At 70.6% G+C, this 97,362-nt stretch carries 85 protein-coding genes, 2 tRNA genes, 1 other RNA gene and 3 pseudogenes (1 of these 91 cut by a window edge); 26 read left to right on the top strand and 65 right to left on the bottom strand.

The window, feature by feature from the left end; all coding sequences use genetic code 11:
• The first annotated feature begins 311 nt into the window (after window positions 1-311).
• Complete coding sequence (locus AC1RS9_RS09705; RefSeq protein WP_281711506.1) at window positions 312-890, top strand: hypothetical protein; 579 nt, start codon at window positions 312-314, stop codon at window positions 888-890.
• 87 nt (window positions 891-977) lie between these two features.
• Here AC1RS9_RS09705 and AC1RS9_RS09700 read toward each other — a convergent pair whose 3' ends face one another.
• Complete coding sequence (locus tag AC1RS9_RS09700; protein WP_074045544.1) at window positions 978-1,160, bottom strand: hypothetical protein; 183 nt, start codon at window positions 1,158-1,160, stop codon at window positions 978-980.
• A 733-nt stretch (window positions 1,161-1,893) separates the two neighbouring features.
• Here AC1RS9_RS09700 and AC1RS9_RS09695 point away from each other — a divergent pair.
• Complete coding sequence (locus AC1RS9_RS09695) at window positions 1,894-2,352, top strand: DUF3515 family protein (RefSeq protein WP_006947505.1); 459 nt, start codon at window positions 1,894-1,896, stop codon at window positions 2,350-2,352.
• A gap of 117 nt (window positions 2,353-2,469) precedes the next feature.
• On the opposite strand, the gene AC1RS9_RS09690 is transcribed toward AC1RS9_RS09695, so the two are convergent.
• A complete protein-coding gene (locus AC1RS9_RS09690) occupies window positions 2,470-3,591 on the bottom strand; it encodes a D-alanine--D-alanine ligase family protein (RefSeq protein ID WP_074045542.1) in 1,122 nt (373 codons plus the stop codon).
• Window positions 3,592-3,670: 79 nt separating this feature from the next.
• On the opposite strand from AC1RS9_RS09690, the gene AC1RS9_RS09685 reads away from it, so the two are divergent.
• Window positions 3,671-4,783 carry a trans-sulfuration enzyme family protein gene (locus tag AC1RS9_RS09685; RefSeq protein ID WP_492921272.1) on the top strand — a complete coding sequence of 371 codons (1,113 nt, stop codon included), beginning with the start codon at window positions 3,671-3,673 and terminating at the stop codon, window positions 4,781-4,783.
• Between the two features lie 72 nt (window positions 4,784-4,855).
• On the opposite strand, the gene AC1RS9_RS09680 is transcribed toward AC1RS9_RS09685, so the two are convergent.
• Both AC1RS9_RS09680 and AC1RS9_RS09675 read right to left on the bottom strand, forming a co-directional pair.
• Window positions 4,856-5,857, bottom strand: a complete 1,002-nt coding sequence (locus AC1RS9_RS09680; RefSeq protein WP_131941285.1) for an NAD(P)H-dependent glycerol-3-phosphate dehydrogenase — start codon at window positions 5,855-5,857, stop codon at window positions 4,856-4,858.
• Between the two features lie 91 nt (window positions 5,858-5,948).
• Complete coding sequence (locus tag AC1RS9_RS09675) at window positions 5,949-6,719, bottom strand: lysophospholipid acyltransferase family protein (protein WP_074045539.1); 771 nt, start codon at window positions 6,717-6,719, stop codon at window positions 5,949-5,951.
• A gap of 171 nt (window positions 6,720-6,890) precedes the next feature.
• Between AC1RS9_RS09675 and AC1RS9_RS09670 the strand changes: the two genes are divergently transcribed.
• Window positions 6,891-7,115 (top strand): hypothetical protein, encoded by a 225-nt coding sequence (locus AC1RS9_RS09670; protein ID WP_006947507.1) that lies wholly within the window; start codon window positions 6,891-6,893, stop codon window positions 7,113-7,115.
• Window positions 7,116-7,136: 21 nt separating this feature from the next.
• On the opposite strand, the gene AC1RS9_RS09665 is transcribed toward AC1RS9_RS09670, so the two are convergent.
• The 3 genes from AC1RS9_RS09665 to leuC form a co-directional block, all read right to left on the bottom strand.
• On the bottom strand, window positions 7,137-7,463 hold the full coding sequence (locus tag AC1RS9_RS09665) for an HU family DNA-binding protein (protein WP_062257664.1): 327 nt from the start codon (window positions 7,461-7,463) through the stop codon (window positions 7,137-7,139).
• A gap of 288 nt (window positions 7,464-7,751) precedes the next feature.
• Window positions 7,752-8,345, bottom strand: a complete 594-nt coding sequence (leuD, locus tag AC1RS9_RS09660) for a 3-isopropylmalate dehydratase small subunit (RefSeq protein ID WP_038568866.1) — start codon at window positions 8,343-8,345, stop codon at window positions 7,752-7,754.
• Window positions 8,346-8,370: 25 nt separating this feature from the next.
• On the bottom strand, window positions 8,371-9,762 hold the full coding sequence (gene leuC / locus AC1RS9_RS09655) for a 3-isopropylmalate dehydratase large subunit (RefSeq protein WP_006947513.1): 1,392 nt from the start codon (window positions 9,760-9,762) through the stop codon (window positions 8,371-8,373).
• A 119-nt stretch (window positions 9,763-9,881) separates the two neighbouring features.
• On the opposite strand from leuC, the gene AC1RS9_RS09650 reads away from it, so the two are divergent.
• Window positions 9,882-10,634 carry an IclR family transcriptional regulator gene (locus tag AC1RS9_RS09650; RefSeq protein ID WP_040015175.1) on the top strand — a complete coding sequence of 251 codons (753 nt, stop codon included), beginning with the start codon at window positions 9,882-9,884 and terminating at the stop codon, window positions 10,632-10,634.
• Between the two features lie 197 nt (window positions 10,635-10,831).
• Here AC1RS9_RS09650 and AC1RS9_RS09645 read toward each other — a convergent pair.
• The 5 genes from AC1RS9_RS09645 to clpS all read right to left on the bottom strand — a co-directional run bounded on the left by AC1RS9_RS09645 (window position 10,832) and on the right by clpS (window position 13,830).
• Window positions 10,832-10,904, bottom strand: a tRNA-Glu gene (locus tag AC1RS9_RS09645).
• A 126-nt stretch (window positions 10,905-11,030) separates the two neighbouring features.
• Window positions 11,031-11,102 (bottom strand) — tRNA-Gln (locus AC1RS9_RS09640).
• Between the two features lie 168 nt (window positions 11,103-11,270).
• A complete protein-coding gene (gltX, locus tag AC1RS9_RS09635; RefSeq protein ID WP_062257662.1) occupies window positions 11,271-12,833 on the bottom strand; it encodes a glutamate--tRNA ligase in 1,563 nt (520 codons plus the stop codon).
• A 35-nt stretch (window positions 12,834-12,868) separates the two neighbouring features.
• On the bottom strand, window positions 12,869-13,510 hold the full coding sequence (locus AC1RS9_RS09630; RefSeq protein WP_074041187.1) for a DUF2017 domain-containing protein: 642 nt from the start codon (window positions 13,508-13,510) through the stop codon (window positions 12,869-12,871).
• Window positions 13,510-13,830, bottom strand: coding sequence for an ATP-dependent Clp protease adapter ClpS (clpS, locus tag AC1RS9_RS09625; protein ID WP_006947542.1), 321 nt, complete (start codon window positions 13,828-13,830; stop codon window positions 13,510-13,512). Before clpS ends, AC1RS9_RS09630 begins: the two co-directional genes overlap by 1 nt.
• 15 nt (window positions 13,831-13,845) lie before the next feature.
• Here clpS and AC1RS9_RS09620 point away from each other — a divergent pair, with 15 nt between their 5' ends.
• Both AC1RS9_RS09620 and AC1RS9_RS09615 read left to right on the top strand, forming a co-directional pair.
• Window positions 13,846-15,177, top strand: a complete 1,332-nt coding sequence (locus AC1RS9_RS09620; RefSeq protein ID WP_074041186.1) for a nicotinate phosphoribosyltransferase — start codon at window positions 13,846-13,848, stop codon at window positions 15,175-15,177.
• The gene (locus AC1RS9_RS09615; protein ID WP_062257656.1) at window positions 15,174-15,779 is read left to right on the top strand and encodes an isochorismatase family protein; all 606 of its coding nucleotides are present in this window, start codon (window positions 15,174-15,176) and stop codon (window positions 15,777-15,779) included. Before AC1RS9_RS09620 ends, AC1RS9_RS09615 begins: the two co-directional genes overlap by 4 nt.
• Window positions 15,780-15,873: 94 nt before the next feature.
• On the opposite strand, the gene AC1RS9_RS09610 is transcribed toward AC1RS9_RS09615, so the two are convergent.
• Both AC1RS9_RS09610 and AC1RS9_RS09605 read right to left on the bottom strand, forming a co-directional pair.
• Complete coding sequence (locus tag AC1RS9_RS09610) at window positions 15,874-16,716, bottom strand: RDD family protein (RefSeq protein ID WP_062257653.1); 843 nt, start codon at window positions 16,714-16,716, stop codon at window positions 15,874-15,876.
• 142 nt (window positions 16,717-16,858) lie between these two features.
• Entirely contained in the window at window positions 16,859-18,631 is a 1,773-nt protein-coding gene (locus tag AC1RS9_RS09605; RefSeq protein ID WP_074041185.1) for a DEAD/DEAH box helicase, read from the bottom strand.
• 209 nt (window positions 18,632-18,840) lie between these two features.
• Between AC1RS9_RS09605 and AC1RS9_RS09600 the strand changes: the two genes are divergently transcribed.
• A complete protein-coding gene (locus AC1RS9_RS09600; RefSeq protein ID WP_062257649.1) occupies window positions 18,841-19,080 on the top strand; it encodes a hypothetical protein in 240 nt (79 codons plus the stop codon).
• Between the two features lie 184 nt (window positions 19,081-19,264).
• Here the strand turns inward: AC1RS9_RS09600 and AC1RS9_RS09595 are convergent, their stop codons facing one another.
• Entirely contained in the window at window positions 19,265-19,585 is a 321-nt protein-coding gene (locus AC1RS9_RS09595) for an MFS transporter (protein WP_062257647.1), read from the bottom strand.
• Window positions 19,586-19,936: 351 nt separating this feature from the next.
• Here AC1RS9_RS09595 and AC1RS9_RS09590 point away from each other — a divergent pair, with 351 nt between their 5' ends.
• Entirely contained in the window at window positions 19,937-20,302 is a 366-nt protein-coding gene (locus AC1RS9_RS09590; protein ID WP_038568880.1) for a hypothetical protein, read from the top strand.
• Window positions 20,303-20,314: 12 nt separating this feature from the next.
• Here the strand turns inward: AC1RS9_RS09590 and AC1RS9_RS09585 are convergent, their stop codons facing one another.
• From AC1RS9_RS09585 to AC1RS9_RS09570, 4 genes are all read right to left on the bottom strand, one after another.
• A complete protein-coding gene (locus AC1RS9_RS09585) occupies window positions 20,315-20,650 on the bottom strand; it encodes a DUF3039 domain-containing protein (protein WP_050786634.1) in 336 nt (111 codons plus the stop codon).
• Between the two features lie 68 nt (window positions 20,651-20,718).
• Entirely contained in the window at window positions 20,719-21,282 is a 564-nt protein-coding gene (locus tag AC1RS9_RS09580; protein ID WP_074041184.1) for a YqgE/AlgH family protein, read from the bottom strand.
• Window positions 21,283-21,383: 101 nt separating this feature from the next.
• Window positions 21,384-24,275 (bottom strand): DEAD/DEAH box helicase, encoded by a 2,892-nt coding sequence (locus AC1RS9_RS09575; RefSeq protein ID WP_131941287.1) that lies wholly within the window; start codon window positions 24,273-24,275, stop codon window positions 21,384-21,386.
• Between the two features lie 264 nt (window positions 24,276-24,539).
• A complete protein-coding gene (locus AC1RS9_RS09570) occupies window positions 24,540-24,893 on the bottom strand; it encodes a VanZ family protein (RefSeq protein WP_074041183.1) in 354 nt (117 codons plus the stop codon).
• 110 nt (window positions 24,894-25,003) lie between these two features.
• Here AC1RS9_RS09570 and AC1RS9_RS09565 point away from each other — a divergent pair, with 110 nt between their 5' ends.
• Window positions 25,004-25,654, top strand: coding sequence for a hypothetical protein (locus AC1RS9_RS09565; protein ID WP_074041182.1), 651 nt, complete (start codon window positions 25,004-25,006; stop codon window positions 25,652-25,654).
• 60 nt (window positions 25,655-25,714) lie between these two features.
• On the opposite strand, the gene AC1RS9_RS09560 is transcribed toward AC1RS9_RS09565, so the two are convergent.
• The 4 genes and pseudogenes from AC1RS9_RS09560 to ssrA all read right to left on the bottom strand — a co-directional run bounded on the left by AC1RS9_RS09560 (window position 25,715) and on the right by ssrA (window position 27,429).
• Window positions 25,715-25,843 (bottom strand): DUF6011 domain-containing protein, encoded by a 129-nt coding sequence (locus AC1RS9_RS09560; RefSeq protein ID WP_222122248.1) that lies wholly within the window; start codon window positions 25,841-25,843, stop codon window positions 25,715-25,717.
• 143 nt (window positions 25,844-25,986) lie between these two features.
• Window positions 25,987-26,037, bottom strand: a pseudogene (locus tag AC1RS9_RS09555) (hypothetical protein); the annotation flags it as partial.
• A 334-nt stretch (window positions 26,038-26,371) separates the two neighbouring features.
• A pseudogene (locus AC1RS9_RS09550) lies at window positions 26,372-26,665 on the bottom strand (HipA N-terminal domain-containing protein); the annotation flags it as partial.
• 397 nt (window positions 26,666-27,062) lie between these two features.
• Window positions 27,063-27,429, bottom strand: a transfer-messenger RNA (tmRNA) gene (gene ssrA / locus AC1RS9_RS09545).
• 405 nt (window positions 27,430-27,834) lie between these two features.
• On the opposite strand from ssrA, the gene AC1RS9_RS09540 reads away from it, so the two are divergent.
• The gene (locus tag AC1RS9_RS09540; RefSeq protein ID WP_131941289.1) at window positions 27,835-29,415 is read left to right on the top strand and encodes an MFS transporter; all 1,581 of its coding nucleotides are present in this window, start codon (window positions 27,835-27,837) and stop codon (window positions 29,413-29,415) included.
• Window positions 29,416-29,643: 228 nt separating this feature from the next.
• Window positions 29,644-33,024, top strand: a complete 3,381-nt coding sequence (locus tag AC1RS9_RS09535) for a pyruvate carboxylase (RefSeq protein WP_492921261.1) — start codon at window positions 29,644-29,646, stop codon at window positions 33,022-33,024.
• 129 nt (window positions 33,025-33,153) lie between these two features.
• On the opposite strand, the gene AC1RS9_RS09530 is transcribed toward AC1RS9_RS09535, so the two are convergent.
• From AC1RS9_RS09530 to AC1RS9_RS09470, 13 genes are all read right to left on the bottom strand, one after another.
• On the bottom strand, window positions 33,154-35,031 hold the full coding sequence (locus AC1RS9_RS09530; RefSeq protein WP_208065477.1) for a DUF2207 domain-containing protein: 1,878 nt from the start codon (window positions 35,029-35,031) through the stop codon (window positions 33,154-33,156).
• Window positions 35,032-35,099: 68 nt separating this feature from the next.
• The gene (gene smpB / locus AC1RS9_RS09525; protein WP_006943848.1) at window positions 35,100-35,576 is read right to left on the bottom strand and encodes an SsrA-binding protein SmpB; all 477 of its coding nucleotides are present in this window, start codon (window positions 35,574-35,576) and stop codon (window positions 35,100-35,102) included.
• Between the two features lie 94 nt (window positions 35,577-35,670).
• Window positions 35,671-36,903, bottom strand: a complete 1,233-nt coding sequence (locus AC1RS9_RS09520) for a M23 family metallopeptidase (protein ID WP_074040689.1) — start codon at window positions 36,901-36,903, stop codon at window positions 35,671-35,673.
• Between the two features lie 2 nt (window positions 36,904-36,905).
• Window positions 36,906-37,817 (bottom strand): permease-like cell division protein FtsX, encoded by a 912-nt coding sequence (gene ftsX, locus AC1RS9_RS09515; RefSeq protein ID WP_062258517.1) that lies wholly within the window; start codon window positions 37,815-37,817, stop codon window positions 36,906-36,908.
• Entirely contained in the window at window positions 37,814-38,665 is an 852-nt protein-coding gene (gene ftsE / locus AC1RS9_RS09510; RefSeq protein WP_074040688.1) for a cell division ATP-binding protein FtsE, read from the bottom strand. Before ftsE ends, ftsX begins: the two co-directional genes overlap by 4 nt.
• 56 nt (window positions 38,666-38,721) lie before the next feature.
• Window positions 38,722-39,834, bottom strand: coding sequence for a peptide chain release factor 2 (gene prfB / locus AC1RS9_RS09505; protein ID WP_006943864.1), 1,113 nt, complete (start codon window positions 39,832-39,834; stop codon window positions 38,722-38,724).
• A gap of 53 nt (window positions 39,835-39,887) precedes the next feature.
• The gene (locus tag AC1RS9_RS09500) at window positions 39,888-40,331 is read right to left on the bottom strand and encodes a hypothetical protein (protein WP_131941295.1); all 444 of its coding nucleotides are present in this window, start codon (window positions 40,329-40,331) and stop codon (window positions 39,888-39,890) included.
• Between the two features lie 95 nt (window positions 40,332-40,426).
• Window positions 40,427-40,969 carry a pilus assembly protein gene (locus tag AC1RS9_RS09495; RefSeq protein WP_131941297.1) on the bottom strand — a complete coding sequence of 181 codons (543 nt, stop codon included), beginning with the start codon at window positions 40,967-40,969 and terminating at the stop codon, window positions 40,427-40,429.
• A complete protein-coding gene (locus AC1RS9_RS09490) occupies window positions 40,966-41,358 on the bottom strand; it encodes a TadE/TadG family type IV pilus assembly protein (protein ID WP_006943860.1) in 393 nt (130 codons plus the stop codon). The genes AC1RS9_RS09495 and AC1RS9_RS09490 overlap by 4 nt, the downstream gene beginning before the upstream one ends.
• 17 nt (window positions 41,359-41,375) lie before the next feature.
• Entirely contained in the window at window positions 41,376-41,597 is a 222-nt protein-coding gene (locus AC1RS9_RS09485; RefSeq protein ID WP_006943854.1) for a hypothetical protein, read from the bottom strand.
• Window positions 41,598-41,657: 60 nt separating this feature from the next.
• The gene (locus AC1RS9_RS09480) at window positions 41,658-42,545 is read right to left on the bottom strand and encodes a type II secretion system F family protein (RefSeq protein ID WP_006943844.1); all 888 of its coding nucleotides are present in this window, start codon (window positions 42,543-42,545) and stop codon (window positions 41,658-41,660) included.
• Complete coding sequence (locus AC1RS9_RS09475; protein ID WP_006943852.1) at window positions 42,542-43,414, bottom strand: type II secretion system F family protein; 873 nt, start codon at window positions 43,412-43,414, stop codon at window positions 42,542-42,544. The genes AC1RS9_RS09480 and AC1RS9_RS09475 overlap by 4 nt, the downstream gene beginning before the upstream one ends.
• The gene (locus AC1RS9_RS09470) at window positions 43,411-44,640 is read right to left on the bottom strand and encodes a TadA family conjugal transfer-associated ATPase (protein ID WP_006943851.1); all 1,230 of its coding nucleotides are present in this window, start codon (window positions 44,638-44,640) and stop codon (window positions 43,411-43,413) included. Before AC1RS9_RS09470 ends, AC1RS9_RS09475 begins: the two co-directional genes overlap by 4 nt.
• 183 nt (window positions 44,641-44,823) lie before the next feature.
• On the opposite strand from AC1RS9_RS09470, the gene AC1RS9_RS09465 reads away from it, so the two are divergent.
• Window positions 44,824-48,351, top strand: coding sequence for an FtsK/SpoIIIE domain-containing protein (locus tag AC1RS9_RS09465; RefSeq protein WP_074040686.1), 3,528 nt, complete (start codon window positions 44,824-44,826; stop codon window positions 48,349-48,351).
• A gap of 12 nt (window positions 48,352-48,363) precedes the next feature.
• Window positions 48,364-49,224 (top strand): hypothetical protein, encoded by an 861-nt coding sequence (locus tag AC1RS9_RS09460; RefSeq protein WP_074040685.1) that lies wholly within the window; start codon window positions 48,364-48,366, stop codon window positions 49,222-49,224.
• Here AC1RS9_RS09460 and AC1RS9_RS09455 read toward each other — a convergent pair.
• The gene (locus AC1RS9_RS09455; RefSeq protein ID WP_006943863.1) at window positions 49,188-49,619 is read right to left on the bottom strand and encodes a hypothetical protein; all 432 of its coding nucleotides are present in this window, start codon (window positions 49,617-49,619) and stop codon (window positions 49,188-49,190) included. The two genes, AC1RS9_RS09460 and AC1RS9_RS09455, sit on opposite strands and share 37 nt — an antisense overlap.
• 225 nt (window positions 49,620-49,844) lie before the next feature.
• Between AC1RS9_RS09455 and AC1RS9_RS09450 the strand changes: the two genes are divergently transcribed.
• Entirely contained in the window at window positions 49,845-50,093 is a 249-nt protein-coding gene (locus AC1RS9_RS09450) for a WhiB family transcriptional regulator (protein WP_006943843.1), read from the top strand.
• Window positions 50,094-50,357: 264 nt separating this feature from the next.
• Here AC1RS9_RS09450 and AC1RS9_RS09445 read toward each other — a convergent pair whose 3' ends face one another.
• Both AC1RS9_RS09445 and AC1RS9_RS09440 read right to left on the bottom strand, forming a co-directional pair.
• Window positions 50,358-52,037, bottom strand: a complete 1,680-nt coding sequence (locus AC1RS9_RS09445; RefSeq protein WP_492921254.1) for a sensor histidine kinase — start codon at window positions 52,035-52,037, stop codon at window positions 50,358-50,360.
• A gap of 5 nt (window positions 52,038-52,042) precedes the next feature.
• Window positions 52,043-56,953 (bottom strand): NAD-glutamate dehydrogenase, encoded by a 4,911-nt coding sequence (locus tag AC1RS9_RS09440; protein ID WP_144694590.1) that lies wholly within the window; start codon window positions 56,951-56,953, stop codon window positions 52,043-52,045.
• A 190-nt stretch (window positions 56,954-57,143) separates the two neighbouring features.
• On the opposite strand from AC1RS9_RS09440, the gene AC1RS9_RS09435 reads away from it, so the two are divergent.
• On the top strand, window positions 57,144-57,725 hold the full coding sequence (locus AC1RS9_RS09435; protein WP_144694592.1) for a hypothetical protein: 582 nt from the start codon (window positions 57,144-57,146) through the stop codon (window positions 57,723-57,725).
• A 27-nt stretch (window positions 57,726-57,752) separates the two neighbouring features.
• Here AC1RS9_RS09435 and AC1RS9_RS09430 read toward each other — a convergent pair whose 3' ends face one another.
• Genes AC1RS9_RS09430 through AC1RS9_RS09420 form a run of 3 tightly spaced genes read right to left on the bottom strand, consistent with a single transcriptional unit; the run spans window position 57,753 to window position 60,161 of the window.
• On the bottom strand, window positions 57,753-58,160 hold the full coding sequence (locus tag AC1RS9_RS09430; protein WP_006945782.1) for a DUF6912 family protein: 408 nt from the start codon (window positions 58,158-58,160) through the stop codon (window positions 57,753-57,755).
• Window positions 58,161-58,197: 37 nt separating this feature from the next.
• Window positions 58,198-59,484, bottom strand: a complete 1,287-nt coding sequence (locus AC1RS9_RS09425) for a CpaE/TadZ family protein (protein ID WP_062258536.1) — start codon at window positions 59,482-59,484, stop codon at window positions 58,198-58,200.
• The gene (locus AC1RS9_RS09420) at window positions 59,481-60,161 is read right to left on the bottom strand and encodes an SAF domain-containing protein (RefSeq protein WP_006945788.1); all 681 of its coding nucleotides are present in this window, start codon (window positions 60,159-60,161) and stop codon (window positions 59,481-59,483) included. The genes AC1RS9_RS09425 and AC1RS9_RS09420 overlap by 4 nt, the downstream gene beginning before the upstream one ends.
• A gap of 118 nt (window positions 60,162-60,279) precedes the next feature.
• On the opposite strand from AC1RS9_RS09420, the gene AC1RS9_RS09415 reads away from it, so the two are divergent.
• Entirely contained in the window at window positions 60,280-60,495 is a 216-nt protein-coding gene (locus AC1RS9_RS09415; RefSeq protein WP_006945776.1) for a helix-turn-helix domain-containing protein, read from the top strand.
• Between the two features lie 81 nt (window positions 60,496-60,576).
• On the opposite strand, the gene AC1RS9_RS09410 is transcribed toward AC1RS9_RS09415, so the two are convergent.
• Window positions 60,577-61,140 carry a hypothetical protein gene (locus tag AC1RS9_RS09410; protein WP_144694594.1) on the bottom strand — a complete coding sequence of 188 codons (564 nt, stop codon included), beginning with the start codon at window positions 61,138-61,140 and terminating at the stop codon, window positions 60,577-60,579.
• Between the two features lie 200 nt (window positions 61,141-61,340).
• Here AC1RS9_RS09410 and AC1RS9_RS09405 point away from each other — a divergent pair, with 200 nt between their 5' ends.
• Window positions 61,341-62,453 (top strand): LysM peptidoglycan-binding domain-containing protein, encoded by a 1,113-nt coding sequence (locus AC1RS9_RS09405; protein WP_144694596.1) that lies wholly within the window; start codon window positions 61,341-61,343, stop codon window positions 62,451-62,453.
• Complete coding sequence (locus AC1RS9_RS09400) at window positions 62,450-63,001, top strand: Rv3235 family protein (RefSeq protein WP_074040679.1); 552 nt, start codon at window positions 62,450-62,452, stop codon at window positions 62,999-63,001. The genes AC1RS9_RS09405 and AC1RS9_RS09400 overlap by 4 nt, the downstream gene beginning before the upstream one ends.
• Window positions 63,002-63,014: 13 nt before the next feature.
• Here the strand turns inward: AC1RS9_RS09400 and secA are convergent, their stop codons facing one another.
• The 10 genes from secA to AC1RS9_RS09350 form a co-directional block, all read right to left on the bottom strand.
• Entirely contained in the window at window positions 63,015-65,738 is a 2,724-nt protein-coding gene (gene secA / locus AC1RS9_RS09395) for a preprotein translocase subunit SecA (RefSeq protein WP_144694598.1), read from the bottom strand.
• 97 nt (window positions 65,739-65,835) lie between these two features.
• Entirely contained in the window at window positions 65,836-66,450 is a 615-nt protein-coding gene (locus tag AC1RS9_RS09390) for a helix-turn-helix transcriptional regulator (protein ID WP_006945783.1), read from the bottom strand.
• Window positions 66,451-66,577: 127 nt separating this feature from the next.
• Window positions 66,578-67,219: a ribosome hibernation-promoting factor, HPF/YfiA family gene (gene hpf, locus AC1RS9_RS09385; protein ID WP_006945780.1), complete on the bottom strand. Its 642-nt coding sequence runs from the start codon at window positions 67,217-67,219 to the stop codon at window positions 66,578-66,580.
• A gap of 222 nt (window positions 67,220-67,441) precedes the next feature.
• Window positions 67,442-68,227, bottom strand: coding sequence for a ComF family protein (locus AC1RS9_RS09380; RefSeq protein ID WP_170957153.1), 786 nt, complete (start codon window positions 68,225-68,227; stop codon window positions 67,442-67,444).
• A 219-nt stretch (window positions 68,228-68,446) separates the two neighbouring features.
• On the bottom strand, window positions 68,447-70,273 hold the full coding sequence (locus AC1RS9_RS09375) for an LpqB family beta-propeller domain-containing protein (RefSeq protein ID WP_136788095.1): 1,827 nt from the start codon (window positions 70,271-70,273) through the stop codon (window positions 68,447-68,449).
• A complete protein-coding gene (gene mtrB / locus AC1RS9_RS09370; protein ID WP_006944423.1) occupies window positions 70,270-72,051 on the bottom strand; it encodes an MtrAB system histidine kinase MtrB in 1,782 nt (593 codons plus the stop codon). The genes AC1RS9_RS09375 and mtrB overlap by 4 nt, the downstream gene beginning before the upstream one ends.
• Complete coding sequence (gene mtrA, locus AC1RS9_RS09365) at window positions 72,029-72,715, bottom strand: MtrAB system response regulator MtrA (protein WP_006944431.1); 687 nt, start codon at window positions 72,713-72,715, stop codon at window positions 72,029-72,031. Before mtrA ends, mtrB begins: the two co-directional genes overlap by 23 nt.
• A 554-nt stretch (window positions 72,716-73,269) precedes the next feature.
• A complete protein-coding gene (ahcY, locus tag AC1RS9_RS09360) occupies window positions 73,270-74,730 on the bottom strand; it encodes an adenosylhomocysteinase (RefSeq protein WP_006944420.1) in 1,461 nt (486 codons plus the stop codon).
• A gap of 158 nt (window positions 74,731-74,888) precedes the next feature.
• On the bottom strand, window positions 74,889-75,857 hold the full coding sequence (locus AC1RS9_RS09355; protein ID WP_006944429.1) for a DUF808 domain-containing protein: 969 nt from the start codon (window positions 75,855-75,857) through the stop codon (window positions 74,889-74,891).
• Between the two features lie 137 nt (window positions 75,858-75,994).
• A complete protein-coding gene (locus tag AC1RS9_RS09350; RefSeq protein ID WP_050786464.1) occupies window positions 75,995-77,074 on the bottom strand; it encodes a cation diffusion facilitator family transporter in 1,080 nt (359 codons plus the stop codon).
• 82 nt (window positions 77,075-77,156) lie between these two features.
• Between AC1RS9_RS09350 and AC1RS9_RS09345 the strand changes: the two genes are divergently transcribed.
• Window positions 77,157-78,317: a hypothetical protein gene (locus tag AC1RS9_RS09345; protein WP_492921247.1), complete on the top strand. Its 1,161-nt coding sequence runs from the start codon at window positions 77,157-77,159 to the stop codon at window positions 78,315-78,317.
• Window positions 78,318-78,428: 111 nt separating this feature from the next.
• Here AC1RS9_RS09345 and mtr read toward each other — a convergent pair whose 3' ends face one another.
• A complete protein-coding gene (gene mtr, locus AC1RS9_RS09340) occupies window positions 78,429-79,802 on the bottom strand; it encodes a mycothione reductase (RefSeq protein WP_006944436.1) in 1,374 nt (457 codons plus the stop codon).
• Between the two features lie 111 nt (window positions 79,803-79,913).
• Complete coding sequence (locus AC1RS9_RS09335) at window positions 79,914-80,555, bottom strand: response regulator (protein ID WP_040014450.1); 642 nt, start codon at window positions 80,553-80,555, stop codon at window positions 79,914-79,916.
• 57 nt (window positions 80,556-80,612) lie between these two features.
• Here AC1RS9_RS09335 and AC1RS9_RS09330 point away from each other — a divergent pair, with 57 nt between their 5' ends.
• Genes AC1RS9_RS09330 through AC1RS9_RS09320 form a run of 3 tightly spaced genes read left to right on the top strand, consistent with a single transcriptional unit; the run spans window position 80,613 to window position 82,874 of the window.
• Entirely contained in the window at window positions 80,613-80,924 is a 312-nt protein-coding gene (locus AC1RS9_RS09330) for a hypothetical protein (RefSeq protein WP_131941318.1), read from the top strand.
• A gap of 20 nt (window positions 80,925-80,944) precedes the next feature.
• Window positions 80,945-81,349: a hypothetical protein gene (locus AC1RS9_RS09325; RefSeq protein WP_038568943.1), complete on the top strand. Its 405-nt coding sequence runs from the start codon at window positions 80,945-80,947 to the stop codon at window positions 81,347-81,349.
• Entirely contained in the window at window positions 81,297-82,874 is a 1,578-nt protein-coding gene (locus AC1RS9_RS09320) for a GAF domain-containing sensor histidine kinase (protein WP_038568945.1), read from the top strand. Before AC1RS9_RS09325 ends, AC1RS9_RS09320 begins: the two co-directional genes overlap by 53 nt.
• Before the next feature lie 104 nt (window positions 82,875-82,978).
• On the opposite strand, the gene deoC is transcribed toward AC1RS9_RS09320, so the two are convergent.
• From deoC to AC1RS9_RS09295, 5 genes and pseudogenes are all read right to left on the bottom strand, one after another.
• Entirely contained in the window at window positions 82,979-83,701 is a 723-nt protein-coding gene (gene deoC, locus AC1RS9_RS09315) for a deoxyribose-phosphate aldolase (protein WP_006944421.1), read from the bottom strand.
• A gap of 116 nt (window positions 83,702-83,817) precedes the next feature.
• On the bottom strand, window positions 83,818-85,071 hold the full coding sequence (locus AC1RS9_RS09310; protein WP_006944416.1) for an SIS domain-containing protein: 1,254 nt from the start codon (window positions 85,069-85,071) through the stop codon (window positions 83,818-83,820).
• Window positions 85,072-85,187: 116 nt separating this feature from the next.
• Window positions 85,188-85,415, bottom strand: coding sequence for a Trm112 family protein (locus AC1RS9_RS09305; protein ID WP_006944432.1), 228 nt, complete (start codon window positions 85,413-85,415; stop codon window positions 85,188-85,190).
• Complete coding sequence (locus AC1RS9_RS09300; protein ID WP_050786465.1) at window positions 85,412-86,863, bottom strand: phosphomannomutase/phosphoglucomutase; 1,452 nt, start codon at window positions 86,861-86,863, stop codon at window positions 85,412-85,414. Before AC1RS9_RS09300 ends, AC1RS9_RS09305 begins: the two co-directional genes overlap by 4 nt.
• A 121-nt stretch (window positions 86,864-86,984) precedes the next feature.
• Window positions 86,985-87,365: pseudogene (locus AC1RS9_RS09295) on the bottom strand (DUF3499 domain-containing protein); the annotation flags it as partial.
• A 46-nt stretch (window positions 87,366-87,411) separates the two neighbouring features.
• Between AC1RS9_RS09295 and AC1RS9_RS09290 the strand changes: the two are divergent.
• Both AC1RS9_RS09290 and AC1RS9_RS09285 read left to right on the top strand, forming a co-directional pair.
• Complete coding sequence (locus AC1RS9_RS09290) at window positions 87,412-87,843, top strand: metallopeptidase family protein (protein ID WP_006944419.1); 432 nt, start codon at window positions 87,412-87,414, stop codon at window positions 87,841-87,843.
• The gene (locus AC1RS9_RS09285) at window positions 87,840-88,697 is read left to right on the top strand and encodes an SDR family oxidoreductase (RefSeq protein WP_006944417.1); all 858 of its coding nucleotides are present in this window, start codon (window positions 87,840-87,842) and stop codon (window positions 88,695-88,697) included. The genes AC1RS9_RS09290 and AC1RS9_RS09285 overlap by 4 nt, the downstream gene beginning before the upstream one ends.
• 95 nt (window positions 88,698-88,792) lie before the next feature.
• On the opposite strand, the gene AC1RS9_RS09280 is transcribed toward AC1RS9_RS09285, so the two are convergent.
• Genes AC1RS9_RS09280 through AC1RS9_RS09270 form a run of 3 tightly spaced genes read right to left on the bottom strand, consistent with a single transcriptional unit; the run spans window position 88,793 to window position 93,737 of the window.
• Window positions 88,793-90,217, bottom strand: a complete 1,425-nt coding sequence (locus tag AC1RS9_RS09280; RefSeq protein ID WP_131941320.1) for a DUF5719 family protein — start codon at window positions 90,215-90,217, stop codon at window positions 88,793-88,795.
• Window positions 90,214-93,471 carry a glycosyltransferase gene (locus AC1RS9_RS09275; RefSeq protein WP_160126219.1) on the bottom strand — a complete coding sequence of 1,086 codons (3,258 nt, stop codon included), beginning with the start codon at window positions 93,469-93,471 and terminating at the stop codon, window positions 90,214-90,216. Before AC1RS9_RS09275 ends, AC1RS9_RS09280 begins: the two co-directional genes overlap by 4 nt.
• Before the next feature lie 5 nt (window positions 93,472-93,476).
• Window positions 93,477-93,737, bottom strand: coding sequence for a WhiB family transcriptional regulator (locus AC1RS9_RS09270; protein ID WP_167539850.1), 261 nt, complete (start codon window positions 93,735-93,737; stop codon window positions 93,477-93,479).
• Between the two features lie 391 nt (window positions 93,738-94,128).
• On the opposite strand from AC1RS9_RS09270, the gene AC1RS9_RS09265 reads away from it, so the two are divergent.
• Window positions 94,129-95,088 (top strand): 2-phospho-L-lactate transferase CofD family protein, encoded by a 960-nt coding sequence (locus AC1RS9_RS09265; protein WP_239303638.1) that lies wholly within the window; start codon window positions 94,129-94,131, stop codon window positions 95,086-95,088.
• Between the two features lie 25 nt (window positions 95,089-95,113).
• Here AC1RS9_RS09265 and AC1RS9_RS09260 read toward each other — a convergent pair whose 3' ends face one another.
• Window positions 95,114-96,283 carry a DNA-3-methyladenine glycosylase family protein gene (locus tag AC1RS9_RS09260; protein ID WP_354945658.1) on the bottom strand — a complete coding sequence of 390 codons (1,170 nt, stop codon included), beginning with the start codon at window positions 96,281-96,283 and terminating at the stop codon, window positions 95,114-95,116.
• Window positions 96,270-97,362 carry the 3' portion of a hypothetical protein gene (locus AC1RS9_RS09255; protein WP_354945656.1) on the bottom strand. Its footprint extends 11 nt past the window's final position, so the window shows 1,093 of its 1,104 coding nt (coding positions 12-1,104); the start codon falls outside the window, past its right edge — the gene reads right to left on this strand; the stop codon is at window positions 96,270-96,272. The genes AC1RS9_RS09260 and AC1RS9_RS09255 overlap by 14 nt, the downstream gene beginning before the upstream one ends.

The raw sequence follows: 97,362 nt of genomic DNA, 5'->3' as shown, positions 1-97,362 counted from the left end.
TGACCAACTACATCGCCAGATCCCTGCTCGAGTCCGGCGGATTCAGACCTCAACTACACCCTCATCTGTGAAGAGCCAGTCATCATTCGGCGATGGGTCGTCTTGCCTGGGATAGCACAGGCCCCCTATGCTGCCTAACGTAAAGACCTACTCAATCCTTTACTAAACGGGGGAATTTCATGACTGAGCGCAGCAGGTCCTTAGACCGACGGACCATTGCAAAGGGGGCCGCTTGGGCGGTACCCGCCGTTACTATCTCAGCAGCTGCACCCAGCTTGGCGGCGTCTGTCCCGGTCCATAAGGACCCAGGCGTGAACGGGTGGGTCTTGAACACGCCAACGGACAGCGGCTTCTGCAGGTGGACGCTCGAAGTCGACTCAACGTTGACCGGCGCCGGCCCCGACGGCGCACCCTACGGCCTTTACCTCTACGACATCACCCCGGAGTCGACCGTGGCCGACGTGGCCCTGATCTACTGGATCATCGGAGAGCAGAGCGCCACCTGGGCGACCCTGCGTGGTCACTCCACCTGCTGGTCCGGCCCCACCCGCGGTAAGGCGCAGAGGAAGTCGGACGGCTTGCTCTACACGCCTTACACGTGGAAATACAACTGCCCGATCCTCGCCGACGAGGTCAAATCCGACGGTCGCCTGTATTTGGGTGGCTTCCATGTCCGTGGGTCCTTCACGCAGAGCCGGGACTACTGCAACGACGTCACCTACTGGACCCAACGCTCAGTCATAGTCGATCCTGACGGCGCCGGCTCACAAGCCGCGCAAACATTGACCTTCGAGCGACGCAACGGTACCCGAGGCCCGGCGACCAGCGCCCAGATCGGCGCGCGCTCGCGCTCGGCAACAGTCTCCGGCGAGAGTGCTCAGTTGACCTGAGTCGCAACCCCGAATGACAAGACAGCCCCCCTTGGCCACCTCGTAAGAGGCGAGCGAAGGGGGCTGTTGGTGCAGCACCGGATGGAATCAGGCGGTGTCGTCGTCGGGCTCACCCGGGTCGGCCGGCGGGAGCGGGGCGGGCAGCGCAGACCCGTCGATCTTGAGCCGCATGAGCCATGACGCGAGGACGGTCAGGGCGGTCTTGCCGACGGACACGCCGAGCACGAGCCACGACTCGCCGGCGGTGAGGGTGGCATCAGGCAACCACATGGCCAGGGCGGTGCCGACGGCGATTAGGACGTCAATGGCGAGGCCTTGCAGGAGGGTGCGGGCGGCGCGGTTCTTCGCGTCAGCCTTGAGTGCGCGGGTGGGTCATGATGCTCCGATCGATCGGGTCAGTCGCAGCCCGGCCCACGCGAGGACCAGACAGCCGGACAAGATGAGGCCCAGGCAGCGGGCGAGGACGCTGGGCTGGGTGCGGTAGATGTGGTCAGCGACGGCGTGGCCGATGGTGGTCACGGCAGCTTGAACTTCCCCGCGAGCACGCCACGGTTGAGGTAGCGCTGGAGTGCACGGATCGAGTTGGGGCCGAAGTCGCCGTCAGCAGGGGACTTGACGATCCGCTGGAGGGCGCGGCTGGTGGGGACTGCTGCACGGAGAGGTGACAGTCGGTAGTCACGCAGCCTGATCGGCTCGTGTGGTCATGGTGGGCGCGGCTCCGCCCTGGGCTTCCGCAACCTGACCAACTACATCGCCAGATCCCTGCTCGAGTCCGGCGGCTTCAGACCCCAGCTGCACCCTCATTTGTGAAGAGCTCTGAAACCCCGTCAGGCAGGATCGCAGCTCTCGAGGACGTTCCCGGGAGCTGACACTCTGTTAGGCGGCATCGCAGCTCCCAAGCATCTCGGGTCCCCCGATCAGCCCCGGGCGCCGGTGCGGGTTGCATGGTTGCGGGCCGGGCAGGCGCGGGGTGGGCAGACGAGGGTTGGATAGCCTATGGGTCATGTCAGCACGCGTCGCTCTCACTCTCGCTGGTGCCGCAACGCTGGCGCTCACCGCATGCGGTGACTCGCCCGTCGCTGCGAAGCCTGCTGCGCAGGCGTCATCGTCCGAGTGCGCGGCTGTCGCGAAATCGTGGCCGAAGACGGTCTCGGGGCTCGATTCCTACCCCGACTCGGCCGACTCGCCGACCGTCCACGCCTGGGGCAAGAACGCTGACGACGTCCTCATCGCGCGCTGCGGCGTCACCTCACCCGGCCCGACGAGCGACGCCTGCTTCTCCGCGAACGACGTCGACTGGGTGCAGATCCCGGTCTCGGGCGGCACGCGGTACGTCACCTACGGTCGTGAGCCGGCGATCGAGGTGCTCGTCCCGTCGTCGGCGAACCTCGACGGCACGCTGCTCGCCGCGTTCGCCCCCGCGGCGAAGAAGATCGCTCAGGGTCCACACCGCTGTTCCTGACAGGCGGCGCCGATTCGGTTCGGCTCCGGTTCACCCCCGACCCGGCCATCGTCGCCGCGTCACCACCCACAAGCCCCCCGGACTCCCCCAGGGGACCCCGCGGACGCGGGGCTGCCGTCAGCGCAGACCGGTCTTGCGCTCGCGCGCCAACTCGATCAGGTCGGTGATGAGGTCGGTGTAGTCGAGGCCGCTCTCGCGCCACACGGCCGGGAACATCGACACGGGCGTGAAGCCGGGCAGGGTGTTGATCTCGTTGAGGAAGAGCGTGCCGTCGGCGGTGTAGAACCAGTCGACGCGCGCGAGGCCCTCGCAGCCGGCGGCGTCGAACGCCTTGATCGACAGCTCCTTGATGCGCGCGGTGTCCTCGGCGCTGACATCGGCGGGGCACGCGAGGCGCAGCCCGTCGTCGTTGAGATACTTGGCCTCGAAGTCGTAGAAGGCGTGCTCGCCGATCTCCTCGATCTCACCGAGTTCGGACGCGCGCGGCAGGTCGCTGCCGTGGCCTTCGAGCACACCGCATTCGACCTCGCGGCCCACGATGCCGGCCTCGATGACAACCTTCGGGTCGCTCTCGCGCGCCAGTTCGATGGCGGCCTCGAGCTGGTCGCGCGAATCGACCTTCGAGATGCCGACCGACGAACCCGCGCGTGCCGGTTTGACGAAGACGGGGTAGCGCAGCGGTGTGAGGCTCGCCATCGCGGCGTCCTTGTCGCGGCGCCACTGCTTGTCGGTGATGACGACGTAGGGGCCGACGGGCAGCCCGGCGGCCTCGAACACGATCTTCATCATGTGCTTGTCCATCATGACGGCCGACGCCGTGACGCCCGAGCCGACGTAGCGCAGGTCGGCGAGTTCGAGCAGGCCCTGCAGGGTGCCGTCCTCACCGAACGGCCCGTGCAGCAGCGGCAGGACGACGTCGACGGACGTCAGTGCCTGCGGGGTCTGCCCCGCATCGAGCACGAGGATGTCGTGCTGGTCGGGCGACGGCGCGATGACGACCTCGCGGCCGGCGTCGTTCGTCACCTCCGGCAGCTTCTTGCCCTGGATCGCGAGCGCCGACGGGTCGTCGGGCATGAGCACCCACTGGCCGGCCTTGCTGATGCCGATCGGCACGACGTCGTAGCGCTCACGGTCGATCGCGGCGAGAACGCCGGCGGCGGTGGCGCACGAGATGGCGTGCTCGGAGGAGCGCCCACCGAAGACGACGGCGACGCGGGTGCGGGGCTGCGAAGTGCTCATCGCGGCCAACAATAGCGCCCGCGCGGTCAGTCGCCGGACGCCACGGCGCGCGGTGGCGCCGCCGTGCCAGGGTGTTCGCATGGTTGCGCACGCCGATCGTCCCGCCCGCCCGCTCGCTGCTGCGACGCGCCTCGTCGGCGGTGGACGCCCTGCCCGCGCGCCGGGCGCGAGCGTCAGCCCGGAGCTCACGCTCACCTCGACCTACGTGGCCGGCGCCGACCTCAACTACGCGCGGGTCGGCAACCCGACGTGGAGCGCGTTCGAGACGACCCTTGCCTCCCTCGAAGGTGACGCCTCGACGACCGCGCTCGCCTTCGCCAGCGGCATGGGCGCCATCTCCGCCGCGCTGTCCCTCCTGCCGCACGGCGGCCGTGTCATCGCGCCGCCACACTTCTACAACGGCACCTCGGCCCTCCTCGACACCTGGCACGAGGCCGGCCGCGCGCACCTCACGCGCGTCGACCTCGCCGACGACGGCGCCCTCGACACCGCCCTAGCTGCCGGCTGCGATCTCGTCTGGGTCGAGTCGCCGAGCAACCCGATGCTCGAGACGTGCGACGTCGCCGCCGTGACGCGCCGCGCCCACGCGGCGGGCGCGCTCGTCATCGAGGACAACACGTTCAACACGCCGCTCGGGCGCCGCCCCCTCGACGACGGCGTCGACGTCGTCGTGCATTCGGTGACGAAGTACCTCGCGGGCCACAGCGACGTCCTGCTCGGCGCGGCGGTGACGAACGACGCCGACCTCGCCGCGCGGCTGCTCACAGCACGCACGCTGGGCGGCGCCATCCCCGGCCCGCAGGAGACGTGGCTCGCGCTGCGAGGCATGCGGACGCTGCACCTGCGCTGGGAGCGCGCCTGCGCGAACGCGGCGACGCTCGCTGCGAGATTGCGCGAGCACGACGACGTCGCACGCGTGCGCCACCCGGGAACGGGCGCGATGATCGCGCTCGAACTGCGCGGTGGCGCAGACGCCGCACGCGCCGTCGAACAGCTCGTCGAGGTGTGGTTGCCCGCCACGAGCCTCGGTGGCGTCGAGTCGATGCTGGAGCGCCGCCGTCGACATGCGCTCGAACCGGCCAGCGTTCCGGAGAACCTGCTGCGCCTGTCGGCCGGGGTCGAGGACGTCGAGGATCTGTGGGCGGACCTCGACGACGCCCTGCGCCGGGCGCACGCCGCGTCAGCCGACTGACCCGGTCACGCGACTGCCCCGCCCAGGCTGCCCCGGCCGACGCCCGAAACAACGGGCGCGCCCGGCCGGTCGTCAGACGCGTTCGCTCTTGCGCGAACGCGACATGAGGGCGCGCACCATCTCCTGCGGGCCCCACCCTTCGTAGAGGATGGCGTGCACGCCGTCGCAGATCGGCATGTCGACGTCGACGCTGCGTGCGAGTTCGACGATGGAGCGGCACGACTTGACGCCCTCGGCCGTCTGGCTGGCCTGTGCGGTCACCTCTTCGAGCGTCTGCCCCTCGCCGAGGGCCAGCCCGAAGGCATGGTTGCGCGACAGGCGCGAACTGCACGTCGCGGCCATGTCGCCCACACCGGCGAGACCGAGGAACGTCTGCGGGTCGGCGCCGAGCGCCGCGCCGAGGCGGGCCGTCTCTGCGAGACCGCGCGTCAGGAGCGTCGCCGTCGTGTTCTCGCCGAGGCCCAGGCCATGGGCCATGCCGACGGCGAGCGCGATGACGTTCTTCACCGCGCCCGCGATCTCCGTGCCGACGACGTCCGCGTTCGTGTAGGGGCGGAAGTACGGGGCGGCGCAGGCCTCTGCCACCTTGGCGCGCAGCCCGTGATGCGGCGCTGCGACGACGGCGGCGGCCGGCTGCTTCTGCGCGATCTCCTTCGCGAGGTTCGGCCCGGAGACGACGGCGACCTGCGCGAGCGGCACGCCGGCGACCTCCGCGATGACGTCGCTCATCCGCAGGTGCGTGCCGAGTTCGATGCCCTTCATGAGCGACACGAGCGGCGCGCCCTGCGGCAGCACGTCGCGCCACTGCTCGAGGTTGCCGCGCAGCGACTGCGACGGGACGGCGAGGACGACGAGGTCGGCGCCCTCGAGCGCCTGCGCGGCGTCCGCCGTCGCGCTGATGCGCTCGTCGAGCTGCAGCTCGGGCAGGTAGGCGACGTTGCGGCGCTCGGTGTTGATCGCGTCAGCAGCCTCCGCACGGCGCGCCCACAGCGTGACGTCGGTGCCTGCGTCGGCCATGACGGCGGCGAACGCCGTGCCCCAGCTTCCGGCCCCCATGATTGCGGCGCGTGTCATCGTCTCGTCCTTTCGTGGAGTTCGGTGCGGTCGGACAGATCGGCGCTGTGAGGCAGGTCGGCGCGGAGGCCACTGGGCCAGGTCGGCGCGTTCATCGCGAGCCTCGCGCGTCGGTCGGGCGCGAGACGGTGCGCGGGTTGTCGAGCGGCGGCGCGCCGGGTCGCTCGCCGCGGATCTCGCACAGCAGCTCGAGGATGGCGGCCATGAGGCGCCTGGTGGCCTCCGTCAGCACCTCGGTGTCGAGGTCGCGCCCGCGCAGATCGTCGAGGTCGACCGGCTCGCCCGCGACGACGGTGACGTCATGACGGCGCGTCAGCAGGTGCGGCACGACGTGGCGGGCGCGACTGGTCGGCGGGATGATTCGTTCGGGCCCCCACATCGCGACGGGGACGAGCGGGACGCCCGTCGTCAGCGCGATGCGCGCGGCGCCGGACTTGCCCGTCATCGGCCAGAACGCGCGATCCCGCGTCAGTGTGCCCTCCGGCAGCAGGCAGACGAGGCGGCCGGCCGCGACGGCGTCGACGGCTTCGACGAAGCTGTCCTTGGCCCGTGCGGTGCCGCGGTGGACGGGGATCTGCCCGGCGCGGCGCAGCAGCGGCCCGAGGACGGGGACGGCGAAGACCTCGGCCTTGCCGAGGAAGTGCGGCAGGCGACCCGCGCCGTAGAGGAGGAAGCGGCCGATGACGAACGGGTCGGAGTAGCTGAGGTGGTTCGCGGCGATGACGGCGCCGCCGGTGGCGGGAACGTGCTCGGCGCCTCGCCACGCCTCACGCAGCCACGGCGCCACCGCCGGGGCGACGGCTTTCGTGATGACGGAGACGACGGCGTTGCGCTCTCCCGCATCGAGCGAGATCTTCGCCATGGGCACCTCCTGTTCGTCTCGCACTCTAGTGGCACGACACGTCCAGGGCATTCGTCGCAGCGTTGCGATCCATGAGGCCGGGGCATCTGACAGCATGGGAGGGATCGCTGTGAGAGGGTACGAGACCCGCGCACCTCGCCGTCACCGGTCCGAGCCGCCGAAGGAGCCGCCATGACCCATCACACGCAGGCCAGCGTCCACCGCTTCGACGAGGCGACGTTCACGGGTGAGCTCATCACCGACGCCGGCCGGGTGCTGCCGTTCGACGCCGACGCCTTCGCGCGCAGCGGCCTGCGCACGCTGCGCGTGGGGCAGCGTCTCAATGTCGATCACGGGCCAGACGGAATCCGCCGGTTGTGGATCGAGGGCATCGGGACGGGCCAGCAGATCCGCTGACGCCGCCCGACGCGGTGCGTCTCAGCGCTCGACGCGCGCGCGACCACCGGCGTTGCCGGAGCGGGGCAGCTTCGACGGGTCGGCCGTGACGGCCTTGAAGTTCGTACCAGGGGTGAACTTGGGCACGGAGGTCGCACCGATGCGCACCGCTTCGCCCGTGCGCGGGTTGCGGCCCGTGCGGGCGGCGCGGTCGACGCGCTCGAACGTGCCGAATCCGGTGATCCCTACCTTGTTGCCGGCAGCGACCTCTCGGATGATCACGTCGACGACGGCCTCCACGGCCTCCAGTGCGGCCTCCTTGCTGCCGAGGCGCACCTCGAGGCGATCGACCAGGTCTGCCTTGTTCATCTTTCGTCCTACCCCTTCTCGTCCGTCCGTCACGGCTCGATCCCGTCCTGCGTCTCGACGTGGGCCAACGGTACCGAGTGGTTGCATCCCCGTCCATTGGGTGAAATCTTCGTCGTCCGCCGTGCGGCGCCCACGCACCGAACACGCGTAGGCCGATCGTCATAGATCATCATGGCGGTCGCCCGACCATGTTGCGGCCGTAAGCGATTCGCAGACACCTCCCCGGGCGTCGAACCTCATACACGCGCGCCACGAGCGCGAGGCCTCCCGCGCGGCGCGCGATATCATCTATCGGACGAGCGTCGACGGCTTCCAACTCGGACGAGCGTCTTCGAACGCTTCGATGTCGTCCTCGTGACGCAGCGTCAGCGAGATGTCGTCGAGGCCCTCCATGAGGCGCCAGCGGATGTAGTCGTCGACAGCGAACGGCACGACGAGCTCCCCCGCGTGGATCGTGCGCGAGCCCAGGTCGACCGTGATCTGCGCGCCCGGTTCGTTGTCGAGGTACTTCCACAGCAGTTCGACGTCGCCCTGCTCGACCTGCGCGGTGAGCAGGCCGGCCTTGCCCGAGTTGCCGCGGAAGATGTCGGCGAAGCGCGAACTGATGACGACGCGGAAGCCGTAGTCCATGAGCGCCCAGACGGCATGCTCGCGCGAGGAGCCCGTCCCGAAGTCGGGGCCTGCGACCAGGACCGAACCGTCACGGTAGGCCTCGGTGTTGAGCACGAACGACGGGTCCTTGCGCCATGCGGAGAACAGCCCGTCCTCGAAGCCCGTGCGGGTGACGCGCTTGAGGTAGACGGCTGGAATGATCTGGTCGGTGTCGACGTTGCTGCGGCGCAGCGGCACCCCGACGCCGGTGTGGGTGGTGAACTTGTCCATCGATGTCTCCTGACGGCTCAGCGGGTCACAGATCGGCGGGCGAGGCAAGCGTGCCGGTGACGGCGGTCGCGGCGGCGACCTGTGGGCTGACGAGGTGCGTGCGTCCGCCCTTGCCCTGGCGCCCTTCGAAGTTGCGGTTCGAGGTCGACGCGCTGCGCTCCCCCGGCTCGAGCTGATCGGGGTTCATGCCGAGGCACATCGAGCAGCCGGGCAGGCGCCACTCGGCGCCGGCGTCGGTGAAGACGGCGTCGAGCCCCTCCGCCTCGGCGTCGAGACGCACCTTCGCCGAACCGGGCACGACGAGCATGCGCACGCTGTCGGCGACCTTGCGCCCGCGCAGCACGTCCGCCGCGGCGCGCAGATCCTCGAGACGCCCATTGGTGCAGGAACCGAGGAAGACGGTGTCGATCGCGATCTCCTTGAGCGGCTGACCGACGCTCAGCCCCATGTACTCGATGGCGCTCGCGGCGGCATCCTTCTCCGAGTCGTCGCCCATCTGCTCGGGGTCGGGCACGGCCGCCGTCAGCGGCAGGCCCTGGCCCGGGTTGGTGCCCCAGGTGACGAACGGCGCGAGCTTCGTCGCGTCGATGACGACCTCGGCGTCGAACACCGCGTCGTCGTCGGTGCGCAGCTGCTTCCACGCCTCGACCGCGTCATCCCACTCGGCGCCCTGCGGCGCATGGGGGCGGCCTTCCAGGTAGTCGAACGTCGTCTGGTCGGGCGCCACCATGCCGGCACGGGCGCCCGCCTCGATCGACATGTTGCAGATCGTCATGCGCGCTTCCATCGACAGCGCTTCGATCGCCTTGCCGCGGTACTCGAGGACGTAGCCCTGGCCGCCGCCGGTGCCGATCTCGGCGATGACGGCGAGGATGATGTCCTTCGCGCTGACGCCGTCCGGCAGGTCGCCCTCCAGGGTGATCGCCATCGTCTTGAACGGCTTGAGCGGCAGCGTCTGCGTCGCGAGGACGTGCTCGACCTCGCTCGTGCCGATGCCGAACGCGAGCGCGCCGAACGCACCGTGCGTCGAGGTGTGGCTGTCGCCGCAGACGATCGTCGCGCCGGGCTGGGTGAGGCCCAGCTGCGGGCCGATGATGTGGACGATGCCCTGCTCGGCGTCGCCCATCGGGAACAGGCGGATGCCGAACTCCTCGCAGTTGCGGCGCAGCGTCTCGACCTGGGTGCGGCTGACGAGGTCGGTGATCGGGCCCGGCGTCGTCGGGACGTTGTGGTCCTCGGTGGCGAGCGTGAGGTCGGTGCGACGCACGGTGCGCCCCGCGAGCCGCAGCCCGTCGAACGCCTGCGGGCTCGTGACCTCGTGGAGCAGGTGAAGGTCGATGTAGAGCAGGTCGGGCTCGCCCTCCGCGCTTCGCACGACGTGCTGCTGCCACACCTTCTCGGCCAACGTGGAACCCACGTCATCCTCCTTCGATCGACGGGTCGTCCGACCCACGAGACACCGTTCTGCGACAAGCGTTACCCTTTTACCGGCGGACCGGACTTGCGTCTCGGTTCATGAGACTGCAATATCAGTACATGGACAATTCAAGTGGCGTCGGAGTCCTCGACAAGGCTGCAGTCGTGCTCTCCGCCCTCGAGGCAGGGCCCTCCACCCTCGCCCAGCTCGTCGCAGCCACCGGCCTCGCTCGCCCGACCGCCCACCGCCTCGCGGTCGCGCTGGAGCATCACCGCCTCGTGGCCCGTGACATGCAGGGACGCTTCGTCCTCGGCCCCCGACTCGTCGAACTCGCCGCCGCCGCCGGTGAGGACCGCCTGCTCGCCGCCGCCGGGCCCGTCCTCGGCGCGCTGCGCGACCACACGAACGAGAGCGCCCAGCTCTTCCGCCGCCAGGGCGACCAGCGCATCTGCGTGGCGGCCGCCGATCGCCCGATGGGTCTGCGCGATTCCATCCCCGTCGGCGCGACGCTGTCGATGCAGGCCGGCTCAGCGGCCCAGGTGCTGCTCGCCTGGGAGGAGCCCGACCGTCTGCACCGTGGCCTGCAGGGCTCCAAGTTCACCGCGACGATGCTCTCCGGCGTGCGCCGCCGCGGATGGGCTCAGTCGGTGAGCGAGCGCGAGCAGGGCGTCGCGTCCGTCTCCGCGCCGGTGCGCTCGCCCAGCGGCCGCGTCATCGCCGCCGTGTCGATCTCCGGCCCCGTCGAGCGCGTCTCCCGTCAGCCCGGGCGGCTGCACGCCGCAACGGTCGTCGCCGGCGCCAACAAGCTGACGGAGGTGCTCGCGCGCGCCGCCGCGCAGCAGAAGAGCGTCGCACCACCCACGACGCGCTGATCCACCTCTGGCGACGATGCCCTTGGGCAGGTGCACGTGACCTGCGGCCGTCCGGTGGCGATTCCTGGATCCCGCATTCGAGCGCACGAATGATCAGGACCCGAAAAAGGTCGGTCTGAGCCGAGACGGCGACAGAAAGAGAAGGCAAACAAGAAATCCCCACCGCATTTCTACGGTGAGGATTTCTTGTCTCGATGTAGCCCCGACGGGATTCGAACCCGCGCTACCGCCTTGAGAGGGCGGCGTGCTAGGCCACTACACAACGGGGCCATGGCCTGCTTCGTCAACCTTTCGGCCCTTCAGCAGCGAGGAAAACTTTAACTCATGTCATCGTTTTCCCGAAATCACTCTGTGCGCGCGTGACGCGGGCGTCACCTTCTGCACAAGCGATCTGCGCTGGGGTACCAGGACTCGAACCTAGAACAAATGAACCAGAATCATCCGTGTTGCCAATTACACCATACCCCAATGGGGGTTGCAGTGATCGAACAGCGCGCCTCGCGAGGCCTTCCGTTCGTTCCCCGAACCGAGTGAAAACTTTACCGGAGGTTTCCCGGGACGACAAATCGACCGGCGCCCTGCCGCGCCGGCCCTGACGCATCCGTCAGGGCCGACAGGCAGGCGCGCCCCGGTCGATCACAGGCTCGCGCGCAGGTTCTTCAAGCGTTCCATCGTCGAGTGCTTGCCGAGGATCTCCATCGACTCGAACAGCGGCGGTGAGATCCGCTGACCGGACACGGCGGTGCGCAACGGGCCGAAGGCGAACTTCGGCTTGATGCCCAGGCCGTCGACGACGGCCTCGCGCAACGCGGCCTCGATGCGCTCGTGCACCCACTCGATGCCCGTGCCGTCAGGCTTGCCGAGCGAACCCGAGATGGGCTCGAGGGCCGCGATGGCGGCGTCTAGCACCTGCGGGGCGGTCTCCTTGAGCTGCGCGCGGGCGTCGTCCGCGATGGGCAGCTCGGCGTCGTCGGTGAAGAACGGTGCGACGAGCGGCGTCGCCTCCGACAGCAGGTTGATGCGAGTCTGGATCAGCTCGGCGACGAGGTTGAGGCGACCCAGCTGCGGCAGCGACGGCTGCTCCGGCAGCACGCCGTCCGCGACGAGGAACGGCAGGATACGCGCGGCGAAGTCGCGAGGCTCGAGCTCGCGGATGTAGTGACCGTTGAGCCAGTTCAGCTTGTCGAGGTTGAAGATCGGGCCGACGGTGTTGACCTTGCTCCATTCGAAGTTCTCGCTGAACTCCTCGAAGGTGAACACCTCGCGCTCGGTGCCGTCCGCCTCGATGATCGGCGGGTAGCCGAGCAGCGCGAGGAAGTTGAGCAGCGCCTCCGGCAGGTAACCCTGCTCCTTGAACCACGTGAGGCGCGCCCACGGGCTCTTGCGCTTGGAGATCTTCGCCTTCTTCTCATCGCGCAGCAGCGGCATGTGCGCGAACTTCGGCGGTTCGAGGCCGAGGCCCTGGTAGAGCAGGATGTGCTTCGGCGTCGAGCTGATCCACTCCTCACCGCGCACGACGTGCGTGATGCCCATCTCGTGGTCGTCGACGACGACGGCGAGGTGGTACGTCGGGAAACCGTCGGCCTTCATGATGACCTGATCGTCCGGGCGGGGCGCCTTGACCTCGCCTCGGATGAGGTCGTCGAACACGAGCGGCGCGTCGTCGGGGATGAACATGCGCACGACGGGGTTCTCGCTGAAGCCGGGCTCGGCGGCGCGCTCCTCACGCGACTTGCCGTAGCACATGCGGTCGTAGCCGGTCGGCAGCTTCTGCTTCTGCTGGAGCTCGCGCATCTCGGCGAGCCGCTCGCTCGTGCAGTAGCAGTAGTAGGCCTTGCCCTCGTCGATGAGCTTGTCGACGTACGGCTTGTACGTGTCGAGCCGCTCACTCTGACGGTACGGCGCGTACGGGCCGCCGACGTCGGGGCCCTCGTCCCAGTTCAGGTCGAGCCAGTGCAGCGTGTCGAAGATCTGCTGCTCGGAATCGGCCTGGAAGCGCGCCCGGTCGGTGTCCTCGATGCGCAGGACGAACTTTCCGCCCTGCTGACGCGCGAACGCAAGGTCGAACATCGCCATGTAGGCGGTGCCGACGTGCGGGTCACCCGTCGGCGACGGCGCGACGCGCAGACGGACGGCGCCGGGGCTCGTCTCGCCGGGCGTCGAGGGGGTGGGGGCTGAGGTGGCAGTCGAGTCGCTCATGATGTCTCCATCGTAGACGGCCGTTGCGCTGCGCCTCAGGCCTCGCGCATCACCGCGAGCGTCACCGATTCGGCGAGCCAGGTGAGGAAGTCGTAGTAGGCGGCCATGAGCTGTTCCTCGTCGCTCGGCACCTGCCCACGCTCGACCTGTTCGACGAGTGCGTCGGCATCCGCATCGGTGCGCACGCCGAGGCGCTCGGCGAGCACGAGCCGCACGTCCGTCAGCGCCATCATCGTCGCGCGCGCCTCGGCCTCGTCGAGGACGACGTCGCGGGGTTCGCCGGCGCTCATCGTCTGCGCGAGGTCGACGTTCGCACCCGCGCGCTCGAACGCCGTCATCGCCGTAGCGAGGTTACGCAGCTTGCGATCGCGCAAGGAGGCCTCGGTGAGGCGGCGGAACTCGGCGGCCGCGCCGTCATCGTCCTTGACACCGTCGGGCAGCAGCCGACGAAGCGCCGGGTCGCGTGGAGCCTCCCGGGCGCTCATAGAGCGTCCGAGCGCCGCGAACAGCTCGTCCTCGTCGGTGCCGCGCGGCGCGTCGGGTGCGTCGTCACTACCGTCGGAGAGCAGGACGCTCGTCTGGTGCATGAGATCGACGACGACGGCGCGTTCGACGTCGTCGAGACGTCCGACGATGCGCCGCTCGTCGGACGGGTCACGCCGGAATGCCTCGGCCATCAGCCCTCCTGCTCGTAGGTCGCCCACAGGCTGTAGCCGTGCATGGCGATCGTGTCGGCCTCGGCCTTCTCACGGCTGCCCTTGCTGACGACGGCGCGGCCCTCGGTGTGCACCTGCATCATGAGCCGCTCAGCCTCCTCGCGGGAGTAGCCGAAGTAGTCCTGGAACACGAAGCTGACGTAGCTCATGAGGTTGACGGGGTCGTTCCACACGAGCGTCACCCACGCCCGCTCCCCCACGTCCTGGGGGTCAGGGTCGGCGAGCTGCTTGGCCAGTTGCTCGAAATCGATGTCTGGAGGCGCGATCGACACGTCAACCACCTTAGAGTTCGATACGTGACTTCCACCATCTCGGCCTCGACGGCCCTGCTCACCGACCACTACGAGCTCACGATGCTTCAGGCGGCGCTGCGCTCCGGTGCGGCCCACCGCAAGAGCGTCTTCGAGGTCTTCGCCCGCCGCCTGCCCGACGGCCGCCGCTTCGGCGTCGTCGCGGGCACGGGTCGTTTTCTCGAGGCGTTGAAAGAGTTCCGGTTCACCGAGGCCGAGATCGACGACCTGCGTCGACGCGCCGTCGTCGATGAGCCGACGCTCGAGTGGCTCGCCAACTACCGCTTCTCCGGTGACATCCACGGCTACGCCGAGGGTGAGTGCTACTTCCCGGGCTCGCCGCTCGTCGTCGTCGAGTCGACGTTCGCCGAGGGCGTCATCCTCGAGACGTTGATCCTGTCGATCCTCAACCACGACTCAGCCGTCGCCGCCGCTGCGTCGCGCATGGTGCTCGCCGCCGACGGCCGTCCGTGCATCGAGATGGGCTCGCGTCGCACGCACGAGGAGGCAGCGGTCGCAGCCGCGCGCGCCGCGTACATCACGGGGTTCGCGGCCTCCTCCAACCTCGAGGCGGGACGTCGCTACGACGTGCCGACGACGGGCACGTCGGCGCACGCGTTCACGCTGCTGCACGACGACGAGCGCGCCGCGTTCACCGCGCAGGTCGACTCGCTCGGCAAGGACACGACGCTGCTCGTCGACACCTACGACGTGAAGAACGCCGTCAAGATCGCCGTCGAGGTCGCGGGCCCCGAACTCGGTGGGGTGCGTCTGGATTCCGGCGACCTGCTCGTGCAGGCCCGCGAGGTGCGCGAGCAGCTCGACTCACTCGGTGCCACAAGCACGAAGATCGTCGTGACGAGCGACCTCGACGAGTACGCCATCGCCGCCCTCGCAGCCGGGCCGGTCGACGCGTACGGCGTCGGCACCTCCCTCGTCACCGGCTCCGGCGCGCCGACGGCCGGCATGGTCTACAAGCTCGTCCAGCACGCGAGCGACGACGAGCAGATGATCGACGTCGCGAAGAAGAGCAAGGACAAGATCTCCGTCGGCGGACGCAAGTGGGCGCTGCGTCGCCGAAACGCACAGGGAGTGGCCGAGGCCGAGATCATCGGCATCGGCGAGCAGCCGGTCGACGACGGCGACGACCGTGCGCTGCTCGTCCCGCTCGTCAGGAACGGCGAGGTCGTCGCGCCGACGGACGCCGCGAGCGCCCGCGCGGTGTACGAGCGTGCCCGCGCGGAATTGCCCGCGAAGGCGCGTCAGATGTCGCGCGGTGAGCCCGTCATCCCGACCCGGTACGAGGGTCCCGGTTTGGGCGGGGTGACGCAGCGATGAGCGCACCGAACGTTGATGCCGGCACGCGCCGGGCACTCGTCGTCGTCGACGTGCAGAACGACTTCTGCGAGGGCGGTTCGCTCGCCGTGGCCGGGGGCGCCCAGGTCGCCGCGGCGATCGCCGACTACGTCGCGCTCGCCGATTACGACGTCGTCGTCGCGACGCAGGACTGGCACGTCGACCCCGGCGAGCACTGGAGCGAGACCCCCGACTACCGCGACTCGTGGCCCGTGCACTGCCGCGCCGAGTCCGACGGCGCGGCGTTCCACGACGGATTCGCGCCCGCCGTCGATCGGCTCGACGCGATCTTCCCCAAGGGCAGGTACGCCGCGGCCTACTCAGGATTCGAGGGGTCTTTCGCCGGTGGCGATGAGTCGCTCGCCTCCTGGTTGCGTGACGCGGGCGTCGGCAGCGTCGACGTCGTCGGCATCGCGACCGACCACTGCGTCCGCGCGACCGCGCTCGACGCCGTCAGCGAAGGCTTCGGCACGCGCGTGCTGCTCGGCATGACGGCCGGCGTCGCAGCCGACAGCACCGACGCGGCGCTCACGACCATGCGCGACGCGGGCGTCGAGCTCGTCGGTCAACCCGTCGTCGGCTGAGAACGCGGCCCGCGTGCCGGGCACGAAGATGGACGAGAATCGCCGATGTGGACGGGATTCGCGAAGGTGGACGAAAAACGCAGGTGGGGCGGGGTCAGCGGGTGCGGCGCACGACGCTGCGCGCCGCGAGGTCGTCGAGGCCCTGACGGAGGCGGTTGCTCAGCGCCCACAGCAGGATCGCGATCTGCAGCAGGCCCGCGATGCCGGCGAGCACGGCGACGAGCGACATCAGATCCGGCACGTACTTGATGAGAGCGCGCACGGCGCTGCGTGCCATCGGCAACTTCTGCGGCGAGCGGGGGTCGCCCTCCTCGATGGGCGCCACGCGGATGCCGAGCGCCGACTTGCCGAGCGTCGCACCGCGCAGTGACGTCATCAGGGTGTCGTAGACGAATCCCGCCACGAACAGCGCGAGCGCCAACACGAGCGGCGGCGACGTCAGGTCGTCGGGGAAGGCCGGCATCTGCCCACCGTTGCTCGCGGCGGTGCTCGCCTCGTCGATGAAGTCGCGGAACTCGTCGATCCACGAGTGCAGGAACGGCAGCATCGCGAGGGTGACGGGCACCCCGAAGATGATGCGGTCGAGGAAGTAGGCGAAGAAGCGGCGCCACACCCCCGACGGCTCCCCCGCGCTCGTTCCGAACGCCGTCGGGCGCTGATCATGAGCCCGCGGCTGCGGGGCACCGAAGCGATGCTGCTGCTCCCCGCTGCCCTCGGGGCCCCAGTGAGCCGGATAGGTGCGCGGCTCGCCGTCACGGCGCGGCGGTGCGTCGAGGTGCTGGACCGGGCGAGCCTCCCCGACGTGGTCGAGGCCCGGGCGCAGCTTCGGCATGGTGCGCTCGGTCCACAGGATGCCGTCCCAGTACCTCAGCTGGGTGGCGTCGCGGGGGTCGTCGTACCAGCCCGACGAAACGGGCGCGTGCGGCTGCTCAGTCATGCGTCTACCCTATCCGCCCCGGCATGACGCGCCGGGCGCGATGAGCCGTGCGGATGAGCCAGGCAGGCAGTGCCTCGTACCGCACTGCATCCCACATGACACCCGCATGCTGAGGGCCTCGCGGGCTGAGGGCCTCGCAGGCTCAGCGCCGACCGACGAACCAGCGACGGATCAACTCGATGCGTTCGCCGACCTGTTCGGAGGAGGCCTTGTCGAGCGTCGGCCCCCCGCACTGCTGACGCAGGTCGTTGTGGATGACGGCATGCGGCTGGCCGCTCTTGCGCGCGTACTGCGCGACGAGGCCGTTGAGCTCCTTGCGCTGCTTGGCGAGGGCACGGTGCGCGGCGACGGGTTCGTCGTCGTCGGTGCGTCGCGTGCGCCCGGCCTTGGCCTGCTTGGCCTGACGTTCACGCAGCAGGCTCGCCATCTGATCGGGCTCGAGCAGACCGGGCAAGCCGAGGTATTCCTGCTCGTCCTGGCTGCCGACGTCACCGCCCATGCCCCACTGCTGCGCGTCGAATAGGACGTGGTCGAACTCGGCCTGCGACTCGAGCGCCTCGAAGGTGCCGTCGTCGGCGAGCATCCCGGAGGCCTTCTCCTCACGGTTGGCCTCGGCGAGCAGCCCCTCCTCCTCCGACCACATGTTGTCCTCGGGGTTCTCCCCCGCGCGCTGCGGACGGTCGAGGGCGTGGTCGCGCTGCTCCTCGAGACGCGAGGCGTGCTCGAGGATGATCGGCACGGTCGGCAGGAACACCGACGCCGTCTCGCCGCGCTTGCGGGCGCGCACGAAGCGTCCGACGGCCTGGGCGAAGAACAGCGGCGTCGACGTCGACGTCGCGTAGACGCCGACGCAAAGACGCGGCACGTCGACACCCTCGGAGACCATGCGGACGGCGACCATCCACCGCTCGCTGCTCTTGGCGAAGTCCTCGATCCGGGAGCTCGCGCCCGCGTCGTCGGAGAGCACGACGGTCGGTTTGGTGCCAGTGATCGCCTCGAGCGTGCGCGCGTAGGCGCGCGCGGCCGTCTGGTTCGAGGCGATGACGAGGCCGCCCGCGTCGGGCACGTGACGTCGCACCTCCGACAGGCGCTTGTCGGCGGCCTGAAGCACGGACGGGATCCACGCGCCGTTCGGGTCGAGCGCGGTGCGCCAGGCGCCTGCAATGGCGTCCTTCGTCATCGGTGTGCCGAGACGCGCCGCGATCTCGTCGCCGGCCCGGGTGCGCCATCGCATGTTGCCGCCGTAGGCCATGAACAGCACGGGCCGGACGACGCCGTCGGCGAGCGCCTCGGCGTAGCCGTACGCGTAGTCGCTCGCCGAGCGACGGATGCCGGCGTCGTCGACCTCGTAGCGCACGAAGGGGATGGGGCTCGTGTCGCTGCGGAACGGGGTACCGGTGAGGCAGACGCGTCGCGCGGCGCCGTCGAATGCAGTGCGCAGCGCCTCGCCCCAGCTCTTGTTGTCGCCGCCGTGGTGCACCTCGTCGAGGATGACGAGCGTCGGCGTGCGCTCGGTGCGGATGCGGTGCACCTCGGGGTTGCTCGCGACGCCCTGGTAGGTGAGGGCGACCCCGTCGTAGTCGGACGCCTCATCGACCTGACGGTTCGTGAACCTCGGGTCGATCTGGATGCCGACGCGCGCGGCCGCGTCGGCCCACTGCGTCTTGAGGTGCTCGGTCGGCGCGACGATCGTCACCTTCTTGACGATGCCGCGCCCCAGCAGCTCCGTCGCGAGGCGCAGCGCGAACGTCGTCTTGCCGGCGCCGGGGGTTGCGACGGCGAGAAAATCGCGCGGATCGGTGCTCAGGTACCGCTCCAGCGCACCGGCCTGCCAGGCGCGCAGCTTGCCCGCGGTACCCCACGCGGCGCGCTCCGGGAAGGCGGGTGAGAGGTGCTCTGCAGCCGAGGTACTCATAGGCCGAGCAGTCTACCGGCGCCGAACGAACTCCCCGACCTGGCCGCCGCCACCGACCGTTCAGGCCGGCCGGAACGCGCGCGACAGCCCCCACGAGGCCGGGGACGAGCACCATCGGGACGGCGAATCCGTAGCGCAGGGACGTGTCGCCGAGCGCGCCCGTCCCCGTCAGCACGGCTCCGAGCAGGGCGCCGACGTAGTTGAACTGGTTGAAGCGCGCGTTGATCGCGTCGCTGCCGGCTTGGACGGACGCCGCGTCCGCCTCCGGGTGTGCGTCGCGGGCGAGGCGCGCGGCCACCGAGTACGACAACGGCGCGACGAGCGCCGCGGGGCCGAGCCGCGCCGTCAGCCAGTCGCCGCAGCTGCGGCTGAGCAGCGAGCACACGAGGTACGGCAGGGTGGCGACGGCGACGAGCGAGGCCGGTGAGGCGAAGGTGTGGTGCAGGTAGGTGGGCGCCCACGTCGTCACGGCGATGTCGACCATGTAGAACACGACGAGCGCGAGGGCGAGGGTGAGGATGCGGCGCCAGGGCAGGCTGCGCGCGGCGGGGGCGTCGGCCCCGGATGCGATGGGCGCCGGTTCCGGCCGCGCGTGCGGGACGTACGGCGCGAGCGTCGCGGCGGCGGGCAGGATCATGAGCACCGCGGCGGCGACGCGAAGCCCCAGCGATGCGTCGCGAGCGCGATGAGCGTGCCGAGGACGCCGCCGCGCGTCCACGCCCCGTGGAACGTCGACATGAGCGGGCGCCCGTAATGGTGCTCGATGGCGACGGCCTGCATGTTGCACCCGGCGTCGACCAGGCCGAGGCCCAGGCCATACGCAGCCATCACCGACTCCAGTGCGCCGACGCCGTGCGCGAGGCCGATGTGCGGCAGCGCGACGACGATGGCGGCGAAGCCGACGCGCAGGCTGCGCGTCGTGCCGCCGCGCGCGGCGAGGAACTCCCGCGCCACCGAACCGAGCCCCCGCGCACAGCACGAGCGTGATGGGGGCAGGCCGCCACCGCGGGAGCACTCTCGTCGCCGCTTCGTCGCTTCACCCAGCAGGCTCCCAGCTGACGAGACGGGCTGGGTCCCGACGGCGCGTCGAAGGGTGTCGGCGCCGCGCCGGGCGACGGCGGAGGGTGGGGTGAGCATCACACCCTGGAGTTGAGTAGCGCTCAACCCACCATGCGGGGCGTCCGCGCGCCTAGGGTGGAGTCAGTCATGGACATCGAGCACTCGATGGCCCCAGCGGCGCGTCGCCGATCGGTCCATCGAGGCCGCTCACCCCTGGCCGGGGCTCGCAGGGAAAGGACGAGAGTCATGGTTCGCACGAGAGCCCAACTCACCGATGCTCAACGCGAGAAGCTCAGCGCCGTCACTGCGGCGCGCGAAGCGCGTCTCGCCGCCGAAGCGGAGTACCGGCGGGCGGTCGCCGCCGCCGATCAGGCGAAGGTGACGAAGAGCGCCATCGCCGAGGCGGCCGGCGTCAGCGTCGAGGCCGTCCGCACGGTGCTCATCCGCATGGCCGAATCGCACGCGCCCGCAGTCGAGGTTCGTGAGCACCTGACGGGGGTGGACGGCGGTTCCGCGACGGCGTCCACCGCCGCGGGACCGGTCGTCACCGGCGCCGTCGGTGCGGCCCCGGTCACGGGCGACGTCAGGCAGCCTGTCGCGAAGGCGAGCTGACGCCCGTCGGCGTCACTCCCCGCCGTCCTGCGGCGGACGCAGGCCCTGGTAGATCTCCTTGCACGTCGGGCACACCGGAAACTTCTCCGGGTCGCGGCCCGGTACCCACACCTTGCCGCACAGCGCGGTGACGGGCTCGCCCGACAGCGCCGACTCCATGATCTTCTCCTTGCGCACGTAGTGCGCGAAGCGCTCGTGATCGCCGGGCTCGGAGAGCTGGTGGTCGACCTGCTCTCGCTCCAGCACCGCCGTCGACGTGCCCGGCCCTCCGAGGCCGCCCGGGCCGTCGGGCGCGCCGAGGGGCGATGACGGGTCGTCGATCGAAGAGTTCCACACAACCGGGTTCATGGGCGCCAGTGTAGGCGCGCCGCCCGCGGCGGGCCAGGGGGCAGCGAGCCGAGGCGTCAGGCGGCGGGTCAGTTGAGCGTCGGGTCGTCGGGGAACGACGCCAGGAGGCACGTCGGGATGGGTTGGCGTGCGAGGACGCGCGCCCACAACGTCTCGGGGTCGGCGTCGAACAGGTCGGCGATCTCGGGTTCGGCGCGCACCCACCACCCGTCGGCGAGTTCGACGTCGAGTTGGCCCGGCTCCCAGCCGCAGTTGCCGGCGAACACGCGCAGCCCCGACAGCTGCGGGGCGACGATCTCCGGCGGCGCGTCGAGGTCGACGACGGCGAGCGAACCGAACAGTCGCGTGGCGCCCACGACGTCACCGCGCCCCGGCACGCCCGCGAGCGCGACCGCCGTGTCGAGGCCGACGGGCCCGCCCTGGAAGAGACGATCGGGCGTCGAGCACGCGGACTGCCACCCCGGAAGGACCGAGTCGACACCGGCCTCGAGCGGTTCGGTGAGCACGACGCCCTGGGCGCCGTCGTCACCGTGGTGGAGGACGAACACGACGCTACGGGTGAAGATGTCACCCTCGTCGCGGTCGTGGGCACGAGGCACCGCGAGGAGCAGTCGGCCGGTCAACGAGGTCACCCGTCCATTGTGGAACACGCCCGCCCCGAACGCGATGTTGCCCGGTGATCGGGCACGGGGCCCCGGATCACCGGGCAACATCAGCGCAGATTCAGTCGGCGTCAGTCGCGGTTGCCACGGTAGCCACCACGGTCGCCGCCGTACCCACCACGACCCCCCTGGCCGCCGCGACCACCGAAGCTCTGACGACGGTTCTCGCGCTCGAAACCACCGTCGATGTCGTCGCGGTAACCGCGCCCGCCACCGAAGCCGCGGTCGTCGCCGCGTCCGCGGCCCTGGCCACGGTCGTCGCGGTCGTTGAAACGTCCACGACCACCACGGTCGAAGCCGCCGCCACGGCCGTAACCGCCGCGCCCGCCGTCACGACCACCGCGGTCGTAACCACCCCGGCCACCGCGCTCGTAGCCACGGCCGCCGCGACCACCACGGTCGTTGCGCGGCGCGAGGGTGCGACGCAGGTCGTCCTCGGAGATCGAACGGCCCTCGGGCGTCGAACCGCCCGCGGCGACGATCGCCTCGTCACCGGGGCGCGTGCGCACGAGGCTCACGTCGACGCCGGCGGAGTCGAGTAGACGCTGCATCGAGCGGCGCTGGTGCGGCAGCGCCAGGGTGATGACGGTGCCCTTCTCCCCTGCGCGGGCCGTACGGCCGGCGCGGTGCAGGTAGTCCTTGTGGTCGGCCGGCGGGTCGACCTGGAGCACGACGCCGACCTCGTCGACGTGGATGCCGCGCGCCGCGACGTCGGTCGCGACGAGCACGGGCACACGCCCGTCCTTGAACGCCGACAGGACACGGTTGCGCTGACCCTGGTTGAGGCCACCGTGCAGCGCGGCAGCCATGACGCCCTGCTCGCGCAGCTCTGCGGCGACACGGTCGGCGCCCATCTTGGTGCGGACGAACACCACGGTGCGTCCCTCACGGTTCGCGACCTCGGCCGTCACGACCTTCTTGTCGCGCGGCTCGATGAGCAGCGCGTGGTGCTCCATCGTCGTGACGGTGGCGGTGCCGTCGTCCGTCGAGTGCGTCACCGGGTCGACGAGGTACTTGTCGACGACGGTGTCGATGCCACGGTCGAGCGTCGCGGAGAACAGCAGGCGCTGGCCGCCTTCGGGCACGAGGTCGAGGATCTCGGTGATGGCCTCGAGGAAGCCCATCTCGGCCATGTGGTCGGCCTCGTCGAGCACGGCGATCTCGACGCGGCTCAGGTCGGCCGCGCCACGCTCGATGAGGTCGGACAGGCGACCCGGCGTGGCGATGAGGACGTCGACGCCGCGCTCCAGCGCGGACAGCTGCGGCTCGTACGGCATGCCACCGGCGACGAGCTTGTGCTTGAGACCGACGACGTGGACGAGCGGCTGCAGCGCATCGCTCACCTGCATCGCAAGTTCACGCGTCGGCACGAGGACGATGGCGCGCGGCTGGTGCGCGCGAGCCTTGCCGCCCTCGGCGAGACGCGCCAGCATCGGCAGACCGAAGCCGAGCGTCTTGCCCGAACCCGTGCGACCGCGGCCGAGGACGTCCTTGCCGGCCATCGCGTCGGGAATGGTCGCCGCCTGGATCGGGAACGGCTTCGTGATGCCGTCACGCGCCATGCGCTCGACGAGCGCCTCGGGCAGCCCGAGCTCGGTGAACGTCATGATGACGCTCTCGTCGATCTCGTCCGACTCGCTCTCGTCGAAGCCCGCGTGCTCGCCGTCGGCCGTGCCCGCGGTGGCGTTCGTGGCGTCGGCGGGGTCGGTGTTCTGCGCGTCGGTGTTGTCGGCGTCAGAGTTGGTCGTGTCGGAGTCGGCGGCGTCAACACCGTCGCGCTCGGCGTCCGTGGCGTCGGCGGTGGGAGCGTCGTCGACGCGGACGTCACCCTCGACGTCGCCGTCGACGTGGACGCGCTCGTCGGGGTTCTGTTCGCCGACGACGTCGACGTTCTCGCGCTGGATGTTCTCGCTCGTGGCCGCGTCGGCCTCGACGGTGGTCGCCGCGACGTCGGCGTTCGCCGCCGTCACGTTCTCGACCTGCGCGTCCTCGACGCGGGACTCGTCACGCACGGGGGCGTCGTCGAACGAGCGGTCGGGGCGCCCGAAGCGCTTCTCGCGGTCGAAACCGCCCTCACGGCGGTCGTCGCGGCGCTGGAAGCCGCCGTCACGGCGGTCGCCACGGTTGAAACCGCCGCGGTCGTCGCGACGCTGGAAGCCGCCCTCGCGACGGTCGTTGTCACGGTTGAACCCACCGCGCCGGTCGTCACGGCCCTGGTAGCCACCACGACGGTCATCACGGTTGAAGCCACCGCGACGGTCGTCACCGCCACGGAAACCGCCCTCGCGACGATCGTTGTCGCGGTTGAAACCACCACGACGGTCATCGCCACCACGGTTGAAACCACCGCGGTCATCGCGACGCTGGAAGCCACCCTCGCGACGCTCGTCGCGGCCCCCGAAACCACCACGACGGTCGTCGCCACCGCGGTTGAAACCGCCACGGCGGTCGTCGCCGCGGAAGCCGCCGTCACGTCGGTCGTTGTCGCGGTTGAAACCACCACGACGGTCATCACCGCCGCGGAAGCCGCCCTCACGGCGGTCGTTGTCACGGCTGAAACCACCACGGCGATCATCACGGCCCTGGAAGCCGCCACGGCGCTCGTCGCTACCGCGGTTGAAACCACCACGACGGTCGTCGCCGCCGCGGAACCCGCCCTCACGGCGGTCGTTGTCACGGTTGAAGCCACCGCGTCGCTCATCGCGGCCGCGGAAACCACCGTCACGGCGGTCGTCACGGGCCTGGAAGCCGCCACGACGCTCGTCACCGCCGCGGAACCCGCCCTCACGGCGGTCGTTGTCACGGCTGAAACCGCCGCGTCGCTCGTCGCGTCCGCCCGCGGCGCCGTCGCGGCGTCCTCCGAAGTCGCGGCCGCCGGAGCGGTCCTGGCCGCGCTTGGCGCCGGCCTTGTCGGCGTGCGACCAGCGCGGCTTCTTGCCGTTGTTGTTGTTCGTCGAAGACATGGGTGTGAACCTCTCGGTCGAGAGCACCGAAGGCGAGCACGCCAGAGAGCCCGTGGAGCACGTGGGCTGGAAGGATTGCGTACTGGGTGGATCGGCGCTGTTGCGTGGGATCTCGGCGCTCACATGACGGCGTCACATCGTGGGTGACGCTCAGAGAACGGGCCTACTCTCACCACCACGTGCCGCCACAGGGAGTAGCTGCGGGCACGCTCAAACCGAAAGCAAACCTACTGAACGCAAGATCAATGGTCCCCCAAGTCTACGTCACGCCCGGCGGCGCAGCTGACGCGTCAACCCCCACGCCAGGATGATTCCTGTCACATCGGCGAGTGCGTCGCGCCAGTCCGCGTCGCGCTCCACGACGTCCGTGCCCTGGATCAGTTCGGAGATCGGCGCATAGAACGCGAGCATGAGCGCCACCCATCGCCACCGTCCGAGCAGTGCCAGGAGGGCGGGTCCGCCGAACATGCAGGCGTGGACCACCTTGTCGGCGTGGGGGAACAGCTCACCTTCTGCCCCGCTCGAATGGAACACGTACAGGAGGTACGTCTGCAGTGCGAGGGCGAGCACGAGCAGCGCGCGGCAGGCGCGGACGAGGCGGGAGTCGGAAGGGGGCATCCCGTGCAGTATCGCACCGCGCACGTCCGGCGCCCTCTCGGCGGGTTCTCAGGCTGTCGGCCTAGCTTCGAGCGGCTGCGACGAGGCAGCCCCGCGCCCAAGGAGCTCTCATGACGGTGCACTTCGATCACGCCGCCCACGTCGCGACGATGTGGCTGCCGCAGCTGTCCCCCACCCACGCGACGGTCGTCTCGACGCTCGCCGCGCTCGCGTTCTGCGCCGTGCTGATCGGCGCGATCGCGTGGATGTTCGCGTCGATGTGCCTGGAGCAGGCCCACCCGTGGCGCTTCGGCGTGATCGCGGCGCTCGCCGTCGTCGCGCTCGTGGCGGCGGTGCCGTCGATGCGTCATCGCGTGGCGGGCCCGGCGCCCATCGCGTCGGCCACGGCGACGATCGAGCGCGCCGACGCGTTGAGCGCAGCGCGTGCCGCCGCCGTCCCTGAGAAGGACTGGCGCCCGGAGGCGAAGGCCGTCGCCGCGCCGGCCTCGAGTGACGTGACGTGGTCGCCCGATGACCTGCACGCCCTCAGCGTCGCCGCGCAGAAGAAGAACGGGCTGACAGAGACGTACGCGCGAAGCCGCATCGAGGTCGACTCGACCGGCCAGGACACCGCGACGATCGCCGCGCACGGCACGACCTACCTGACGAAGGACGACAAGCGCGTCCGCTGCGTTGCACGCGTCAAGCACGTCGTGAAGAACAACGTCGGCCAGCCGCTGGCCGCCGACCTCGACCAGGTGGTGTGCGTCCCGGCGGCCTGAGGACACTGCGTTCTGCTGCCTCACACGGCCCGTGCCCCTTTCACGGCTCGACCCCGACGCTCACACCTTCTTGGAGCATTCGGGGCCGGAGCCACGTGCAATGGACTCCGGTGAGCGAAGCGGGCGCCCACAGACACGGCATCGCCCCACCGATCCAGCGGAGGCGTCATGTGGGGCGAGATCCAACACGACGGGGCCGGGCGCTCCCCCAACACCTCGCGGGTTCGCTGCCTCATCACACCGTCGAACCCGTCGCGCACGGCTCGATCGTGGTGCGGTTGGAAGCCGTGGTTACGCAGGTGGTTGTCCTTGTTTCCCACGAGGAGGTTCAGCACTGTGCGCTTCCACAGCTCCGCGAGATCCACACGGCCGGAGGCGGCCATGTGCGGTTCGAACGCTTCGGCCACCGCCACCAACGGTGATCCCAGCGTGTGCGGCGATGTCCAGGCAGACCTTCTCCCATGCGACGACGTCGGTGTCGTCCTTGGTCGAGGTGAACTTCGCCAACATGAGGTGCCCGTTCTCGTCCACGACGACGGCCTTGGGGCGCGCACCACCCATCGACGAACCCGCATCGAACGGTTCCTTGATGTCCGCGTCGCTGTCCGTGTGACTCTCCGCTCGCCGCGCCACCGCCTCGAGGTGAGCCTGGTCGAGCATCTTGGGCACGCGTGCGCTCTCGCTCATCTCGACTCCGTCGCGCGCGAAGCGAATTGCGCCCATCCGTAGCCGGTCGCGCACGGCGAGAAGGATGTCGACTGCGTCAGGCACACCCCTGCCGTCGGCCTGCCACGTCCGTTCGATGATCTGCCGGCCCCACCGAGCAGGTGCGCTGTCCGAGAAGACCTGCGGCAGGGGCCCCTTCTCGGCATATGTCACCTGAGGCGCACTGCCTGCCAGCACGGGCAGCGCCGGCGACAGCGAGTAGCCGTACTCAGCGCTCGCCCACGACTTCTCATAGCGGAAAGTGCCACCGCTTCGTGGATGCGGATGCCACGTACCGACCGTCATGTCCTCACCGTCGACCGACGTCGAGACGCTGATGGCGGCGCCGCTCATCTCTCAATCCTTCAGCGGCGCAGAGCTGGCCAGAGCCCTCCCGCGTGCGTACTGGTAGGGATCGGTGGACGCCACGAGCTCGTCCATGGGCGATCTATTGATCGAGAAGTCGGGCGGGACGGCCATCAACCCGGCCGGGTTTGTCCCGATCTATGACGCCGATCGTGCAGCGGTGGCTCGGCATCGGCGAGTGGTGAAAGCCGGACCGCACGACGTGCAAGAGCCCGCCGTCACCCCTCGGGAGGGATGACGGCGGGCTCCGTGCCACACGCGTCACGCAGCAGCCTGATTCACGCTGCGTGACGAGTTCTGCGAACAGCCGCTCGGCCTCGCGACCGATGCATGGAGGTGGTGGAGATGGGGGGAATTGAACCCCCGTCCATCGACGGCGATCCAGGGCTTCTCCGGGCGCAGTCATCCTGCGGATTTTCTCGGCCCCGCGGCAAGGAATGACACATTCCGCGACAGGCCCAGTCGAGTGAGAGTCCCACAACGCCCCTCGACAAGACGTTGCAGCAAGTTCTCTAGCTGATGCCAGACACTGAGTCGAGAACTAGCTCAGGCTGACAGACTTCGGGCTCGCTCAGGCGGCGAGGGCGAAGTCGGTGCGCTTGGAATCGGCACCTATAAGTTTGCAGAGAGCGTTAACGAGATAACTCTGCATCCTCGGCCCGCTTCCCCTGGGACGGCGACCGATGTCGAAACCGATCATCCCCATGGAAACTGTTCGCTCTGTGGAGTTGTGCTTACTGACGAATCAGCGTCCGTCAGTCTAGCGGTTCAACAGCGAAGGACGCGAGCGCATTCCCACCCGCTGCGCCTCTGCCGTGTCATGCGCCACACGAGGATCGCTTGGCGCCTCACCCCGCGAAGACTATCGTTGTTCCTCGGTCGTTGCATCTTCAATCACTTCGCCGCACGGACACGTTGCGTCGCGCCACGGCCGACCCCATCCCGACGAACGGCGGCCAACGCGCGGCTGCACTCCCCAGGGCAGCGCCCGATCGCCCTGCTGCCCGCGTTCGATCCCGCGCGCATCACACTCCGTCGGTTCCTCGCCGGCCTCTCCCCCACGCCTGCCCCGGCCCCTCAAGGGCGCCAACTCGAGAAAGGAGGGGCTGATGTCGACTGCTGCTGTCAGCACTCACGGCCCCGACGCACCCGTGGAGTCATCCACCGACAACCCCGCGAAGCCCAACCTCAGCCTCGCGCTCTTCGTGATCGCCTGCGCCCAGCTCATGATCGTGCTCGATGGGACGGTCGTGAACATCGCGCTACCCCACATCCAGACCGATCTGCACTTCAGCCAGTCCGGCCTTCAGTGGGTCGTCACCTCCTACGCGCTGGCTCTCGGTTCGCTCCTGCTGCTGGGCGGGCGCCTCGGCGACATCTTCGGACGCCGCCGCATGTTCACCGTCGGCATCGCCGTGTTCGCTCTCGCCTCGCTGCTCGGCGGCATCGCGCCCAACCCCACCCTCCTGCTCGCCGCGCGCGTGCTCCAGGGTGCCGGTGCGGCGCTGGCTCAGCCGGCGGCACTGGCCCTCGTCAACACGACGTTCCCGCCCGGCAAGGAGCGCAACCGCGCCATGGGTGTCTACGCCGCGATGTCCGGCGCCGGTGCAGCGATCGGCCTCATCCTCGGCGGCGTGCTGACCGAGATCGACTGGCGCTGGACGATGCTCATCAACGTGCCCATCGGCATCGCCGTCGCCGTGCTCGCACCCCGCGTGCTCGTCGAATCCGACGGTCACGAGGGCACCCTCGACATCATCGGCGCCGTCACGGCGACCGCGGGTCTGTTCGGCATCGTCTACGGCCTGTCCAACGCCGCGTCCCACTCGTGGGGCGACACCTGGACCCTCGTGCCGCTGATCGTGGGCACCCTGCTCGTCATCGCGTTCGCTGCCATCGAGAGCCGCACCGAGCACGCCCTGTTGCCGATGCGCATCCTCGCCGACCGCACGCGAGGCACCGCGATCCTCGCGATGCTCATCATGGGTGCCGCGATGTTCGCGATGTTCTTCTTCCTCGGCCTGTACATCCAGCAGGTGCTCGGTTATTCGCCGGTCAAGTCCGGTTTCGCGTTCCTGCCGTTCAGCCTCGGCATCGTCATCGCCGCGGGCCTGTCGCAAAACCTCGTCACGCGCATCAAGCCGCGCTACCTCTCGGGCTTCGGCGGCCTGCTCGCAGCAGCGGGCATGTGGTCGTTCACCCAGCTCGACACGCACTCGAGCTACGCGACGCACCTGCTGCCCGGCATCTTCGTCATGGCCCTCGGCATGGGCTTCGTCTTCATCCCGATGACGCTCGCCGCCTCCCACGGCGTCGAAGCGAAGGACTCGGGGGCCGCCGCCTCCGCGCTCAACACCGCGCAGCAGATCGGTGGTTCGATCGGTCTCGCCGCTCTCACCACGGTGTATTCGCACTATGCGACGCAGCGTGCCGACGAGCTCAAGGCCGCCGCCGCTGCCGCGATGGCGAAGGTGCCGACGTCGGTGCAGGGAACGGCTGAGTTCAAGTCGAAGATGCAGGCCCAGCAGGCAGCCGGAGCGCTCGACGTGCAGACCTTCGCCTCGACGCACGGGTTCTGGGTGGCCTCCGGCATGCTTCTCGTCGGAGCCCTGCTCATCCTGATCTTCATCACGATTCGCAGCGACGAACTGCAGACCGACGGGGCAGCGCCCACCGCGCACGTGGGCTGACGCGGTCGCTTCAGCTTGCACACCCTCGCCTCTGGGCGGGCTCGACCCTGCGTCGGGCCCGCCCAGAGGCTTTTCTCACGTCCGGTGTGGTGCGAGACACGCGTGTGTTGCCAACTGTTCGCTATTGGTCGGTTTTGCCGCGAAACTCTGCGGTTTTCAGCCCTGAGCGACCGGTAGTGTCAGCACCAACTGCGCCGCCGCGGCGCCCCACCCCGAACGGAGATGTGCATGTTCCGCAAGGTCCTGGTCGCCAACCGAGGCGAGATCGCCGTGCGCGCGTTCCGCGCCGCCACCGAGCTGGGCGCCACCACCGTCGCCGTCTTCCCCCACGAGGACCGCGGCAGCGAGCATCGTCTCAAGGCCGACGAGGCCTACCAGATCGGCGAGGTCGGCCACCCCGTGCGCGCCTACCTCGACGTCGATGAGATCATCCGCGTCGCCCGCGAATCGGGCGCCGACGCGATCTACCCCGGCTACGGCTTCCTGTCCGAGAACCCGCTGCTCGCCGAGGCGTGCGCCGACGCCGGCATCACCTTCATCGGCCCCAAGCCCGACGTGCTGCACATGACGGGCAACAAGGCGACGGCCATCGCCGCCGCCAAGCGCGCCGGCCTGCCGACGCTGCGCAGTGTGCCGCCGTCGTCCGACATCGACGAACTCGTCAAGGGCGCCGACGACATCGGCTACCCCGTCTTCGTCAAGGCCGTCGCCGGCGGCGGCGGGCGCGGCATGCGTCGCGTCGAGAAGCCCGAGGCGCTGCGCGAGAACCTCGAGGCCGCGATGCGCGAAGCCGAATCCGCCTTCGGTGACGCGACCTGCTTCATCGAGGAAGCCGTCGTCGACCCGCGCCACATCGAGGTGCAGATCCTCGCCGACGGTGAGGGCGACGTCGTCCACCTCTTCGAACGCGACTGCTCCGTGCAGCGACGCCACCAGAAGGTCGTCGAGATCGCGCCGGCACCGAACCTCTCCCCCGAACTGCGCGAACGCATGTGCGCCGACGCCGTCGCGTTCGCGAAGGAGATCGGCTACTCGTGCGCCGGCACCGTCGAGTTCCTGCTCGACACCCGCGGCCGCTACGTGTTCATCGAGATGAACCCGCGCATCCAGGTCGAGCACACCGTCACCGAGGAGGTCACCGACGTCGACCTCGTCGCCGCGCAGATGCGCATCGCCTCCGGCGACACCCTCGACGACCTCGGCCTCGCTCAGGAGAACATCCACCTGCACGGCGCGGCGCTGCAGTGCCGCATCACGACCGAGGACCCGGCCAACGGCTTCCGCCCCGACACCGGCACGATCACCGCCTACCGTTCCGCGGGCGGCTCGGGCGTTCGCCTCGACGGCGGCACGATCCACATGGGCGCCGAGGTCAGCGCCCACTTCGACTCGATGCTCGTCAAGCTCACCTGCCGCGGCCGCGACTTCGCGACGGCCGTGCGCCGCGCCCGCCGCGCCCTCGCCGAGTTCCGCGTGCGCGGTGTCAGCACGAACATCCCCTTCCTGCAGGCCCTGCTCGAGGACCCGGCATTCATCTCCGGCCATGTGACGACGTCGTTCATCGAGACCCACCCGCACCTGCTCGACGCGCGCACCCCCGGCGATCGCGGTACGAAGCTGCTCACCTACCTCGCCGAGACGACCGTCAACAAGCCGTACGGCGACCACTCAGCACTCGCCATCACGGCGCGCGAGAAGCTGCCCGCGTTCGACATCAGCGGCCCCGTCCCGCCCGGCGCGCGCGACCGGCTGATCACCGAAGGGCCCGAGGCGTTCGCCCGCGCTCTGCGCGAGCAGCAGGCCGTCGCCGTCACCGAGACGACGATGCGCGACGCCCACCAGTCCCTGCTCGCGACGCGCATCCGCACCCGCGACCTGCTGCACGTCGCGCCGTACGTCGCACGCATGACGCCGCAGCTGCTGTCGATGGAGGCCTGGGGCGGCGCGACGTACGACGTCGCGCTGCGCTTCCTGTCCGAAGACCCGTGGGACCGCCTCGCGAAGCTGCGCGAGGCGATGCCGAACATCCCGATCCAGATGCTGCTGCGCGGGCGCAACACCGTTGGCTACACGCCGTACCCGACCAAGGTGACCGACGCGTTCGTCACCGAGGCCGCGCGCACGGGTGTCGACATCTTCCGCATCTTCGACGCCCTCAACGACGTCGAGCAGATGCGTCCCGCCATCGAAGCGGTGCGCGAGACGGGCACCGCCGTCGCCGAGGTGGCCCTGTGCTACACCGGCAACCTCGCCTCCCCCGACGAGAAGCTCTACACGCTCGACTACTACCTCGCGCTCGCCGAGAAGATCGTCGACGCCGGCGCCCACGTCCTCGCGATCAAGGACATGGCGGGTCTGCTGCGCGCCCCGGCGGCGCGTACCCTCGTCACCGCGTTGCGGGAGCGCTTCGACCTGCCCGTGCACCTGCACACCCACGACACGGCCGGTGGCCAGCTCGCGACGCTGCTCGCCGCCATCGACGCGGGCGTCGACGCGGTCGACGTCGCGAGCGCCGCGATGTCGGGCACGACGAGCCAGCCGTCGATGTCGGCGCTCGTCGCGGCGACGGACGGCACGGACCGTGCGACGGGGCTCGACCTCGCGAACGTGTGCGACCTCGAGCCGTACTGGGAGGCCGTGCGCACCCTCTACAAGCCGTTCGAGTCGGGCCTCCCCGCGCCGACGGGTCGCGTGTACCGTCACGAGATCCCGGGTGGGCAGCTGTCGAACCTGCGCCAGCAGGCGATCGCGCTCGGCCTCGGCGACCGCTTCGAGGCGATCGAGGACACGTACGCCGCGGCCAACGACATCCTCGGCAACGTCGTCAAGGTGACGCCGAGCTCGAAGGTCGTCGGCGACCTCGCGCTCGCGCTCGTCAGCGCGAACGCCGACCCGAAGGACTTCGAGGCCAACCCGCAGAACTACGACATCCCGGACTCTGTCATCGGCTTCCTCGGCGGCGAGCTCGGCGACCCGCCCGGTGGCTGGCCCGAGCCGTTCCGCACGAAGGCCCTCGCCGGACGCACGGTGCGCACGCGCGTCGAGGAGCTGAGCGACCATGACGAGGCCGACCTCGCACGCGACCCGCGCGGCACGCTCAACCGCCTGCTGTTCCCCGGCCCGACGCAGGACTACGCACGCGCCCGCGAGCTCTACAGCGACCTGTCGGTGCTGTCGACGAAGGAGTTCCTCCACGGCCTCGCACCCGGGCAGGAGCACGAGGTCGACCTCGAGCCGGGCAAGAAGATCCTGCTGTCGGTCGCGTCGGTCTCCGAGCCCGACGAGCGCGGCATGCGCACCGTGCTCGCGACCGTGAACGGCCAGCTGCGTCCCGTCCAGGTGCGCGACCACGCCGTCAAGGTCGACGTCGCCGCCGTCGAGAAGGCCGACCCGAAGAACGCCGGCCATGTCGCCGCTCCGTTCGCGGGCATGGTGTCCGTCAGCGTCGCCGAGGTTGACGAGGTCGCGGCAGGCGACACGGTCGCGACGATCGAGGCGATGAAGATGGAGGCCTCCATCACGACGCCCATCGCCGGTACCGTCAAGCGCGTCGCTCTGACGCACGAGACGCAGGTCGAGGGCGGCGACCTCGTCATCGTCATCGAGTGATGTCCGCCGCCGTGACCTGACGGCTCGCGGCCTCCGCTCGAGCCCGTCAGGTCGTGCGGCGCAGGCGAAAGGGGCGCCCGTCTTGACTCGAGACGGGTGCCCCTTTCGGCGTCGTTCAGGCGGGCCGGCTCACCAGCCGCCGCCACCACCACCGCTGATGCCGCCGCCGGAGAAGCCTCCCCCGCCGGAGAAGCCGCTACCGCCGCTCGAACCGGGCGTGGACGACAACGCGGACGACGCCGCGTCGCTGAAGGCCTCCATCGAGGCGCCGAAGTTGTCGAAGCCCCCGAAACCGCCGCCGAAGCCGCCGTACGGCACGTACCAGTAGGGCATGACCATCGGGTAGCCCTGCGCCTGCGCGGCAGCGGCGACCTGGCCGAAGACCTTCGCCCAGCGGTCGGCGAGACCGAGCACGACCGCGTACGGCATGTAGCGGCTGAAGATCTGCTCGGCTTCCTCGAACTTGATCTGCTTCGCCTCAGCCGTCTTGAGATACAGCTCGAACCCGCGCGTCTGGTCGTACACCGCCGAGCCGACGGGCGTGCGCGCGGCAGCGTTCTTCGAACGCACGAGCGCGAGGACGGCGACGATCGCGAAACCCGCACCGAACAGGAAGCCGTTGAGGTGGAAGTGGTTCGCGGCGAAGAACGAGACGACGGCGAGCACCGCGAACAGGCTCGCGAGGCCCTTGGCCCCGGCCTCACTCGCGCTCGGGCGCTGCTTGAACCAGCCGCGCGCGACGGCCTCGTCCTCGATGCCCTCCTTCGCGTTCGCCAGGTGGCCCGCGAAGTGGTTCTTCAGATCGGACAGGCACACCTGCGAGCCGTCGGAGAACAGCGCGTTGAGTAGGTCTGCCTCGTAGGCCAGCAGCTGCCCCGCCGGGGGCTGCGGGTTCGAGATGAGCAGCCAGTCGCTCTTGTCGACCTGTTCCATTCGCAGGTACCCGCGCACCGCGAGGTCGACGATGGTGCCCGCGACGTCACGGTTGTCGGCGCGACGGTCGATGACGAGGCCCGCAAGGCCCGCGGTGGCGTCGTTGGGCGGCTCGAACCGGACGGCGACCTCGGGCTCGCGCGTCCGCTCGACCGGCACCTCCTGGCCGGGCGCGGGGAGCTGACCGGGTGCGATTCCGCTGTAGCGCTCGTCGGCGTTGCGCCGACGGTCGCGGACGAACCACAGCCCGCCGAGCCCCGCAAGTGCCGCCGCCAGAGCCCCGCCGCCGATGTTGACGGCCTGGCGCTGCGAAGACGTCAGCGGCCCGTTGACGCCGAACGCGTCCTCGGCCGAGCCGTCCTTGAGGATGGGGGCGGTGTTCGTGAACACCGACGTCGGCAGGTCGGCGTCGATCGTCATGCCGCGCCCGTTGCCGACGTTGTTCGCCGAGAACGACGCCTCCGTCCCCGGCGTCGCCCTGCACTCCTGCTTCGAGTTCTTCTCGCCGTACCAGCACTTGGCCCGAGAGACTGCGCCCGGGCCCTTGACGGTGACACGCGCGGTGTCGATCGGGATCTTCCAGTCGTTGCCCGTCGCGTTGATCAAGAACTCGGTCGACGAGTTCGACTGCTTGTTGACAACACCGGCGAGGTGGTACTTGAGCGTGTAGTGCTGCGTGCCGTACACGGTGCGGTTCGGGCTGCCGATGCGCAACCGCTCAGCGCCGCCGTCACGGGAGCGCTGCAGCTGCGTCGGCGCTCCCGTCGAGGAGGTGACGGAGACGTTCGTCATCGGGTACTCACGGTGCTGGGTGTCGCTCACGCCCTGGCCGGTGATGACGATGCGATCGAGCCCGTGATGACTGCTGTCGCTGAAGCGGACGTCGAGATTCTCCGTGACGTCGACGCCACCGTCGGCGCCCACGTCGTAGCGGATGTCGTAGTTCGTGATGCGGATGTTGTCGTTGCTCGCGGCCTGAGCGGGCGCTGCGCTCATGGCGACGAGCGCGACGGCGGCGGCGGCGCCGAGTGCGGTGCGGGCCGACGGCGTAGGTGCTCCCCTGAGGCGACTCATGCCCCTACCTTGCCACGTGGGCGAGGCGGGGGCGTGCCGACGGGTCAACCGGCGCGCTCGCTCGGTTCTCAGCCGCCGCGCTTGAGGCGTACCTGCATCTCGCGCTGCGCCTCGAGGTTGTCCTGACGCTCGCGCAGCGTCTGGCGCTTGTCGTGCAGTTGCTTGCCTCGCGCGAGGGCGATCTCGACCTTGGCGCGACCGTCCTTGAAGTACAGCGACAGCGGCACGATGGTGTACCCCTTCGACTGCGCCTTGTTCGCGAGCTTGAGGATCTCGGCCTTGTGCAGCAGCAGCTTGCGTCGCCGACGCGCGGAGTGGTTCGTCCACGTGCCCTGGAGGTACTCGGGGATGTGGACGTTCTCGAGCCACATCTCACCGTCGCGCTCGAGCACGTAACCGTCGACGAGGGACGCGCGCCCCATGCGCAGGCTCTTCACCTCGGTGCCCATGAGGGACAGCCCGGCCTCGAGCGTTTCCTCGATGTGGTAGTCGTGGCGCGCCTTCTTGTTGTTGGCGATCACCTTCGTGCCGTGTTCCTTCGGCATGGGCTCACCCCCTTCTGCTTCGATGCGGTCGCGTTCGGCGTGGTCGACGTCGGTGAAGACAACATCGCAGGCATGCCGGGCATTTCCGAAGCTGTCACTTTATCCACTTCAGCGGGTTGACGGCCACACCATTCTCGCGGGTCTCGAAGTGCAGGTGGCAGCCGGTGACGCGCCCCGTCATCCCGGATACCCCGATCTGCTGGCCCTTCTTGACCTTCTGCCCGACGCTGACCGACAGGGACGTGAAGTGCATGTAGGCGCTCGTCAGCTGAACACCGTTGACGGTTCCGTGGCTGATGTAGACGTGATTGCCGGAGACGTCGTTGTAGTTCGCCTCGATGACGGTGCCGTCACCCGCGGCATAGACGGGCGTGCCGCACGCGAACGGGAAGTCGTCGCCCTCGTGCAGCTTGTCGATCTTGAGGACGGGGTGGAAGCGGTAGCCGTAGCCCGACACGATGCTCGAGATCGGGCCCGGGGAGGCGAGGAAACCGGTGCCCTGCGGCACGTCGTGGACGCTGGTGTCGACATCCTTGCTCGTCGTCGTGACGTTCTTCAGGCGCGTGCTCTCAGCCTGCAACGCCGCGAGCTTCGCCTCCTCCTTCTTCTTCTCGGCCTCGAGCTTCTTCTTGTCGTCCTTCTGCGTCTTCTGCAACGCCACGAGACTCGCCTCGGCGGTGTCGGCGTCAGTCTTCGCCGTGCTCGCGGCGGTGACGGCGGCGTCCTGCTTCGTCTTCGCCAGGCTCGCACGACGCCGGATCTCCGCGAGACGTGTCGCCTCGCTCTGCCCGGCTGCGGCCGAGCTCTTGAGATTCGTGATGACGCCCTGCTGGCGGCGCATGACGATGTCGGCGAGCGCCATCGACCCGGAGACACCCGAGTTCGAGGTGAGCACCTCGATGGTGAACGTGAGGTCGCCGAGCCCGCCCGTCTCGAACGCGTTGCGCGCGAGGCCACCGACCTCGGTGCGTGCCTTCGCCTGGTCGGCGCGGTTCGTCGCGAGGGCGGTGCGCGAGGCGTCCTCGTCGGCCTTGGCGACGTCGTAGTCGGACGCGGCGTCACGCTGCTTCTGCTGGGCCTTCGTCAGGGCGCTCTTCGCGTCCTTTGCCTTCTTGTCGGCGGCCGCGACGGCCTTGTTCGTCTTCGTCAGCGTCGCGTCGGCGTCGGCGAGCGACTTCGAGATGTCGTCGATCTCGGACTTGCTGTTCTTGATCTTGTCGTCGACGTCGTCACCGACGGCGTGGCTCGACCCGGACGCGACACCGAGCGCGCAGGTCCCGGCGAGGGCTGCGGCGCAGAGTCGGCGACGGGATTTGGTGGGCGCCACCGTCACACCTTGAGGTAGCGACGCAGCGTGAGCCACGACGTGACGATCGCGAGCAGGAGCGCGCCGAGGTACAGCCACGGCACGACGGCGAGGACGTCGTCGTCCCCGACGAGGTTGACGAAGCCGCCCCCGGAGCCGGCGAGGCTGCTCACGCCGAAGTGGACCATCGCCCACAGCATGGCCGAGGCAAGGGTCGCGCCGACGAGCGAGGCGAGCAGCACCTCGGCCACGAACGGCAGGTAGATCGTCGCGCTCGAGGCACCGACGAGGCGCATGATGCCGACCTGCCGGCGCCGCGTGAACGCCACCTGCCGGATCGTCGTCACCATGAGCAGCACGCAGCACACGACCATGAGCGTCGCGATGATGGCCGAGCCGACGCCGAGCATCGTGAGGAACGAGAAGAACGGTGCGAGCACCTCGTGCAGGTTGCTCACGTGCGCGACGCCCGGCATGCCGGTGAATCCGCTCGCTATCTCGTCGAAACGCCGTGGGTCGTCGAGGCGCACCTCGAAGAATGCGGGCATCGACGACGCGTCGACGCTGCTGACGTACGGCGAGTCGTGGTACTGCTCGCGGAACATCGCGACGGCCTGCTCGCTCGTCCTGTAGTCGACCTTCGTGACGAGCGGCGCGAGGTTCGTCAGGTTGATGCGCACCGTCTCGGTCTGCGCTGCGCTCGCCTTGCCGCCGGCGCACGAGGCGACGCCCGTGTCGGAGTCGGTGCACAGGAACACGAACGCGTGGACCTTGTCGTACCAATCGCCCTTGGCGGCGTCGACCTGACGCTGCGCGAGCAGCCCGGCACCGACGAAGATCATCGACACCATCGACACGAGTACGACCGAGGCGATCATCGAGGTGTTGCGACGCACCCCCTGAGCGACCTCGGAGGCGAGGAAACGCAGGTTCACGACGCAGCTCCCGTGATGTCGCGCCCCCGGCGCGTGGCGCGGGCGCCCGGGATTGCGGTGGTCGTGCCGTCGAGAGCTGACGGATCGTCGTGGGCGTCGTGACTGTCGTGGCCGTCCTGTTCTGCGACGGCGTCGAGGCGGCGCGCGCCGGAGCGTCGTGAGGTGGCCTCGGAGCGGTAGCCGCCGGTCGAGTCGCGCACGAGACGGCCGTCGCTCATCTCGATGACGCGCCGCTGCAGGCGGTCGACGAGCGAGTTGTCGTGCGTTGCCATGACGAGCGTCGTGCTCGTGCGGTTGACGCGGTCGAGCACGCCGACGACCTCTTCGGAGTTCTCGGGGTCGAGGTTGCCGGTCGGTTCGTCTGCGAGCAGGATGGCGGGCTGCTTGACGACGGCGCGCGCGATGGCGACGCGCTGCTGCTCACCGCCGGAGAGTTCGTGCGGGAAGCGGCGCGACTTCTCGGCGAGGCCGACGAGTTCGAGCGCCTCGGGCACGGCCGTGCGCACCGCGCCCCGACGCCAGCCGAGGATCTCGAGGACGAACGCGACGTTCTCGGCGACCGTCTTGTTCTCGAGCAGCCGGAAATCCTGGAAAACGACGCCGATGTCGCGGCGCAGCGACGGCACCTTGCGGCGCGGCATCGTCATGAGGTCTCGCCCGGCGATGTGGATCTGGCCGGACGTAGCCGTCACCTCGTGCGTCATGAGACGCATGAGCGAGCTCTTGCCCGAGCCGGACTGGCCGACGAGGAAGACGAACTCGCCGCGCTCGATGTCGAAGCTGACGTCGTCGAGCGCAGGCGCCAGCTTTCTGCCGTACGTCAGACTCACATGGTCGAAACGAATCATGGCTCCCCCGCCGTGCTCGATGCGTGCTCGCTACCTACCCCGCGTGTGAGCCGGTGTCACTCGGCGTCGCGAGCGGCGGCGCGCTTCCAACGGATGCCGGCCTCGATGAACCCGTCAATGTCGCCGTCGAACACGCCGGAGGTGTTGCCGACCTCGTACTCGGTGCGCAGATCCTTGACCATCTGGTAGGGGTGCAGGACGTAGGAGCGCATCTGGTCGCCCCAGCTCGCCTTGATGTCGCCGGCGAGTTCCTTCTTCTGCGCGTCCTCCTCCTGCTTCTTGAGCAGCAGCAGGCGGGACTGCATGACGCGCAGCGCGGCGGCGCGGTTCTGGATCTGGCTCTTCTCGTTCTGCATCGACACGACGGTGCCGGTCGGGATGTGCGTCATGCGCACAGCCGAGTCGGTCGTGTTGACGCTCTGGCCACCGGGGCCCGAGGAGCGGAACACGTCGATCTTCAGCTCGTTCTCGGGGATCTCGATCGTGTCGGTCGTCTCGATGAGCGGCACGACCTCGACGGCGGCGAACGACGTCTGACGTCGGCCCTGGTTGTCGAACGGCGAGATGCGCACGAGACGGTGCGTGCCGGCCTCGACCGACAGGTTGCCGAACGCGTAGGGCACGTTGACCTCGAACGTGACGGACTTGAGGCCCGCCTCTTCGGCGTAGGAGGTGTCCATGACCTTCGTCGGGTAGCCGTGACGCTCGGCCCAGCGCAGGTACATGCGCATGAGCATCTCGGCGAAGTCGGCGGCGTCGACGCCACCGGCGCCGGCGCGGATCGTGACGACGGCCTCGCGCTCGTCGAACTCGCCGTTGAGCAGGGTGCGCACCTCGAGTTCGCCGACGGCCTTCTGCAGCTTCTTCAGTTCGCGCTCGGCCTCGGCGAGGGTGTCGGCGTCGTTCTCCTCGGTGCCCATCTCGACGAGCACCTCGAGGTCGTCGATCGCCGCGTCCATGTTCTCGACGCGGTCGTTCTCGGCGTTCGCGCGCGACAGCGCGGAGGTGATCTTCTGCGCCGCATCCGGGTCGTCCCACAGATCGGGGGCCGCGGACTGCTCCTCGAGGTCGACGATCTGCTTCTTCAGCTTCTCGAGGTCGAGCACCTCGCGCACCGACGCCATCGTCGTGCGCAGGTTCTTGATTTCGTTGGGAAAGTCGACAGCCACGCCTTCCAGAGTATCGCCTGTGACGGGCCGCGCCCCAACCGGCGAGTGAACACTCATCGTTCGAAGTGCGCTTCGGCCCGCGTGGTGACGTGAACGGTGATCGGTGCACCGAGCGCAGACAGTGCTCCCCCGACCGCCGGCGGTTCGACGACGGCCGCGACGGCGAGCACGAGATCCTTGCCGTCGACGCTCGCCGACGTCAGGCTCCACGACGTGACGTGCGCCGGGCGCTCGGTGGCGGACAGCGCCGCCTGCGCCTCGGCGCGCACCGATGCCGCGTCGAGCTGCGGCGCCTCGACGCCGTGAGCGTAGGCATGCGCGACCGAGATGCGGTCGGCGGCTGCGGCGCCCGCATGGTCGGCGGCGTCGAGGACATCGACGCGCGCCACCTGCGCGGTGTGCACGCAGATACCGCCGAGCAGCAGCATGACGACGCACGCACACAGCCCGATGCCGAGAAGGGCGATCCCGCCGTCGTCGGCGCGCGTTCGGTTCACGAGGGACGAGGCGAGCTGTCTGAGCCTCGCCGGCATGTGGCGCAGGGGTCCGCTGAGGGCGTCACGCCTCGTGGCGCACGCGTCAGGTGCGGGAGTCACCGTTGCCCTCCGTACTGTTCGACCTTCTCGACGTGCCGAGAGCTCAGGTGGATCTCGAGCCCCGCGGGGCCGCTGAGCCATCGCGGCACGAACGGCAGGCCGACGCTCGTGCGCGCCGTCGCACTGACCTGAGCGCCGGGCGTCAGGCACGGGCTCGCCGTGCAGGTGATCGTCGCCGTGCCGACGGGGCTGCGCTGATCCTCGAACGCGAGACGCGCCGCGACATTCGCGCGCACGCTGCCCGCGCCCGAAGAGGGCGCCGTCACGTATGTGCGCGCCGCCTCACGGGCCGCCGAGCGCACCGCGAACGACGCCGCCTCGACACGGACGAGAGACGTCGCGACCCACAGCAGCGGCAACAACAACACCGCGATGACGACGATCGCCTCGACGAGCGCCGACCCTTCGTCCGCATCGAGGCCATGACCTCTCGTGTCCGCTACGCCGCCTTCTTCGCCAGCCTGGTCAGGACCACCGGGGCTTCGTCCCAGGCGGCCCGCACCTTGGGCCGCGGCGGCCACGTCTCGACGGGCCCTCATGGGCCGCGGTCCTCGATGACGGCTCGCCCGCTGGTGTGCAGGTCGAGTCCGACGCCGAACGGGCCGAGCACGGGCACCTGGGCGGTGATGTCGACGCGCATGACCGCGACGCCCGCCTCGCTCGTCGACCCGGCGCTCACGCGTGCGTGCCGGCCGCCACCCTCGGCGAGCAGGTCGCGTGCCTTCGCCTGAGCGGCGTCGACGCCTCCATCGACGCGAGCGCCCGCGCGGGCCGCTTCGGCCGCCGCCATCGTCAGCGACGACCGCACGTGCGCGGCGTAGGCGAACTGGCACACGAGCAGGAAGACGGCGACGATGACGACGCTCGTCATCGCGTTCTCGGCGACCGCGGATCCGCGCTCGTCCCGCCACGCGACCCGGAAGCGCATCGCGGCCGTGATGCGGTTCAGCCGCCGGAGACCTTGCTCATGGCGCTCGTGAACATCGTCTGCAGCAGCGGCCCGGCCGTCTGCCACAACAGCGTGACGAGGCCCGCCGTCATGAGCGTGACGAGCACCCAGCCCGGCACGTCGCCGCGCTCGCCGTCGCTGTCCGTCCCGTTCACCGGTCGGAGGGTGAGCGCGACGCGTCGTCGCAGAGCAGAGCGGGCACTGAGGATGCGGTTCATGGGAGGTGACCTTTCGTCGGGGTGTGGCCCGCGAGCGTTCGCGGGAGTCGTGGGGAGGCATCACAGCGTCAGATCGAGAGCTGCGAGCCCGGGGTACACGGCGAACAGCACCGTGACGGGCAGGACGAGGAAGACGACGGGCGCCATCATGACGACCTCCTTGCGGCCGGCTTTCTCGACGAGCTCGGTGCGCACGCTCTCGCGCGCGTCCTGGGCCTGCGCGCGCAGGACGTCGGCGAGTGGCGTGCCACGCTCGAGTGCGACGATGACGCCCTCGACGAAGCGCGCCACGCTGACGACGCTCGTACGCCGCGCGACGCCGGCCAGCGCGTCGGACAACGGAGTACCGGCGCGCGCCTGCTCGAGGGCGGTGCGCAGTTCCTCGGCGAGGGGGCCGCGGCACAGAGTCGTGACGTGTTCGAGCGCGCCGAGCGGGCCCTGGCCGGCGGCGACGGCGAGGGCGAGCATGTCGGCGATCGCGGGGAACTCGACGATCATGCGGGCCTCGCGCCTCTCGGCGAGCCGGGTGAGCTGCTGATCGCGCAGCACGACACCGAACCCGGCAGCGAGCAGCACGAGCGCCGAGGCAGACAGCGGTCCGCGCGTCGAGTTGCCCGTGACGAGGACGATGCACGCCGCGCCGGCGAAGCCCGTCATCGCCCACAGGGCCTGGCTCGTGCGGAACGTGTCGACGTCCGGGACGAGGCCCGCGCGCTCCATCCGGGAGCGCACGTGATCGGCGCCGCCCAGGACCCGCCCGAGCAGGCGCGCCAGGGCCGCCGCGACGGCGTCGAGACCGCGACGCGGCGCGGCGGCGGGTGAGTCTACGGCGAGCATTGCCTCGAGACGCTGCTCGAGTACGCTGACGCGCGGGCGCGCCACCCAGATGCCGACCAGTGCGAGCCCCAGCCCGATGGCGGCGGCCGACAGCGCGGCTGGCGTCGTCATCGCATGACCCGTTCCTCGTGAGGCAGACGCCCGATGGCCTTCATCGCGACGTACGCGATCCACGACACGAGCGCCCCGGCGACGAGCACGAGCACCCCCTGCGGTGTGCGGTAGGCCGCCAGCCCCTCACCGCGGAAACCGACGACGCACAACGCGAGCCACGGTGCGGCGAGCGCCAACCGTGCCGCGCTCACCGTCCAGCTCTGCTTGGCGGCGAGTTCGGCGCGCGTCGAGGCGTCCTCACGCAGGAAGGAGCTGAGGGTGCGAAGCAGGCGACCGACGTCGCTGCCGCCGACGTTGCGGGCGAGGCGCAGCGACTCGATGAGCCGATCGGCGGCCGGGTCGGCAAGGCGGGCCTTGAGGACGTCGAGCGAGTCGTCGAACCGGCCGTGCGCCGCGTCGTGACGGGCGAAGGCGGCGAAGTCCTCACGCAGCACCTCCGGGCCGTGCAACGACAGTTGGCGCAGCGCTTCGGGGATCGACAGGCCGGCGCGGACGGCGGAGGCGACATGGTCGACGGCATCGGGCCAGGCCTCACGCCGGCGGCGGCGCAGGCTCGTCGCCCGGCCCCGGACGAATGCTGCAGGTGCCCACCCACCGACGCACGCGAGGACCACGGCGAGGGCTGGCACGCCGGTGATGACGAAGCCGAGGCAGAAGGCCACGGTCGCCGCGCCCAGGCACGCGGCGACGAGAGTGCGCACGCGCCAGGTGACGAGCCCGGACTGGTCGAGCAGTTCACGCACCGCGGCGTACCGGCGGCTGCGGCGCAGACCATGAAGGGGGCGCGGCGGAGCCGGGGACGTCATCGCCCGCCACATGAGCAGTAGGGCGGTGCCGACGGCGGCGGCGCTGAGCAGGCGCGTCACGCGGCGTTCACCTCGGCGGCGAGAGCGGCGACGTCGATGCCGGCGCGAGCGAAGCGAACCTCTCCGTCGAGCGCGGGCAACAGGCGCGGGAAACCGACCTGGCCCTCGGTGAACAGCGGGATCGTCTCGACGGTGTCGCCCTCGACTCGTCCGGTGACGCGCACGACCTCGCGCACGGAGCGTCGCCCGTGCCGATCGAGGCCGAGGTGGACGACGACGTCGATCGCCGACGCGACCGTCGGGACGACGAACGAGGGCGAGATGTTGGGGCCCGCGAGCAGCGGTAACGTGCAGAGTTTCGTGAGCGCCTCGCGGGCCGAGTTGGCGTGCAGCGTCGCGAGACCCGGCAGACCCGAGTTGAGTGCGAGCAACAGGTCGAGCGACTCGGCCTGACGAACCTCCCCCACGACGAGTCGCGACGGCCGCATGCGCAGCGCCTCTTTGACGAGCATGCGCAGCGTCACCTCGCCCGAACCCTCGAGGTTGGGCTGACGGCACTGGAGCGCGACCCAGTCACGCGCCGCGAGCTGCACCTCGAAGACCTCCTCGCACGTGATGACGCGCTCGGTCTGCGGAATGGCACTCGCGAGGCAGTTCAACATCGTCGTTTTTCCGGCCTGCGTCTGACCGGAGACGAGGACGTTGAGCCCTGCCTTGACGCACGCCGCGAGGATGGCCGCCAACCCCGGCGACAGTGACCCGCGGTTGACGAGCTCGTCCATCGAATGACTCGTCGCGACGAATTTTCGAATGTTGATCGCCCAGTACTCGCGGGTCACGTCCGGAATCGCGACGTGAAGGCGCGAGCCGTCCGGGAGCGAGGCATCGACGAAGGGCGAGCTGAGGTCGAGACGCCGCCCCGACGTGCGCAGCATTCGTTCGACGAGAACGCGGATCTGGTCATGCGTCAGGATCGTCGGCGTCAGTTCGGAGACCCCGGAGCGCGCGACGAAGACCCGCGCGGGTTCGTTCAACCAAATTTCCTCGACGCTGGGGTCGTCGAGGTACTCCTGCAGCGGCCCGTAGCCCGCGACGGCGTCGAACACGGCCTTCGCCTCGCTCGTCGAACGCGACGACGCCGGCAGACCCGCCCGGGCGCGGGCGACCTCCGTCGCGGCGACGACGTCGGCGATGACGCCACGCACCGCCTCGGGGTCGGCTCCTGGGTCGATGGCCTTGGCGCGCAACTGCTCGCGCACCTCGTCCTCGATGAGCGTGATCGTCATCGTCTCTCCTCTTCGATGCCTGCTCTCAGGAGCCATCAAAGAGGCCGCGCGGGGCCGAAGGGGGTTTCGGAAAAACTCTTACCAAAGTCTTACCAAAGCACCCGTTCTGGCTCCGGCACGAGCGTTGTCCACAGGTGCAGATCAGTTCCGACGGCGCGATGTCGCAGGCCGCAGGCTGGACAGGTGAGCACCAGCATCCGCCTGGCCGTCGTCACCGCTGACGGCTCCCCCAGCGACCCGATCGTCGTCGATGCCCCCGACGGCACACCCTTCGCCGCGATCCGCCCCGCACTCGACCTTCCCTACGCGCCGACGCACGCCGGTCGAGCGATCCGTGACGACGACGTCCTCGGCCGAGCACCGCTCGTCGACGGCGCGCTGCTCGAACCACCCCGCCGCCCGGACGAGGAAGAGCACGCGGCCATCCTGACGCTCGTCAGCGCGAGCGGCCCGCATCAGGGCTGTGCGCTCCCCCTCGCCGCCGGCCACGTCACCCTCGGACGCCACCATCACCTGCTCGGCGACGATTCCCTCGCTTCACGTCGACACGCCCTCGTCAGCGTCGCGCGCGGGCAGGTGACGATCACCGACCTCGGCAGCAGCAACGGCGTGACGAGCCGCGGGGCGCGCCTCCAACCGCACGTGGGCCACCCCTGGCGTGTGGGCGAATCAGTGCGTCTCGGCGCCAGCGTGCTGCGTCTCGACCTGGCGAATGCTGAGCCAGCACCTCCTGACCTTGCGGGGTCCGATCTCTCCGGCATCAAACCTGCGGAAACCGACCCCATGAGTGCCGCCCCTGCAAACGCCGGCTCAGCCCTGCGCGCCGGGACGTCGAACTGTCTGCCCGAACCGCGGACGTTCGAGTGGCCCGCGGCCCCGACACCCCCACGTCGGGTGCCGCTGCGCTGGATCGCGGTGCTCGCCCCGGTGCCCGTCGCACTGGTTCTCGCGATCGTCATGCACGCGGCCTACATGTTGTGCTTCATGCTCGTGGGCCCGCTGGTCATGGTGGCCACGCACCTCGACGACCGCCGTCGCGGACGTCGAGGTGGGCGCAGCGCAGCCCGCGACCATGCGCGCGAAGTGCAGGACGTCGGCCGCCGCGTCGCTGATGCGCTCGACGCGGAAGTCGTCACTCTCGCGCGTCTGGCGCCGAGCCCCGACCAATTGCTCGCCGTCGCCGCCGGCTCCCGCGACGGGCTCGGCCTGCGACGCGGGCCGAGCGCACGTCTGCTGCGTCTCGGGTACGGTGACGCGCCATCCGCGCACCGTCTCGCCCGCAACGGCTCGGCACGCCCGCTCGGGCTCAGCGAGGCACCCGTCACCCTCGTCGTGGCGCCGGGCGGCCTCGTCCATCTCGACGCCGATGCGGCTACGACACCGCAAGTCCTCGAACTCGTCGTCGCGCAACTCGCCGTCCTGCACGATCCGACTGACGCCCCGCCCGTCGTCGTCACCCGGCAAGCGGCGTCGCGACGCTGGGCCTGGGCGCTCGATTCGGCGCGTGTTCACGTCCACACGAGCGTGCCGGAGACCCTCCTCGCACGACTCGACGACGGGGTGCGTCGCCCCGGCAGTGACGACCTCCCCCTCGTCGTGCTCGAAGCCGGCAGCGCCGACGCTACGCGCCTCGCGCGACGCCTCGTCATCGCCGGCGCGGCCGTCGTCTGGGTGGGGGCTGCGCAGCCACCCAGCATCGAGACGGGCGTGACGACATTGGCCGCGACGGTCCGCGTCACGTGCGCCGCGGGACACCGCGCCGCCCGCCTGCCGGGCGGGCACACGTTCACCCTCGACAGCCCGGGTGAGACGTGGTTTCCCGCTGTCATGCGGCTGCACCGCCGCTGGGCTGCGGGCGCCACCGGTGGCAATAGCGCGCCGCTGCGCGCCTCGACGAGCGCTGCCCTGCTGCCGTCCGACGTGGCCGGCGCGTGGCGCACCCCGAGCACGAACGTGCCGATCGGCCACGATCACGACGGCATCATGACGCTCGACCTCGCCCGCACCGGGCCACACGCCCTCGTCGCGGGCACGACGGGATCGGGCAAGTCCGAGTTTCTGCTCACGTACCTGCGCGGGCTGTTCACGCTCAACTCCCCCGAGCACGTGAACGCGCTGCTCATCGACTACAAGGGAGGTGCGACGTTCGGCCCGCTCGCGCGGGCCCCGCACGTCGTCGGCGTCGTCACCGACCTCGACCATGGTCTCGCGACCCGTGCTCTGACGGCGTTGCGCGCCGAGATCGGGCGCCGCGAGCATCTGCTCGGGCGTCACGGGCTGACCTCCTACCGTGACTATCTCGCCGCCGCGCCTGCCCACCTAGCGTTGCCGCGGTTCTTCGTCGTCGTCGACGAATTCCGCGTGCTGGCAGACGAACTGCCCGATTTCGTCGCCGGTTTGGTGCGTCTGGCGGCCGTGGGACGGTCGCTCGGCATGCACGTCATCCTCGCGACGCAACGCCCCGGCGGCGCCGTCAGCGCCGACATGCGCGCCAACCTCGACGTCCGCGTCGCGCTGCGGGTGCGTGAACGCTCCGACAGCATCGACGTCATCGACTCGCCCCTGGCCTCCCGCATCTCCGCGCGCACCCCCGGGCGCGGGTACCTCGCGACGGCCGGTGAGGCTCCCGTCGAGTTCCAGAGCGCCTACAGCGGTGCGCCGCGCGAGCTCGGCACCACCGCGGCAGTGCACGTCCACCCCACGGTCGTGACTGCCTCGGGGCTGGACGAACTGCGCGACGGATGTGATGCCTGCCGCCCCGGACGGACGAGCGCCCGCAGCGACCTCGGGATGTTCGTCGACGAGGCCCTCGCCGCCGCACACCAGCTCCCACCGATCCACCGACCCGTGCTGCCGCCGCTGCCCGAGAATGTCGACGAACTTCTCGCCGAGACGAAGATCGTCGTCGGTCTCGACGCACTGACGGGTGAGCGACCGACGCCGGCGCCTCACTCGAACACGGCGGTGTGCGACAGGAGCGAATCCCTTTTCGGCGCATCGTCTTCGAGCGACGGGCATGATCGCGCGAAAGCAGCCGACGCGTTTGCGACGGACGACGGCCTGGCGCACGTCGTCGGCATCGCCGACCTGCCCGGTGCGCAGAGCCAACCCGCCGTCACCGTGCCGGCCGGGGTGCACGTCGGCCTCGCGGGAGCCCCTCGCAGCGGACGGACGAACGCCGCCGCGGCGCTCGCCCGGGCGGCGGTGTGCGGCACGGCCGCGGGCGCGACGACTCGCACAGCATCGACGTGGTGGGTCGGCCCCACCGACCCGATCGCGGCCGACGTCCACGTCGCATCCGACGACGCGGACGCCGTCATCCGCCTGCTCACGCACCTCGCCGAGGCGCACCCCGCGGGGCCGTCGAGCGTCGTCGTCATCGATGGATGGGAGGACCTGCACGCGACGCTGCTGCGTATCAACCACGGCCTGGCCGCCGAAGACCTGCTGAAACGCATCAGCGAAGGCCACCGTCACGGACACACGTTCATCGTCACGGGTGGTCGGCAGGTGCTCGCCTCGAAGCTCAGCGCGCTGCTCGACGTCAGGCTGGTGCTGCGCCAGAACGACGCGACGGAGTACTCACTCGCAGGACTGCGTCCCGCTCAGATCCCGGCGTCGATGCCGCCCGGGCGCGCGCTCGTCCTGCCCCACGGCCACCAGGTTCACCTGCGGCACGAACCTCAGCCGAACGGGCGGGCCACGATGTGACAGGCTTGAGGCATGTCAACCCGCGCCAAGATCGCCGTCGCCGGCCTCGTCGTCGCCGCCCTGCCCGTCGTCGTCGCGACGACCGGTTCGGCCGAGACGTCGCCGGCCTCCTCCCCCACCGCGGCGACGAGCACGTCCGCTGCGACGCCGTCGTCCGCGACCACGGGCGCGTCGCCCAGCGCCTCGTCGTCGGGATCTGCCTCCTCGTCGGCCGCCGCTGGGTCGACGCACGTCGACAAACCGCTGCAGCTACGCCTCGACGGCAAGACGGTCGACCCGTCCTCCGTGCCCGACGCGACGTCACTGTTCACCCGCGGCGAGCTCGCGCCGATCATCCCGCACCTCGACGGGGTGAGCGGCAGCGACGACACGCTCGAGTTGAACATCGCCGGTGAACCCTCTGACGACCGCAGCCACTTCGTCATCGCGCTGCCGCACACCGGTGAGTGGAAGGACGTCGAGGCCGCCTGGAAGCGTGACAAGGCCCTGCACGAGAAGCGCGCCCAGGCCAACCGCGGTCTCTACACGTTCTACGGCGAGGGCGCGCACGGCGTCAGCGATTCCTTCACCGACGGGACGACGACCTATGCGCTCGTGCGCACGGGGGAGGCTGCGGCGGTCGTTCGTTTCTCCGGCATCGGTTTCTCGACGCTGGCCGACTCGCACGCCGATTCGCGCCGCGCGTACACGACGAAGACCGTGCCCGCGCTCCTCGACCTGCTCGGCGCGAAGCTGCGAACCGGTGAGTCGACGAAGGATGCGGGTGCGTCGTCGAGCGCGACGAGTTCTGCGACGTCCCGCGGCTCGGCGAGTCCCCCGACGTCACCCGCCGGCTCTCAGAGCGCCGCGCCGTCCTCGACGTCCGCCTCGTAGCGCGGTAGCGGCAGCGCGACGACGAACGTAGCCACAGCAACGACGACGGTCGCGATGCCGAGCGCGGCGGCACCGCCGTCCATGAGGCTGAAGCCGATCGGCACGAGCATGGCGTTCCACAGCAGCGTCGGGGTCTTGACCAGTGACTTGGCACGCACCAGGCCGACGACGAGGGCCAGCACCGCTCCCCCGAGGACGACGAGCATGGCCGCCTCCGTGAGGGCGCGCGTCGTCGTGCTGGCCGATCCGGTGACGGCGCTCACGACCGACATGACGGCCATGACGAGGATGGCGGCCGCCGAGATCGCCGTGCCCGTAGCGGCGGCGAGCCAATGGGCGCGCGAGCCCTTCCAGGTGGGAGCGGGGATCGATGACGTCGAGCGGGTGGTGTCCACGCTTCCACTTTACGCCGCGACATTTACGAACATCGTGTGAGCAAAAGCTCACATAAGCACACAAAAAGTTCGGGCAAACCCCTTGTGCTCGCCCGCGCCAGGTGTGAACCTATAACGGAACACCTCCGCAGCGCGTCCCAGCGTCGCACTGTGGACACGCCGGCACCCCGGCAGCGTTCGAACCGACCCCGCCGGTTTCAGCGGAGACATCAAGGAGCAAGCCACATGGATTGGCGCAATCGCGCTGCGTGCCTGGACGAGGACCCGGAGCTTTTCTTCCCGATCGGCAACACCGGCCCTGCCCTGCAGCAGATCGAAGACGCCAAGGCTGTGTGCCGACGCTGCGAAGTGATCGACACCTGCCTGAAGTGGGCTCTCGAATCCGGTCAGGATGCAGGCGTCTGGGGCGGCCTCTCGGAAGACGAGCGTCGCGCTCTCAAGCGCCGCAACGCCCGCGCCCGCCGCGCCAGCTGACCTGAGCCCCGCGTCGACGACTGGCGGCACACCCTGGGTGTGACCGCCAGTTCTGTCATGTCCGGGCCCGGCTGCTGGTGCTGGGATCTGCGCGCCGGCGGGTGAACACGGCGATGAGCGACTGTGACCGATGATCGCACATGGGCACGAACATCGCCGATGGGGACGGGATTCGCGAAGGTAGACGAAAATCGTCGATGGGGACGGGATTCGCGCACCGGGTAATGGTTGAGAATCGAGGACTTGGGGCGCGGCTGACGTAGGTCAGTTCGACGCAGGGACTGGACGCAGACGGGCGCTGAAGTGCGCGTCGGTGCCGCCGCCCTCGAGGCGATGCCAGGCGATCTCGCCGTGCAGATCCTCGACGAACGTCGTGACGATCTGCGTCCCGAGCCCGCTGCGCACGCGTGCTGACGCACCTGTCGGCGCGTCCGGGCCGGTACCGCCACGCTCGCCGCCGGGCGCACCTCCGCGCTCGTAGCCGCGGCCGTCGTCGATCACGTGGACGTCGAGCCGGTCGCCGTCGCGACGTGCCCGTACGGTGACGTTGCCGCCGGCGTCCCCGAGGCCGTGCTCGACGGCGTTCTGCACGAGCTCGCCGAGGACCATCGCGAGGGACGTCGCGTCCTCGCTCGAGAGCACACCGAAGGAGCCGTCGAGGTGGGAGGCCACCGAGGCGTCCGAGCGGCGGGCCACGTCGATGCTCGAGGCGAGGCCGCGGGCAGCGACGTCGTCGAAGTCGACCGTGCCACCGAAGCCCTCGCTGAGCGACTCGTGAACCGCGGCGATGACGCCGACACGGCGCCCCGCGTCGGCGAGGGCCTGACGGGCCTCCTCGTCGGGCAGCCGGCGCGCCTGCAGGCGCAGCACCGCGGCCACCGTCTGCAGGTTGTTCTTGACGCGGTGATGGATCTCGCGGATCGTCGCGTCCTTCGTCAGCAGTTCGCGGTCGCGACGGCGCAGCTCGGTGATGTCGCGCAGCAGCAGCGCCGCGCCGAGGCGGCGTCCGCCGGCCACGAGCGGCACGGCACGCACCATGACGGCGGCCGAGCCGCGCCGGAACTCCGCCTGCCAGGGGGCGCGGCCCGCGAGCACGACGGTGGCCTCCTCCGGCCCGTCGCTCGCCTTGACGCCGCGTTCGTCGAGCGCGGTGGCGAGGCGCAGGCCGGGGATGTTGCTCTCCACCCCGAGCCTGCGGAGCGCCGAGACCGCGTTGGGGCTCGCGTAGGTGACGCGACCGCTCGCGTCGAGCTCGACGACACCGTCGCCGACGCGCGGCGCACCCCCGCGACCGCCCATGACGCCGCCGCCGTCGGGAAAGGTGCCCTCGGCGATCATGCGGAACAGCGCCTCCGCGAGCGCCACGTAGCGCGTCTCCAGGCGGCCGCGACGACGCACGTTGCCCAGGCGCATGTGGCACCCGAGAACCGCGATGACGCATCCGCCGCGCCGCACGGGCACGAGGCGCCGTGAGACCGGCTCGCCTTCGACGACGATGTCCACGCGCGTCTCCGCACCCTCGAGGCGAGCGCGATCGAGGCCCACCTGCAGATCGTTCGAACGGGCGGCGTCCTCAACACCGTCACTCACGTCGGAGGCGTCCGCGTGGGCTTCACCCTCACGCAGCCCCCGCTCGACAGAGGTGCCTGCGCGAGCAGCAACCTCAGCGGCACCACCACGATCGGCATCGTCCTGTGCCCGCGACGAGTCGAGTTCCTGCGGCCTGGCGCCGACGAGGTCGTCGGCGAACAGGCTGACGCCCGTCGTCGGGCGTACGTGCGCCGCGACCTGCCACCCGGCGTCGCCGCGCACCCACATCATGAGGTCGCCGAAGGCGAGGTCGGCGAGCAGCTGCCAGTCGCCGACGAGCAGGTGCAGCCACTCGTGGTCGGCCTCGTCGAGTGACGAGCCCGACCCGAGGACGTCCTGCATCGTCGCGTTCACCGCGCTCAGTCGCGCTCCCCTGCCGCAGCGCGCGTCAGTGAGCGCATCGTGCGCAGCGCCACCGACATCGGGGCCAGGCGGGCCGCTGAGTTCTGCACGCCCGTGACGGCGGCGCGGGCACGCTCGACGGCGAGCGAGTGGCGCTGCGCCCACTGCTGCCAGCGCTCCTGCGTCGTCTGCGATGCCTCCGACTCGGCGAGCACATCCCGTGTGAGGTCGGCGAGCACCGCGTACGCGTCGTCGCGCACGGCGCCGCGCGCCAGCGCGTCCCAGCGGTCGTCACGCGGCAGCTCGGCGATGGCGTCGAGCATGCGGCCGAGGCCGATCTGGGCGCCGCCGTAGTAGTACGCCGCGGCGACGTCCTCGACGTCCTCACCGAGGTCACGCGCGAGCTCGACGATGTCGAGCAGGACGAAGTCGTCGAGCAGGGCCGCCGCACGTCGCGCGAGCGCCGTCGGGACGCCCTCGCCGACGAGCTGGTCGACCTCGGCCTCGAACTTCTCGCGCCCGACGCCGACGACGAGGTCGGGCACCTTCGGCGACAGCTGCTGCACGGGTCCGCGGTAGCGCTCGACGAGCGTCTCGATCGGCGTGTGCTCCACCTCGTGGTGGACGAACCAGCGCGTCGCCCGGTCGAGCAGGCGGCGCAGACGCAGCAGCAGCCTTGACTGCACCTGCGTGCTGATGACGTGGTCGAGCGCCTCCACGTCGTCGATGAAGCTCTGCGCGTCGAACACCTCACGCGCGACCACGAAGGCCTTGACGATCTCCTCGGCCCGGGCGCCCGTCTCCTCGACCGCGCGGTGGACGAAGGTGATGCCGCCGCGGTTGACGAGGCCGTTGACGAGCGAGTTCGTGATGATCTCGCGCCGCAGCGGGTGGTTCTCCATCGTCGTGGCGTACGGCTCGCGCAGCGCCTCGGGGAAGTAGCCGAGCAGCTCACGCACGAGCCACGGGTCGTCGACGAGCTCGCTCGCGCCGACCTCGTTCTTCAGCCGTAGCTTCGAGTACGCAAGCAGCACGCTGAACTCCGGCGACGTCAGCCCCTCGCCGGCCTCGAGGCGCCGATCGATCTCGGCCTCGTCGGGCAGGAACTCGAGCTCGCGGTCGAGGAAGCCGTCCGACTCGAGGTCGGCGATGAGCCGGCGGTGCACGTGCAGCATCTGCGGGCCCTGCACGCGAGCGTTGCCGAGCAGCGTGTTCTGGTCCGTGTTGTGACGCAGCACCTTCGAGCCGACCTCGTCCGTCATCGAGGCGAGCAGCTCGTTGCGCTCCTCGAGCGCGAGCGCACCGTCGCGCACGGCGTCGGCGAGCAGGATCTTGATGTTGACCTCGTGGTCGCTCGTGTCGACGCCGGCCGAGTTGTCGATGGCGTCGGTGTTGACGCTGACGCCGTGCTGTGCGGCCTCGATGCGCCCGCGCTGGCTGACGCCCAGGTTGCCGCCCTCACCGATGACGCGCACGCGCAGGTCGCGACCGTCGACGCGCACGGCGTCGTTGGCACGGTCGCCGATCTCGGCGTTCGTCTCGTCGGAGGCCTTGATGTACGTACCGATGCCACCGTTCCAGAACAGGTCGACGGGGGCGAGCAGCACCGCGCGCATCAGATCGTTCGGCGTCATCGTCTCGACGCCGTCGTCGACGCCGAGTGCCTCGCGGATCCGCGGTGTCAGCTTGATCTGCTTGGCCCAGCGGGAGAAGACGCCGCCGCCCTCGGAGATGAGGTCGCGCGAGTAGTCCGACCACGACGAGCGCGGCAGCTCGAACAGGCGGCGCCGCTCGGCATACGACGCGGCAGCGTCCGGGTTGGGGTCGATGAAGATGTCACGGTGGTCGAAGGCGGCCACGAGTCGGATGTGCTCCGACAGCAGCATGCCGTTGCCGAACACGTCACCACTCATGTCGCCGACGCCGACGACGGTGAAGTCGTCGCTCTGCGTGTCGTGGCCGAGCTCGCGGAAGTGGCGCTTGACCGATTCCCATGCGCCGCGGGCGGTGATGCCCATCGCCTTGTGGTCGTAGCCGTTCGAACCGCCCGAGGCGAAGGCATCGTCGAGCCAGAAGCCTTCGCGACGCGCTACGGCGTTGGCCTTGTCGGAGAACGTCGCGGTGCCCTTGTCGGCGGCGACGACGAGGTAGGGGTCGTCGTCGTCGTGGCGCACGACGTCCTGCGGCGCGATGATCGTGTCGCCGTCACGGTTGTCGGTGACGCTGAGCAGACCGCCGATGAAGGCCTCGTAGGCCTCGACGCCCGCGGCGAGCCATGCCTCGCGATCCGCCGGGTCGGGTAGCTGCTTCGCGACGAAACCGCCCTTCGACCCGGTCGGCACGATGACGGCGTTCTTGACCATCTGCGCCTTGACGAGGCCGAGGATCTCGGTGCGGAAGTCCTCGAAACGGTCGCTCCAGCGCAGCCCGCCGCGCGCGACGGGCCCGAAGCGCAGGTGCACACCCTCGACCTTCGGGCCGTAGACCCAGATCTCGAACATCGGCACGGGCGCGGGGATGCCGGGAACGTCGGCGCAGCGGATCTTGAACACGAGCTCCGCACACTCACCGGAGAGCAACTTCGGCGTGTACGCGTTCGTGCGCACGATCGCCATGATGACGCCCTCGAGTGTGCGCAGGATGCGGTCGTGGTCGAGGCTCGCGACATCCGCGAGACCGTCGGCGAAGCGCTGGCGGACGGCCTGCGTCTGCGCCTCGCGCTCGTCGGCGTCGAGGGAGGGGTCGAAGCGCGCCTCGAACAGGCGCACGAGCAGCGACGTCAGATCCGTGTTCGCGAGCAGCGCCGCGACGACGTACTCGTAGCTGAGCGAGAACCCGATCTGACGCATGTAGCGCGCGAGCGCCCGCAGATGGTTGATCTGACGCCACGACAAACCGGCCGCGAGGACGAGCTGGTTGAGCGCGTCGTTCTCGGCCTGCCCGCGCCAGGCGGCGAGCACCGTCTCCATGACGTTCGTGCGCCGACGGGCGCTCTCCTGCGGCGTGTTGCCCCACATCGCCGTGCGGTCGGCGACGAGGCCGAAGTCGTAGACGTGGCAGGTGGAGCCGTCGGCGCGCGTGAGGGTGTACGGACGCTCGTCCGAGACCTGTACGCCGAGGTTCGTGAAGATCGGGAATACCTCGGTGAGCATGAGCGGCTCGTTGCGGAAGATCTTGAGGCGTCGCTCGCGCGAGTCGACCTTGTCGGTGCCGTACAGCGTGAGCGCCGCGTCGTCGTCACCGAGGCGTTCGAGCCGGCGCATGTCGGCGACGGCCTGACGCGGAGTGAAGTCGTCGGAGTAACCGGCCGGGAACCCGTCTGCGAAGGTCGAGACGAGCTGGCGGGCATCGACGTCCGCGAGCCCCTCCTCCGCGTGCGCGGCCTGCGTGACGCGCTCGCTCCACGTGCGCGTCACCTCGAGGACGGCGGCGCGGATGTCGTCCGCACTGACGTCCGGGATCGCCGTCCCACGCGGCAGGCGGACCGTGTAGTAGATGCGTGCGAGTGCCTCGGAGGTGACGCGGGCGGTGTAGTCGACCGTCTCCGCGCCGTATGCCTGGGCGAGGTGCTGTGCAATGGCCTCGCGCACGCGGGTGTTGTAGCGATCACGCGGCAGGTAGACGAGGACGGCGACGAAGCGGCCGTAGTCGTCATTGCGCAGGAAGACGCCGACGTGACGGCGCGCCTGCAGGCGCACGACCTCCGTGGCGATCTCGTAGAGGCGCTCCGAGGAGGTCTGGAACAGCTCGTCGCGCGGGTAGCTCTCGAGCACGTGGAGCAGGTCGCGGCCCGAGTGCGAGTCGGGCGAGTAGCCCGCCCGGCGGATCACCTTGGCGACGCGCTCGGCGACGATCGGGATGCTCGACGGCGACGCCGCGTAGGTGCGGGCGGTGTGCAGGCCGAGGAAGCGACGCTCGCCGGTGACGTTGCCCGCCTCGTCGAATGTCTTCACGCCGACGTAGTCGAGGTAGGCGTCACGATGCACGCGCGAACGCGAGTTGGCCTTCGTCAGCGTGAGCAGCTGCGGCGAACGCGCCGCGGCGCGACTCTGCGGCGTCATCCGCTCGAACCCGCGCGGCGCGTCGGAGGCCGAGCGCAGGATGCCGAGGGCGCTGCCGTCGACGGGACGCAGCACGTCCTCGCCGTCGACGACGTCGAGGGCGTACTCGCGGTAGCCGAGGAAGGTGAAGTTGCCTTCGGAGAGCCAGGTGAGGAAGCGGCGCACGTCGGCCGTCGCGAACTCCGGCACCGACACGGGCGGGTTGTCTCCGAGGTCGTCGACGATGGCGAGCGCCTGGTCGCGCATGCGCTGCCAGTCGTTCGAGGCGGCGCGCACGTCGTCGATGACGTCGCTGATCGTGCGCTCGATCTCGTCGGCGCCCGTGAAGTCGCCCAGAGGCGAGATGTGCAGGTAGACCCACGACTCCTCGCTCTCGCGCTGGCCCTCCGGCACCGTGTCGGTCTGGCCGGGCAGGCGCACCGCGCCGGGACGCTTACCGCTGCGGCGCGCAAAGCACAGCTGCCCCGAGGCGTCGCGCCGCACCGCCATCTGCGGGTGCAGCAGGTCGCCGATGCCGGCGCCACGCGAGGTGACGGCGGCAACGATCGAATCGACGACGAACGGCATGTCGTCCGTGACGACGCGGATGACGGCGCCCGCAGTGAGGCGGTTGACGCCCCCGTGCTCGACGGCGTCGTCGATGAGGGAGGCGGGCAGATCCCCCTCGACCTCGACGATCGAGTGCGCACCGGTGCGGCGCTGCGCGGCCTGCACCTGGCCCTCGACCACCCAGGCCAGGTGATCGAGCGACTTGCCGGCCAGCTCGGCCGGAGGGATGTCGCCCAACACCCCCTGGACGATCTCGAGCGCGACCCCGGTGCGGGCCTCGACGTCGGACAGAGCAGGCGTTGGAGCCTCGGCAGACATGACCTCTCCTGGCAGAGCGACGGGCGGTACGACGCTGTACCGCTGCCGTCGACTCTAACGCGCCCCGGCGACGTCGACGGCCCTCGGTGTCGCAGACTTCACCGACGCGCCAGGACGCCTCGCGTCGCCGTCCACAGGCTGGGGGCTCGGGCCCGGCACGTTGTCGGTGCCGGCGCCTACGGTGGGGTTCATGGAATCACTCACCGCCGCACCCACGGACGTCGCCCCACAGCTCACCCGGGCTGCGCTGCGACTGCTCGACGTCACGTTCGAGCCTGCGGCGGTGTGCAGCGGTGAACGCTTCGATCTCGTCGTCGAGGCGTTGAGCGATCAGTTGAGCGACACCACGACGGCGCTGCTGGCCACCGCTCCCCCGCCACCCTTCCGCGCGCCCGAGCTGCCTCAGATCGCCGGGGCGACGACGCGTCGCGCGGGCGTGACGTTGCGGCGCGCCGTCGAGGAGGGCACGCTGCCCGGCAGCGGCCGCTCCTTGACCACGTGCCGTGACGATCTGCTCGACGTCGAACGCTCGATCCGCGACCTCGTGAGCACGCACCCACAGCTCGCGTCCACGGCAGCGCTGCCCTGCGCGGACGCGGTGGGGCGCCTCGCGCGCGTCGTCTCCACCTACGCCCACGGCTACGCGCGGGTGGCTGCCGCGCTCGCACGGCCCGGCTGCTCTCGTGAGGCGGCCGCCGACGCGGCGGCCCGCACCGAACGAGCGCTCGTGCGCTGCCTCGATCGCTGCGGTGACACGCGGGCCCTGCGCTGAGCGCGGGCACGCTCCGCCGGGGGCCGCTCAGAGCAGTGCGCGTACCGCGTCGATCTCGCTCGCGTCGTACCAACTGAGTTCGAGGTCGGCGTCGTCGCTCACCTGCTCACCCTCGTCGCCGACGAGGAAGCACGCGACATCGCGCAGCGTCACGTCGCCGTCCACGACGACGCGGCCGGGGAGTGCGCCGCCACCGGTGGAGGCCGCGGGCCTCACTCGAGCGTCCGGCACGTCGACGACCACGACGACGACGCGGCGCCCGGCACAGCCTGCGGCTGCGAGTTGCGTCGCGATGTGCTCGTGCAGTTCCTCGTCGCCGTGCGGGGCGAGCGCGCGCACGTCGTCGGTGACGGCGAACGCCGCCTCCACCGTCAGAGCCGAGGTGGCGAGCGCCGCGACACCGTCAGCGGTCACGGGGCAGTACAGGCGAGTCATCGGAAAGCCTTTCGAGCGGTGGGGCGACGCCTCGAGCCTAGCGGCGCCGCCATGCGCGACGACGACGCGTCGCATGCGGTGCGACGTCGGCGCCCAGCTCGCTCGCGAGATCGCGCACGGCGGCGAGGTACGGTGCGCCATCAGCGCCCTCGAGCAGGGTTCCGCGCAGCACCGCGGCGTCCAGCGCATCGCGCACGTCGGGCAGCACCGCCACGGGTCGCACACCGAGGAAGCGTTCCAACGCGTCCGCGACGACCGACGAGGCGCTCCCGCCGACCGCTCGTTCGCGGGCCTTCGACACGACGACGCGGACGTCGTCGTGCAGGTCGATGATCGCCGGCGCGTGTTGCACGAACCGTTGCAGCGAGACAGGGTCGCAGCCGGCGAGCGCGACGACGTGGTCGGCGCGCGCGAACGCCTCACTCGAGACCCCGACCCGGGAGGGAGCGACGGTGTCGAACAGCAGGCTCTCGTCGGCCTCGACCTCGGCCGCCACGTCGATGACGACCCAGCGGTAGTGCTGGGCGGCGAGATCGAGGACGCGGCCGAGGTGAAATCGGGTCAGCTCGTGCCAGCGCCCGGAATGCCCTATGCCGGTGAGCACGTCGAAGCCGGGCGTGACGTGCGCGGCGATGGAACGTAACTGGTGCAGGTTGAGGGTGCCCGCATCGACGAGACGCGCGGCCGCGAGCACGCCGGGTGCCTCGTCGAGCAGCCCGAGATGCGCCGAGCAGGACGGCGCGACTGTGTCGGCGTCGACGAGCAGCGTCGGCCCGCTCTCGCTCAGGGCCTGCGCGAGATGGGTGGCGCACGTCGTGCGCCCCGGAGCGCCGGGCGGGCCCCACACGACGACGGTGGTGCTCGTCGGCGATGACGCGGCCGCTGCGCCGTCATCGGGCCCGTCGGTGGCCAGGCTCGTCTCGGCCTGTTCTGCGGCGGCCGAGAGCTCGTGCTCGGCGGGGCCGGTGTGCGCGAGGGTCTCGAAGGCCTGCTCCAGCTCGCCCGATCCGACGACGTGGGTCCGTCGCAGGGACCACGCCTCGCACTGGCGAGCGTCCAGAGCGGATGTGGCTGAGACGACACCGAGCACCGACGCACCCCGCACGGTCAGTTCCGCGACGACGCTGCCGTTCATGCCCGGGAAATCAGGGCTGATCGCGGCGACGGTGACGGCGCCCGACTCGGCGGCGCTGAGTAGTTCGGTGACATCGGCGCAGCGCCGCACGAGGGTCGCGTCCTCGACGGAGGCGAGCTCCTCGGCGAACCGCGCCTCGAGACGCGCCGAGATCGCGGTCGCGACGGTGCACACCGTCATCGTCGTCACGAGCGGGCCGCCGAGTCGAGCGGCACCAGCGTGATGCGCGCGCCCGAGTTGACGGCATCGATCATTGCCGGCAACGACTCGCGCGGGACGAGGATCTCGACGGGCGAGCCGTCGGCGACGGCGACGACACCGCCGCTGCGCGAACCGACGTGCGACACCAGGGCCCGCTCGACGCTCTGGTGCGGCTTGTCGAAGCCGGTCGAGCCGGCGCCCTCCTTCTTGTCCGAAACCCAGACCTCGACGTCCCCGCCGGCGCGGATGACGTCGGCCTGCCCGCGCTCGACGTTGACCGACAGGGCGCGAACCGTCACACCGGAGGCGTCCCCGACGGCGTTCTTCGGCACGAGCTCCCCGGCCCCGACGGCGCGCTGGACGACGCCGCCCGGCTGGGTCGCGCTCGACAGGTACTGCCCGCCGCGATCGTCGAGACGAACCCTCGTCGGCACGAGGTCGGACGAGGTGAGGCGCTGACCAGGCACGAGGGCGCTCTTCGCACTCCACACCTGCACCGAATCGTCGAACGAGCCGATGACACGCAACGTGCCGAGCACGCCGAGGGCGAGCAGCACGATGCCTACGACCCAGCGCACGTCCTTCATGCCGGTCGGCACGAACCGCCGCGCCGCCTGCGCCCCCGGCGAGACGTCCTTCAACCTGCGTACCCCACGCTCACCCACGATGTTCCTCCTCGTTCGTCCACAGCCGAGATCCATCGTCACGCGGGCGAGCGGGCCCGACGCCTAGAATGATCGTCAGGTTTTGGTAAGAATCTCCGCACCCGTCGAAAGGCACCCCATGGCGCAGCGCTTCGTCCAGATCGCCGACGTGGCGGAGACCCTCAACGTCTCGGCGCGGCAGGTCTACGGACTCGTCAAGTCGGGTGAGCTGCCGGCGATCAAGATCAACAACCAGTGGCGCGTCGAGGCAGCCGAGGTGGAGCGCTACATCGAACGCGCCTACGCCGCAACGCGATCCGCCGTCGCCGCCGGCGGAATGGGCGAGGACTTCTGAGGGCTCGACGTTCGTCCACGCGCGCCTGACTACCTGCTCGGGGGGCCGGCGTGAGGTGTGAACTCAGTCAGCGGCAGCGGCTCAGCGTCCGCTGGCGTTGACGTCGATCCACGCGAGATGCGCGAGCGGGAGCACGAGACTCGCCGCGCCGCGCGCAGGGGTGAGGACGACGTGATCGGCGCTCACCGCGTCGATCGTCCCGACGATCGTCTGCCCGGCGAGGCGATGCCACGCGAGAGGGGCACGTGAACGCGCCACGGCACGCAGCACGCTGCTCCATCCGCGTCCGATCGACGAACCGTCGGCCGCGACGTGGGGGCGCCCCAACCCGCTGACGCAGGCGATGGCATTGACGGGCACGAGACGGAGCCCGGCACGCACGAGGTCGTCGACACCGTGCACCGCATGCACGCCGTCACGATCGAGAGCGAGCCAACCCTCCCCCACGTCGACGAGGTGCCCGCGCAGGGTCTCGTCGCCGACGCTCAGGGCGACGACACTGCCGATCCCGGCGCGCAGCCGGTCGACCAGCGTGACGCCGGCGTGCTCGACGCGCACGCTCTCAGCGACCTCTGCCCGCGCCTCGGCACGTTCCTGTGCCTCCTGGGCAGCCTCGAGGTCGGCCAGCAATCGCTCCATTCGCATGGCTCGACGCTAGAGCAGCGAGGAGCTCGGACGGGCGAAAAAAGTTTTTCATCTTCCACGCCCCCACTCGACACGATGTGCCATTACATTGCATTCATCGACATCACACGTCACTGAACGTCATCGTTCGTCATGGATGTTGATCGGCTGCGACACGAGTCGCGCCGAGGCGCATGACGCGACGACGAAGGCGGAACGCGATGATCACGACGACCAGGGCGAGCACCTCGAACCCCTCGAACACACCCGTCACGCCGCAGCAGCTGAGGAGCGCCGGCATCCTGGCGGGCCTCAGCGCACCGCTGCTCGCGGCAGCAGCCGTGGCCGTCGCCGTCACGACCCGACGGGCGCTGCCCGGGCCCGGCGCGACGAGCGAGGACGTCATCGGCGTCGCCGCGGGCGCCGTCCTCACGCTCGCGCTGGCCCGCCTGGCGTGGCTCAGTCTTCGCTCTGCCCTCGACCTGCGGTGCGAGGCGCGGCTGCTCGTGGCGGGCGACCTCGAGTGTGGCCGATCGGCGCTCGACCGAGTTCAGGTCTGCGATTCGCGCTCTGTCGTGGCGCGCTCTGCACGACTAACGGCGGACTCGACGAGGTCGAGAACCCGCACGGCGAGTCTGTTCCTCGCTGTCGCGGCACTCATCACCGTCGGCGCGCAGTCGGCCGGGGCCGCCGAACCCGCGCCGCGCCCGTCGTTCTCCGTCTCGGCCGAGGTGATGCCGCCCGCCTCGGCCTCTGTCACCGACGCAGCGGCCCCTTCCGGGACGGTCTCGCCAGCGGCCGCCACTCCCTCGGGCGCGGCACCTGCGTCTGGCACAACCAGCTCGCACGGGCCCGAGCGCGAGGCCCCCGACGTCGACGCCCCGGACTTCGAAAACCCCGACCTCGACGCCCCTGACCTCGACTCCCCCGCGTTCGGTTTCCCAGCGTCCGAGTCGGCCCCGTCCGAGGCACGCACATCCGACTCGGCCACGTCCTACACGCCCCAGCCAGCGGTGCCGCGTCCCGGCTGGACGCCGGATCCGTTCAGTACCTCGAACGAGCTGTCCGCCATCGTGCTGGGCACGCCGCGCGGTTCAGGCACGGCCGCAGAACACAGGACGCACGTCGTCGTGCGCGGCGACACGCTGTGGAGCATCGCGGCGTCCTACCTCGCCCCGGGCGCACCAGCGGAAGACGTCGCGGCGTCCCTGCCGGGCTGGCTCGAGTCCAACCCGCTGCTGCGGCTCGATCCGGACACGATCGAGGTCGGCCAGCAGCTCACCCTTCCTGCGTCCTTCGTCTCGACCACCTCAGCGTTCGGAGCCCACCGATGACCACCCTCACCCTCGAACGAGCGAGCGTCGCGCCCCCGCGCGCGGCCCACGAAATGCCGCGTGAACTCGATCTGCACGAGATCGGCGGGTTGCTCGACGGCTCGCTGCGCGTCGCCGACGTGCCGGCCATCAGCGCGCGCCTCGCGGTCGACGTCAGCCGCGAGCGCCTGCCGCACCGCGGCGAGCACGACGAGATCTTCGGCCCGCAGCACACGGCGACGTCCGCGTTGCCGGACGCACGGGTGTGGACGCAGCGCTTCGCCCTGGCGCTCGTCGAGGCTCTGGCGGGGCGTCGCTCACCGACGCAGCTCACGCCGCACACGAACACGGACGTGCTGGCGCGCATCCAGCGACGCCACCGCACGACACTGCGTCGCGGTGCCGCGCCCGGACCGACGGGCGTGCGGCGCGTTCAGGTGTGCCAGCCGTGCGACGGCGTCGTCGAAGCGGCCGTCGTCGCCCGCGTCAACGGCCGTGCGACGCCGATCGCCCTGCGCCTCAACGGGGTCGACGGGCGCTGGCAGGTCACCGTCCTCGAGCTGATCTGAGCGTGTCCGCGCCTCAGCGCTTGCGCTTCTTGCCGCCCTTGCTCTTGCGGCTGCGCGCTGCGGAGCGACGCTGTTCGCGCGACATCTGCTCCTCGTCGTCCATGACGTGCCCGTCCTTGGCGACGACGTGATCCTCCGCGAGGCCCTCCTCGTTGGGCGCCGTGAAGTGCAGCTGCTCCTGCTTGGGTGCGGGCGTGGATGCCTCGACCTCGGCGGGGTCGACGTCGACGTGGAAGAACAGCTGCGTGGACTCCTCCTTGATCGACTCCGTCATCGCCTCGAACATCTGGAAGCCCTCGCGCTGGTACTCGACGAGCGGGTCGCGCTGAGCCATCTGCCGCAGGTGGATGCCCTCCTTGAGGTAGTCCATCTCGTACAGGTGCTCGCGCCACTGGCGGTCGAGGACGGTGAGCACCACGCGTCGTTCGACCTCGCGCGCAACGCTCGAACCGAGGAAGGCGACGCGGTCGTCGAACGCGTGCTGCGCATCGGAGCGCAGTTCCTCGCCGAGGATCTCCGGCGTGATGCCGGCGCGCCCGCCGAGCTCCGCCTCGAGCTCCTCGAGGCCGATCGTGATCGGGTAGAGCTCCTCGAGCGCGCCCCAGAGTCGTTCGAGATCCCAGTGCTCGGAGAAGCCGTCCGCGGTCGCCGTCGCGACGTACGTGTCGATCGTGTCGTTGATGAAGTGACGCATCTGTCCGTCGATGTCGCCCTCGAGCACGCGCTTGCGCTCGGCGTAGATCGTCTCGCGCTGACGGTTGAGCACGTCGTCGTACTTGAGGACGTTCTTGCGGATCTCGAAGTTCTGGCTCTCGACCTGGCCCTGGGCGGACTGGATCGAGCGCGAGACGATCTTGTTCTCGATCGGCTGGTCGTCGTCCATGCCGGAGCCCGACATGAACCGGTCGACGAGCGCCGCGTTGAACAGGCGCATGAGGTCGTCCTGCAGCGACAGGTAGAAACGCGACTCACCGGGGTCGCCCTGGCGACCGGAGCGTCCGCGCAGCTGATTGTCGATGCGGCGCGACTCGTGACGCTCGGTGCCGAGGACGTACAGGCCGCCGAGCTCCTTCACCTCGTCGTGCTCGGCCTTGACCGCGGCCTCCGCCTTCGCGAGGGCCTCGTCCCAGCTCGCCTCGTACTCCTCGGGCGTCTCCTCCGGGTCGAGGCCCCGCTGCTTGAGCGCGGCGACGGCCATGAACTCGGGGTTGCCACCGAGCATGATGTCGGTGCCTCGACCGGCCATGTTGGTCGCCACGGTGACGCCGCCCTTGCGCCCGGCCTGCGCGACGATGGCGGCCTCGCGCTCGTGGTGCTTCGCATTGAGCACCTCGTGCGCGACGCCCTTCTTGCGAAGCAGCTCCGACAGGCGCTCCGACTTCTCGACGCTCGTCGTACCCACGAGGACTGGCTGGCCCTTGCGGTGACGCTCGGCGATGTCGTCGGTGACGGCACGGAACTTCGCGTCCTCGGTGCGGTAGATGCGGTCGGGCTGGTCGACGCGCTGCGGCGGGTTGTTCGTCGGGATCGTGACGACACCCAACTTGTAGATCTGGTACAGCTCGGCGGCCTCGGTCTGGGCCGTACCCGTCATGCCCGACAGCTTGTCGTACATGCGGAAGTAGTTCTGCAGCGTCACCGTCGCGAGCGTCTGGTTCTCGTTCTGGATCTCGACGCCTTCCTTGGCCTCGATCGCCTGGTGCACACCCTCGTTGTAGCGACGTCCGGCGAGCATGCGGCCGGTGTGCTCGTCGACGATGAGGATCTCGCCGTTCATCGCGACGTAGTCCTTGTCGCGCTTGAACAGTTCCTTCGCCTTGATGGCGTTGTTGAGGTAGCCGATGAGCGGCGAGTTCTGCGCCTCGTAGAGGTTCTCGATGCCGAGCAGGTCCTCGACCTTCTCGATGCCCGGCTCGAGCAGGCCAACGGTCTTCTTCTTCTCGTCGATCTCGTAGTCGCCCGGCTTCGTGATCTTGCCGTCCTTGCCCTTCTCCGCGCGCGTCAGGTGCTCGACGATCGAGGCGAACTCGACGTACCACTTCGTCGCCGCGTCGGCCGGGCCGGAGATGATGAGCGGCGTGCGTGCCTCGTCGATGAGGATCGAGTCGACCTCGTCGACGATGGCGAAGTTGTGGCCGCGCTGCACGAGCTCGTCCGTCGACCAGGCCATGTTGTCGCGCAGGTAGTCGAAGCCGAACTCGTTGTTCGTGCCGTACGTGATGTCCTTGTTGTACTCGTCTCGGCGCTGCGCCGGCGTCATCGACGACAGGATGCAGCCCGTCTCGAGCCCGAGCGCCCGGTGCACGCGGCCCATGAGCTCGGACTGGTACTCGGCGAGGTAGTCGTTGACGGTGACGACGTGGACGCCCTTGCCTTCGATCGCGTTGAGGTAGCTCGGCAGTGTCGCGACGAGCGTCTTGCCCTCACCGGTGCGCATCTCGGCGACGTTGCCCATGTGCAGCGCGGCACCACCCATGATCTGCACGTCGAAGTGACGCTTGCCGATCGTGCGCTTGCTCGCCTCGCGCACGGCGGCGAACGCCTCGGGCAGGATCTGATCGAGGCTCTGCCCGTCCGCGAGTCGCTTGCGGAACCGGTCGGTCTCCTCGCGCAGTTCGGCGTCGGTGAGCTTTTCGAAATCCTCTTCGACGATGTTCACCTGAGCGGCGATCGCCTCGAGCTTCTTGAGCGTTCGTCCTTCGCCGGCGCGCAGAACACGTTCGACAACCTTGGGCACGCGAGACTCCGTAAATCGTTGATCGATCACCTCGGGCGACGGGCCGTTCTCACGGCCCCTCACGCGAGGTGGCGCCCGACGCGCGGGCACAGTTCCCCTAAGAGTAATGGGTGAGCGGCGGCGCCGCCCAGTCAGAGTCCGCTGGGTCCGGTGCGTCTGCGGTTGCCTGTTCCCCCGGCGCCTGACGCAGCAGCGCGCGCGCCTCGGCGCGCGAGGACACCCCGAGCGTGCGATAGATCCGGGCAAGGTGGTTGCGCACGGTGTTCTCCGACAGGAAGAGCGTCGCGGCGATGCTGCGGTTCGAGCGGCCACGAGCCACAAGGTCGAGCACCTCGCGTTCGCGCGCGGACAGGGCGTACGTCGGGTGGGGCGCCCGGGCGAGGGCGCATGCCACCGCCCACACCTGAGCCGCTCGCTCGGGCGCCACGTACGGCTCGTCGGCACGCAACATCCGGGCGAGCGCCGCTTCGTCGAGTGGCGTGGGCACCTCGGCGAGCACACCGTGAACACCGCAGCGGATGGCGGTGGCGAGGATGTCGTCGTCCTCGGTGACGACGAGCAGGTGCTCGGGGGTGGCGTGTTCGAGCTGGGCGAGCAGCTCCGCGGCGCTGCGCGGCGCACACCACCGCCACGGCACCTGGCCGCCGGTGATGACGCCGACATCAGGTCGGCGACCCCTGAGAACGTCGCGCGGCGCGCCGGCGACGTTCATCGCTCGAGCCTGTTGGACGAGAGCGCTCGCGTGCACGAACCCGACCCCATGGAGGCGTCAGGGCGCGTTCGCCGGGCGGCGGGAGGTCCGTGACGCACCCGCCGCCCGGCGTCATCGGGCGCGCTGCTCAGGCTGTCTCCTCCAGCGTGTCCGGTGCTTCGTCGACGACGTCGAGGTGGATCACTCCATAGCTCCACCCACGGCGGCGGTAGACGAGGCTCGGACGACCGCTGCTCTTGTCCTGGTAGAGGTAGAAGTCGTGGCCGACGAGTTCCATCTCGCGCAGGGCCTCGTCGACGTCCATGGGCGCGCTCGCGTGCACCTTCTCGCGCAGCTGCACCGGGCAGTCCGGATCCTCACCGAGCTGGGCGGCCTCCGGCGCGTCGTCGCGCGTGTCGGGCATGATCTCGAGCACCGGCAGATCCGCCGTCGCCTCCGCGACGGACATCGTGCGGTGCTGGCCGCGCTGGATACGACGACGGTCGTGCTGGCGGCGCAATCGCTCACCGAGCTTTCCCATGACGAGGTCGAGGGCCGCGTATTCCTCGTCGGCCGATGCCTCCGCGCGCACGACGGACCGCTTCGAGCGGCACGTCACCTCGACGCGGTAGGCCTCCTTGGCGCGGCGCGGGTTCGGCTCGTACGTGATGACGACGTCGCAGCGCATGACGCGCGGGTCGAGCTGCGGAACCTTGGCCAGCTTGTCCTCGACGTGTCGCGCGAGGCGGGCAGGAACCTCGATGTGTCGGCCGGTCACGGTGATCTCCATGGAAATCGACTCCTCGGATCGAGAGAAACTTCGGTGAGAAATCGGCCCCGTCAGCCCGGCTGCAGGCGTCGGGAGCCGCTTCGTGCGCGCCACCACCTCCTGCGGGGATGCTGTTCGATGTTCTCCAACCTAACCCCCCATCGACGCCCGGGGAAGGGTTCGTGAACGGTGGATTCCGGCCGCCCCCGCTGCGGGCGCCGGCGGGGTGTGATCGTCCCGCGGTCAGCCTGCCGAGCGGGCGTTCGGCTCGTGCGGCGTCGCCGCGAGCGCCGCGACGGCGACGACCCGCACGCCCGCTCGTTGCAGCGTCGCGTGCGCCGCGGCGAGCGTCGCGCCGCTCGTCACGACGTCGTCGAACAGGACGACGCGCGCGCCGGCGCGAACGAGACGCTCCGCCGTCCGCGGCTCGATCCTGAAGGCCCCTTCGACGTTGCGGCGTCGCTCGGCGAGAGTCAGCCGCGCCTGATCCACGACGCCCCGATCGCGGTGCCGCAGCAGGCTCCGTCCGCTGACGAGGCTGGTGCCCCGACACACGGCGTCGCACAGTTCGCCCAACGGAAAGCGTCCCCGCTCACGGTAGGCCGCGGCCCGGGACGGAATGGGCACGAGGACGAGTGGCCCGGCGCCGGCCGATGGCCCCGTGCCCAGCGCGGCATCTTCGAGTGTGGCGTCGGTGAGTGCGCGAGCGAGCGAGCGGCGCGCGAGGCGCACGAGGACGTCGAGGCCGTCGCTGCGGCCACGATCCTTGAACGCCGTGATGGCCTCGCGCAACGGCCCGTCGAACGCCGCAGCGACGGCGACGTCGAGTTCGGGGGCGTGATGGGCTCGCACCGTGAACGCTTCACGGCACAGACCGGCGTCGCACGTCGCGCACCAGCTCGGGCCCCATGCGCCGCAGCCGAGACAGTTCGACGGCCACGCCAGATCGACGACGTCACGCAGCGCGCCCCTCACCCACGCGACCGGCGGCGTGAGCCGGGCGCCGACGTCGCGAGACTGGCGGGGCACACCCGCCATGATGCCGCCCGCGCGACGACGTCACCACCGACACGCGCTCGCCCCTGTGGACGAGGGTGCGCCGCAGCGCTCCCCCGGGCCACAGCCGTCACCGGTTGTGGACGACGGAGTCTCGGCCCACGCTGCCCTGCGCGCTTTCGACCACCTCATCCAGAGCGACGAGCACGTTCGGCGGGCGCCGAACGACGGCGTCCCAAGCGGAGACGGGTGTCAGGATCGCGGGGCGATGAGGTCGCCCCGGGTGAGGAAACTGCTCCACGAGGAGCCCTGGCGCGTGAAGACGGTGTTCGCGTCGGTTCGCACGAACAGGCCGCTTCGCCCGTCGAGAGTAGACACGAGGCTGCTCGCGCCCGTGACGCCGCCGAGGGGCACCGGGGCGTCGTCGAGCGGCACGAGGGTCGGTTGCAGGAGACCGTCGCTCGTGCCGAGGACGGCGAGGGACGTGCCGTCCGCCCACACGACGTCCTTGACGTCGTGCACGCCCGGCGCGATGTCGTGCGCCGGGCCGAGGGAGACAGGTCGACCGCGCTCGTCGCGTTCGACGGCTGCGACGACGGCGCGCGCGTCGTCGCCGTCACGGATGGTGAGAGCGACGCGGGAGCCCTCGGGCGACACGCTGAGCGACGTGACGGAGGACGCGCCGAGCCACGGGACGTCGAGGGCTGTGGGTGTTCGCGTCGGCGAGGTCGACGTCGTGTCGAGCGCCCACAGCGCGGCGCTCGAGGTGTCGCCTGTCCTCTTCGACCTGGACGCCTGCGACGACGGTGTTGATGCCGACGACGTGCGGCCTGCCACCCACAACCATCCGGAGCTGTCGAACGCGGGACGCACGAGCTGGTTTCCGAGATCGGGGACGGTGACGTCGGTGCCGTTGAGCCAGCGTCGTACCGACGTGCGGTCCTTCGAGATCGCCGCGATCTGCCGCCCGCCCTGGCCGGCGGCGAGCAACGACCAGTCGGCCGGCACCGCGGGCAGCACGGGGCGTCCCTGCGCCGCGCGGGCGTCGGTGCCCGAGACGGAGTCGTTCGCCCGGGCGTGCGTCCAGGCGAGGTAGGCGCCACTGCGGGAGATGACCTCGTCGAGGCTGTCGGCGGTGATCGAGTAGCCGACCTGGCTCGGGTCGCTCACCTGCGCAGGCAGGTTGTCGGTCTCCAGGCGCGCCCCGCCGACGCGCACCGAGACCGAGCGCACCTCCGGCGCCTGCATGACGGTCGCCGTCACCGACGCCCACAGCGCGGCGCGCGCGGGGTTGTCGGCAGCACTCGCGCGGCTGGAGAGCGCGACGTCCGCCTCGCCGTCGCGCACGGGCACGGCGTCGACGGCGAGCGCCGTCCCCGTCGGCAGGCTCGTCGCGATGGCGGGGCGCAGCCACTGCGGTGGGGCGGAGAGCGCCGCGCGCGCGAGCGCCGTCGCGAGACCCTGGCGCGGCAGCAGGCGCGGGTCGGGTACGAGCGAGCGTCCGTAGGCGGCCGGGTAGTACACGTTGACGCGGCTGAACAGGCGCGCGACGTCCGTGCTGCTGATCCACACGCCCGGCCCGTCGGGCACCTGGCTGAGGCGCCATCCCCCGGCCGTGGAACTCACCGTGAAGCGCAGGTCGCGGCGGGTCGTCGACGGTTGGCGCACGAGGTGGCCATCGGCGTCGATCGTCGCGACGACGGGGACGCTGAGACGCACCGTCGTCGTGTCGGGGCGGGTGGCCGTGATGTCGCTGTCGCCCGCGAAGACGGTGACGGCGGTGCCCGGTTTCCAGCGACGGCTCGCGTCGCCGGTGAGGAAGGTGCGGGCAGCCTGGTAGTCGTCGTGCGCGGACATCTGGGCGCGCAGGAAACCAGTCGCGATCTGGCGCGGATCGTCGTAGGCCGACGCCGTCAGCGGCTCGACGGCGAGCGGTTCGCTGTCGTCCTTCGCGTCGACGGCCTTGCCCGGCGCGACGCTCGACGTCGAGGGCAACCCGACGCACCCGGCGGTCGCGAACACGCTCGCCGCGGCAGCCACGGCCACCAGGGCGCGCGGCGGCCTGCGTCGCGGGCTCATCGTGGGTCCTCGGCGTCGACGGCGCCCTCACCGTCGATGACCTGGGGCAGCGCGTTCGAGCGCTTCTTCGCATCGATCGCGACCGGGTAGCCCGACGCGAGGCGTGCCCCGCCGTCGGAGGTGCGCATCGTGCCGCTCGAGATCTGTTTCGTCCTCGCGGTGAGGCCGGGCTGCAGCGGGCCCGGACTCGCGGCGATGGCGACGCCCTGCACGCGCGGCAGCGTCAACCGGAAGCAGGAGCCCTCGCCGGGTGCGCCCCACGCCTCGAGAAAACCGTCGTGCAGGCGGGCGTCCTCGAGAGAGATCGACAATCCGAGGCCCGTGCCGCCCGTCGTGCGGGCGCGGGCGGGGTCGGCGCGCCAGAACCGGTCGAAGACCTTGTCCGCCTCGCCCTCCTTGAGTCCGATGCCGTAGTCGCGGACGCTGACGCTGACGGCAGTCGAGTTGGCGCGCAACGTCACGACGACGGGCTGGCCCTGGCCGTGCTCGATGGCGTTGGCGACGAGGTTGCGCAGGATGCGCTCGACGCGGCGGCGGTCGACGTCGATCGTGACGTCGTTCGGCGCGTCGAGCACGAGGCGGCAGCCGAGCTTGTCGGCGAGCTGCGCGTGCATGTCGTTCACCTCGGCGCACAGCTGGCGCATCGACGTGGGTGTGCGGCTCAGCACGGCGCCGCCGGCGTCGAATCGGCTGATCTCGAGCAGGTCCGCGAGCAGCGACTCGAAGCGGTCGAGCTCCTTCGACAGCAGTTCGGAAGAACGCGCGACGTGCGCCGCGAAGTCGCCGCGTGAGTCGTGGATCATGTCGGCGGCCATGCGGATCGTCGTCAGCGGTGTGCGCAGTTCGTGCGAGACGTCGGAGGTGAAGCGTTGCTGCAGGTGCGACAGGTCCTCGAGCTGGCCGATCTGACGTTGCAGGCTCGAGGCCATGGCGTTGAAGCTCGTCGCGAGGCGCGCGATGTCGTCCTCTCCGCGCACCGGCATGCGTTCGTCGAGGTTGCCGGCGGCGAGGCGCTCGGAGACGTGCGCGGCGGAGCGGACGGGCGTCACGACGAGGCGCGTCGCGAGGTAGGCGCAGGCGCCGAGGAGCAGGATGAGCGCGAGGCCGCCGGCGGCGAACGAGGTGCGCACGATGCTGAGCGAGTCGGCTTCCTTGTCCATCGGGAAGATGAGATACAGGTCGTACGCGCCGGCGTTGGGGATGCTGACGCGTGAGCCGACCATGACGGCGGGGATGTGGCGGCCGGTCGCGTCGAGGGAGACGATCTTCCTCTGCTGATGCGCGGGGTCGCGGGCGAGGGCGCCGCGCACGTCGGCGGGTGGGGTGAAGCCGCGCGCACGGGCCGTCGCGACGAGGGGGATGCCGGGGCGCGTGTTGTCGCTGGCGCGCATGAGGATGACGAGGCGCGCGGAGTCGTCGAGGGGGCTTGCGATGCGTTGCACGGAGTCACGCGAGAGGTTGTAGAGCGTCGTCATGTCGGTCTTGTCGGTCGCGTCGAACGCGCTCTGGACGTCAGCGGTCTCGCTCAGCGCGATCTGTTGCGCGGACGCGGTCTTGCTGCGCACGAGCCCGTCGGCGATGCCCTGGTACATGAGGGATCCGACGGCGATGACGACGGTGAGGCCCATGAGCATCGTCAGGCTGATGACGCGCACGTGCAGGCTACGTCGCCAGCTGCGCACGCAGAACGCGACGAGGCGCCCGATTGCGCGGCGGGACGCGTCGTAGGCGCGTCGTAGGACGCTGCGGGGTGCCTCAGGTGGCGGGTGTGCTGGCACCGGCCTTGTATCCCACACCTCGCACGGTCACGACGATCTCGGGCTTCTCCGGGTCCTTCTCGACCTTGGCGCGCAGGCGCTGGACGTGCACGTTGACGAGGCGCGTGTCGGCGGCGTGGCGGTAACCCCAGACCTGTTCCAGCAACACTTCGCGACTGAACACCTGCCATGGCTTGCGGGCGAGGGCGAGCAGGAGGTCGAACTCAAGGGGAGTGAGGGAGATCGGGGTGCCGTCGCGGGTGACGGAGTGGGCGGCGAGGTCGATCGTCAGGTCGCCGATGGTGACGGTTTCGGGTTCGGCGTCGCCGCGGCGCAGACGGGCGCGGACGCGGGCGACGAGTTCGGCGGGTTTGAAGGGCTTGTTGACGTAGTCGTCGGCGCCTGCTTCGAGGCCGGCGACGACGTCGAGGGTGTCGGTGCGGGCGGTCAGCATGACGATGGGGACGTCGGATTCGGCGCGGATGGCGCGGCACACTTCGACGCCGTTCTTGCCGGGCAGCATGACGTCGAGCAGGACGAGGTCGGGTTTCGCGTCGCGGAACGTGGCGAGCGCTGACGTGCCGTCGCCGCAGTGGGTGACGTGGTAGCCCTCGCCGCGCAGAACGATGCCGAGCATCTCGGCGAGTGCCGGGTCGTCGTCGACTATCAGCACACGGTTCATCACGTGGGGGCCCCTTCCTTCGTGCGGCGCGTGCGCCCGGTGGGGCGCCGTCCTCGGCTCATTGTCACACATGCCCGCGGGCCCACCCCGGACCTCTTCGCGCGTCCTGCCGTCCCCGGGACGTTCGTCCCCACTCTGCCTGCGCGTGCGTTCTGTCTGACCGAATGTGGACGTGATTCGCACAGGTGGGCGAGATTCGCGAATGTGACCGTAAATGGCAGGTGTGCACACCCCGCGCCCACGGTTGAAACGGCGACAGCCACGCGGGCCGTACCACGTCGCAACGTGGACGGCCCGCGTGTCGCAGTGAGACGGGCCCGCCAGGGCCCGGCCACAAGACGCGCCAGAGAGAATCAAGCCGTAACGCGCCGAGACTGGACCGGCGAGCTTGCGAGCCGGCCAGCATCGGCACGTTCCGGATCCTGCGGGCCGTACCACGTCGCAACGTGGACGGCCCGCGTGTCGCAGTGAGACGGGCCCGCCAGGGCCCGGCCACAAGAAGCGCCAGAGAGAATCAAGCCGTAGCACTCCCGCTACTGACGCGCGCTTGCGCGCGGTCAGTAGCGGTAGTGCTCCGGCTTGTACGGGCCGGCAACGTCCACGCCGATGTATTCGGCTTGGTCCTTGCGCAGTTCGGTGAGTTCGACGCCGAGGGCGTTGAGGTGGGCGCGGGCGACCTTTTCGTCGAGGTGCTTGGGGAGCGTCTTGACGAGGGGTTTGCCGTTGTCGGTGTAGGCGTTGCCGTTGGTCCACAGTTCGATCTGGGCGATCGTCTGGTTGGCGAACGAGTTGGACATGACGAAGCTGGGGTGGCCGGTGGCGTTGCCGAGGTTCATGAGGCGGCCTTCGGACAGCACGATGATGGAGCGTTCGTCGTCGGCGCCCTTGTCGAACGTCCATTCGTGGACCTGCGGCTTGATCTCGACCTTTTCGATGCCGGGGATCTTGGCGAGGCCGGCCATGTCGATCTCGTTGTCGAAGTGGCCGATGTTGGACACGATGGCCTTGTTCTTCATGCGTGCCATGTGGTCGGCGGTGATGATGTCGAAGTTGCCGGTCGTCGTGACGAAGATGTCGCCGTACTCGCAGGCCTTGTCCATCGTCGTCACCTGGAAGCCTTCCATCGCGGCCTGGAGCGCGCAGATGGGGTCGATCTCGGTGATGACGACGCGGGCGCCCTGTCCGGCGAGGGCGGCGGCGACGCCCTTGCCCACGTCCCCGTATCCGGCGACGACGGCAACCTTGCCGCCGATGAGCACGTCGGTGGCGCGGTTGAGGCCGTCGATGACGGAGTGGCGGGTGCCGTACTTGTTGTCGAACTTCGACTTCGTCACGGAGTCGTTGACGTTGATCGCCGGGAACAGCAGTTCTCCCGCGCGCGCGAGTTCGTAGAGGCGGTGCACGCCGGTGGTCGTCTCCTCGGTGACGCCCTTGATGCGCTCGCCGACCTTCGTCCACTTCTGCGGGTCGTCGGCCATCGTGGAGCGCACGAGGGCCTTGAAGACGCTGAACTCCTCGGAGTCGGCTTCGGTGGTGGGCGGCACCTGGGCGGCCTTCTCCCACTCGGTGCCCTTGTGCACGAGCATCGTGGCGTCGCCGCCGTCGTCGAGGATCATGTTGGGGGCGTCGTCACCGGACCAGGTGAGGATCTCGTTCGTGCAGGCCCAGTACTCCTCGAGGCTCTCGCCCTTCCAGGCGAACACGGGGACGCCCTTCGGGTCCTCGGGCGTGCCGTCGGGGCCGACGACGACGGCGGCGGCCGCGGCGTCGTCCGTCGAGTAGATGTTGCAGCTCGCCCAGCGGACCTCGGCGCCGAGCGCCGTCAGGGTCTCGATCAGGACGGCCGTCTGGACGGTCATGTGCAGCGAGCCGGCGATCTTGGCGCCGGCGAGCGGCTGCGACTCGGCGTATTCCTCGCGCAGGCTCATGAGGCCGGGCATCTCGTGCTCGGCGAGGCGCAGCTGGTGGCGGCCGGCCTCGGCGAGGCTGATGTCGCGGATCTTGTAGTCGAAGGACATGGGGATGTCGTTCCCTTCGGTTGTCGAATGACGTTCTCGATCAGGCGTCGCCGGCGCGCCCCTCTGGGCTGCTTCGCGCATGTGTCATCACCCACGCCGAACGCGTGCTCGTCAGTCTATCCGCCATCACTGACAGGCCGCCCGGGGCGCCGCATCGCTCAGTGCGCGGCGGCCACCTCGCCGCTGCGGCGGGCGAGCGCGGGCGTCACGAGGGCGACGAGGACGAGACCGACGAGGACGCCGACGATGGCGCTGATGAGGGTGTTCGTCAGCCAGGCGAGCACTCCCCCGAGCGCTCCGGTGGCGTCGGCCACGGCGTGCTCGACGTGGTGGACGGCGTCGTACGGCGCGTGCCAGCCCAGTTCGGCGGAGTTCGCCAGCAGGATGTGCCCACCGACCCACAGCATCGCCACGACGCCCAGCGTCGACAGGAACGACATCACCTTGGGCATCGCTGCCACGAGTCCACGGCCGAGCTTCTCGTTCTTGCCCGACTCGACGAGGTGCAGGCCCACGTCGTCCATCTTGACGATCAGTGCGACGACGCCATAGACGAGCGCGGTGATGAGGAACGCGACGACGATGAGGACGATGGTGCGGGTGAGGAAGGGTTCGTGATCGACGGTCTGCAGCGAGATGACCATGATCTCGGTCGACAGGATGAGGTCGGTGCGGACGGCCTCGGCGATGACCTTGTTCTCGTCGACGGACTCGGTGGCGACGTCCTCGGCCAGGTGCTCGGCCGGGGTCTCCTCGCGGTGGGCGCGGCGGTGCGCGAGGGCGTGATGGATCTTCTCCGCGCCCTCGTAGGACAGGTAGAGGCCACCGAGGATGAGCAGGATCGTCACCGCGATGGGCAAGAACTGTGACAGCACGAGGATGACGGGCAGGATGATGAGCAGCTTGTTGCGGATCGAGCCCTTCGCGATCTTCGCGATGATCGGCAGCTCGCGTTCCGCGGCGAGACCCTGCACGTAGCGCGGCGTCACGGCCGTGTCGTCGACGACGACGCCCACGGCCTGCGTGCTCGCCTTGCCGGCAGCGGCGGCGACGTCGTCGACGGACGCCGCAGCCATGCGCGCGAGCGCGGCAACGTCGTCGAGCAGTGCGAACAGTCCGCCCGCCATCAGCGCACCTGCGCGCTTCGGTGCGACGGCGGCATGGCGTCAGGCCTCGGGTGCGGAGCGGCGGGCATCATGCGCACAGCCTAGAGAAACCTGGGAGGCTCACGAAATACGCTGAGGGAAGCTATCGACTCCGAGCTTCAGCCCTCGATGCGCGTCGCACCGTGCTGGGTGGAGCCGCCGTCGTTCACCCGCTCGTCGGGCAGGTCGGTGTGCACCGCGGACGAGCGGTGCCCGATACGGCTGCCGACGCGCCCGAGGTCGATGTCGGGTTCGAGGTACATGAGCAACTGCATGTCGGGCTTCGCGGCACGTGCCGCCTGTTCAGCCATGTCGATGGCGTGGGCGATCTCCTCACCCGTGTCGCTCTTGTCGACGGCGAACTTGACGGCGACGAGCAACTCCTCGGGGCCGAGGTGGCTCGTCTTCATGTGGATGACGCGGTTCACGCCGTCCGCCGACTCGATGGCACGTCGGATGTCGCGCACCGTCTCGGGGGTCGCCGCCTCGCCGAGGAGCATGGACTTCGTCTCACGGAACAGGAAGATCGCGACGAGGATGAGCAGGATGCCGATGAGGCCGGCGCCCACGGCGTCCCAGATGCCGTTCTGCGTGACGAGGGCGAGCGAGATGCCGACGAGGGCGAAGACGAGACCGGTGACGGCCGCCGAGTCCTCGCACAGGAGCACAGGCAACTCGGGGCTCTTCGCCGACTTGAGGAACTGCCCCCAGCTCTGTTCGCCCTTCTGCTCGCGTGCCTCCTTGACCGCCGTCATGAGGGAACGGCCCTCCATGAGGATCGCCAGCACGAGCACGACGATCGGCACCCACCACCAGGCCTCGTCCGTCGACGGCTGCTTCGCGCCGGGCTCGCGCATCTGATGGAACTTCTCGTATGCCTCGAACAGCGAGAACAGGCCACCGAGGGAGAACACGATGATGCTGACGACGAAGCCAGCGAGGTAACGCTCACGCCCGTAACCGAACGGGTGATCCTCGTCCGCGTCCTTCTGGGCCTTCTTGCCGCCGATGAGCAGGAGGATCTGGTTGCCCGAATCGGCGGCGGAGTGGATGCCCTCGGCGAGCATCGAACTCATGCCGGTGAGCAACCACGCGATGATCTTCGTGACGGCGATGCCCAGATTGGCCGCCAGCGCGGCGAAGATCGCCGTGTTGTTGCCGCTGTGCCCGCCCGATCCGGTTTCCTTCTCGTCACTCATGACCCCGAGAATAGGTGGCGCCTCTCGCGCCGCCAACCGCGACGGCGCCGTCACACTCCCTCGATCCAGCGAAGGACCCGCCGTGCCGACTCTGCTCTACCTCAGCGAATCCGACGTCCGGGCAGCGTTCACGGCAGACGTCGCGCACGCCTCGCAGCACGCGGCGTTCACCGCGCTCGGACGCGGAGGAGCGCTGCTGCCCGCACGTCTGCTGCTGCCGGGGCGCGGCGACGACGTCGCGTTCTGCTACGCCGCGCGGGCCGAGGCGAGCGCACCGGCCGTCAGCAAGTTCGGTTCGGTACACGCCGGCAACGTCGGCGCGGGGCTGCCCGCGGTGCACGCGCTCGTCACGGTGCTCGACCCGACGACAGGTGTGCCGACGTGCGTCATGGCCGGCACGACGCTGACGACACGCCGCACGGCGGCAGCGAGCGCCGTCGCGATGGAGGCGTTGTGGTCGCCTGACTCGAGCGGGCGCGACGACGTCGGTGAGGCCGACGGCGCAGGTGTCGGTGCCCGGGACGGCACCGGTGTTCATGTCGCGATCGTCGGGAGCGGCGTGCAGGCCGAGGCGCACGCGCACGCGTTGTGCGCGGTCGGCGGTGAGCACACGGTGGGTCGCATCCGGCTCGCGGCGCGCAACCGCGCGAGTGCCGACGAGTTGGTCGCGCGCTGGCATACGACGAAACCCGAGGGCGCACCCGACATGGAACTCGTCGACACGGTCGAGCAGGCGTGCGCGGACGCCGACGTCATCGCGGTGTGCACGACGTCGACGACGCCCGTGCTCGAGGCGACCTGGGTGCGTGACGGCGCCCTCGTCATCTCTGTGGGCTCGTTCAGCGCCGAGCGATCCGAGGTGCCGAGCGACCTCGTCGCTCAGGCACGCGTCGTCGTCGACGACCGCGAGACGGCACTGGCCGACAACGGGTGCGTCGTCGCGGCCCTCATGGCCGGGGTGCTCGAGACCGGCAGCGTCGAGACGCTCGGCGAGGTGCTCGTGCGCGACGCCGCACATGCCGATGACGATGACGCAGAACGTCACGTCTGGAACGACGACTCCTCGAACAACGGCGTCACCAACCACGGCACCGCCGACAGCGACGCAGGCGCCCACGGTGAGCGTCGCCCGCGCGTGACGCTCTACGCCTCGGTCGGGATCGGGTTGCAGGACGCTGCCGCGGCCGTCGCGGTACAGGAGGCCGCCCAGCGCGCCGGGGTCGGGACGCCGCTGCCGCTCTGACATCGCTGCCAGGGCTCACTCGCCGTCGCACCCCGGGGTTCATTCGGGGCGCATCCTGGGGCTCAGTCTCGCCGTCGCACCCCGGGGTTCATTCGGGGCGCATCCTGGGGCTCAGTCGAATTCGAGCCCCAGCAGCGCGTTCTCGAGCACCTCGGTGAGCGCCGGGTGAATCCAGTACTGCCCGCGTGCCATCTCGTCGGCGGTGAGCCCGAACGACATCGCCTGGACTGCAGGCTGGATGACGATCGAGGCCTCCGGGCCGACGAGGTGCACGCCGAGCAGCTTCTTCGTCGCCTTGTCGGCGATGACCTTGCAGATGCTCGTCGTGTCCTCGAGGGCCCAGCCGTAGGCGATGTCGCCGTACTTCTGCACCTTCGTCGTGATGGCGTGCCCGCCCTCGCGCGCCTCGTCCTCCGTCAGCCCGACGGTGGCGACCTGCGGGTGCGTGAAGACCGCCGCCGGCACGACGTCGTGCGGGAACGCGCGCAGGTCGTCGGGGTGGACGAGGTTGTGCGCGACGCAGCGCTCCTCGGCGTTGGCGACGTGCTTGAGCTGGTAGCGCGAGGAGCAGTCGCCGAGTGACCAGACGCCGTCAGCGCCCGTGCGTCCGTACTCGTCGACGACGATGCGCCCGTCGTCGCGCACCTCGACGCGGGTGTTCTCGAGGCCGAGGTCGTCGGTGTTGGGGATGCGGCCCGTGGCGACGAGGAGCATCTCGCCCTCGACGACGCGCCCACCTCTCAGCGTCACGCGGATCGTCCCGTCGCGCTGTTCGATCGACTCCATGACCGCATCACGTTCGAGAGCCCACTGGTCGGTGGCGGCGTGGGTGAGGACGCGGCTGACGTCGTCGTCGGCGTGGCGCAGCACGCGCTTTCCGCGTGCGAGCATCGTCACCTCGACGCCGAGGGACGAGAACACGTGGGCGAACTCGAGGGCGATGTACCCGGCGCCGGCGATGACGAGCGAACGCGGCAACTTCTCGATGCGCATGATCGTGTCGCTCGTCTCGTAGGGCACGCCGCTGTCGGTGACGACGGGCGGGATGTTGGGACGCGCGCCGGTCGCGATGACGATCTGGTCGCCGCTGATCTCCTCGTCATAGCCCTCGACGCGCAGCGTACGGTCGCCGGTGAAGCGCGCGTGGCCGCTGAACACGGTCGTGTTGCCGTCGTCGCTGCCGCGCTCGCGGTACGCGCGTCCGCCCGCGGAGATCGCGTCGATGCGCTCGAAGACGCGGTCGCGGATGTCGTCCCAGCGCACCTGATCGACGTGCGCGTCGACGCCGAGGCGCGACGCCTCCCGCGCGCTGCGCGCCACCTCGGCGGCCTGGACGAACATCTTCGTCGGGATGCAGCCGACGTTGAGGCAGGTGCCGCCGAAGACACCCTTCTCGATGACGGCGACGCGCTTGTCGGCGAAGTCGGGCGTCACGAGCGAGTTGCCCGAGCCGGTGCCGATGATGACGAGGTCGAAATGAGCCATGCCCCAACCCTAGGCGCAGGCGGGGACAACCCCGGAACGCCGGGCATTTCTTCTCACGGACCTCTCTGCGCGAGCGAGCCTCCCGAGCCTCGAGGCGTCGAACGATGGGCGTCAGTGCGGGTGGCGCAGGCGCTCCATGAGGACGGCCGCCTGCGTGCGCGATTCGAGGCCGAGTTTCGCGAGCAGGCTGGTGACGTAGTTCTTCACCGTCTTCTCCGCGAGGTGCAGGCGCCCCGCGATCTGACGGTTCGTGTACCCCTGCGTGATGAGGTCGAGCACGCGCTTCTCCTGCTCGGTGAGCGCGGCGAGTTCGGGGCTCTCGAGGGCACCGTCACCGCGCAGGCGCGCGCGGATGACGTCGGCGTCGGCGGTGTCGAGCAGCGACTCCCCCGCCGCGACGCGTTCGATCGTCTCGATGAGGTCGGCGCCGCGCACCTGCTTGAGGACGTACCCACTCGCGCCCGCGAGGATCGCGGCGAGCAGGGCCTCGTCATCGTCGTAGGAGGTGAGGATGAGGCAGCGGATGTTCTCGTCGACGCTGCGCACGGCGCGGCACACCTCCATGCCCGTGCCGTCTGGCAGCCGGCCGTCGAGGATGGCGACGTCGGGGCGCGCCGCCGGGATGCGCCGCGTCGCCTCCTCTGCGCTGCCGCTCTCGCCGACGACCTCGCAGCGCCCCGATGACGCCAGCAACTCGGCCAGGCCGCGACGGACGATCTCGTGGTCGTCGAGCAGATACACGCGCACAGTCATGACCCCATTGTGGCCGCTGCGTTGAGTTCGCGCCGCGCGCTCCCCCAGGATGGGCGCATGACGGACTTGACCCTGGTCTCGTTCCAGCCCGTCAGCCGCGTCGGCGTCACACGCCACCCACGCGATCTCGTCACGATCGCGGAAGATGAAGCCCTCGACCGGCCCGGGCAGCGGCCACCGCACCGGATACCCCGACACCGGCTGCTGCTCGCACAGCAGCCGCACGAGCGCGTCCCGATCACCGTCGTCACGCAGCCGAATGTCGACGCCCATGCACAAAACACGGCGCTGACGCCGCGTCAGCTCAGGAGGTTCCTGCCACATCACCGGCGCGCAGGTGAGGACGAAGGTCCCCGGGCGCTGCGGTGAGGCGCGGGTGAGGATGAAGCATGCCCTCACCGAGCGAACCGACACCGGAGCAGATGCTCGATGCCATGGGACGGACCGGTCGGGCGCACGTCAGCGTCTCGCGGGGTGCTCTTCCGTTCGTCATGCCCTGTGGCGTGCGTGTTACGGGTGGCGACGTCGTCGTCGAGACGGCCCACCCGAGCGTCACACGCGGCGCGCAGCGACGCGACATCGCGGCCGTGCAGGTCGAGGCGCTCATCGACGGAACGTGCTGGTCGATCAGCGTCACCGGCCCGCTCGCCATTCGCTCGACGTCGGATGCGCCGCAGCGCGGCGATGTCGTCCTGCCGACGCGGGAGGCTCTGTTCAGCGCCGAGTGCCTATCATCGGCGCATGGTCACCGCGTCGATCCGCTCCTTCGATCCGGTCTTGCCGAACGAGCCTGACGAGGCTCTGCTGGCCGCCGTCATCGAACTGAGCAAGGATCTCGAGCTCAAACCACTGCTGCGCCGATTCGTCGAGACCGCAGCGGAACTCACCGGCGCCCAGTACGGGGCGCTCGGCGTGCTCAACGCCGAGGGGCGCTTCGACGACGTCGTCATCCACGGCATCGACGCCGAGACGGCCGCACTCATCGGCGACGGCCCCCACGGCGAGGGCGTCCTCGGCGCGATCATCGCCCACCCGCACACGCTGCGCGTGCCCGACATCGCCGCGCACGAGGCGAGCGTCGGCTTTCCCGAGCACCACCCGCCGATGTCGTCGTTCCTCGGCTGCCCCGTCGTCATCCGCGGGCAGGTCTACGGCAACATCTACCTGACGAACAAGCGCGACGCCGAGGAGTTCTCCGCCCGCGACGAACGGGTGCTCGAGGCGCTCGCGTCGGCCGCGGCGTCCGCCATCGCGCACGCTCGGACGCTCGCCGAGGCGGGGGCCCGCGAGCGCTGGCACCGCGCGGCGGCCGAGGCCGCGCAGCTCCTCTCGCAACTGCCGCCGGCGCAAGCGTGGCCGCAGGTCGTCGCGCGGTTCGACTCGATCCTCACCGCCAACCACGTCGAACACGTGCCGGGTCACCGCAGCGCAGCGCGCCTCGGCGACCTCGCCGAAGAACTGCTCCTCGCGCCGCGCGCACGATTCTTCACGCACGACGTCGCGGCGCGCCTCGTCGACGAGCGCATGCGCTGCGCGATGGTCGTGCCGCTCGCCAGTGACGGCGAGAACCCGGAGCTGCTGCTGTTCGCCTGGGACCGCCCGACGCTTTCGCTCGACCCCGAACCCATGGAGGCCATCGGGCAGACGATCGCGGACCGACTCTCGGTCGCGACGTTGCTCGCCTACCGGCACGCCGAGGCCGAACGCGTCGCCATCCTCGAAGATCGCGACCGCATCGCGCAGGACCTGCACGACCACGTCATCCAACGCATCTTCGCCGCCGGCATGCGCGTGCAGAGTGCGCTGCCGCGCATCGACGACGAGGTCGCCGTCGAGAAGCTCGACGCCGTCATCACCGACCTCGACGAGACCGTCACCGACGTGCGCCGCGCGATCTTCGACCTGCACACCGGTGGCGCCGCGTTGGCGCTCGCGCACACCGTCGACCAGCTCGCCGCGCAGGCGCAGGACGCCCTCGGATTCGCGCCGAGCGTCAGCGTCAGTGGTGCCTACTGGACGCTCGACGACGCCCTCGTCACCGACCTGCTCGCCGTGATGCGTGAGGCACTGAGCAACGCGGCGCGGCACGCGCATGCGAGCGCCGTGCGGGTCGTGCTCGACGTCGGCGACGAGGTGCTCGTCAAGGTCACCGACGACGGACGCGGCCTGCCCGAGCACCTCGAACGACGCTCGGGGATCGCCCACCTCGTCGCGCGGGCCGAGCGACTCGGCGGCACCTGCGTCATCCGCGCGAGGCGCAGTGGCGGCACGGCCGTCGTGTGGCGCGTGCCGAACCGTCGCGCGGCTGTGACGCCCTGACGGGCTGGGCTCAACCGCAGCGAGACGTCACCCTTCGCGCGAGCGCGGTCGGAGTTCGGGCGCTTCAGGCATGGCGTGACGCCTGACGTACTGGCCGCGGCGGGTCAGTAACCGGCCGCGGCCTGTGGGGCGTCCGCGCCGGTGGCGTCGCCGTCGAGCCCGTCGAGAACCACCCGAGTACCCGAGAGGCCGAGACGGCTGGCACCGGCCGCGATCATCGCGTGGGCGGCGGCAGCGTCGCGGATTCCGCCGCTGGCCTTGACGCCGATGTCGGGGCCGACGGTCTGGCGCATGAGGCGGACGGCGTGCTCGCTCGCACCGCCGGCGGGGTGGAAGCCGGTGGACGTCTTGACGAAGTCCGCGCCCGCCGCGACGGCAGCACGGCAGACGGCGACGATCTCGTCATCGCTCAGTGCTGCGGATTCGATGATGACCTTGAGCACGCGGCCCTCGGTGGCCTCGCGCACGGCCCGCACGTCGGCCTCGACGTCGTCGAAACGCCCGTCCTTCGCGGCGCCCACGTCGATGACCATGTCGACCTCGTCAGCCCCCCGCGCCACGGATTCTGCGGCCTCTGCGGCCTTGACGGCGCTCGTGTGCTTGCCGCTGGGGAACCCGCAGACCGTCGCAACCTTGACGCTCGTCTCCACGGGGAGCATCGACGGCGACACGCAGATCGAGTACGCGCCGAGCGCCTCGGCCTCACGGGCGAGGGCGTCGACGTCCGCGCGCGTCGCCTCCGGCTTGAGCAGGGTGTGGTCGACGATCGACGCGACGTGCGCGCGGTCGAACGGGGAGCCTGACGAGGACGAAGCAGCGGTGTTCATGCCACTCAGCCTACCCAGTGACGGGACGGGAGGACGCGCCCGTCGCAGGCCGCGCTCCGCGTCGTCGGCCGCGCCTCGGGCACATGGGTCTGACGGCGAACACGCGCGCTCGGACGTCAGCGGCCGAGCCGGTCGCGCAGTTCGGTGACGTGACGCGAGACTGCGGGGTCGAGGCCCTGCCCGAGCGCGAGGTACGTCGCAGTGAAGTCGACGCGGTGCATGAGCTGCGCGGCCCGCGCGATGGCCGGGCCGGCGTCGGGATGCATCTCGACGACGACAGCTCCCGCCGCGCGAGCGCTCTCCTGGATGCCGCTCGCGACCCAGGCCAGTGCTCCCACGCCACCGGTGCCGTTGCCGCCCAGCCCACTCGCTCCGCCGGGCGCATCGCTGACGAAGAAGCCATCGGCTCCGTCACGCGCCGCGCCGGACCCGCCCGTCGCGTCCGAGTGCAGCGTGAGGAACCCGAGGCTCGGTTGGCGCGGGGCGTCGAGGAACGGGTCGGCGAAGATGTCGTCCGGCGCGGAGACGGCGCCTTCCCCCGCGCCGGCAGTGAACGGGCCGTCGAGCGTCGCGACGAGGTCGGCCGCGTCGTCGGGCAGCTCACCCCACGTCATCGGCACGCGCGCCGTGCGGGCGAACATCGACGAGGCCCGACGCGCCGCGAGCGCCGCGACAGGGCCGTCGGCGAGGGCGACGGGCACCGTCCCGGCGAGCTGGAGCGCGGCGAGCTTGGCCGGGTTGACGAAGTGCTCCGACGACGGTCGCAGCGTCTCCGATTCGGCATCCAGCATCGCGGCGGCGACAAGCAGGTCGTCGTCGCTGACGTCGACCAGCCCCAACCGACGGGCGCCCATGAGCACGGGGGTGAGCAGCGACCACAGCGAGGTCCGGCTCGAGACCCGCCCGCGGCCGACACCGATGTGCACGCCGCGAGCGCGGGCACAGACGTCGGCGAGCGGCGAGTCGTCGGCACCGACCGTCAGTAGCGACGCGCCCCGCCGTGCCGCCTCCGCAGCGAGTGCGAGCGGCCCCTCAGCGCGCCCGGACAAGGAGACCGCGATGACGAGGTCGAGCGGCCCGACCCAACCGGGCAGCGGCACGTCGCGCCGCGTCATGACGGGCACCGGCGAACTCGGCTGCGCGAGAGTCTGCAACACATCGCCGACGCGCTCCGACCCGCCGAGCGCCCCTACGAGAACCGAACGCGGTCGTTCGTACCCGGCGACGTCGTCGATGCCCGCTTCGCGCGCGAGCGTCAGGGCCTCACGCACCTGCGCGCCCGCCGTGGCGAGCGCACGCAGCGATCCGCGTGAGTCGCAACGTTCGAGGTGGCCGGCGTCGTCGAGCCAGCTCTCGTCGAGATGGGCCATGACTTCTCCTCGGCTCGGGGGTTCGTCTCAGACATTCGGGGCGCGGCGACGCCGCCGTCGTTGCTCACGTCGAGCGTGTTCGCGGGCCGCGCGGTCGATGACCGCGCGCGCGAGCGTCAGGCGGGCAGCACGCTCGCGTCGTCGGCGAGCAGGACGGGGATGCCGTCGCGTATCGGGTACTGCAGGCGCCCGCCGCGTTCTGCGTCGACCCCGGTGCTGACGAGGACGGGCGCGCCCGAGGCGTCACTCGCGTCCTCCAGCTCGGTGCCGGTGACGGGGCAGCGCAGGATCTCGCGCAGCCACGGGTCGATCGTCAGGGGCCGGCGGCTCTTGTCGTCGTTCACTGAGCTTCTCCTTCGCGGACGGCGGCGAGCGCGGCGTCGCGCACGCGCTCCATGGTGGCGGTGTCGGCGGCCTCGACGTTGAGGCGCAGCAGCGGCTCGGTGTTGGACGCGCGCAGGTTGAGCCACCACATCGGATCGCTCTCCCCCGCGCCCTCGTGGACGAACGTCACGCCGTCGAGCGCGTCCTCGGTGAACTCGCCCTGCGACGCGACCCACGTGCGCACGCGGCCCGTGGCCGCGGCGGCGTCGCTCACCGTCGAGTTGATCTCCCCCGACGCCTCGTAGCGCGCATACGCGGCGACGAGCTGCGACAACGGTGCGTCCCGCTCCCCCAGCGCCGCGAGCACGTGCATCGCGGCGAGCATGCCGGTGTCGGCGAACCAGAAGTCGCGGAAGTAGTAGTGCGCGCTGTGCTCGCCACCGAAGACGGCGTCGTGCTCGGCCATCTGCGCCTTGATGAACGAGTGCCCGACGCGCGTGCGCACCGGCTGTGCGCCGTTCTCGGCGATGACCTCGCCGACGGCGCGGCTCGAGATGAGGTTCGCGACGACCTTGACGTCGGCCGCTGCGGCCCCCCGCGCGACCTCCTTCGCGATCTCGCGCTCCGCGACGAGCGCCGTCACCGCGGACGGCGTGACGGGCTGGCCGCGTTCGTCGATGACGAAGCAGCGGTCGGCATCGCCGTCGAAGGCGAGGCCGATGTCGGCACCGTGCTCGACGACGGCCTGCTGCAGGTCGACGAGGTTGGCCGGCTCGAGCGGGTTGGCCTCGTGGTTGGGGAACGTGCCGTCGAGCTCGAAGTACAGCGGGACGATGTCGAGCGGCAGCTGCGCCAGGCCCGCGTCGGTGCCGAGCACGGCCGGGACGGTGTGGCCGCCCATGCCGTTGCCCGCGTCGACGACGACCTTGAGCGGGCGTCCGCCCGACAGGTCGACGAGACCGCGCAGGAACTCGGCGTACTCGCGCAGCATCTCGCGCTCGGTGACGCTGCCCGCCGGGCCGTCGAACGGCACACCCTGACCTCGATCGAGCGCCCATTGCGCGAGGTCGCGGATCTCGGCGAGACCGGTCTCGAGGGAGACGGGGCGAGCGCCCGCGCGGCACAGCTTGATGCCGTTGTACTGCGCCGGGTTGTGGCTCGCGGTGAACATCGCGCCCGGCAGATCGAGCGCACCGGAGGCGAAGTAGAGCCCGTCAGTCGAGCACAGCCCGATGAGGGTGACGTCGACGCCGTACGCGGCGGCGCCGTCGGCGAACGCGCGCGACAGCTCCGGAGAACTCGGGCGCATGTCGTGCCCGACGACGATGGCGTTCGCGCCCTCGGGGCGCACGACAACCTGCGCGAACGCGGCGCCGAGCTCGCGGGCGACGCGCGGGGAGAGCTGGTCGGGCACGAGGCCACGCACGTCGTAGGCCTTGATGAAGTCGTTGAGCGCGGGTGCAGTCACGACGTTCACTCTACCGGGGCGAGGGCCCTTCCCGACCGTCGAAGGGCCTGTCGAACCGGCCCCCGTCGGCGTCGTCGTCATCGGAAGCGTCAGAGAGCGCGTCCGCGGGCGTCTGACCGGGCAGCACCCGAAGGTGACGGCGGCGCTCCGTCGCCGACAGCAGCGTCGGGTCACTCGCGGCGACGCTGCGCGTCGAACGGCGCGTCGGCTCGGGCTCCCCCGGCGCCGGGCGTACCGCCGCCTGACGCACGGCCTCGGCGAGCGCGACGAGATCGTCGGGCGTCGGCTCGGGCGGCGTCATGTCGACGGCGAGGCGGACGATGTCCCACCCGCGCGGCGCGGTGAGGCGCGTCGCGTGGTCGGCGCACAGGTCGTAGGTGTGCGGCTCCGCGTATGTCGCGAGCGGGCCGAGCACGACCGTCGAATCGGCGTAGACGTACGTCAGCGTGGCCACGGCGGGCTGGGAGCAGGCCGATCGGGAACACTGTCGCATCAACGTCACGAGGCACAAGGGTACGCCACGGCGGGCACCACGTTAGGCTCGCCGGGTGACTCCTCGCCCCACCCCACGCGCGCCGCGCGGGGACGCCCCGACGCGGCGCGATCGTCACGGGCGCCGCCATCGTGGGCCGCTCGCGTGGCCGCCCACGCCGTCGATGCTGTCGCGGGCGCGCTCGTTCGACGAGGCGGTGCTGCGCAGCGTCGAACGGCTCGAGGCGCGTTGGGGCGAGAGCCTGGAGCACATCGAGATCGGCGTCGAGGAGGTGCCGCCGTCCGATCCGAGCGCGTGGGAGGACGCCGTGCCGCTCGGGCGCGCCTTCCCAGCCGAGGGCAAGCACCGCGCGCGCATGGTGATTTATCGCCTGCCGATCCAGACGCGCTCCGCCGACCTGTACGAACGCGACCTGCTCGTCGAGCACGTCGTCACCACCCAAATCGCGGCCCTGCTCGGGCGCGAACTCGACGAGGACGACCAATGAGATTGACGCCCACCGCCGCCCCGCTGCTGCCCGCCGACATCCTCGTCGCCGGGCGCGCACCCGTGCTCGTGACGGGCGCGTCGGGGGTGCTCGGGCGCTGCGTCGTCGAGGAGCTGCTCACCTCCTCCATCCCCGTGCGCGCGCTGACGCACCGACGCGACGTCGACCTGCCCGAGGCGGCGGCCGGCATCCCGGCGCGCCTCGAGCACGTCACCGGCGACCTCGGCACCGGCGCCGGGCTCGACGCGGCGCTCGACGGCGTCGAGGCCGTCATCCACTGCGCAGGCAACCCGAAGGACGCGCGCCGCGTCGACGTCGAGGGCACGAGACGCCTCGTCGACGCGCTCGACGCGTGGGCACCGAGCGCGCACCTCGTCCACGTCTCGATCGTCGGCTGCTTCGAGAACCCCTACCCCTACTACCGGGCGAAGGCCGACGCCGAGAACGTCGTCGAGGCCTGGCACGGTCGCGCGAGCATCGTGCGCGCCACCCAGTTCCATCCGTTCGTCGCGCAGCTCGTGCGCGGCGCGGGCGCTCGCGCCCTGGGCGCCGTCGAGGACATCGAGGTGAGCCCCGTCGACCCGCGCTGGGTGGCGACGAAACTCGTCGACGTGGCGTCGCTGCTCACGAGCCTGCCCACGCCGATGGAGCTCGCCGGGCCGGAGACGTTCACCCTCGCCGACATCGCGACGCTCACCGCACACCTCGATCGCCGACGCGCGCCGTGCACGGCCCCGCTGCCGACGATCGGGGTGACGATGCGCGCCTTCACCCGCGGCGCGCATCTGCCGAGCGAGCAGACACAGATCGGTGGACGCACCTACGCGCAGTGGCTCTCGGCCGAAGAACACTGACCTACCGGTAGGACGCCGCGCCGCGTTCAGGCGGCGGCGTGGTTCGGTGTCGGGGAAGCTCGGGAGTGAGTTGCTGCGGCTCGGCGGTTCGCGCCTCAGCGCTGGGTGACTTCGACCGGCGCGCGCAGCCACGGCGTCGGCACGAGCGGCACGCTCGTCACCGGCTGATCGGCGCCCACATCGCGGACGAGCACCGCGGCGTGGACGGGCGCGGCGTCCGCTGATCCGTCATCTCGCAGCAGCCACACCGTGGCGTTCTTCGGCACGTCCACACTCGCCCAGCCGTTCGCCGGGACGTCGAGACGTCGGCGCGTCGCTTTCCCGGACGGATCGCTGACGACGAGCGTCACCGACGTCGCCCTCCCTTCGCCCATGACGACGAGTCGGCCGGCGTGGCGCGCCCCGTCGAGACTGGCACCGGCTGCGGCATCGAGCGCCGGGGCGGCGGGCACCCAGGTGAAGTCGCGCGATTTCTTGGACGCCGAGGACGCAAAGGCGGAGGCGATGATGTTCTCCTGCGAGCTCGCGCGCACCGCGGCGACGTCGTCGTCGATGCCGTCGAGCGTGACGTCGAGGCTGCGCCCGACGGGCACCGTCACGACGCGTTCACTCACGTCACCGGCGTCCTTCCCGGACGCCTGGAGGCGCACGACGGCCGCGCGGGAGCCTGGCGCCGCGAGACGCACACGTACGGAGCGGTCGACGACCGGCACGCCGGGCATCTCCTGCACCGGCGCGGGCGGTGCGTACTGGGCGGCGACGTCGTCGCCCTTGCGCTCGGTTTCGCCGACGCGGTCGCGGACACTCGCGACGACCGCACCGTCCTCACTACGGACGTGGACGACGACCGCAGCGTGCGCGAGAGCGTCCGCGGGGATGTTGACGCTGACGCGTCCATGCGCGGGCACGGCCTTGTCGGCGATCGCGGCGGAGTCGAGCGCGCCGTCAGCCGCGCGGACGTCGACGTCGACGGACACCGCGCGTGCGCCCGGGTTGACGAGGGTGACGGTGAGCAGCCTGCCGGGTTGCTTGTCCCCCACCGGAATCCACGCCTCGGCCGTGGCCTGGGTGCAGGCCTGCGCGCTCACGGCGCCGTTCGCCTCGTGGAACTGCGTTGCCGTGATGCCGGGCGCCGAGGCGCCTCGCGCGACGACGTCGAGGGGCCCGTTCTTCCAGGTGCGGGTCATGCTGTGGCCGCGCGCGAGCGTCACGGCTGAGCTGTGACCCGCCTCGTTCACCTGCAGCTGCCCCCCGCCGCCGAGCATCGACGACAGCTGCATCGGCGCCGACGCGAGCGCCAGCGTCGCCGCGTCCTTGCCCTCGCCGCCCGGGCACACGAGCGACGCCGCGTCGACGGGCATCGCGGCGGCGCGGGCCGTCGGCGCCGCTGCCTTCGGCGGGTGGACGGGCGCGGCCTGCGCTGCCAGGACGACGGCGCCCGTCCCGGCGGCAAGGACGCCGGCGCGGATCCACCCCTGAGCGCCCCACGTGCGTGGCCGACTCGTGCGCGAACGGCTCATGCGCGCACCTTCTTCCGCGTTCCGAACGGCAGCGCGAGGAACGCGACGACACCGAACAGGCCGAGCTGCGCCCAGCGCCAGCCGCGCCACGCCGTCCCGGGATCGATCTCCAGACGACCGCCCGCAGCGCCCAGTTCGTAGGTCGGCAGGTCGCCTGCGACGTGCCGCAGGGGGCGGCCGTCGAGCGTCACGCTCGCGTGCTCGGCGAAGCCCGGCCCAGCCGCGACGGCCACGCGTCGCGCGGCAGCGCCCGCGGGCAGCGTCGTCGAGACGCGCGCATGGTCGCCGCTCACGGGCACGATCGTGCGATTCTCGCCGTCCGTGACGACGACGCGGGCGGCGCGCTCGGCGCCCTCTCCGTCGACGTGGTAGAGCGAGGTGCCGGCGGTGCTCGCCATGGGCGTGAGGCCGTCCACGCCGTCGAGTTCGAGCGAGCGTGCCCCGGGCTCCTGGGTTGCGCTCACGTACGCGACGCCGGCTTCGCGCAGCGCGCGCGCCGCGTCGGATCGATCGGCCGTGGCGTCCGTCAGCGACCCGATCGCCCGCGTGACGGCGGCGGGGGTCCGCATCGTCGGGACGCCGGCGTCGGCAGCCGGCAGCCCGGCCTCGCGGCTGCGGACGGTGAAGTCGGCGGCGTCCGCACGCGCGTGAAGTTCGAGCACGAGAGCCGCGCGGGCGCTGTGTGCGTCGTGGGCGGCGATGGCCGGCAACGGGTCCTCGACGCACATCAACCGCGTGGTCGTCGGCGACGTCCAGGCCGCGCAGGCCGCCGTCCCGACGGTGACGAGGACGGTGCCCGCGGTGGCCCAGCGCAGCGGGGTGCCGCGCGCTGCGCGGCGGGTACGCGGAACGGTGGTCTCGCCGGCCGCGACGAGCGCGAGGGCGAGCAGGCAGGCGACGAAGGCCAGCAGCGGCAGGCCGGCCCACACGTGCCAACCGGGGTTCGCGCCGAAGGAGTGGCGCGGCACGATCATGGCCGCCCCCAGCGACGCGAGGGCACCGACGACGAGCACCCACCGCGCGGCGGCGAACGAGCGTCCGCGCACGGCGCCGAACAGCCCCGCGAGCAGCACGGGGATGCCGAGGACGAGCGGCGTCGACCCGGGCCCGCCGGGGTGGGCGAACAGCATCGCGACGGGGTCGGTGGCCGCCTCCTGCGTGAGGGTGCCGGGGCCGGCGACGAGCCGGGCGGGGTGACGCCACACCTCGACGCTCCAGTGCCCCAGCAGCAGCGGCACGAGGACGGCGACGGCAAGCGCCCGCCATTTCGCCGCGCGGCGACCGAACACGACGATGACGAGCAGGAGGACAGTGAGCGCCGGCAGGAAGGGCGGGGCGAACGCGACGAGCACGGTCGCGGCGAGAGCGCATGCGGCCACCGCACCGGCGCCGCCCGAGCGACGCGCGATCGCGGCCAACCCGGCCAGCGTCAACGGCACCATAATCGCGGCGACGAGGGCGCCCAGACGCCCGTCCGCCATGGCCCCCGTCAGCGGCGCGGCGCTGCCCCACAGCAACGCGACGACGGCACGCGGCCAGGGACGCCGCGTCACGACGCGGCCGGCCCAATAGGCGGCGAGGCCGGCCAGGACGGGCGCGGCGAGGAACAACCACGTGAGCGCGGCCTGGGCGCTCGCGGCGTCATCCGTCCACGGGAACACCGAGACGAGCCACGCGCCCGCCGCGAGGAACGGCAGATACGGCGCCGACGAGGCGGGATGCCCGTACCCGTCGCCCTGCCAGGCGTCGCGCCACGCGTGCCACCACGCGCTCGCGGAAGTGAAGCTCGGCTCGAGAGCGCCGCCCGCCAGGCCCGCTCCGCCACTCAGCAGGTCGGTGTCGAACGTGCGACGCGCGAGCACGGCGCTCAGTGCGACGAGAGCCAGGAACAACCACAGGCCGGGGTGACGCATGCCGCGCGCGACGATGCCGCGCGGAGCCGTCAGGTACTCGGCGTCCTGGGACGTGGGCCCGGTCTCCGACGACGCCGGGCTCGCACCGGCCGTCCGCGAACCGCTGGGCGTGACGGCCTCGACGAACGCCTCCCACGCGCGGGCGCGGCCGACGGAGGCGGGCACGAACAACGACCGCAACTGCGCAGTGCTGACGACGGCGCGACCGCGGAAGCGCCGGCGCGCGCCGAAGATGCGGGCCAGGCCGAAGGATGCGCTCGCCTGCCCCAACTCGGCCGCGGCACGCCGCGGCCGCTTGACGAGCAGCAGCGCGAGCGCGAGCAGCAGCGACGTCAGCGTCGTCCAGACCATCGCGAACGGCAGGCGCCACGCCGGTGTGCGCGCGAGGGCCACCTGACGGTGACGACGCAGCGTCGCAGCCGAGTGCGGCGCAGGACGATCGGGGTCACCCGCACGGCGCGACAGCGCACGTCGCTCGCGGCGGGTAGGGCGCGAGCCACCCCCGTCGATGGAGCGCAGCAGGTGCGCCGCGTCGAGATCCTGATGGGCGACGGCGTCGGGGATGACGGCCACCGCGTGCCCGGCGAGGTGGGCGCGCCAACACAGGTCGAGCCCGTCGCCGTCACCGTCGAAGGCGGGGTCGAATCCGCCGAGTTCGAGATAGACGTCCTGGCGCACGAGCATGCCGGAGCTCGCGACGGCGAGCACGTCGCGGCGAAGATCGTGCTGGCCCTGGTCGAGTTCGCCGCCATGCGTGCGCGCGACGTGCCGGCCGCTCGTCGTGACGTCGATGCCCACGTTGACGAGCCGGTCTGGGCGGTCGAGTTCGTGGATCTTGCAGCCGAGGATGCCGAGTCGTTCGCTGCGTCCGGCCGCCCTCAGCTGGGCGGCGAGGGCCGTCGGCAGCGGCGCCGAATCCTCGTGGAGCAACCAGAGCCAGTTGTACCGGTCGTTCGGGTGGCTCTCGCGGCGACGTGCACGGCGTCGGGTGCGTAGCGCGACGACGTGGTCGCTGGAGCGTGCGGGCAGCGCCTGGACGGCGCGGTCGACGAGCGCGGCGAACGCCTCGTCGTGCGAGGCGGTGACGACGGTGACGTCGAGCGCCCGCAGGTCGGCGCGCTCGCGGGCCATCGCGTCGAGGGTGTCGCGCACGCGTCCGGCGGCGCTACCGTCGACGATGACAAGGCGGTCGGGGCGGCGCGTCTGCGCGCAGACGGCGGTGACGGTGGCGTCGAGCCAGGGCTGATGGGCGTCCCGCGCGATGAGGACAGCGGTGACGAAGGGGTGTGCTGGGGAGCCGTCGTGCAACTCGTCGACGCCGTTGACCTGGGTCGCCGACACTTCGCTCAGACCGCGCGCTTCTTCAGCTTGCGGCGTTCGCGCTCGGACAGCCCGCCCCAGATGCCGAATCGCTCGTCGTTCTCGAGGGCGTACTCGAGGCATTCGGAGCGCACCTCGCACCCGACGCAGACGCGCTTCGCCTCACGGGTCGAGCCGCCCTTCTCGGGGAAGAAGGCCTCGGGGTCCGTCTGCGCGCACAGGGCGCGCTCCTGCCACGACAGCTCTTCCGTGTCGTCCAGGGCGTCGTGCAGGCTGATCAACTGCATGAATTCCTGCATGTCCGTCCTTTCGTGGTCGGCGGTCGCGGCGGGTGGGCCGGGTTCTGCGGTACGTCCCGGTCATCGGCACGTCGGTCGTGTGGCTATCGTGATCCGTCGCTCGCAGCGGCCATATCACCGAGCGGTGACAACCCCCTGGTGACGCGACGATCGAGCCGATGATCCGCCGGTGGCGAGCCGTCGACAAGGTCGACGGTGACGCCCGGACGAAGGGCGTCGTGCGCAGCGGGCAGGTGGCAGCGAGAGCGAAGCGGTGGCGAGAACCAACGGTGTTATTACATCGGTGTCATTCGAGTGAGTCAAGCCGAACGGGTGACCCCGATCAGCCCTCGGCGGGGGTGGTCGAGGCCCTGCTGCGCCCCCGTGTCACACTGACACAATGCATGTGAGCGTCCTATCTAGTGGTCCCCTCTCCCGCCCGGCACTAGATGCGCTGTTCGGGCGAGAGTCCATCACCAACACGCCGTTGCTCGATGTGATCTACGTCACCAACACGTCGCATGACATCAGTCTCGCAGGTCTCAGGTTCTGCCCCAACCTCGACGCAGTGTGCCGAATTTCCGACGATGCGGTGCCGGGGACGCGCACGGCGGTCGTCTCTCTGCGGGACGCCGGTCTCATTCCGACCGGCGCGTGGGGCTGGCTCGACGATGAGGCCCTCGCCCAGGCCGTGGCCCGCACCTATCGCCACGCGCGGGGCACCGGCGCCGTCGCCGCAGCTCAGCAGCAGTGGACGCAGTGCCGCGGCCCGCAGAGCGAGACGGCTGCCGTCCTGCCGCTCACCGAAGAACCCATCGAACTGCACGTGCTAGAACCCGACGGCGACGGTGGGCAGGTCAGCCGTCACGCGCTGCGCTGGATCGAGGACACCGACCGCCGCGAGCCCGAGGGGTTCGTCGTCGCCGGCGTCGATCACGCCGACGCCGCGCCCGGCGTGCTCGACGCCGTGCGCAGCGCCGACGTCGTCGTCCTGCCGCCGATGTCGCCGATCCTCGACATGGCCGGATTCCTCGCGGTGCGCGGGATCCGCGACGCTCTGCGCGGCACGTCGGCGCGCGTCGTGGCGCTCAGCCCTATCGGCCTCGACGGGCACCGCCCCGCCGGCGTCGACGCCGCGAGCTGGCGACTCACCGGGGCGACTGCGTCATCAGCAACCCTCGCCCACCTGTACGCCGACTTCGTCGACGCCCTCGTCATCGACGACGCCGAGGCGCCGACGCGCTACCCGTCGTCACTCACCGTGACGCGAGCGCCCATGCGGGCCGCCCTCGCGGGTGACGTCGACGCCGCCGCCCGGCTGCGCGCCGTCGTCCTGGGTGACGCTGCCCTGTTGTCGTAGTCAGCTCCCCCGCGGCGTATGCGTTTCACCAGGTGCGCGTCGGCAGGTGCGACGGCAACGTCATGCGTGCGCCGTGGCGTGGGCGCGGCGGGCCGCCGGCGAGGATGAGGCGCTCGGCGCGAAACCGGTGCCCGCGGTATGGCTCCAGCAGGCGCGCCATGCCGGCGTCATCGGTGTCCTGGCCGATCAGCGCGTGCCCGATCTGCTTCGCGACGTGGTAATCCCTGAACGTCGGCGCATCGGCGTCACCCCAGGCCGTCTGCGCGACCTTGGCACTCGTCCACACTCCGAGCCCGGGCACGGATCGCAGTCGAGCGTGGGCCTCGGCGTGCGGCAGGTCGGCCGTCCGCTCGAGCGCGTCGGCGTGGTCGAGCGCGCGCATGATCGTGCGCGACTGCGGTGGCTCGACGCCGGCCTGCAACCACGCCCAGGACGGGATGCGTCGCCACCCCCGTGCGTCCGGCGCGGCGTGCATGCGGGCGACGGCATGCGCCTGCGGGCCGGCTGCGCGCACGACCTCCGCGGGCGTCGGGATGGGCGTGCCGTAGCGGCGTACGAGCACGCGAAACCCGCCGAACGCCTGCTTGCCGGTGACCTTCTGCTCCAGGATGCTCGGCACGAGCGAGGTGATGACGAGCCCCGTGCGCGGGGCGCGCCAGTGACGATGGTGCGGCTGGCGCAGTGCCGCCGTCACCCGATCGTGACGGGACACGAACCCGGACGGGTCGTCGTCACCGCCCAGGATGCGAGGCACCCGACCCTGGAACCACGCCGCACCCGGGCCGTAGGCCCGCAGCTCGACGCGGTCGGGACGCTCGGCGCGCGCGCTGCCATCGGGCATGGCGGCGGTTCGCGGCTCACAGCCCGCCATCCCACCGAGGCCCGGCCTATCCACTCGTGCGATTCCGGGCGTCGCTACGGGTGCACCGCCACGCACGGGCATCGAGCGCCACCACGTCAACGTCGGCCCGAGGGGCGTCGTCACGGCCCACCACAGCTGCCGTTCGCCGATGACCATGCTCGGGTCGCCCACGCCGCGGCGCAGGGCGCCGAGGATCTGCGCGAGCGGCACCGGCCGGCCGGGTTCCCACACCTCGAACAGGTCGGCCGACATGGCGCCGGGCACGCCCGCCCCGTCGGCCCCATGGACTGTGTCGCCCCCGCCGGCCCCCTCGGCTGCGTCAGCGACGCCCATCAGACCCTCGCCTCTCGAGACCGCGGGAGGCCGTAGCACTCACCGCGCGCTCCACCTCGTCGAGTGGTACCCGCTCACCGAGGAACGCCTCGAAGATCCCGGCCTGCTCGGGTGAGACGTCGGTGTCGAGGTGCGCCACGCTCGGCTCACTCACCCACACGACGGGCATGCCGACCATGGCCGACAGGTTGATGAGGGCCGTGCTCGGCCCGCCGAGCGCCAGGCTCGCGCGCACGACGTCCGGGTCGAGCTCGGCGGTACCCCGCGAGGGCATGACGTCGAACTCCGCGTACCGGGCGCGATCTTCGGCGGGGTGCGGACGCACGAGCGGTCGCAGCCCGGCCGCGGTCGCGGCGTCCGCGAGGCGTCGCACGTACGCGAGGTAGGCCTGCGGCGAGCACCAGCCGAGGTCGACGACCGGTTGGGTGAGGATGACGGCGCTCGCGTCGCTGCCGGGGCGCGCGTCGCCCAACTCGCGTCCGAACTCGGCGGCGACGGCCGGCGTCACCTCCCACGATGATCCGACCGAACGGAACGTCGGCCACCGCAGCGTCGTGCAGGCGCGCGCGAAGGCTGCGGTGACGAGCGTGCGCGCTGCGGCCTTCCCCGCCGGGGTGCCGTGACGTTGCAGCGCTGCGCGCCGCGAGGCCCGCGAGGCGTAGGAGCCGATGCCCTCGTCGGTGACGACGACCTCGATGCGCCGTGTCGGGTTGGCTCGTCGCAGCCGGGCGACGGCCTTGACCCCGGGCGTACCGACGGCGATGTAGAGGCAGCGGGCCGCGTCGTCGAATCGCCATCCGGGCATCCCGTCTTCGACGGTGACGCTCCCGCCCCGAGGCAGCAGCTCGCGCGCGTCGTCGACGGTGACGGCGGCGGAGGCGAGGAACGCGGGCGCGGCGACGAACGAGACGCGGATCGGCGTGACCCCGTCGACGAGGGTGCGCACGTAGGAGGCGATGTAGACGAGGTGACTGCGGTTCTTCACCCCGGTGATGGCGACGTGGATGCCCCGCGTGCCCTGCGCGTCGAGCGACGCTGGGCGGCCGCTCGAACGAGCGAGCCTGCAACGCAGCGAGGTT

The organism is Dermacoccus sp. MPR-E5, from assembly GCF_058809565.1.
This window is presented reverse-complemented; position numbering and strand designations above follow the sequence as displayed.

Coding starts and splice junctions, on each gene's coding strand:
- AC1RS9_RS09700 (WP_074045544.1), bottom strand. CDS start 1,160: ATGTGGTTGCCTGATGCCACCCTCACCGCCGGCGAGTCGTGGCTCGTG.
- AC1RS9_RS09695 (WP_006947505.1), top strand. CDS start 1,894: ATGTCAGCACGCGTCGCTCTCACTCTCGCTGGTGCCGCAACGCTGGCG.
- AC1RS9_RS09690 (WP_074045542.1), bottom strand. CDS start 3,591: ATGAGCACTTCGCAGCCCCGCACCCGCGTCGCCGTCGTCTTCGGTGGG.
- AC1RS9_RS09685 (WP_492921272.1), top strand. CDS start 3,671: ATGGTTGCGCACGCCGATCGTCCCGCCCGCCCGCTCGCTGCTGCGACG.
- AC1RS9_RS09680 (WP_131941285.1), bottom strand. CDS start 5,857: ATGACACGCGCCGCAATCATGGGGGCCGGAAGCTGGGGCACGGCGTTC.
- AC1RS9_RS09675 (WP_074045539.1), bottom strand. CDS start 6,719: ATGGCGAAGATCTCGCTCGATGCGGGAGAGCGCAACGCCGTCGTCTCC.
- AC1RS9_RS09670 (WP_006947507.1), top strand. CDS start 6,891: ATGACCCATCACACGCAGGCCAGCGTCCACCGCTTCGACGAGGCGACG.
- AC1RS9_RS09665 (WP_062257664.1), bottom strand. CDS start 7,463: ATGAACAAGGCAGACCTGGTCGATCGCCTCGAGGTGCGCCTCGGCAGC.
- leuD (WP_038568866.1), bottom strand. CDS start 8,345: ATGGACAAGTTCACCACCCACACCGGCGTCGGGGTGCCGCTGCGCCGC.
- AC1RS9_RS09650 (WP_040015175.1), top strand. CDS start 9,882: ATGGACAATTCAAGTGGCGTCGGAGTCCTCGACAAGGCTGCAGTCGTG.
- gltX (WP_062257662.1), bottom strand. CDS start 12,833: ATGAGCGACTCGACTGCCACCTCAGCCCCCACCCCCTCGACGCCCGGC.
- AC1RS9_RS09630 (WP_074041187.1), bottom strand. CDS start 13,510: ATGGCCGAGGCATTCCGGCGTGACCCGTCCGACGAGCGGCGCATCGTC.
- AC1RS9_RS09615 (WP_062257656.1), top strand. CDS start 15,174: ATGAGCGCACCGAACGTTGATGCCGGCACGCGCCGGGCACTCGTCGTC.
- AC1RS9_RS09610 (WP_062257653.1), bottom strand. CDS start 16,716: ATGACTGAGCAGCCGCACGCGCCCGTTTCGTCGGGCTGGTACGACGAC.
- AC1RS9_RS09605 (WP_074041185.1), bottom strand. CDS start 18,631: ATGAGTACCTCGGCTGCAGAGCACCTCTCACCCGCCTTCCCGGAGCGC.
- AC1RS9_RS09590 (WP_038568880.1), top strand. CDS start 19,937: ATGGTTCGCACGAGAGCCCAACTCACCGATGCTCAACGCGAGAAGCTC.
- AC1RS9_RS09585 (WP_050786634.1), bottom strand. CDS start 20,650: ATGAACCCGGTTGTGTGGAACTCTTCGATCGACGACCCGTCATCGCCC.
- AC1RS9_RS09575 (WP_131941287.1), bottom strand. CDS start 24,275: ATGTCTTCGACGAACAACAACAACGGCAAGAAGCCGCGCTGGTCGCAC.
- AC1RS9_RS09570 (WP_074041183.1), bottom strand. CDS start 24,893: ATGCCCCCTTCCGACTCCCGCCTCGTCCGCGCCTGCCGCGCGCTGCTC.
- AC1RS9_RS09565 (WP_074041182.1), top strand. CDS start 25,004: ATGACGGTGCACTTCGATCACGCCGCCCACGTCGCGACGATGTGGCTG.
- AC1RS9_RS09540 (WP_131941289.1), top strand. CDS start 27,835: ATGTCGACTGCTGCTGTCAGCACTCACGGCCCCGACGCACCCGTGGAG.
- AC1RS9_RS09535 (WP_492921261.1), top strand. CDS start 29,644: ATGTTCCGCAAGGTCCTGGTCGCCAACCGAGGCGAGATCGCCGTGCGC.
- AC1RS9_RS09530 (WP_208065477.1), bottom strand. CDS start 35,031: ATGAGTCGCCTCAGGGGAGCACCTACGCCGTCGGCCCGCACCGCACTC.
- smpB (WP_006943848.1), bottom strand. CDS start 35,576: ATGCCGAAGGAACACGGCACGAAGGTGATCGCCAACAACAAGAAGGCG.
- ftsE (WP_074040688.1), bottom strand. CDS start 38,665: ATGATTCGTTTCGACCATGTGAGTCTGACGTACGGCAGAAAGCTGGCG.
- AC1RS9_RS09495 (WP_131941297.1), bottom strand. CDS start 40,969: ATGAGGGCCCGTCGAGACGTGGCCGCCGCGGCCCAAGGTGCGGGCCGC.
- AC1RS9_RS09490 (WP_006943860.1), bottom strand. CDS start 41,358: ATGCGCTTCCGGGTCGCGTGGCGGGACGAGCGCGGATCCGCGGTCGCC.
- AC1RS9_RS09485 (WP_006943854.1), bottom strand. CDS start 41,597: ATGAACCGCATCCTCAGTGCCCGCTCTGCTCTGCGACGACGCGTCGCG.
- AC1RS9_RS09480 (WP_006943844.1), bottom strand. CDS start 42,545: ATGACGACGCCAGCCGCGCTGTCGGCCGCCGCCATCGGGCTGGGGCTC.
- AC1RS9_RS09470 (WP_006943851.1), bottom strand. CDS start 44,640: ATGACGATCACGCTCATCGAGGACGAGGTGCGCGAGCAGTTGCGCGCC.
- AC1RS9_RS09460 (WP_074040685.1), top strand. CDS start 48,364: ATGTCAACCCGCGCCAAGATCGCCGTCGCCGGCCTCGTCGTCGCCGCC.
- AC1RS9_RS09450 (WP_006943843.1), top strand. CDS start 49,845: ATGGATTGGCGCAATCGCGCTGCGTGCCTGGACGAGGACCCGGAGCTT.
- AC1RS9_RS09440 (WP_144694590.1), bottom strand. CDS start 56,953: ATGTCTGCCGAGGCTCCAACGCCTGCTCTGTCCGACGTCGAGGCCCGC.
- AC1RS9_RS09435 (WP_144694592.1), top strand. CDS start 57,144: ATGGAATCACTCACCGCCGCACCCACGGACGTCGCCCCACAGCTCACC.
- AC1RS9_RS09430 (WP_006945782.1), bottom strand. CDS start 58,160: ATGACTCGCCTGTACTGCCCCGTGACCGCTGACGGTGTCGCGGCGCTC.
- AC1RS9_RS09415 (WP_006945776.1), top strand. CDS start 60,280: ATGGCGCAGCGCTTCGTCCAGATCGCCGACGTGGCGGAGACCCTCAAC.
- AC1RS9_RS09410 (WP_144694594.1), bottom strand. CDS start 61,140: ATGCGAATGGAGCGATTGCTGGCCGACCTCGAGGCTGCCCAGGAGGCA.
- AC1RS9_RS09405 (WP_144694596.1), top strand. CDS start 61,341: ATGATCACGACGACCAGGGCGAGCACCTCGAACCCCTCGAACACACCC.
- AC1RS9_RS09400 (WP_074040679.1), top strand. CDS start 62,450: ATGACCACCCTCACCCTCGAACGAGCGAGCGTCGCGCCCCCGCGCGCG.
- AC1RS9_RS09390 (WP_006945783.1), bottom strand. CDS start 66,450: ATGAACGTCGCCGGCGCGCCGCGCGACGTTCTCAGGGGTCGCCGACCT.
- hpf (WP_006945780.1), bottom strand. CDS start 67,219: ATGGAGATCACCGTGACCGGCCGACACATCGAGGTTCCTGCCCGCCTC.
- AC1RS9_RS09375 (WP_136788095.1), bottom strand. CDS start 70,273: ATGAGCCCGCGACGCAGGCCGCCGCGCGCCCTGGTGGCCGTGGCTGCC.
- ahcY (WP_006944420.1), bottom strand. CDS start 74,730: ATGTCCTTCGACTACAAGATCCGCGACATCAGCCTCGCCGAGGCCGGC.
- AC1RS9_RS09355 (WP_006944429.1), bottom strand. CDS start 75,857: ATGGCGGGCGGACTGTTCGCACTGCTCGACGACGTTGCCGCGCTCGCG.
- AC1RS9_RS09350 (WP_050786464.1), bottom strand. CDS start 77,074: ATGAGTGACGAGAAGGAAACCGGATCGGGCGGGCACAGCGGCAACAAC.
- mtr (WP_006944436.1), bottom strand. CDS start 79,802: ATGGCTCATTTCGACCTCGTCATCATCGGCACCGGCTCGGGCAACTCG.
- AC1RS9_RS09335 (WP_040014450.1), bottom strand. CDS start 80,555: ATGACTGTGCGCGTGTATCTGCTCGACGACCACGAGATCGTCCGTCGC.
- AC1RS9_RS09330 (WP_131941318.1), top strand. CDS start 80,613: ATGACGGACTTGACCCTGGTCTCGTTCCAGCCCGTCAGCCGCGTCGGC.
- AC1RS9_RS09325 (WP_038568943.1), top strand. CDS start 80,945: ATGCCCTCACCGAGCGAACCGACACCGGAGCAGATGCTCGATGCCATG.
- AC1RS9_RS09320 (WP_038568945.1), top strand. CDS start 81,297: ATGGTCACCGCGTCGATCCGCTCCTTCGATCCGGTCTTGCCGAACGAG.
- deoC (WP_006944421.1), bottom strand. CDS start 83,701: ATGAACACCGCTGCTTCGTCCTCGTCAGGCTCCCCGTTCGACCGCGCG.
- AC1RS9_RS09310 (WP_006944416.1), bottom strand. CDS start 85,071: ATGGCCCATCTCGACGAGAGCTGGCTCGACGACGCCGGCCACCTCGAA.
- AC1RS9_RS09285 (WP_006944417.1), top strand. CDS start 87,840: ATGAGATTGACGCCCACCGCCGCCCCGCTGCTGCCCGCCGACATCCTC.
- AC1RS9_RS09280 (WP_131941320.1), bottom strand. CDS start 90,217: ATGAGCCGTTCGCGCACGAGTCGGCCACGCACGTGGGGCGCTCAGGGG.
- AC1RS9_RS09270 (WP_167539850.1), bottom strand. CDS start 93,737: ATGCAGTTGATCAGCCTGCACGACGCCCTGGACGACACGGAAGAGCTG.
- AC1RS9_RS09265 (WP_239303638.1), top strand. CDS start 94,129: ATGCATGTGAGCGTCCTATCTAGTGGTCCCCTCTCCCGCCCGGCACTA.
- AC1RS9_RS09260 (WP_354945658.1), bottom strand. CDS start 96,283: ATGGGCGTCGCTGACGCAGCCGAGGGGGCCGGCGGGGGCGACACAGTC.